This is a genomic window from Actinomadura parmotrematis (assembly GCF_019458805.1).
Classification (GTDB): Bacteria; Actinomycetota; Actinomycetes; order Streptosporangiales; family Streptosporangiaceae; genus Spirillospora; species Spirillospora parmotrematis.
In genome coordinates, this window is record NZ_JAIBOA010000004.1 from 1 (window position 1) to 109,587 (window position 109,587).

115 protein-coding genes and 4 tRNA genes are annotated in these 109,587 nt (G+C 74.4%); 73 read left to right on the forward strand and 46 right to left on the reverse strand.

All coding sequences use genetic code 11. The features are described from left to right. The first annotated feature begins 9 nt into the window (after positions 1–9). Positions 10–1,200, forward strand: coding sequence for a sensor histidine kinase (locus K1Y72_RS07265; protein WP_308286966.1), 1,191 nt, complete (start codon positions 10–12; stop codon positions 1,198–1,200). A 44-nt stretch (positions 1,201–1,244) separates the two neighbouring features. Here K1Y72_RS07265 and K1Y72_RS07270 read toward each other — a convergent pair whose 3' ends face one another. Further along, entirely contained in the window at positions 1,245–3,971 is a 2,727-nt protein-coding gene (locus K1Y72_RS07270; RefSeq protein ID WP_220164538.1) for an ABC transporter substrate-binding protein, read from the reverse strand. Positions 3,972–4,062: 91 nt separating this feature from the next. Beyond that, on the reverse strand, positions 4,063–5,817 hold the full coding sequence (locus K1Y72_RS07275; protein ID WP_220164539.1) for a serine/threonine protein kinase: 1,755 nt from the start codon (positions 5,815–5,817) through the stop codon (positions 4,063–4,065). 493 nt (positions 5,818–6,310) lie between these two features. Here K1Y72_RS07275 and K1Y72_RS07280 point away from each other — a divergent pair, with 493 nt between their 5' ends. Both K1Y72_RS07280 and K1Y72_RS07285 read left to right on the forward strand, forming a co-directional pair. Then, complete coding sequence (locus K1Y72_RS07280; RefSeq protein ID WP_220164541.1) at positions 6,311–6,607, forward strand: DUF4193 domain-containing protein; 297 nt, start codon at positions 6,311–6,313, stop codon at positions 6,605–6,607. 16 nt (positions 6,608–6,623) lie between these two features. After that, a complete protein-coding gene (locus K1Y72_RS07285; protein ID WP_308286943.1) occupies positions 6,624–7,457 on the forward strand; it encodes a hypothetical protein in 834 nt (277 codons plus the stop codon). Positions 7,458–7,545: 88 nt separating this feature from the next. On the opposite strand, the gene K1Y72_RS07290 is transcribed toward K1Y72_RS07285, so the two are convergent. Beyond that, entirely contained in the window at positions 7,546–8,145 is a 600-nt protein-coding gene (locus K1Y72_RS07290; RefSeq protein ID WP_220164543.1) for a maleylpyruvate isomerase family mycothiol-dependent enzyme, read from the reverse strand. Positions 8,146–8,251: 106 nt separating this feature from the next. Then, positions 8,252–8,539: a DUF4235 domain-containing protein gene (locus tag K1Y72_RS07295; RefSeq protein WP_220165119.1), complete on the reverse strand. Its 288-nt coding sequence runs from the start codon at positions 8,537–8,539 to the stop codon at positions 8,252–8,254. A 126-nt stretch (positions 8,540–8,665) separates the two neighbouring features. Between K1Y72_RS07295 and valS the strand changes: the two genes are divergently transcribed. Then, complete coding sequence (valS, locus tag K1Y72_RS07300; RefSeq protein WP_220164545.1) at positions 8,666–11,236, forward strand: valine--tRNA ligase; 2,571 nt, start codon at positions 8,666–8,668, stop codon at positions 11,234–11,236. A 7-nt stretch (positions 11,237–11,243) separates the two neighbouring features. On the opposite strand, the gene K1Y72_RS07305 is transcribed toward valS, so the two are convergent. Beyond that, positions 11,244–11,561 carry a hypothetical protein gene (locus K1Y72_RS07305; protein WP_220164547.1) on the reverse strand — a complete coding sequence of 106 codons (318 nt, stop codon included), beginning with the start codon at positions 11,559–11,561 and terminating at the stop codon, positions 11,244–11,246. 153 nt (positions 11,562–11,714) lie between these two features. Here K1Y72_RS07305 and K1Y72_RS07310 point away from each other — a divergent pair, with 153 nt between their 5' ends. The 3 genes from K1Y72_RS07310 to K1Y72_RS07320 all read left to right on the forward strand — a co-directional run bounded on the left by K1Y72_RS07310 (position 11,715) and on the right by K1Y72_RS07320 (position 16,505). Continuing rightward, the gene (locus K1Y72_RS07310) at positions 11,715–12,908 is read left to right on the forward strand and encodes an acyl-CoA dehydrogenase family protein (RefSeq protein ID WP_220164549.1); all 1,194 of its coding nucleotides are present in this window, start codon (positions 11,715–11,717) and stop codon (positions 12,906–12,908) included. Further along, positions 12,905–13,960 carry an acyl-CoA dehydrogenase family protein gene (locus K1Y72_RS07315; RefSeq protein ID WP_220164551.1) on the forward strand — a complete coding sequence of 352 codons (1,056 nt, stop codon included), beginning with the start codon at positions 12,905–12,907 and terminating at the stop codon, positions 13,958–13,960. The genes K1Y72_RS07310 and K1Y72_RS07315 overlap by 4 nt, the downstream gene beginning before the upstream one ends. A 118-nt stretch (positions 13,961–14,078) precedes the next feature. After that, positions 14,079–16,505 carry an InlB B-repeat-containing protein gene (locus K1Y72_RS07320; protein WP_220164553.1) on the forward strand — a complete coding sequence of 809 codons (2,427 nt, stop codon included), beginning with the start codon at positions 14,079–14,081 and terminating at the stop codon, positions 16,503–16,505. A gap of 40 nt (positions 16,506–16,545) precedes the next feature. Here the strand turns inward: K1Y72_RS07320 and K1Y72_RS07325 are convergent, their stop codons facing one another. The 12 genes from K1Y72_RS07325 to K1Y72_RS07380 form a co-directional block, all read right to left on the reverse strand. Further along, the gene (locus tag K1Y72_RS07325) at positions 16,546–17,337 is read right to left on the reverse strand and encodes an NAD(P)-dependent oxidoreductase (RefSeq protein WP_220164556.1); all 792 of its coding nucleotides are present in this window, start codon (positions 17,335–17,337) and stop codon (positions 16,546–16,548) included. A gap of 118 nt (positions 17,338–17,455) precedes the next feature. After that, positions 17,456–17,710 carry a type II toxin-antitoxin system HicB family antitoxin gene (locus K1Y72_RS07330; protein ID WP_220164558.1) on the reverse strand — a complete coding sequence of 85 codons (255 nt, stop codon included), beginning with the start codon at positions 17,708–17,710 and terminating at the stop codon, positions 17,456–17,458. A gap of 396 nt (positions 17,711–18,106) precedes the next feature. Further along, complete coding sequence (locus tag K1Y72_RS07335) at positions 18,107–19,408, reverse strand: cytochrome P450 (protein ID WP_220164559.1); 1,302 nt, start codon at positions 19,406–19,408, stop codon at positions 18,107–18,109. Between the two features lie 75 nt (positions 19,409–19,483). Beyond that, the gene (locus K1Y72_RS07340; RefSeq protein WP_220164560.1) at positions 19,484–19,933 is read right to left on the reverse strand and encodes a hypothetical protein; all 450 of its coding nucleotides are present in this window, start codon (positions 19,931–19,933) and stop codon (positions 19,484–19,486) included. A gap of 143 nt (positions 19,934–20,076) precedes the next feature. Further along, on the reverse strand, positions 20,077–20,757 hold the full coding sequence (locus tag K1Y72_RS07345) for a YidC/Oxa1 family membrane protein insertase (protein ID WP_220164561.1): 681 nt from the start codon (positions 20,755–20,757) through the stop codon (positions 20,077–20,079). A gap of 64 nt (positions 20,758–20,821) precedes the next feature. Continuing rightward, a complete protein-coding gene (locus tag K1Y72_RS07350; protein WP_220164562.1) occupies positions 20,822–21,337 on the reverse strand; it encodes a DUF6412 domain-containing protein in 516 nt (171 codons plus the stop codon). Positions 21,338–21,518: 181 nt separating this feature from the next. Beyond that, positions 21,519–22,085: a hypothetical protein gene (locus K1Y72_RS07355; protein WP_220164563.1), complete on the reverse strand. Its 567-nt coding sequence runs from the start codon at positions 22,083–22,085 to the stop codon at positions 21,519–21,521. Between the two features lie 18 nt (positions 22,086–22,103). Beyond that, positions 22,104–22,271: a hypothetical protein gene (locus K1Y72_RS07360; protein WP_220164564.1), complete on the reverse strand. Its 168-nt coding sequence runs from the start codon at positions 22,269–22,271 to the stop codon at positions 22,104–22,106. Continuing rightward, positions 22,259–22,810, reverse strand: coding sequence for a hypothetical protein (locus K1Y72_RS07365; RefSeq protein ID WP_220164565.1), 552 nt, complete (start codon positions 22,808–22,810; stop codon positions 22,259–22,261). The genes K1Y72_RS07360 and K1Y72_RS07365 overlap by 13 nt, the downstream gene beginning before the upstream one ends. Beyond that, positions 22,807–23,271 (reverse strand): hypothetical protein, encoded by a 465-nt coding sequence (locus tag K1Y72_RS07370; RefSeq protein WP_220164566.1) that lies wholly within the window; start codon positions 23,269–23,271, stop codon positions 22,807–22,809. Before K1Y72_RS07370 ends, K1Y72_RS07365 begins: the two co-directional genes overlap by 4 nt. After that, positions 23,268–23,828 (reverse strand): MauE/DoxX family redox-associated membrane protein, encoded by a 561-nt coding sequence (locus K1Y72_RS07375; RefSeq protein ID WP_220164568.1) that lies wholly within the window; start codon positions 23,826–23,828, stop codon positions 23,268–23,270. Before K1Y72_RS07375 ends, K1Y72_RS07370 begins: the two co-directional genes overlap by 4 nt. Then, positions 23,825–24,517 carry a hypothetical protein gene (locus K1Y72_RS07380; protein ID WP_220164570.1) on the reverse strand — a complete coding sequence of 231 codons (693 nt, stop codon included), beginning with the start codon at positions 24,515–24,517 and terminating at the stop codon, positions 23,825–23,827. Before K1Y72_RS07380 ends, K1Y72_RS07375 begins: the two co-directional genes overlap by 4 nt. Before the next feature lie 111 nt (positions 24,518–24,628). Between K1Y72_RS07380 and K1Y72_RS07385 the strand changes: the two genes are divergently transcribed. The 4 genes from K1Y72_RS07385 (at position 24,629) to K1Y72_RS37560 (ending at position 26,684) form a co-directional block, all read left to right on the forward strand. Beyond that, positions 24,629–25,174 (forward strand): PaaI family thioesterase, encoded by a 546-nt coding sequence (locus K1Y72_RS07385; RefSeq protein ID WP_220164572.1) that lies wholly within the window; start codon positions 24,629–24,631, stop codon positions 25,172–25,174. A 28-nt stretch (positions 25,175–25,202) separates the two neighbouring features. Beyond that, positions 25,203–25,679 carry a dUTP diphosphatase gene (dut, locus tag K1Y72_RS07390; RefSeq protein WP_220164574.1) on the forward strand — a complete coding sequence of 159 codons (477 nt, stop codon included), beginning with the start codon at positions 25,203–25,205 and terminating at the stop codon, positions 25,677–25,679. A gap of 3 nt (positions 25,680–25,682) precedes the next feature. Further along, a complete protein-coding gene (locus tag K1Y72_RS07395) occupies positions 25,683–26,501 on the forward strand; it encodes a DUF3710 domain-containing protein (RefSeq protein WP_220164576.1) in 819 nt (272 codons plus the stop codon). A 102-nt stretch (positions 26,502–26,603) separates the two neighbouring features. Then, on the forward strand, positions 26,604–26,684 hold the full coding sequence (locus K1Y72_RS37560) for a 50S ribosomal protein bL37 (protein WP_372452858.1): 81 nt from the start codon (positions 26,604–26,606) through the stop codon (positions 26,682–26,684). Between the two features lie 7 nt (positions 26,685–26,691). Here K1Y72_RS37560 and K1Y72_RS07400 read toward each other — a convergent pair whose 3' ends face one another. Then, positions 26,692–27,309 carry an FMN-binding negative transcriptional regulator gene (locus tag K1Y72_RS07400; protein WP_220164578.1) on the reverse strand — a complete coding sequence of 206 codons (618 nt, stop codon included), beginning with the start codon at positions 27,307–27,309 and terminating at the stop codon, positions 26,692–26,694. 138 nt (positions 27,310–27,447) lie between these two features. On the opposite strand from K1Y72_RS07400, the gene K1Y72_RS07405 reads away from it, so the two are divergent. Then, complete coding sequence (locus K1Y72_RS07405; protein WP_220164580.1) at positions 27,448–27,675, forward strand: PLDc N-terminal domain-containing protein; 228 nt, start codon at positions 27,448–27,450, stop codon at positions 27,673–27,675. Positions 27,676–27,753: 78 nt separating this feature from the next. Continuing rightward, positions 27,754–28,551, forward strand: a complete 798-nt coding sequence (locus K1Y72_RS07410) for an SAM-dependent methyltransferase (protein WP_220164582.1) — start codon at positions 27,754–27,756, stop codon at positions 28,549–28,551. 7 nt (positions 28,552–28,558) lie between these two features. On the opposite strand, the gene K1Y72_RS07415 is transcribed toward K1Y72_RS07410, so the two are convergent. Next, positions 28,559–29,314, reverse strand: coding sequence for a M48 family metallopeptidase (locus K1Y72_RS07415; RefSeq protein ID WP_220164584.1), 756 nt, complete (start codon positions 29,312–29,314; stop codon positions 28,559–28,561). 150 nt (positions 29,315–29,464) lie between these two features. On the opposite strand from K1Y72_RS07415, the gene K1Y72_RS07420 reads away from it, so the two are divergent. After that, positions 29,465–29,932 carry a hypothetical protein gene (locus K1Y72_RS07420; RefSeq protein WP_220164586.1) on the forward strand — a complete coding sequence of 156 codons (468 nt, stop codon included), beginning with the start codon at positions 29,465–29,467 and terminating at the stop codon, positions 29,930–29,932. 86 nt (positions 29,933–30,018) lie between these two features. Here K1Y72_RS07420 and K1Y72_RS07425 read toward each other — a convergent pair whose 3' ends face one another. Then, entirely contained in the window at positions 30,019–30,204 is a 186-nt protein-coding gene (locus K1Y72_RS07425) for a DUF397 domain-containing protein (protein ID WP_220164587.1), read from the reverse strand. Next, positions 30,195–30,986, reverse strand: coding sequence for a helix-turn-helix domain-containing protein (locus K1Y72_RS07430; protein WP_220164589.1), 792 nt, complete (start codon positions 30,984–30,986; stop codon positions 30,195–30,197). The genes K1Y72_RS07425 and K1Y72_RS07430 overlap by 10 nt, the downstream gene beginning before the upstream one ends. Positions 30,987–31,147: 161 nt before the next feature. On the opposite strand from K1Y72_RS07430, the gene K1Y72_RS07435 reads away from it, so the two are divergent. From K1Y72_RS07435 to K1Y72_RS07505, 15 genes are all read left to right on the forward strand, one after another. Beyond that, positions 31,148–31,582 carry an ATP-binding protein gene (locus K1Y72_RS07435; protein ID WP_220164591.1) on the forward strand — a complete coding sequence of 145 codons (435 nt, stop codon included), beginning with the start codon at positions 31,148–31,150 and terminating at the stop codon, positions 31,580–31,582. Between the two features lie 144 nt (positions 31,583–31,726). Further along, positions 31,727–32,185 carry a hypothetical protein gene (locus tag K1Y72_RS07440; protein ID WP_220164593.1) on the forward strand — a complete coding sequence of 153 codons (459 nt, stop codon included), beginning with the start codon at positions 31,727–31,729 and terminating at the stop codon, positions 32,183–32,185. 72 nt (positions 32,186–32,257) lie between these two features. Further along, positions 32,258–32,347: a potassium-transporting ATPase subunit F gene (locus K1Y72_RS07445; protein WP_220164594.1), complete on the forward strand. Its 90-nt coding sequence runs from the start codon at positions 32,258–32,260 to the stop codon at positions 32,345–32,347. Next, positions 32,347–34,017, forward strand: coding sequence for a potassium-transporting ATPase subunit KdpA (kdpA, locus tag K1Y72_RS07450; RefSeq protein ID WP_220164596.1), 1,671 nt, complete (start codon positions 32,347–32,349; stop codon positions 34,015–34,017). The genes K1Y72_RS07445 and kdpA overlap by 1 nt, the downstream gene beginning before the upstream one ends. Further along, the gene (kdpB, locus tag K1Y72_RS07455; RefSeq protein WP_220164598.1) at positions 34,014–36,134 is read left to right on the forward strand and encodes a potassium-transporting ATPase subunit KdpB; all 2,121 of its coding nucleotides are present in this window, start codon (positions 34,014–34,016) and stop codon (positions 36,132–36,134) included. The genes kdpA and kdpB overlap by 4 nt, the downstream gene beginning before the upstream one ends. 1 nt (position 36,135) lies before the next feature. After that, complete coding sequence (locus K1Y72_RS07460; protein ID WP_220164600.1) at positions 36,136–36,987, forward strand: potassium-transporting ATPase subunit C; 852 nt, start codon at positions 36,136–36,138, stop codon at positions 36,985–36,987. Further along, a complete protein-coding gene (locus tag K1Y72_RS07465) occupies positions 36,984–39,536 on the forward strand; it encodes an ATP-binding protein (RefSeq protein WP_220164601.1) in 2,553 nt (850 codons plus the stop codon). The genes K1Y72_RS07460 and K1Y72_RS07465 overlap by 4 nt, the downstream gene beginning before the upstream one ends. Then, positions 39,479–40,267 (forward strand): NAD-dependent epimerase/dehydratase family protein, encoded by a 789-nt coding sequence (locus K1Y72_RS07470; protein WP_220164602.1) that lies wholly within the window; start codon positions 39,479–39,481, stop codon positions 40,265–40,267. The genes K1Y72_RS07465 and K1Y72_RS07470 overlap by 58 nt, the downstream gene beginning before the upstream one ends. A gap of 8 nt (positions 40,268–40,275) precedes the next feature. Next, on the forward strand, positions 40,276–41,133 hold the full coding sequence (locus tag K1Y72_RS07475; RefSeq protein ID WP_220164603.1) for a PhzF family phenazine biosynthesis protein: 858 nt from the start codon (positions 40,276–40,278) through the stop codon (positions 41,131–41,133). Positions 41,134–41,430: 297 nt separating this feature from the next. Beyond that, positions 41,431–41,712: a hypothetical protein gene (locus K1Y72_RS07480; RefSeq protein WP_220164604.1), complete on the forward strand. Its 282-nt coding sequence runs from the start codon at positions 41,431–41,433 to the stop codon at positions 41,710–41,712. 146 nt (positions 41,713–41,858) lie between these two features. Then, positions 41,859–42,107 carry a hypothetical protein gene (locus K1Y72_RS07485; protein WP_220164605.1) on the forward strand — a complete coding sequence of 83 codons (249 nt, stop codon included), beginning with the start codon at positions 41,859–41,861 and terminating at the stop codon, positions 42,105–42,107. A gap of 49 nt (positions 42,108–42,156) precedes the next feature. Further along, positions 42,157–43,506 carry a hypothetical protein gene (locus tag K1Y72_RS07490; RefSeq protein ID WP_220164606.1) on the forward strand — a complete coding sequence of 450 codons (1,350 nt, stop codon included), beginning with the start codon at positions 42,157–42,159 and terminating at the stop codon, positions 43,504–43,506. Positions 43,507–43,615: 109 nt separating this feature from the next. Beyond that, positions 43,616–44,653 (forward strand): hypothetical protein, encoded by a 1,038-nt coding sequence (locus tag K1Y72_RS07495; protein WP_220164607.1) that lies wholly within the window; start codon positions 43,616–43,618, stop codon positions 44,651–44,653. After that, entirely contained in the window at positions 44,646–45,821 is a 1,176-nt protein-coding gene (locus K1Y72_RS07500) for a hypothetical protein (protein WP_220164609.1), read from the forward strand. The genes K1Y72_RS07495 and K1Y72_RS07500 overlap by 8 nt, the downstream gene beginning before the upstream one ends. Continuing rightward, on the forward strand, positions 45,821–48,280 hold the full coding sequence (locus K1Y72_RS07505; RefSeq protein WP_220164611.1) for a GTPase: 2,460 nt from the start codon (positions 45,821–45,823) through the stop codon (positions 48,278–48,280). The genes K1Y72_RS07500 and K1Y72_RS07505 overlap by 1 nt, the downstream gene beginning before the upstream one ends. A gap of 3 nt (positions 48,281–48,283) precedes the next feature. Here K1Y72_RS07505 and K1Y72_RS07510 read toward each other — a convergent pair whose 3' ends face one another. Beyond that, complete coding sequence (locus tag K1Y72_RS07510; protein ID WP_220164613.1) at positions 48,284–49,510, reverse strand: L,D-transpeptidase; 1,227 nt, start codon at positions 49,508–49,510, stop codon at positions 48,284–48,286. 153 nt (positions 49,511–49,663) lie between these two features. Next, a complete protein-coding gene (locus K1Y72_RS07515; RefSeq protein WP_220164615.1) occupies positions 49,664–50,377 on the reverse strand; it encodes a VC0807 family protein in 714 nt (237 codons plus the stop codon). A 92-nt stretch (positions 50,378–50,469) separates the two neighbouring features. Between K1Y72_RS07515 and K1Y72_RS07520 the strand changes: the two genes are divergently transcribed. From K1Y72_RS07520 to K1Y72_RS07550, 7 genes are all read left to right on the forward strand, one after another. Continuing rightward, positions 50,470–51,255: a hypothetical protein gene (locus tag K1Y72_RS07520; protein WP_220164617.1), complete on the forward strand. Its 786-nt coding sequence runs from the start codon at positions 50,470–50,472 to the stop codon at positions 51,253–51,255. Between the two features lie 69 nt (positions 51,256–51,324). Next, positions 51,325–52,716 carry a sensor histidine kinase gene (locus tag K1Y72_RS07525; RefSeq protein ID WP_220164619.1) on the forward strand — a complete coding sequence of 464 codons (1,392 nt, stop codon included), beginning with the start codon at positions 51,325–51,327 and terminating at the stop codon, positions 52,714–52,716. Next, on the forward strand, positions 52,713–53,396 hold the full coding sequence (locus K1Y72_RS07530; RefSeq protein ID WP_220164621.1) for a response regulator: 684 nt from the start codon (positions 52,713–52,715) through the stop codon (positions 53,394–53,396). The genes K1Y72_RS07525 and K1Y72_RS07530 overlap by 4 nt, the downstream gene beginning before the upstream one ends. Before the next feature lie 58 nt (positions 53,397–53,454). Beyond that, on the forward strand, positions 53,455–53,907 hold the full coding sequence (locus K1Y72_RS07535; RefSeq protein WP_258572093.1) for an OB-fold nucleic acid binding domain-containing protein: 453 nt from the start codon (positions 53,455–53,457) through the stop codon (positions 53,905–53,907). Positions 53,908–53,941: 34 nt separating this feature from the next. Beyond that, positions 53,942–54,736: a DUF3159 domain-containing protein gene (locus K1Y72_RS07540; protein ID WP_372452847.1), complete on the forward strand. Its 795-nt coding sequence runs from the start codon at positions 53,942–53,944 to the stop codon at positions 54,734–54,736. 148 nt (positions 54,737–54,884) lie between these two features. Beyond that, positions 54,885–57,020 carry a serine/threonine-protein kinase gene (locus K1Y72_RS07545; protein WP_220164623.1) on the forward strand — a complete coding sequence of 712 codons (2,136 nt, stop codon included), beginning with the start codon at positions 54,885–54,887 and terminating at the stop codon, positions 57,018–57,020. Between the two features lie 23 nt (positions 57,021–57,043). Further along, on the forward strand, positions 57,044–58,489 hold the full coding sequence (locus K1Y72_RS07550; RefSeq protein WP_220164625.1) for a hypothetical protein: 1,446 nt from the start codon (positions 57,044–57,046) through the stop codon (positions 58,487–58,489). Between the two features lie 38 nt (positions 58,490–58,527). On the opposite strand, the gene K1Y72_RS07555 is transcribed toward K1Y72_RS07550, so the two are convergent. Next, positions 58,528–59,187 (reverse strand): potassium channel family protein, encoded by a 660-nt coding sequence (locus tag K1Y72_RS07555; RefSeq protein WP_220164627.1) that lies wholly within the window; start codon positions 59,185–59,187, stop codon positions 58,528–58,530. Next, positions 59,187–59,852 (reverse strand): potassium channel family protein, encoded by a 666-nt coding sequence (locus K1Y72_RS07560; protein WP_220164629.1) that lies wholly within the window; start codon positions 59,850–59,852, stop codon positions 59,187–59,189. The genes K1Y72_RS07555 and K1Y72_RS07560 overlap by 1 nt, the downstream gene beginning before the upstream one ends. A gap of 194 nt (positions 59,853–60,046) precedes the next feature. On the opposite strand from K1Y72_RS07560, the gene K1Y72_RS07565 reads away from it, so the two are divergent. Beyond that, the gene (locus K1Y72_RS07565; protein WP_220164631.1) at positions 60,047–62,092 is read left to right on the forward strand and encodes an APC family permease; all 2,046 of its coding nucleotides are present in this window, start codon (positions 60,047–60,049) and stop codon (positions 62,090–62,092) included. After that, on the forward strand, positions 62,082–63,425 hold the full coding sequence (locus K1Y72_RS07570) for a class I SAM-dependent RNA methyltransferase (protein WP_220164633.1): 1,344 nt from the start codon (positions 62,082–62,084) through the stop codon (positions 63,423–63,425). Before K1Y72_RS07565 ends, K1Y72_RS07570 begins: the two co-directional genes overlap by 11 nt. Before the next feature lie 13 nt (positions 63,426–63,438). Here the strand turns inward: K1Y72_RS07570 and K1Y72_RS07575 are convergent, their stop codons facing one another. Together K1Y72_RS07575 and K1Y72_RS07580 are read right to left on the reverse strand one after the other, a co-directional pair. Then, positions 63,439–64,338 carry a hypothetical protein gene (locus tag K1Y72_RS07575; protein ID WP_220164635.1) on the reverse strand — a complete coding sequence of 300 codons (900 nt, stop codon included), beginning with the start codon at positions 64,336–64,338 and terminating at the stop codon, positions 63,439–63,441. Between the two features lie 401 nt (positions 64,339–64,739). Beyond that, positions 64,740–65,000 (reverse strand): GntR family transcriptional regulator, encoded by a 261-nt coding sequence (locus tag K1Y72_RS07580; protein ID WP_220164637.1) that lies wholly within the window; start codon positions 64,998–65,000, stop codon positions 64,740–64,742. A gap of 97 nt (positions 65,001–65,097) precedes the next feature. Here K1Y72_RS07580 and K1Y72_RS07585 point away from each other — a divergent pair, with 97 nt between their 5' ends. The 3 genes from K1Y72_RS07585 to K1Y72_RS07595 are packed head-to-tail and all read left to right on the forward strand — an operon-like array spanning position 65,098 to position 65,811. Further along, positions 65,098–65,340 carry a hypothetical protein gene (locus K1Y72_RS07585; RefSeq protein WP_220164639.1) on the forward strand — a complete coding sequence of 81 codons (243 nt, stop codon included), beginning with the start codon at positions 65,098–65,100 and terminating at the stop codon, positions 65,338–65,340. A 24-nt stretch (positions 65,341–65,364) separates the two neighbouring features. Next, positions 65,365–65,592 (forward strand): hypothetical protein, encoded by a 228-nt coding sequence (locus tag K1Y72_RS07590; protein ID WP_220164641.1) that lies wholly within the window; start codon positions 65,365–65,367, stop codon positions 65,590–65,592. A 15-nt stretch (positions 65,593–65,607) separates the two neighbouring features. Beyond that, positions 65,608–65,811, forward strand: coding sequence for a hypothetical protein (locus K1Y72_RS07595; RefSeq protein ID WP_220164642.1), 204 nt, complete (start codon positions 65,608–65,610; stop codon positions 65,809–65,811). A gap of 58 nt (positions 65,812–65,869) precedes the next feature. Here the strand turns inward: K1Y72_RS07595 and K1Y72_RS07600 are convergent, their stop codons facing one another. Continuing rightward, complete coding sequence (locus K1Y72_RS07600; RefSeq protein ID WP_220164644.1) at positions 65,870–66,115, reverse strand: hypothetical protein; 246 nt, start codon at positions 66,113–66,115, stop codon at positions 65,870–65,872. A 119-nt stretch (positions 66,116–66,234) separates the two neighbouring features. Between K1Y72_RS07600 and K1Y72_RS07605 the strand changes: the two genes are divergently transcribed. Both K1Y72_RS07605 and K1Y72_RS07610 read left to right on the forward strand, forming a co-directional pair. Beyond that, positions 66,235–67,158, forward strand: coding sequence for a LysR family transcriptional regulator (locus tag K1Y72_RS07605; RefSeq protein ID WP_220164646.1), 924 nt, complete (start codon positions 66,235–66,237; stop codon positions 67,156–67,158). A 49-nt stretch (positions 67,159–67,207) separates the two neighbouring features. Further along, positions 67,208–68,362, forward strand: coding sequence for an alpha/beta hydrolase (locus K1Y72_RS07610; RefSeq protein ID WP_220164647.1), 1,155 nt, complete (start codon positions 67,208–67,210; stop codon positions 68,360–68,362). Here K1Y72_RS07610 and K1Y72_RS07615 read toward each other — a convergent pair. Together K1Y72_RS07615 and K1Y72_RS07620 are read right to left on the reverse strand one after the other, a co-directional pair. Further along, positions 68,260–68,595 carry an SAM-dependent methyltransferase gene (locus K1Y72_RS07615; RefSeq protein ID WP_220165126.1) on the reverse strand — a complete coding sequence of 112 codons (336 nt, stop codon included), beginning with the start codon at positions 68,593–68,595 and terminating at the stop codon, positions 68,260–68,262. The genes K1Y72_RS07610 and K1Y72_RS07615 overlap by 103 nt on opposite strands. A gap of 31 nt (positions 68,596–68,626) precedes the next feature. Then, on the reverse strand, positions 68,627–68,938 hold the full coding sequence (locus K1Y72_RS07620) for a hypothetical protein (RefSeq protein ID WP_220164648.1): 312 nt from the start codon (positions 68,936–68,938) through the stop codon (positions 68,627–68,629). Positions 68,939–69,119: 181 nt separating this feature from the next. On the opposite strand from K1Y72_RS07620, the gene K1Y72_RS07625 reads away from it, so the two are divergent. Both K1Y72_RS07625 and K1Y72_RS07630 read left to right on the forward strand, forming a co-directional pair. Then, the gene (locus tag K1Y72_RS07625; RefSeq protein ID WP_220164649.1) at positions 69,120–69,515 is read left to right on the forward strand and encodes a helix-turn-helix domain-containing protein; all 396 of its coding nucleotides are present in this window, start codon (positions 69,120–69,122) and stop codon (positions 69,513–69,515) included. 134 nt (positions 69,516–69,649) lie between these two features. Continuing rightward, positions 69,650–69,892 (forward strand): hypothetical protein, encoded by a 243-nt coding sequence (locus K1Y72_RS07630; RefSeq protein ID WP_220164650.1) that lies wholly within the window; start codon positions 69,650–69,652, stop codon positions 69,890–69,892. A gap of 4 nt (positions 69,893–69,896) precedes the next feature. Here the strand turns inward: K1Y72_RS07630 and K1Y72_RS07635 are convergent, their stop codons facing one another. Continuing rightward, entirely contained in the window at positions 69,897–70,937 is a 1,041-nt protein-coding gene (locus tag K1Y72_RS07635; RefSeq protein ID WP_220164651.1) for a glycoside hydrolase domain-containing protein, read from the reverse strand. Between the two features lie 293 nt (positions 70,938–71,230). Here K1Y72_RS07635 and K1Y72_RS07640 point away from each other — a divergent pair, with 293 nt between their 5' ends. Both K1Y72_RS07640 and K1Y72_RS07645 read left to right on the forward strand, forming a co-directional pair. Next, on the forward strand, positions 71,231–73,135 hold the full coding sequence (locus tag K1Y72_RS07640) for a DUF11 domain-containing protein (protein WP_220164652.1): 1,905 nt from the start codon (positions 71,231–71,233) through the stop codon (positions 73,133–73,135). An 84-nt stretch (positions 73,136–73,219) separates the two neighbouring features. After that, entirely contained in the window at positions 73,220–74,146 is a 927-nt protein-coding gene (locus tag K1Y72_RS07645; protein ID WP_220164653.1) for an LLM class F420-dependent oxidoreductase, read from the forward strand. 115 nt (positions 74,147–74,261) lie between these two features. On the opposite strand, the gene K1Y72_RS07650 is transcribed toward K1Y72_RS07645, so the two are convergent. Continuing rightward, entirely contained in the window at positions 74,262–75,998 is a 1,737-nt protein-coding gene (locus K1Y72_RS07650) for an MFS transporter (protein WP_220164654.1), read from the reverse strand. A gap of 215 nt (positions 75,999–76,213) precedes the next feature. On the opposite strand from K1Y72_RS07650, the gene K1Y72_RS07655 reads away from it, so the two are divergent. The 4 genes from K1Y72_RS07655 (at position 76,214) to K1Y72_RS07670 (ending at position 82,385) form a co-directional block, all read left to right on the forward strand. After that, on the forward strand, positions 76,214–76,942 hold the full coding sequence (locus tag K1Y72_RS07655; RefSeq protein WP_258572094.1) for a TetR/AcrR family transcriptional regulator: 729 nt from the start codon (positions 76,214–76,216) through the stop codon (positions 76,940–76,942). A 125-nt stretch (positions 76,943–77,067) separates the two neighbouring features. Continuing rightward, positions 77,068–78,363 carry a DUF3152 domain-containing protein gene (locus tag K1Y72_RS07660; RefSeq protein ID WP_220164655.1) on the forward strand — a complete coding sequence of 432 codons (1,296 nt, stop codon included), beginning with the start codon at positions 77,068–77,070 and terminating at the stop codon, positions 78,361–78,363. Between the two features lie 60 nt (positions 78,364–78,423). Next, entirely contained in the window at positions 78,424–79,848 is a 1,425-nt protein-coding gene (locus tag K1Y72_RS07665) for a 3' terminal RNA ribose 2'-O-methyltransferase Hen1 (protein ID WP_220164657.1), read from the forward strand. Further along, positions 79,845–82,385, forward strand: a complete 2,541-nt coding sequence (locus tag K1Y72_RS07670) for a polynucleotide kinase-phosphatase (RefSeq protein ID WP_220164659.1) — start codon at positions 79,845–79,847, stop codon at positions 82,383–82,385. The genes K1Y72_RS07665 and K1Y72_RS07670 overlap by 4 nt, the downstream gene beginning before the upstream one ends. A gap of 61 nt (positions 82,386–82,446) precedes the next feature. On the opposite strand, the gene K1Y72_RS07675 is transcribed toward K1Y72_RS07670, so the two are convergent. From K1Y72_RS07675 to K1Y72_RS07685, 3 genes are all read right to left on the reverse strand, one after another. After that, entirely contained in the window at positions 82,447–82,716 is a 270-nt protein-coding gene (locus tag K1Y72_RS07675) for a TFIIB-type zinc ribbon-containing protein (RefSeq protein ID WP_220164661.1), read from the reverse strand. An 82-nt stretch (positions 82,717–82,798) separates the two neighbouring features. Then, positions 82,799–83,650 (reverse strand): phosphotransferase family protein, encoded by an 852-nt coding sequence (locus tag K1Y72_RS07680; protein WP_220164662.1) that lies wholly within the window; start codon positions 83,648–83,650, stop codon positions 82,799–82,801. 71 nt (positions 83,651–83,721) lie between these two features. Then, positions 83,722–86,457, reverse strand: a complete 2,736-nt coding sequence (locus K1Y72_RS07685) for a PQQ-dependent sugar dehydrogenase (RefSeq protein ID WP_220164663.1) — start codon at positions 86,455–86,457, stop codon at positions 83,722–83,724. Between the two features lie 239 nt (positions 86,458–86,696). On the opposite strand from K1Y72_RS07685, the gene K1Y72_RS07690 reads away from it, so the two are divergent. Further along, positions 86,697–88,856 (forward strand): beta-glucosidase, encoded by a 2,160-nt coding sequence (locus K1Y72_RS07690; protein ID WP_220164664.1) that lies wholly within the window; start codon positions 86,697–86,699, stop codon positions 88,854–88,856. Positions 88,857–88,863: 7 nt separating this feature from the next. On the opposite strand, the gene K1Y72_RS07695 is transcribed toward K1Y72_RS07690, so the two are convergent. Then, positions 88,864–89,223 carry a hypothetical protein gene (locus K1Y72_RS07695; RefSeq protein ID WP_220164665.1) on the reverse strand — a complete coding sequence of 120 codons (360 nt, stop codon included), beginning with the start codon at positions 89,221–89,223 and terminating at the stop codon, positions 88,864–88,866. 125 nt (positions 89,224–89,348) lie between these two features. Here K1Y72_RS07695 and K1Y72_RS07700 point away from each other — a divergent pair, with 125 nt between their 5' ends. Further along, the gene (locus K1Y72_RS07700) at positions 89,349–90,911 is read left to right on the forward strand and encodes an adenylate/guanylate cyclase domain-containing protein (RefSeq protein WP_220164666.1); all 1,563 of its coding nucleotides are present in this window, start codon (positions 89,349–89,351) and stop codon (positions 90,909–90,911) included. Positions 90,912–90,993: 82 nt separating this feature from the next. On the opposite strand, the gene K1Y72_RS07705 is transcribed toward K1Y72_RS07700, so the two are convergent. Both K1Y72_RS07705 and K1Y72_RS07710 read right to left on the reverse strand, forming a co-directional pair. Continuing rightward, positions 90,994–91,167, reverse strand: coding sequence for a CsbD family protein (locus K1Y72_RS07705; RefSeq protein ID WP_220164667.1), 174 nt, complete (start codon positions 91,165–91,167; stop codon positions 90,994–90,996). A 90-nt stretch (positions 91,168–91,257) separates the two neighbouring features. Further along, entirely contained in the window at positions 91,258–91,572 is a 315-nt protein-coding gene (locus K1Y72_RS07710) for a hypothetical protein (protein WP_220164668.1), read from the reverse strand. A gap of 227 nt (positions 91,573–91,799) precedes the next feature. Between K1Y72_RS07710 and K1Y72_RS07715 the strand changes: the two genes are divergently transcribed. The 3 genes from K1Y72_RS07715 to K1Y72_RS07725 all read left to right on the forward strand — a co-directional run bounded on the left by K1Y72_RS07715 (position 91,800) and on the right by K1Y72_RS07725 (position 93,726). Further along, positions 91,800–92,168 (forward strand): STAS domain-containing protein, encoded by a 369-nt coding sequence (locus K1Y72_RS07715; protein WP_220164669.1) that lies wholly within the window; start codon positions 91,800–91,802, stop codon positions 92,166–92,168. Between the two features lie 66 nt (positions 92,169–92,234). Continuing rightward, on the forward strand, positions 92,235–92,714 hold the full coding sequence (locus tag K1Y72_RS07720; RefSeq protein ID WP_220164670.1) for an STAS domain-containing protein: 480 nt from the start codon (positions 92,235–92,237) through the stop codon (positions 92,712–92,714). 136 nt (positions 92,715–92,850) lie between these two features. Next, complete coding sequence (locus K1Y72_RS07725; RefSeq protein WP_220164672.1) at positions 92,851–93,726, forward strand: M23 family metallopeptidase; 876 nt, start codon at positions 92,851–92,853, stop codon at positions 93,724–93,726. 3 nt (positions 93,727–93,729) lie between these two features. On the opposite strand, the gene K1Y72_RS37025 is transcribed toward K1Y72_RS07725, so the two are convergent. The 3 genes from K1Y72_RS37025 to K1Y72_RS07740 all read right to left on the reverse strand — a co-directional run bounded on the left by K1Y72_RS37025 (position 93,730) and on the right by K1Y72_RS07740 (position 96,375). After that, positions 93,730–94,701 carry a hypothetical protein gene (locus tag K1Y72_RS37025; RefSeq protein ID WP_220164674.1) on the reverse strand — a complete coding sequence of 324 codons (972 nt, stop codon included), beginning with the start codon at positions 94,699–94,701 and terminating at the stop codon, positions 93,730–93,732. Between the two features lie 10 nt (positions 94,702–94,711). Further along, the gene (locus tag K1Y72_RS07735; protein WP_308286944.1) at positions 94,712–95,176 is read right to left on the reverse strand and encodes an MFS transporter; all 465 of its coding nucleotides are present in this window, start codon (positions 95,174–95,176) and stop codon (positions 94,712–94,714) included. A 467-nt stretch (positions 95,177–95,643) separates the two neighbouring features. Next, complete coding sequence (locus tag K1Y72_RS07740; protein WP_220164676.1) at positions 95,644–96,375, reverse strand: helix-turn-helix domain-containing protein; 732 nt, start codon at positions 96,373–96,375, stop codon at positions 95,644–95,646. A 182-nt stretch (positions 96,376–96,557) separates the two neighbouring features. Here K1Y72_RS07740 and K1Y72_RS07745 point away from each other — a divergent pair, with 182 nt between their 5' ends. Further along, positions 96,558–96,926, forward strand: a complete 369-nt coding sequence (locus K1Y72_RS07745) for a hypothetical protein (protein ID WP_220164679.1) — start codon at positions 96,558–96,560, stop codon at positions 96,924–96,926. 378 nt (positions 96,927–97,304) lie between these two features. Next, positions 97,305–97,868 carry an HD domain-containing protein gene (locus K1Y72_RS07750; protein ID WP_220164681.1) on the forward strand — a complete coding sequence of 188 codons (564 nt, stop codon included), beginning with the start codon at positions 97,305–97,307 and terminating at the stop codon, positions 97,866–97,868. Positions 97,869–97,896: 28 nt separating this feature from the next. Here K1Y72_RS07750 and K1Y72_RS07755 read toward each other — a convergent pair whose 3' ends face one another. The 3 genes from K1Y72_RS07755 to K1Y72_RS07765 form a co-directional block, all read right to left on the reverse strand. Continuing rightward, positions 97,897–98,592, reverse strand: a complete 696-nt coding sequence (locus tag K1Y72_RS07755) for a 5' nucleotidase, NT5C type (protein ID WP_220164683.1) — start codon at positions 98,590–98,592, stop codon at positions 97,897–97,899. 77 nt (positions 98,593–98,669) lie between these two features. Continuing rightward, positions 98,670–99,146 carry an NUDIX domain-containing protein gene (locus K1Y72_RS07760; RefSeq protein ID WP_220164685.1) on the reverse strand — a complete coding sequence of 159 codons (477 nt, stop codon included), beginning with the start codon at positions 99,144–99,146 and terminating at the stop codon, positions 98,670–98,672. A gap of 3 nt (positions 99,147–99,149) precedes the next feature. After that, positions 99,150–99,896: an XRE family transcriptional regulator gene (locus tag K1Y72_RS07765; protein ID WP_220164687.1), complete on the reverse strand. Its 747-nt coding sequence runs from the start codon at positions 99,894–99,896 to the stop codon at positions 99,150–99,152. 324 nt (positions 99,897–100,220) lie between these two features. On the opposite strand from K1Y72_RS07765, the gene K1Y72_RS07770 reads away from it, so the two are divergent. From K1Y72_RS07770 to K1Y72_RS07840, 15 genes are all read left to right on the forward strand, one after another. Then, positions 100,221–100,439: a hypothetical protein gene (locus K1Y72_RS07770; RefSeq protein WP_220164689.1), complete on the forward strand. Its 219-nt coding sequence runs from the start codon at positions 100,221–100,223 to the stop codon at positions 100,437–100,439. Further along, positions 100,436–100,588, forward strand: a complete 153-nt coding sequence (locus K1Y72_RS07775; protein ID WP_220164691.1) for a hypothetical protein — start codon at positions 100,436–100,438, stop codon at positions 100,586–100,588. The genes K1Y72_RS07770 and K1Y72_RS07775 overlap by 4 nt, the downstream gene beginning before the upstream one ends. A gap of 11 nt (positions 100,589–100,599) precedes the next feature. Further along, complete coding sequence (locus tag K1Y72_RS07780) at positions 100,600–100,788, forward strand: hypothetical protein (protein ID WP_220164693.1); 189 nt, start codon at positions 100,600–100,602, stop codon at positions 100,786–100,788. Between the two features lie 32 nt (positions 100,789–100,820). Beyond that, the gene (locus K1Y72_RS07785) at positions 100,821–101,165 is read left to right on the forward strand and encodes a hypothetical protein (RefSeq protein WP_220164695.1); all 345 of its coding nucleotides are present in this window, start codon (positions 100,821–100,823) and stop codon (positions 101,163–101,165) included. A gap of 14 nt (positions 101,166–101,179) precedes the next feature. Next, complete coding sequence (locus K1Y72_RS07790) at positions 101,180–102,967, forward strand: FtsK/SpoIIIE domain-containing protein (protein ID WP_258572096.1); 1,788 nt, start codon at positions 101,180–101,182, stop codon at positions 102,965–102,967. A gap of 146 nt (positions 102,968–103,113) precedes the next feature. Further along, on the forward strand, positions 103,114–103,305 hold the full coding sequence (locus tag K1Y72_RS07795) for a helix-turn-helix domain-containing protein (RefSeq protein ID WP_220164698.1): 192 nt from the start codon (positions 103,114–103,116) through the stop codon (positions 103,303–103,305). 106 nt (positions 103,306–103,411) lie between these two features. Then, positions 103,412–104,554, forward strand: a complete 1,143-nt coding sequence (locus tag K1Y72_RS07800) for a site-specific integrase (RefSeq protein WP_220164700.1) — start codon at positions 103,412–103,414, stop codon at positions 104,552–104,554. Between the two features lie 148 nt (positions 104,555–104,702). Beyond that, positions 104,703–104,942, forward strand: a complete 240-nt coding sequence (locus tag K1Y72_RS07805; protein WP_308286945.1) for a sigma factor-like helix-turn-helix DNA-binding protein — start codon at positions 104,703–104,705, stop codon at positions 104,940–104,942. A 222-nt stretch (positions 104,943–105,164) separates the two neighbouring features. Further along, positions 105,165–105,249, forward strand: a tRNA-Ser gene (locus K1Y72_RS07810). A 5-nt stretch (positions 105,250–105,254) separates the two neighbouring features. Next, a tRNA-Met gene (locus tag K1Y72_RS07815) sits at positions 105,255–105,327 on the forward strand. Between the two features lie 13 nt (positions 105,328–105,340). Then, positions 105,341–105,413, forward strand: a tRNA-Arg gene (locus K1Y72_RS07820). Between the two features lie 2 nt (positions 105,414–105,415). Then, positions 105,416–105,487: transfer RNA gene (locus K1Y72_RS07825), tRNA-His, on the forward strand. A gap of 239 nt (positions 105,488–105,726) precedes the next feature. Further along, a complete protein-coding gene (locus K1Y72_RS07830) occupies positions 105,727–106,956 on the forward strand; it encodes a protein kinase domain-containing protein (protein ID WP_220164703.1) in 1,230 nt (409 codons plus the stop codon). A 14-nt stretch (positions 106,957–106,970) separates the two neighbouring features. Continuing rightward, positions 106,971–107,762, forward strand: coding sequence for a putative hydro-lyase (locus K1Y72_RS07835; RefSeq protein WP_220164704.1), 792 nt, complete (start codon positions 106,971–106,973; stop codon positions 107,760–107,762). Positions 107,763–107,828: 66 nt separating this feature from the next. Further along, the gene (locus K1Y72_RS07840; RefSeq protein ID WP_220164705.1) at positions 107,829–108,032 is read left to right on the forward strand and encodes a cold-shock protein; all 204 of its coding nucleotides are present in this window, start codon (positions 107,829–107,831) and stop codon (positions 108,030–108,032) included. A gap of 22 nt (positions 108,033–108,054) precedes the next feature. Here K1Y72_RS07840 and K1Y72_RS07845 read toward each other — a convergent pair whose 3' ends face one another. Then, a complete protein-coding gene (locus tag K1Y72_RS07845; protein WP_220164706.1) occupies positions 108,055–108,465 on the reverse strand; it encodes a pyridoxamine 5'-phosphate oxidase family protein in 411 nt (136 codons plus the stop codon). Positions 108,466–108,571: 106 nt separating this feature from the next. After that, a complete protein-coding gene (locus K1Y72_RS07850) occupies positions 108,572–109,582 on the reverse strand; it encodes a LacI family DNA-binding transcriptional regulator (RefSeq protein WP_220164707.1) in 1,011 nt (336 codons plus the stop codon). Between the last annotated feature and the right edge of the window lie 5 nt (positions 109,583–109,587).

Here is a 109,587-nt window from a genome sequence, read left to right on the forward strand (position 1 = left end):
TCGCCGGGGGTGCAGGCCACGCAGCCCGTGCCGGCCGGCGCGCCCGGCCAGGGCCGGCGCCCGGCCGACGGCGGCGGCTTCCTCTCCGACGTCAAGGCGCTGCCCGGCCGCGTCAGCCTGCGGCTGCGGCTGACCGTCCTGTACGGCCTGCTGTTCTTCATGGCGGGCGGCCTGCTGCTGTTCGTCACCTACCTGCTGGTCGGCAGCATCCTGGACAGCGTCTTCCCGCCCGGCTACGTGGTGCAGACCCCCCGCGGCGACATCATCGACCCCGCCGCGATCAAGGACCTGGCGATGCGGCAGCTCGTCAGCCGCTCCCTGGTCGCCCTCGCCGGCGTCGGCATCATCGCCCTGGTGCTCGGCTACTTCGTCGCCGACCGGGCGCTCGGCTCGCTCCAGCGGGTCACCGCGACCGCGCGCCGGCTGTCGGAGAGCACCCTGCACGAGCGGATCGCGCTGCAGGGCCCCGACGACGAGATCAAGGAGCTGGCCGACACCTTCGACGCGATGCTGGAGCGCCTCGGCCAGGCGTTCGACTCCCAGCGCCGGTTCGTCGCCAACGCCTCGCACGAGCTGCGCACCCCGCTGGCGATCAACCGGACGCTGCTGGAGGTCGCGCTCGGCGACCCCGAGGTCTCCGACGACCTGCGCACCGTCGGCCGCACCCTGCTGGCCACCAACGCCCGCCACGAGCGGCTGATCGAGGGCCTGCTGCTGCTCGCCCGCAGCGAGCGCGAGCTCACCGCCCGCGTCCGGGTGGACGTCGCCGAGGTCGCCACCGCCGTGCTGGAGCACATGCGGCGCCGCGAGCAGCCGCACGACGTCGCCGTCCGCCCCGAGCTCGCCTCGGGCGCCACGCTCGGCGACCCGGTCCTGCTGGAGCACCTGGTCGCCAACCTGGTCGACAACGCGATCAAGCACAACGACGACGGCGGCGAGGTGTGGGTGCGCACCGGCGTGCTGGACGGCGTCACCACCGTCCAGGTGGAGAACACCGGCCCGGTGGTGCCCGCCTACGAGGTGGACCGGCTGTTCGAGCCGTTCCGGCGGCTGAACGCCGACCGCGTCGAGTCGGCCAAGGGCGCCGGGCTCGGGCTGTCGATCGTCCGGTCGGTGGTGAACGCCCACCGCGGCATCGTCCACGCCTCGCCGCGGAGCGGCGGCGGCCTCGTCGTCACCGTCCGCCTCCCCGCCGCCTGACCCGCCGCCCGACCCGCCGCCCGACCCGCCGCCCGACCGCCCGGTCAGCGGGTGGCGGCGGTGGCGGCGAGGGTGGGGTCGCCGTCGTAGTCGAAGGCCAGGCCGGTGAAGCCCGTGCCGGCGAAGCCGTTCCAGGTGTAGTCCAGCAGCGGGATCAGCGCGTACTGGTCCAGCGCGATCTTCTCGGCCTGGAGGGCCTTGGCGTCCTGCTCGGCGCGGGTGGCCGCGGCGGTCCGCGCGTCCGTCAGCAGCCGGTCGACGTCGGCGTTCGTCCAGCCCCCGTAGTTGGAGGTGTTGCCGGCGCCGCCGCCGAGCAGCGACGCCAGCATCGACGCGCCGCTCGGGTAGTCGGGGCCCCAGCCGAGCAGCGCCAGGCCGTTCGCGTCCTTCGCGGTGATCGCCTTGGTGAAGTCGGTGAGCTTGGCGGTCTCGTAGGAGCGGACGTTCACCTCCCAGCCGAGGACGCTGCGGAGCCGCCGGGCGACGGCGTTGCCGAGGGCCGTCTGCGTCTGCTCGCCGCGGATGAACAGGTCGATCTTCGTGCCGCTCGCGAGCCCGGCCGCCTGGGCGGCCTCCTTGGCCTTCTCGGTGTCGGGGGCGTCGCAGGACGGGCAGCGGCCGGGCGCGCCGAAGCCCTTGACGGCGGCCGGCACGATCCCGTGCGCGATCCGGTACCGGCCGCCGTAGGCCGCCTTGTTGAGCTCGCCGCGGTCCAGCGCGTACGACACCGCCTCGCGGGCGTGCACGTTCGTCATCACGCCCGAGCGCACGAGCGGGATCAGCATCCGCTGGTAGGGGGCGGCGCGCGAGACCTGCCGCGTCCCGGCGGGCGCGGCCTGCCCGAGCTGCGTGGACTGCAGGGCCGTCCAGTCGTAGGCGCCGGGCGCGGCGGACCGGTCGCCGCCGGTCGCCGTCAGCGTGACGCGGACGCCGTCCAGGCGCGCGCGCCCGAAGCCCCAGGCGTCGTTGCGGACGAGCGCGAGCTGCGTGCCGGTCGAGTAGCTCCCGACCTTGAACGGGCCGTTGCCGATCGGGCGGCGGTTGAACTCGATGTTGTTCGGCGCCCCCGCGCTGGTCGGCGCCGGGTAGAAGGCGGGGTCGGCGAGGCGCCGGTCGAACTCGCAGTCGGGCGCGCTGAGCCGCACCGTCAGGGTGTCGCCGGACGCCTGGACGCCGCTCAGCGCGGTGGCCTTGCCGGACTCGACGTCGGCGTAGCCCTCGATGCCGGTCATCTGGAAGACGGCGGTGCTGTCGGCGTCCTTGTTCTGCGCGCTGCGGTTCCAGCCGCGGGCGAACGCGGCGGCGTCGACCCTCTCGCCGTCGCTGAAGGTCGTCCCGGACCGCACCCGGACCGTCCAGACGCGGCAGCCCTGCCCGCCCGGGGTGGTGATGGACGCGGCGGCGCGGTTCACCACCGCGCCGCTCGCGTCGATCTCGGCGAGGCCGGTGTAGAGCTGCTTGGACGCCAGCCGCGCGAGGGTGTCGAAGGCGTGCGCCGGGTCGATGGCGTCGCTGGAGGCGTAGGACGGGCTCGCCGCCATCCGCAGGGTGCCGCCGTCGCGGACCGTGGCGGTGGTGGCCCGGTCGTCGGGATTCCCGCCGCCGCTCTGGTAGAGGGCGAACAGGCCCCCGCCGGCGGCCAGCGCGAGGACGGCGGCGGCGCTCCCGGCGACCAGCACGCCGCGCGGGACGCGCCCGCCGGGCGGCCTCCCGGCGCCCTGCGGGACGGTCTGCCAGGACGGCCGGAACGGCGGGGCGCCCGGCGGGGGAGTGGTGGGGCCGCCGGGCGGCGGCAGCGGGACGGCCGCCGGGGGCGGGGTGGACGCGGCGGGCGGCGGGGGCGGCGGGAAGGCGGCCGCCGGACCGGCCGGGGCGTCCGGGCGGGCGATGTTCAGGGTGCCGGTCACCGCGGCCTCGGCGCCCCGGCCGAGGACGTCGGCGGGCGCGGCGCCGCGCAGGCCGCCCGCCAGCGTCAGCAGCCGGACGAGGACCTGCTGGGCGGTCGGGCGGAGCGCCGGGTCCTTGGCGAGGCAGTCGGCGGCGAGGGAGCGGAGCGGCTCGGGGGTGCGGCCGAGGTCGGGCGGGGCGTTCAGGATGCGGTGCGTGACCGCGGGGATCGTGTCGTTGCCGAACGCGGGCCGCCCGCAGGCCGCGAACACCATCGTGACGCCCCAGGCGAACACGTCGGCGGCCGGGCCGGTCGGGGCGCCGGAGATCTGCTCGGGCGCCATGTAGGCGGGGGTGCCGACGGCGGCGCTGCTCAGCGTCCCGGTCGCGTCGAGCGCGCGGGCGATGCCGAAGTCGATGACGCGCGGCCCGTCGGGGGCGAGCAGCACGTTGCCGGGCTTGAAGTCGCGGTGCACGACGCCCGCCTCGTGGATGGCGGCGAGCGCCGTCATCGTGCCGATGGCGAGCCGGTCGAGGTCGGCGCCGCGGCGCGGGCCGTGCGCGGCGAGGACCTGCGCCAGCGACGGGCCGTCGATGTACTCGCTGACCAGGTACGGGCGGTCGCCCTCGATGTCGGAGTCCAGCAGCCGGGCCGTGCAGAACGGCTCGACGCGCCGCGCGACGGCGACCTCGGCGGCGAACCGGGCGCGGGCCCGCTGGTCGCCGCTGAACCGGGCGTGCAGCAGCTTCACCGCCACCCGCGCGCCGGGCTCGTCCTCGCCGAGGAACACCGAGCCCTGGCCGCCCTCGCCGAGCAGGCCGGTCAGCCGGTAGGGGCCGAGCGTCCGCGGGTCGCCTTCGCGTAACGGGGTCGGGTCGGGCATGGGGCTCCTTCGGGGGCGGGGGGCGCCGAACGGGACCGGGGCCCGGCGCGTGCGCGCGGGGCCCCGGTCCGCCGGCCGTTCTGCTGCCGTGCTACTGCTTGCTCACCGTGCCGTACGCCTCCGCCGAGCCGTCGCTCTCGGAGTTCTGCCGCCACTCCCAGCGCAGCGAGGAGGAGCCGGGCGTGATGATGAACGTGACGTAGCCGTTGGCGCACTGCGAGGCGTTCGAGGAGATCGCCGTCTCCCGGTAGATCTTCCGGGTGTCGGAGCTGGACGACGGCAGCAGCGCCAGCCGCGTCATGCAGGTGATGTGGGTGGAGGAGCTGTAGTAGTAGAACGCCGAGCCCGTGCTGCCGGTCAGGTAGAACTTCGGCGTGAAGGTCCGGGCGTTGACGTCGGAGGTGCCGGGCTGGTTGCCGGTGCCGGTGTAGATGCCGAGCAGGCCGCCGCCGCTCATCGTCATCGGCGCCGAGGCCCCCGACGACGGCGAGTAGGTGTAGCCGCCGGTCGGCGTGGGGTCGGGGTCGTCGGACTTGCTGCCGACGATCACCAGGATGATCACGACGATCACCACGATGAGCGCCAGCAGGCCGCAGCCGAGGCCGACGAACAGGCCGGTGTTGGACTTCGGCGCGGGGGGCCGCTGCAGCGGCGGCGCGAAGCCCGGCCCGCCGGCGCTCGGGTAGCCGCCCTGGTTCATCGGCATCGGCGGGCCCGTCGGGGAGCCCTGGTAGGGGCCCGGCGCGCCCTGGTAGACCGGCGGCGGGGTCGGCGGGCCGCCGCCGAAGCCCCCGGCGCCCTGCTGCGGGTACGCCGGCTGGTAGCCGCCCTGGTTCATCGCCATCGGCGGCGGAGTGATCATGTGCGGGGGCGGGTTCTGCCCCGGCCCGGCCTGCGGCGGGCCCTGCGCGAAGCCCTGCCGGGCCTGCGGCACCGGCGGCGGCGCGGGGAGCTGCGCGGCGATCCGGGTGCCCTGGTTCAGCAGCTCCTCGGAGTCGCCGGCGGCGTTCGCGGGCGCCGCGCCCGCCGAGTTCAGCAGGTTCAGCAGCAGCTGCGCCGCGGTCGGGCGGAGCCCGGCGTCCTTGGACAGGCAGCGGCCGACGAGGTCGCGCAGCTGCCCGGCGGGCAGCGCCGACAGGTCCGGCTCCTCGTTGAGGATCCGGTTGATGATGACCGGCAGCGTCTCGGCCTCGAACGGCGAGGTGCCGGTGCCGGCGAACACCATCGTCGCCGCCCAGGCGAAGATGTCGACGGCCGGGGTGAGCGCCGCGCCGGTGAGCTGCTCGGGCGCCAGGTAGCCGGGCGTCCCGACGACCATCCCGGTCGCGGTGACGGCGCTCTCCTGGGAGTTCACCGTGCGGGCGATGCCGAAGTCGACGACGCGCGGCCCGTCGGAGGCCAGCATGACGTTGTTCGGCTTGAAGTCGCGGTGCACGATGCCGGCCTCGTGGATGGCCGCGAGCGCGGTCACCGTGCCGATCGCGAGGCGCTCCAGCTCGGCGGCGCCGAACGGGCCGTTGTGCGCGACGACGTCGTGCAGCGAGGGCCCGTCGATGAACTCGCTGACCACGTAGGGCTGGTTGCCCTCGACGTCGGCCTCCAGCACCCGCGCGGTGCAGAACGGCTCGACCTTCTGCGCCGCGGCGACCTCGCGGGTGAAGCGGGCGCGGGCCGCCGGGTCGGCGGCCATCTGCGGGTGCAGCAGCTTGATCGCCACGTAGTCGCCGCCGCCGCGGGGGCGGCCGAGGAAGACCGCGCCCTGCCCGCCCGCGCCGAGACGCCCGACGACCTCGTACCGACCTAGTGCGCGCGGGTCGCCAGGCTCCAGCGGAGCGGCATCCGGCATGTTCTTCCTCCGGGGGGTAGCTCGTGCCTCAGGCGGGCACGATATCGCGTTGGTTATGACGTTTCGCCGATGAGTCTGGTTCGGGTTCCGGACGCCCTTCGCCCGATGCGCGCGCGGCGCCCCGCCGCGGCCCCCGAACCGGCCGATCTTGCAGGTGCGCGGCCGGACGGGACGCTACGGCCGGGTTGGCACGCGCAACCGTCCGGCAAGAGATATGATCCCGCCGCCGCAGGTCGCCCGGGAGGGCGCCGCGGCACCGATCCACGCCGAGAACGAAGCCGCCCGGAAAGTGACGTACGCCACACCACGACGCCACAGCACACGGTCCTCATCCGGGTGATCGGCGTCACTGCTGAGACCGGTCGCGCCTCGTGTGTCGCAGTTCACCGCCCGTGACAGAATTTCCGGCCCGGATCGGGCACAAGAACGGCCCGTTGTGCGTTAGACCCGCGCGACGGGGCGCATAAAGCATCGAGGGGGATGGAGAGACAAGATGGCGACCGATTACGACAGCCCGCGCAAGACCGACGACGACATCAACGAGGACAGCCTCCAGGAGCTGCAGGCGCGCCGTGCCGACAAGGCCGCCAGCATCATCGACGAGGACCTGGACGCCGGCGAGGTCGCCGAGCTTCCGGGCGCCGACCTGTCGAACGAGGAGCTGACCTTCCGCGTCGTCCCGCGCCAGGCCGACGAGTTCACCTGCACGCGCTGCTTCCTGGTGCACCACCGGAGCCAGCTGGCCACCGAGAAGAACGGCCAGCCGGTCTGCCGCGAGTGCGCCGCCTGAGCAGGGGGCGTCGCCGGTGAGCGAGGACCTCGGGCACGACGAGGAGCGCAAGGGTCGCGGCGGCGCGGTGGAGCCGTTCCACGGGGACGGCTCCGCCGAGATCGGAGAGCTGATCGGCCGGCTCTCCGCCGCCGCCGACGACGACATGGACCGCGAGACCCGCGGGCGCCTGCTCGGGCGCCTGGCCCGCCTGCTGGGCCAGAGCGCGCGCCGGGCGGGCGCCTCGGGGTTCGCGCGCGGCCGGTGGCTCGCCGACCTGCTGCTCGCCGCCGCGCCGCACATCCCGATCCGCGATCTGGAGACGCTGTCGGCGCACCACCACGGGCTGACCGGCGAGGCGCTCGCCGACAGCGTGGTGAAGGTCGCGAGCAACGCCACCACCGCCGTCGGCGCCGCGGGCGGCGCCCTCGCGGCGGTGGAGTTCGCCGCGCCGCCGATGCTGCTGACGGCGCCCGCGCAGCTCGCCGCCGAGACGCTGGTGGTGGCGGCCATCGAGGTCAAGATGATCGCCGAGCTGCACGCCGTCTACGAGGTGCGGGTCCAGGGGTCGGGCTCGGTGCGCGGCGCGGCGTTCGTCACCTCCTGGGCCCGCCAGCGCGGCGTCAACCCGATGGAGGCCGGGTCGCTGACGAGCGCGCTCGGCACGGCCGCCAAGTCGGCGCTGCGCAAGCGGATGCTGAAGACCTTCGGGCGGCACCTCACCACGTTCGGGCCGTTCCTCACCGGCGCCGCCGCGGGCGCCGCGCTGAACCGCGCCGCCACCCGGCGGCTCGGCGACGTCATCCGGCACGACCTGCGCGGCCGCGACCCGCGCGACCTGCCGAAACTGCTCCCCAAGAACGCACGCTAGCCCCCCCCGCCACCGGCCGGTCCGGCCGCGCCGCCGCGGAACCCCCTCCGCGCGGCGCGGCGCCCCGGGGCGTCCCGGCGGGACCGGGTCAGGCGAACTCCAGCTCGCCGGCGACCGCGTCCCGCCCGGCCAGCCAGAGGCCGAGCGCCTCGCGCGTCCCCCGCACCTCGGAACCGCGCCCGACGGGGCGGTGCCCGTCGGTCGGGACGAGCCGGTGCCGCAGCACCCGCCGGTTCAGCCACAGGCTGAGCTGCAGCCCCTCCCGGAAGATCGCGGTGGCGACGTCGCCCGGCACCTGCCGGGCGCGGCCGAGCCCGCGCAGCACGTCCTGGTGGTGCATGCCGAGGTCGCCGAGCATGATCGCGGCGCCGAGCCGGCTCGTCGTCGACGGCCGGTCCGCCCAGTGCCGCGCCCACTCCATGAGCCGCGCCCGCGACACCTGCCGGGCCCGGTCGGCCTGCGCCTTGTTCGCGGCGTTGATCCGGACGCCGTGGCGCAGGTAGGAGGCCAGGAAGTAGTCCAGGCCGATGACGTGGCCGAGGACGTCGCGCGGGGCCCACTCGGCGCAGAGGGTGGAGCCGGCGTCGAAGTCGTCGTCGGACAGCGCGTCCAGCGTCGCGATCAGCCGCCGCCGCTCGGCGCGCAGCGCGTCCTCGAACGGCAGCGTGATCTGGTCCAGGCGGCGCATCGCGGTCGGTCCCTTCGATCGTCCCCGCGGGGCGACGGGGACCGACCACGATACGCAGCCGGGGCGGGGACGGCGCGATTGGCCCCCCGTCCGATAAGACCCGGGGTCAGACCTCGGTCTTCAGGTGCTGCGAAGCCGTCCCGCTGTTCTTGGCCCACTGCCGCGCCGCGGCGCGGGTGGCGAGCAGCCGGGCGACCTCGACGCCGATGCCCATGACCACGATCCAGCCGATCGCCTCGCTGAGCGCGACGTCGGGGGATTCGGGGTTGGTCGGCGGCTCCTTGCCGGTGCCCTTCTTCCAGGCGACCGCGATCGCCTTCTTGGCGACCCAGCCGCCCGCGAAGGCCGCGCCGGCGGCCACGACCCGCCAGCCCATGTCGCCCTTGTCCGCCATCATCGTCCTCCCGTAGTACGGAACTGCCCCGACGGTACCGGAACGCCCTACCCCGGCGGCGCCGGGTCTCACCGGGCCCGGCGTTTAATCACCTGCGGATTCCGGGCCGCTCCCTACGATGGAGGCATGACAGAACAGCCACGTGCGCCGCGCGTTCCCGCCAAGCCCTCCCTGGACGGCCTGGAGACCGCGTGGGTACAGGGCTGGGAGGACGCGGGCACCTACCGGTTCGACCGGACGCGGCCCCGCGCCGAGGTCTACTCCATCGACACCCCGCCGCCGACCGTCAGCGGGTCCCTGCACGTCGGGCACGTCTTCTCCTACACCCACACCGACGCGATCGCCCGGTTCCAGCGGATGCGCGGCCGCGCGGTGTTCTACCCGATGGGCTGGGACGACAACGGCCTGCCGACCGAGCGCCGCGTCCAGAACCACTTCGGCGTCCGCTGCGACCCGTCCCTGCCCTACGACCCGGGCTACGAGCCGCCGGCGAAGCCCGACCCCAAACGCCAGATCCCGGTCTCGCGGCGCAACTTCATCGAGCTGTGCGAGCGGCTCACCGCCGTCGACGAGAAGGCGTTCGAGGAGATGTGGCGCCGCGTCGGCCTGTCGGTCGACTGGAACCACCTCTACAGCACCATCGGCGCCGACGCCCGCGCCGCGTCGCAGCGCGCGTTCCTGCGCAACCTGGCGCGCGGGGAGGCCTACCTGGCCGAGGCGCCGACGCTGTGGGACGTCACCTTCCGCACCGCCGTCGCGCAGGCCGAGCTGGAGGACCGCGACCAGCCCGGCGCCTTCCACCGGATCGCCTTCCACGCCCCGGACCGGCCCGTCTTCATCGAGACGACGCGGCCCGAGCTGCTGCCCGCCTGCGTCGCGCTGGTCGCCCACCCCGACGACGAGCGGTACCGCGACCTGTTCGGGACGACGGTCCGCACGCCGCTGTTCGGCGTCGAGGTCCCCGTCCTCGCGCACCGGCTCGCCGAGCCGGACAAGGGGTCGGGCATCGCGATGGTCTGCACCTTCGGCGACGTCACCGACGTCGTCTGGTGGCGCGAGCTGGACCTGCCGACGCGCGCCGTCGTCGGCTGGGACGGGCGGCTCGCCGCCGACCCGCCCGCGGGCGTCCCCGCGCACCCCTACGACGAGCTGGCCGGCAAGACGGTGTTCTCGGCCAAGGAGCGCGTCGTCGAGCTGCTGCGGGAGTCGGGCGACCTGGACGGCGAGCCCCGCAAGGTCGTCCGGCCGGTGAAGTTCTACGAGAAGGGCAGCAAGCCCCTGGAGATCGTCACCACCCGGCAGTGGTACCTGCGCAACGGCGGCCGCGACGCGGAGCTGCGCGAGCGGCTGCTGGAGCGGGGCCGCGAGCTGCGCTGGCACCCGGCGTACATGCGGGCCCGCTACGAGAACTGGGTGTCGGGCCTGAACGGCGACTGGCTGGTCTCCCGGCAGCGGTTCTTCGGCGTCCCGATCCCGGTCTGGTACCCCCTGGACGGCGCGGGCGAGCCGGTGCACGACGCGCCGATCGTCCCGGCCGAGTCGGCGCTGCCGGTCGACCCGTCCTCCGACGTTCCGCCGGGGTTCACCGAGGACCAGCGGGGCGAGCCGGGCGGGTTCGCCGCCGACCCCGACGTGATGGACACCTGGGCGACGTCGTCGCTGACGCCGCAGATCGCGGGCGGCTGGGAGCGCGACGCCGACCTGTTCGGGCGGGTCTTCCCGTTCGACCTGCGGCCGCAGGCGCACGACATCATCCGCACCTGGCTGTTCTCCACGGTCGTCCGGGCGGAGCTGGAGAGCGACGTGCTGCCGTGGAGCGACGTCGCGCTGTCGGGCTGGATCCTCGACCCCGACCGCAAGAAGATGTCCAAGTCCAAGGGCAACGTCGTCACCCCGATCGACCTGCTGGAGCAGTACGGCTCCGACGCCGTCCGGTACTGGGCGGCGAGCGGGCGGCCGGGCACCGACACCGCCTTCGACACCGGGCAGATCAAGGTCGGCCGGCGCCTCGCCATCAAGATCCTGAACGCGTCGAAGTTCGTCCTGCAGTTCGGCGAGCACCCGCTGGACGAGGGCGCCGGCGCGGAGGTGTGGCAGCCGCTGGACCTGTCGATGCTGGCGGCGCTCCGCGCGGTCGCCGCCGAGGCGACCGAGGCGCTGGAGGGCTACGACTACGCCCGCGCGCTGGAGCGCACCGAGCGGTTCTTCTGGGACTTCTGCGACGACTACCTGGAGCTGGTCAAGCAGCGCGCGTACGGCACCGGCCGCGAGGCCGCGTCGGCGCGGGCCGCGCTGGACGCCGCGCTGTCGGTGCTGCTGCGGCTGTTCGCGCCGTTCCTGCCGTTCGTGACCGAGGAGGTCTGGTCGTGGTGGCGGGAGGGGTCGGTGCACCTGGCCGCCTGGCCCGAGCCCGGCGAGATCCCGGGCGCGTCCGCCGACGGCCTGGTCGCGGGAGACGCGGCGCTGCTGCCGGTGGCGGCCGAGGCGCTGCGGCAGATCCGGCGGGCCAAGTCCGACGCCCGGCTGTCGATGCGGGCCGAGGTCGCGCTCGCCCGCGTCTCGGGCGCGGGAGCCGGCGCGCTGCACGCGGTCGCGGGCGACCTCCGCGGGGCGGGCCGCGTCGCCGAGCTCGACCTGGCGACCGGCGAGGGCGACCTCGCCGTCGAGGTCGCCCTCGCCGAGCAGGCGGGGGAGTAGCGGCGGGTCAGCGGCGGCGGGCGAGACCGAACTTGGCGCGGTAGCCGTCGAGGTTCTCGCGGTAGACGCGGTCGGCGACGCGCATGCCGTCGCTGTCCTGGCCGAGGTTGACCTCGGCGAGCGTCTCGGCGCGGGCGCGCAGCATCCCGGCGTAGGTGGCGTAGTGCGACGGGGTGGACTCGCCGCACGCCGCGGGCTCGCCGGGCAGGCACTCGGCGACCGGCGTCCCGAGGGCGGCGAGCGCGCTGCGCAGCGCCCGCGTCTCGGCCTGCCACTCCTGCTCGGTCCAGCCGGAGGTGAGGGGGGAGGCGCTGAAGAGGTTCATGGGCACGCACGGTAGCCGAGTCGTGACGGCGGGGCGGGCGATCCGCCGGAAAAACGCTGCCCGGCGGGCGGCGTCCCGGCCCGCCCGGCCGTTCCCTCCGGGGGCGGGGCGCACTAGTGTAAGTGGTCACTGACCCCCCCGAGGAGCCGCCCCGTGACGGAACTGGACGACTACACCGGCCGCGCCCGCGCGTGGCTGGACGGCGCCACCGCGGACCTGCCCGCCGACCCCGACCTCGCCGCCGCCCGCGCCTTCATGGCGCGGCTGTACGACGCCGGCTACTCCGGCATCACCTGGCCGGCGGCCTACGGCGGGCAGGGCCTGTCGGCGGCCGAGGAGCGCGCCTTCCAGCAGGCGTCCCGCGACCACCCGCTGCCGGTCGGCGTCTTCGGCATCGGGCTCGGCATGTGCGGGCCGACGCTGCTGTCGATCGGTACCGAGGAGCAGAAGCTCCGCTACGTCCGGCCGCTGCTGCGCGGCGAGGAGATCTGGTGCCAGATGTTCTCCGAGCCCGGCGCCGGGTCGGACGTCGCCTCGCTGCAGACCCGCGCCGTCCGGCGCGAGGACGGCACCTGGGTGATCAACGGGCAGAAGGTGTGGACGTCGGTGGCGCGGCAGGCCGACTACGGCCTGCTCATCGCCCGCACCGACCCCGACGTCCCCAAGCACCAGGGCATCACGATGTTCATCGTGGACCTGCACCACCCCGGCGTCACCGTCCGGCCGCTGCGCGACATGACCGGCGAGTCGCACTTCAACGAGATCTTCTTCGACGACGTGGAGGTCGCCCCCGACCACGTCGTCGGCGAGGTCAACGGCGGCTGGTCGGCGGCGGTCACCACCCTGCTGCACGAGCGCGTGTCGATCGGCATGGGCGGCACCCGCACCGAGCGCCCCGCCTCGTTCGCGGCGCTGTCGCGCACCGCCCGTGAGCGCGGCCTGCTCGCCGACCCCGCCGTCCGCGAGCGGCTCCTCGACCTCTACCTCCAGGAGCGGCCGTTCGACCTGCTGAACGCCAAGCTGTCGCAGGAGGTCAAGGCGGGCGTGCAGCCGGGGGCGCGCGGCTCGGTCGTCAAGCTGCTGCTCGCCGAGCTCACCCTGGACTCGGCCGACATCGCCGGCGAGATCCTCGGCCCGGACGCCGTCGCGCACGGCGAGGGCGGCGGGAAGATCGCCGGCGCGCTGGCGTGGGGGCCGGGCATGGCCCTCGGCGGCGGCACCAACGAGATCATGCGCAACATCATCGGCGACCGCGTCCTCGGCCTGCCGCGCGAGCCCGCGGTGGACCGCGGCGTCCCGTTCCGCGAGCTGAAGGTGGGCACCCAGGCGAAGGAGGCCGGCAAGTGAGGCTGCTGCAGAGCGACGACCAGCGCGACCTCGCGTCCGCCGTCCGCGCGTTCCTCGCCGAGACCTCCCCGATCGGGCGGGTCCGCGAGATCGCCGAGTCGGACGCCGGGCACGACCCGCGGGTCTGGGAGCGGATGGCGGGCGAGCTCGGCCTCGCCGGCCTCGCGATCCCCGAGGAGCACGGCGGGTCGGGCGCCGGGCGCGGCGAGCTCGCCGCCGTCCTGGAGGAACTGGGCGCCGCCCTCACCCCGTCGCCGCTGCTCGGCGCCGTCATCGCCGCCGACCTGCTGCTGGCCTCCGGCGACTCGGCGGCCGCCAAGGACCTGCTGCCCGGCATCGCGGCGGGCACCACCCTGGCGGTCGGCGTGCTGCCGGTCCCCGGCGACCCGGAGATCACCGCGTCGGGCGGGACGCTCACCGGCGTCGCGCCGCGCGTCCCGCACGGCCTGGACGCCGACCTGATCATCGTGCCGGCCGGCGGGGAGCTGTACGCGGTGCGCGGGGCGGACGCCGCTCGCACCGCCCTCACCACGCTGGACCTGACGCGGCCGCAGGCCCGCGTCGAGTTCGCCGCGACCCCCGCCCGGCACGTCGGCACCGCCGACGTCGACCGGGCGCTGGACCTGGCGTCGGTGGCCCTCGCCGCCGAGCAGCTCGGCGGGCTGCGGCGCTGCCTGGACGCCATCGTCGAGTACGCCAAGCTGCGCGTGCAGTTCGGCCGCTACGTCGGGTCGTTCCAGGGCGTGAAGCACAGGCTCGCCGACATGCACTGCGTGCTGGAGCAGGCCGAGGCCGTCGTCCGGTACGCCACCTGGGCGGCCGACGAGGACCCCGGGGAGCTGCCGGTCGCGGCGGCGCTCGCCCAGTCCTACCTGGGCCGCGCCTACTTCCGGGTGGCCAGGGACCACCTGCTGCTGCACGGCGGCATCGGGTTCACCTGGGAGCACGACGCGCACCTGTACTACAAGCGCGCCAAGACCGACGAGCTGCTGCTCGGGGCGCCCCGCCGCCACCGCGAGCGGCTCGCCGCGCACCTGGACCTGCTGCCCTGACGGGCGCCCGCCCTCGACCCGCCGCACGGGCGGCGGGTCGAGGGCGGGTAATGGTCGCACAGTGCAGGGCACGGTCACGGGGTGGCGCCGTGTGCCCGGCGGGCCGCCGGGAGAAGAGATGATCATGCTCTCGGATCATCCCGCGCCCGCCCGCGCGCTCGCCGTCCTCGCCGGCGCGGCCACGGCGGTCTCCTGCCTCGGCGCCCCGGCGGCGGCCGCCGAGCCGCCCGCCAACCCGTACGCCAATGGAACGGCGATCACGCTGGCGCAGCCCGCCGACCCGGCGAACGGCAAGTACGACTTCACCGGCAACGACGTCTACGGCGGCGGCAACGGCGTCACGCCGCCGCTGACGTCCACGGACCTGACGGTCGACGACACCGCCCGCGCCCACCACATCGTCTACGCGGGCAACCAGGCCGGCGCCCTGAACGGCACCGCCAAGCTCACCTACAACGGCAAGCGGCCCGACCTCACCAGCAGCGCCGCCACGGGCTACCAGGCGTACTTCCTCTACGGCGGCGGCGGGACCGGCAGCACCCACACCGCCGCGCAGGCCACGAACGTCACCATGAACGACGGCTGGGTGCGCGGCTGGATCCTCGGCGGCGGCCAGGGGCCGATCACCGGCGACACCCGCGTCACGATGAGCGGCGGCCTCATCGGCCCGCCGATCGCCTCGACCGAGACCGTCGGCCAGGCCGAGATCTACGGCGGCGGCATCAACGCCGGCGGCACCGTCAAGGGTGACACTTACGTCACCGTCAAGGGCGAGGTCTATGACGCGGCGACCTACAAGGCGGGCGACCCCGTCACCCTCGTCCGCCAGCACGTGCTGGGCGGCGGCTCGTCCGGCGCGGTCGTGACCGGCGACTCCCACGTCAGCATCGAGGGCGGCACCGTCGAGGGCATGGTCCTCGGCGGGCCCGGCGGCGGCGGGGTCGCCAACAACCTCATCGGCGACACCCACGTGTCCGTCACCGGCGGCGTGCTGTCGACGCGGGCCGGGTCGACGCGCGGCGGCAGCGTCTACGGCGGCGGGTACGCCGCTAGCCAGAACGTCACGGGCAACACCAACGTCTCCATCGGGACCGGCGCGAACATCCTCGGCGGCGTCTACGGCGGCGGCTACGCCGGGCCGTACAGCATCCAGGGCAACACCGTCAGCGGCAACGCCGACACCGTCGTCCTAGGCGGCCACATCGGCACCAACATCTACGCGGGCGGCGCCGGGACGTCCCGCGTCAACGGCACCTCCACCGTCCACCTGCGCCAGATCAAGCCCGGCAGCAGGTTCGCCGACGAGTTCACCCGCTCGGTGCTGCGCGGCGGCATCGGCACCGGCGGCACCGCCGAGACCCGCTTCGAGGGCTACACCGCCGACTACAAGGGCGCCATCGGTGCCACCAACACCGGGCAGATGGACGGCATCCGCTTCGTCGACGCCTCGCACCTGCGGGTCACCCCGGCCAAGTACCACGGCAGGAACTGGACGATCCAGAAGGGCTCGACCGTCGACGTCGCCGCCGCCGGCACGATGAGCAGCGTCTCGTTCACCAACGCGGGCCTGCTCACCCTGAACTCGGCGGCCGCGCCCGAGAACCTGCACTCCACCATCGGCGGCGACTACCGCTCCGACGGCGGCACGCTCGCGATGAGCGCGACCACCGACACCGCCAAGAACTTCCTCACCATCGACAAGGCCGCCAAGCTCGCCACCGGCCGCAGCGCGCGCGCCCGCGTCCGCGCCGGCGCGCCGACGACGATCGACCTGAAGCTGGCGCCGTCCTGGGACGGCCACCGCATCGACCTCGTCACCTCCGCCGACCCGAGCGACGCCGGCGCCTTCACGATGACGCCGATCCCGGTGAACAACGCCGACTTCCACGGCAACGCCGTGCTGCGCCACGAGACCAACGCCAAGGGCGGCATCACCTGGTACATCGAGGGCGAGCCGACGCCGCTCTACACGGTGACCGTCCACCACGGCACGCTGCCGGGCGGCCTCGCCCACGACACCTTCCACCCGGGCGCCCACGTCGCCGTCACCGCGACGGTCCCGGCGGGGCGGCGCTTCACGCACTGGGTGGTGGACTCCGGCGGCCCGCTGGCGGGCATCGACCTGCGCGCCGCCCGGACGTCCTTCACCATGCCGCACAACGACGTCGTCCTCACCGCCCACTTCGCGCCGATCCCGGCGGGGTACCTGCGGCTGGAGAAGCGGATCAAGGACCCGCGGGGGGTGCGCACGCGCCCCGTCACGATCACCGCGCGGTGCGCGGGCGGCGCGCGCACCACGCTGGAGGTCCCGGCGTTCCGCACCGGCCTGTTCCGGGGGAAGCCGCTCGACCTGCCGAAGGCGGTCCGCTGCACCGTCACCGAGACCGCCGACGGCGCCGCCGGGCCCGTCCGCGCGACGTCCGTCCACCAGGTGAACGGCGGCCGCGCCCGGCCGGGCCGCACGGTCACCGTCACCGCCGGCGGGAAGCACCGCACGGCGGTCCGCTTCACCGACACCTACAAGGCGAAGGGCCTGAAGGACTGAGCCGCCGGCCGGCCCGGGGCGCTTCGCCGCTCCGGGCCGGTCAGGCGCCCGGCCGGATCGCCGACAGGTCCCGCCCGGCCAGCTCGGGACGGGCGGTCAGCGCGCCGTGGACGGCCGAGAGCACGGGCAGGTCCGCCGCGGCCGTCGCGAGGGCGACGTCCTTGGCGGCGAGCGCGACGGTGAAGTGCGACCCGGTCGCGAAGGCGCGCTTCGCCGGGCCGCCCATCGGCCCGGCGAGCAGCGCCTCGCGCGCCGTCGCGGCGTCCACCCCGAGCGCGTCCGCGACCGCCAGGGCCTCGGCGACCACGGCGACGCCGCCGATGACCGCGCCGATGAGGACGAGCTTCAGCGCGGCGCCCGCCCCGACCCCGCCGCACGCGCGGACCGTCCCGAGCTCGGCGAGGACCTTCTCCGTCCCGTCCAGGTCGCCGCCCGCCAGGATCGCCAGCCGCCCGGCGGCCGCCATGTCCACGCTGCCCATGACGGGCGCGTCCACGAGCCGCACCCCGGCGGGCAGCCGTCCGGCCAGCTCGCGGACGGCGTCCGGGCCGATGCTCGACATCTCGATCCAGACCGTTCCGGCGTCCAGCGCCGGCACCACCGCGTCCGCGACCGCCCGCACGGCGTCGGGATCGGACAGCATCGTGACGACGACCGCCGCGCCGCGCACCGCCGCCGCGGGCCCGTCCGCCACCGCCGCGCCCGCCGCCCGGAGCGGCGCGGCCTTCGCCGCCGTCCGGTTCCAGACCGTCACGTCGTGCCCGGCCTCCACCAGGCGCCGCGCCATCGGCGCGCCCATGGCGCCGAGCCCGAGAAAAGCGATGTTCGTCATGGCCCCGACCCTAGGAACCGGCCACCCATGCGACAAGCGACACTTACGCATACGACATATGCGCACACCGCATGACTTACGGGATGCGCGTGCCAAGTATCTCCGGCCGATGGCCGCTCTAGCAGACGGCCACCTGCTGGCTGGTCACCGTGACGGAGTCCATGGGTTCGGGATCGCCGAGGAGCGTGACGTGAGCGGGCTTGTCGTCATCGGACAGGTAGAGGGTGATCGCCTCGGTGAGCGCCTCCTGCACCTCGGCGAGGTCGTCGCCCGTGACGAAGAGACCGGGCATTTCCCGCACCTCGGCCCAGAGCCCGTCGTCGCCCTCGTCGTGGATGACGACCGTCAACTTACGCGACTTCCGGTCCGTCATGACGCCCCCCTCCTGCCAGGCCGGCCTGCCGAGGTATCGCACTGCGCAGGCCGGGCGGATAGTCCCGCCCCTTGTTCATCGGCAGGGTGATCGGCCGCTGACCTGCTTTTCCATCTTCACTACATGCTTCCCACCGAGCGTACGTCGCCAACCGTGCTGCTGGAGAAGTGCGATCGCCGTCTTCTGGTTGAGAACGCGAGGCGGTTCGCCGTCTCGTCCCATCTGCTCTTCTCCCCGATCGAGATGTCCACCCCATGCCGCCCCCAGGTGAGGGGCGCCCTCTCGCGTTTCCCCCACGCGTGAAGTGGCTGTCGGCGCTCCCTCGCGATCAGGGTGGCAGGGGAGTGCGAAGCTCACGCTGGAACGAGCTATCTGTGATCAAAGAGTCACATAAAGCTATTGTCGGGGTGAGGCGGCGGGCCAGTCGCAGTCGAGGTGCTTGATGCCGTTGATGAAGTTGGAGAACAGGCGGGACGGGCGGCCCGTCGCGCGGATCTCGGGGACGCGGGTGAACAGCTCGCGGAACATCACGGTGATCTCGCGGCGGGCCAGGTTGGCGCCGAGGCAGAAGTGGGGGCCGGGGCCGCCGAAGCCGACGTGGGGGTTCGGGGAGCGGGTGATGTCGAAGGCGTCGGGGTCGGTGAAGACGGCGGCGTCGCGGTTCGCCGAGTTGTAGAACAGCAGCACCTTGTCGCCCGGCTCGTAGTGGCGGCCGTTCATGTCGTGGGGGCGGGTCACCGTGCGGCGGAACTGGATGACCGGCGTCGCCATCCGGACGATCTCCTCGACGGCGCCGCCGATGCGGGCGTCGAAGTCGCCGAGCAGCAGCGCGCGCTGCGCCGGGTTGTCGGTGAGCAGCTTCAGCCCGTGCGACATGGCGTTGCGGGTCGTCTCGTTGCCCGCGACGACCAGCAGGATGAAGAACGAGCCGATCTCCTGGTCGGTCAGCGTCTCGCCGTCGATGTCGGCGGTCACCAGCGCCGACATCAGGTCGTCGCCGGGGTCGCGGCGGCGCCGCCGCGCCAGCTTCATGGCCAGGTGGTTCAGCTCGTAGCCGGCGGCGAGCACCGACGCGAGCCCGTACAGCGTCCCGGTGCGGGTGATGCCGCTCGCCGAGAGCCGCCGGCCGCCGGTGTACTCGGGGTCGCCGAGCCCGAGGATGATGTTGGTCTTGCGGTAGACGGTCGGCCGCACCGCCGCGGGGATGCCCATCATGTCGCAGATGACCTGGAGGGGGAGCCGCGCCGCGACCTTGGCGACGAAGTCGCCGGGGCCGTCGCGCAGCAGGTCGTCGACGATGCGGGTCGCGCTCGCCTGGAGGTCGGTCTCCAGCTTGGCGAGGACGCGCGGGGTGAACGCGCGCGAGACCACCCGGCGGATCTTGGCGTGCCGCGGGTCGTCCATGTTGATCATCGAGCCGAAGTAGCGCGCCAGGTAGGGCGGCAGGTCGGTCAGGCTGTTGGAGCACGGCTCGCTGGAGAACACCTCGGTGTTGCGGCTCGCCTCGACGACGTCGGCGTGCCGGACGAGCGCGTAGTAGCCCTCGCCGGTCTTCAGGAACGGCACCTTCAGCTCGGTGAAGAACTCCGGGGCGTCCCGCTCGCGCAGCGCGGCGAACGCGGCGTCGCGCTCGCGCCTCGGCCGCGCCCAGAAGTCCAGATCGGACAGGTCGATCGCCCGCTCCACCTGTGCCGTCATGCCGCACCACCGTCCCGGGGCCAGAACCACGTTCGGTTTCCTAGTGGACCGGCCCCGGGCGGCGGCGTCAAGGCGCTAGCAGAGGCGCGTTCCGCAGACCTCGGGCAGGTAGGCGGAGATCGAGAAGTAGTGCCACTGCAGATCCTCGTCGATCGCCTGGAACTTCACGGTGATCGTCTGCTCGTACCGCGTGGCGGGCACCACGATGTCGCAGTGCGGGTTGGTCCAGCAGGTCTTCCTGACGATCTGGCTGGTGTCGGGGGCCGTCCAGTAGTAGTTGCCGATCACCAGCCCCTCGACGCCGAAGTCCAGCAGGTAGGCGGAGTCGGCGTAGTAGGTGCCGCAGGAGCCGGTGCCGATCCCGCCGGACACGCCGGTGTTGTTGCCGATCACCTGGCAGCGGAGGGTGGGGTTGGGCACCGTGGCCGCCGCTGCGGGCTTCGGCGGCGCCGCCAGCGAGGGCGGCGCCGTGGCGAATGCCAGGCAGAGCAGGGCCGCCGTCAGGGCGGCGATGGTCCGTAGCAAGACGAACTCCTCGTGTTCGTGGGGCGCGCGCGACGCGCGGGCCGAGTGGCGCGGGGTGTCCGTACGGGTCGCGAACCGTCGACGGGGATCACGGGGCGCCGCGTGCGCCGGTTCGACGAGCGGCGCCCCGTGACCGGATCAGGTCAGGCGGCCGCCGGGAACCGGCGCCGCAGGACGGCGCGCTCGCCCGCCGTCCAGGCGGAGCCCGCCAGCAGGTACAGCCCGGCGGCCAGCGGGACGACCGCGGCCGCCGCGACCGTCGCGAACGGCACCAGCCGCAGCGGGCCGGCGGGCATCTGCCGGGCGGACCACCAGGCGACGGCGGCGAGCAGCGCGAACAGGCCGAGGAAGACCAGCGACGCCGGGGCGAGCAGCCCGGCGCCGCCGCCGACCAGCCCGATCCAGTTCTGGCCGAGCGGCGCGGCGAGCAGCGTGTGGGCGAGCAGCAGGTTCTGGTGCCCGGCGATCACCGACCGGGTGAACAGCCGGTACATGACCAGGAAGAACGGCCACTGGAGCAGGGCGGGCAGGCACCCCGCCAGCGGCGAGGCGCCCTCGGCCGAGTAGAGCGCGGCGGTCTCGCGGCGCAGGCGCGCGGGGTCCCCGGCGTGCCGGTCGCGCAGCTCCTTCATCTGCGGCAGCAGCCGCGCCTGGGACCGCCGGCCGCGCGCCTGCGCGACCGCCAGCGGCGCCAGCGCGAGCCGGACGGCGAGGGTGAACACCAGGATCGCGGCGGCGGTGGCGAGGCCGCCGGCGAGCGGCGCGAGCAGGCCGGCCAGCCCGGACACCGCCCGGTAGGCGAGGGAGACGGGAAGATCGAACATGGCGGAAGAGCCCTTCCGGGAGAGAGGGGAAGCGGAACGTCTCCGCCCGGCCGGGCACGGCGGCTCAGCGGGCGGCGGCGCGGGCTCCCGGGGCTCTCGGACGGGGCCGCCCGGCCGCGTCCGGGTCGCGCTGCGGCAGGAACGCCGTGCGCAGGGTCCGGTCGCGCAGCGCGGTCCGCAACCGGGCCAGGACGGCCGACGGCTCGCGCCGCGGCCCGACCGCGAGCGCGATGACCAGCAGCGCCGCCACCGCCAGCGCCGCGACGCCCGCGCCCGGCGCCCCGCCGGGAACGACGCCTCCCGCCGCCCCCAAGCCCGCCAGCGTCCCCACCAGCACGCCGACCGCCCGCAACAGCGCGGCGATCGGCCCGGCGAACCCGCCGGCCGCCCGCGACGACGCGCTGTCCGGTGGGCCGAGGAGTGCGGTAGCTCCGATAACCGGCCGCAGCAGCGAGGCGACCGGCAGCCCGAGGAAGGCGGCCGTCCTGCCGACCGTCCGCAGCGGTGCGGCGATCGGCTCGGCGAATCCGCCGGCCGTCCGCAGCGGTGCGGCGGGCCGGGCGGCGTGCGGCCTCGGCATGCGTCCTCCCTGCCCCGAATCTAACCCCGCAGGCCGGCCCCGCGCCCGCCCGCGCCGCACGCGACCAGGTGGTCACGAGACGTTGACTTGCGGCGTGTTGCGCATTTGGAACGCTCCAAATGCGCAACACGCCGCAAGTCAACGGAGGGTGACCGGGTGGTCGGGGGTGACGGGGGCGGGGTCAGGGGAGGGGGTGCAGGGCCAGGAGGGCGAGGGCGGTGGGGAGGGTGAGGGCGGTGAGGCGGGTGATCCAGGGGAGGCGGGCGGCGATCGCGGCGTCGCGGTCGGGGTCGCGGGACCAGAGGGTGAGGGCGGCGCTCAGCGCGCGGCCCGCGCCGAAGGCCAGGCCGGCCAGCAGGGACGGCAGGGGTCCTTGGTGGCTGAGGAGGAGGCCGAGCGCGAGGACGTAGGGGGTGCTCGCCGACACGTAGGTGCGGACGCCGGTTCCCAGCTCGAAGCCGAACTGGAGGGTGCCGCGCCGCAGGCGTGTCTGGAGGACCTCCTGCGGGATCTGCCGGGCGTTCTGGGGCAGCGGCAGCCGCACCAGCCCGAATTCGCGCAGGGCGCCCAGGACGGCCACCGCGACGACGAGCCAAGCGCGCGCGCCGGACGGCAGCGGTTCGGCGAGGCCCGACAACAGCCAGAGGACCGTCGCGCTGAGGGTGCCCCCGAACAGCAGTCCGAGGGTGAAAACGGCGAGGAGTTCGTCCTGCCGTACGGAACCCCGCCAACCTGGCGAGAACAGCACGCTTTCGCTGTTGCGCGTTCAGACGCTTCCCGACAGCGCGAACCCGGCGAGGGCGCCGACCGAGGTCCAGCAGAGGACGGTCGCGTCCAGCGCGGCGGCGGCGACCGCCAGCAGCGCGAGGGCGGCGACCGGTAGCAGCGGCTCGGTGAGGCCCCGCCGGGCGCGCCCGGCGGTCAGTGGTTGCACGCCATCGACTTCCGGCAGATGGTCTTGTACCAGTTGCCCTTCTTGGACTTCTTCCAGCCGTCGTGGCAGCGCCAGGTGACGCCCTTGGCGCAGCTCCCGCACGGCTTGGTGTACGCCCAGATCCAGCCGTCGTAGGAGCCGCCGTAGCACTGGTTCGGGCGCAGCTTGTAGCGGCCCGGGTCCGACACGCCCGACTTGTGGAAGCCCTTGTACTTGCCGCTCGTCCGGCAGCACACCGAGCACACCAGGCTCGGCCCGCAGCCGGGGGAGCAGTTGTGGTTGGCGGCGTAGGACGGGCAGCGCGGGTAGATGTCGTAGTAGCCGACGAGCTCGAACCCCGACTGGACGGCCTTGCGCGCCGGCGGGAACACCCCGAGCGCGTTCAGGCCGACGGCGGTGCCCGCGCCGACCAGGCCCGTCAGGACGCTGCGGCGGACCGGCCGGACGCGCGCCTCGCGGGCGGGCCCGCGCCGCCGGACCCGCTCGGCGGTGTGCGGCCGGGGGCCGCGCAGCGGCGGGACGTCCTCGTACTCGATCATCGGGCTCCCTCCAGGTTCAGCAGCTCGCGCAGCGCCTCCGCCGAGCCGACCGGCTCGGACGCGGTGACCCGGCCGTGCCCGTCGACCAGCACCGCGAACGGCGTGGCGGGCACCCGGTAGTCGGTGAACAGGCCCTCGCCCTCGCCCGCCAGCACGGTGATCTCGGGGGCGAGGCCGTCGGCGGCCGGGCCGGAGAACACCGCGTGCAGCGGGCGCCCGAGGCCGTCCGCGGCGTCCAGGACCTCGCCGCAGACGCCGCAGTCGCGGTCCAGGAACAGCAGCAGGCCCGGCCCGAGGCGGTCGAAGCCGGGGGCGGCGGCGCCGGGTTCGGGGCCGAGCGCGGTGCGGCGCGGCGCGCCGTCGGTGAGCGCGTGCACCTGCCGGACGAGGCCGGCGACGACGAGCGCGAGCAGCGCGATCGCGACCCACGACAGCAGCAGCGCGCTGGTCTGGAAGCTCATCGGGCGGGACTCCTCTCCGCCGCCCCCGGGGCGGCGGGGTCGGCCAGGGCGTGCGGCAGCGTTCCGAGCAGGACGGCGAGGGCGAGGCCGGCGACGGCCGCGACGGCGGTGTGCGCGAGGGGCGCGCCGTCCGGCAGGCCCGCCAGCGCCCCGCCGAGGGCGAGCAGCGCGAGCCCGGCGGCGCGGGCGGCGACCCAGCCCGTCATCGGGGTGGTGGAACCGGCGCATCCGCAGGGCACCCGCCCGCCGCGGGCGCGCGCCACGTACGCGGAGTAGGCGGCGTAGACCGCCAGCAGGGCTGCGGCGCCGCCGAGCCCGGCGCGAAACGCCGCGTCCCAGCGCCCGGCGAGACCCGCCAGGGCGACGGCTGCGGCGCCCGCCTCGGTCAGGACGGCGAGCGCGGCGGCCAGGACGGGGACGGGCGCCGCGCGCGGCAGCACCCGGTGAGCGCGCAGGGCGTCCGGCAGCGCGGACGGCCGGCGCGCCTGACCGGCCAGGGAGACGAGGAGCGCCAGCGGGACCGCGACGGCGGCGGCGCCCGCCGCCAGCACCGTCATCCGCGGACCGCCTCGACCGCCAGCTTGGCGAGGTTCCCCGGCGTCTCGCGCACCCGGTGCTCGTCCGGCAGGACGGTGACCAGCAGTGACTTCAGCGCCAGCAGGAAGTAGGGGCCCTGCCCCTCCACCTCGTCGCGGAACAGCTCGCCGCCCGCGACGGACGCGCCGCGCCACCCCGGCAGGCGCCGCCGGGTCTGCGCGGTGAGCGCGGTGAACTCCAGCAGCCCGAGGCCCGGCACCTCCTTGACCATCTCGGCCGGGTCGGGCCGGTAGGCGCGGCCCGTCGGGGTCGCGGTGACGCCGTCGTCGTGCTCGGCGAGCCGCACGGTCGCGAAGAACGCCACGGCGTCGGCGGCCCGGCCGTGGTAGACGTGCGTGAACACCGCGTGCCGGCGGCCCTCCCAGACGGCGGCGAGGACCGGGTCGGTGAGGCCGGTGTCGGGGTCGCGGGTGCTGGTGCGGCCGATGCGGAGCCGCCCGTCCTGGGTGCGGAACTCCTGCTCGAAGCGCTTCACGCCGATGTCCTCGGCCCAGGCGTGCGCGTCGTCGCGGGTGCCGCTGGACAGCTCGTGCAGCCGGCCCGCGACGGCGATGCGCGTCACCGAGGTGACGGGGCGGCCGAGGTCGTGGGAGCCGGTCAGCCGGACCCGCGTGCCGTCGAGGGAGCGATGGGTGACCTGGCGTCGCATTCGTGACCCCTTCGGCCTGGGAGTACGGTCTGTGACGTGGCTGACGGTACGCGCGTCCCGGCGCGGAGCGCGCCAAACGTGCCACAAGTGGTCAGGCGGTAATCTCGGCGGGTGAACCGTTCCACCCTGACCGTCCCTCCCGCGGGCACCCCCCAGCCCGAGCCGCACCCCGAGGCCAGCGTCGGCGTCCCCCTCGGCCCGCACTACGCGCGGTGCTTCGGCTGCGGCCCCGACCACCCGACGGGCCTGCACCTGGAGGCGGTCAGCCACGACGGGCTGAGCGTCCACGCCGAGTTCACCGTCGGGGACCTGCACCAGGGCGCGCCCGGCCTCGCCCACGGCGGCGTTTTGGCGACGGCCATCGACGAGGCGCTCGGTATGGTCGTCTGGCTGCTCCGCAAGCCGTACGTGACCGGCCGCCTGGAGACCGACTACCTGCGGCCGGTGCCGGTGGGCACCACGCTGCTCATCACCACCCGCTGCACCGGCGTCGTCGGCCGCAAGGCCTACCTGGAGGCCGAGGCGCGGCTGGACGCGCCGGACGGGCCGGTGGCGGTGCGCGGGGCCGCGGTGTTCGTCGAGGTGCCGGCCGCCCACTTCGAGCGGCACGGCGGCGGGGCCGGCGGCATGGTCCCCGGCCGCGAGGTCAACCCCTGATCGATCCCTGGAACGCGGAGGTGGAGGCGTGGCCGACAAGGTCGACGTGCTGATCAAGCGGCTCGATCCGGGCCTGCCGGTGCCGGCGTACGCGCACCCCGGCGACGCGGGCGCCGACCTGGTCGCCGCCGCGGACGTCGAGCTGGCCCCCGGGGAGCGCGCCGTCGTCCCGACGGGCGTGGCGATCGCGCTGCCCGACGGCTACGCCGCGTTCGTGCACCCGAGGTCCGGTTTGGGCGCTAGGTTTGGGGTGACGATTGTCAACGCACCCGGTACGGTCGACGCCGGATATCGGGGTGAGATCAAGGTGACCCTGCTGAACACCGACCTCCGCGACACCGTCCGGCTGCGCCGGGGGGACCGGATCGCGCAGCTGGTCGTGCAGCGCGTGGAGCGCGCGGTCTTCCACGAGGTCACCGAGCTTCCGGGATCCGCCCGCGGCGCCGGCGGGTTCGGCTCCACCGGCGGGTTCCCGGGCCATCAGCACAGTCAAGAAGGAGCGTGAGTCGTGGCTTTTGGACGTCGCCGGCCGGCCGAGGAGGCGGGCCAGTCCGCGGACACCTCGGACGAGCAGGTCGAGGCGGCCGAGGCAGCCGAGGCGGAGACCGCGGACGCCGCCGAGATCGAGGGCGGCCCCTGGGACTCGGAGGAGGCCCACCCCGAGATCCAGCGGCTCGACTTCGGCTCGATGCAGATCCCGGTCGCGCCGGGCCTCGGCTTCCAGGTGAACTTCGAGGCCACCCAGGTGGACGAGGAGGGCAACCCGCTGGACGGCCGCCCCGTCGCGGTGCTCGTCCAGTACGGCGAGAGCGCCATGCAGCTCCAGGTGTTCGCCGCGCCGAAGCGGAGCGGCATCTGGGAGGACGTGCGGCGCGAGACCGCCCGGGACATCACCGAGGAGGCCGGCGGGCAGACCCAGGAGGGCGAGGGCCCGTTCGGCCCCGAGCTGCTCGCCATGGTCCCGGCCGCGCTGACCGAGGAGGTCCTCGCGGAGATGCCGGCCGAGGTGAAGGAGCAGATCCCGGCCGAGTTCATCGAGCAGGGCTGGGCGCCGCAGATCATCCGCTTCCTCGGCGTGGACGGCCCGCGCTGGTTCCTGCAGGCCGTGGTGCAGGGCGCCGCGATCGAGGACGAGGAGCAGTGGCAGGTGCTGGAGGACGTGTTCCGCGGCATCGTGGTGAGCCGCGGCGACGCGCCGATGCCGCCGCGCGACCTGCTCCCGCTGGAGATCCCCAAGGAGTTCAGCGAGGGCGGCGACGAGGAGGAGGAGAACGTGCAGACGTTCGACCCCTTCGAGCGCGGCCCGGAGATCACCGAGGTCCGCTAGACGCCGTTTCCCGGGAGCCCGCCGCGTCCGATCACGGACGCGGCGGGCTCCCGCGCGTCCGGAGGGGTTGCCAGGACGCCGCTCCGGGTGGTTGATCGAGGCATGTCGAAGAGGACGCGCAAGCGGCGCGCGCGGAAGCGCCGCAAGGCCAACAAGGGCAAGCGGCCGAACGCCCGCCGCTAGGGCCCCGTCAGGGCCGCGCGGCGCGGACGGCGTCGGCGAGGGCGGGGTTGCGGTGGACCGGGTCGGTCCGCAGCGCGCGGACGACCCGGTCCACGACCTCGCGCGGCTTGTCCTGGCTCAGCTTGGCCTTGCCGGCCACGCGGGAGGGCCGCATCCGGAACCCCAGGACGCCCGGCAGGAGGCGGTGGGCGTACCCGGCCACGCTCGACAGCCGCCACGGGTCGGGGCGGCCGGCCTCGAAGTGGTCGACGGTCAACGACAGCAGCCGGTAGGTGTCGTCCGGGCCGAGGATCTCCGGCCGCCCGTACAGGTGCGCGACGACGAAGTCCCAGGTCGGTGTGTAGGGGCCGGCCTCGTAGAAGGTCGCGGGAACGTAGCCGTCCGGGCCCTGGACGATCAGGACGGCGTCGTGGTCGCCGAGGCGCTGCGCGAGCGGGTCGGCCCGGTTCAGGTGGCCGAGGACGGTGAGGCCGTGCGGGTCGTCCGGGTCGAGGACCACCGGCAGGTGCGACACCTCCGGCGCCTCCCCGGCGGCGGCCGCGACCATCGTGACCCAGCCGTGGCCGTGCACGAGGGCGCGCAGCGCGGCGGTGTCGGTGATCGCGAACTCGGGCTGCTCCAGCATGCCCACCGGTCTGCCCGCGCGGCGGGCCGTCCACGACGGGCGCGGCGCAGCGATGGCCGTCCCTTGGGACGATCTTCACGGTGCGGGCGCGCTTGCGGGCCGCCGCGGCGGGCATGTCCACGGCCGGAGGTGGTCGCGATGGGATCCGGGAAGCGCGGTACGCGGTGGCGGGAGCTGCCCGCGCGGCGGCGCGCGGCGATCGGAGCGGCGGGGACGGTGCAGGTCGCGCTGCTCGCGGCGGCCCTGCTGGACCTGCAGCGGCGCCCGGCCGAGCGGGTGAACGGGCCGAAGCGGCTCTGGTACGCGGCGTCGTTCGTCAATTTCGTCGGACCGATCGCCTACTTCGCGGTCGGCCGTAAACGGTGATCGCGGCCGTTCCCGCCAGTTCGGGCTGACCCGTCCGTAAGATCTTCCTGACCGCCGGCCCCGTCAGCGAGGATCCGCATGGCCCCCGAGAGCGCACCGCAGGGCATCGACACCGGCCGGCCGAGCGTGGCGCGCGTCTACGACGCGGCGCTCGGCGGCAAGGACAACTTCGCGGTGGACCGGGAGGCGCTCGCCCGCCTCCAAGAGGGCCTCCCCGAGGTCATCAGCATGGCCCGGGTCAACCGCGCCACGCTGGGACGCGCGGTGCGCGCGATGGCGGCGGCCGGCATCGACCAGTTCCTCGACCTCGGCGCCGGGCTGCCGTCGTCGGAGAACACCCACCAGGTCGCCCAGCGCGCGAACCCGCGCGCGCGCGTCGCCTACGTCGACAAGGACCCGATCGTCCTCGCGCACGGCCGCGCGCTGCTCGCCGAGAACGACCGGACGGCCGTCATCACCGCCGACATGCGCGACCCGGCGGCGGTGCTCGCCGCCCCCGAGGTGAAGCGGCTCATCGACACCTCCCGCCCGGTCGGCGTCATGATGATCGCGATCCTGCACCACCTGCACGACGACGAGGACCCGAAGGGGATCGTGGACGCCTACATGGCGGCGGTGCCGCCCGGCAGCCACCTGATCGTCACGCACTTCTGCGACTACAGCCCCGTCGCGGCGGCCCTGCAGGAGCGGTTCCTGCAGCTCCTCGGCACCGGCCGCTTCCGCACCCCGGCCGAGATCGAGTCCTTCTTCGACGGCTACGAGCTGCTCGACCCCGGCGTCGTCCCGAACCCGTACTGGCGCCCGGACGAGCCGCCGCCCGCCGAGCTGTCGATCGCCCAGCAGCTCCACTACACCGGCATGGCCCGCAAGCGCTGACGCCCGCTCACCCCCCGTCCAGCCGCCGCAGCCGCGCGGCGAGGCCGGGATGGTCGCTGCCCGCGCTCGCCCACCGCCCCTTCGCGGGCCGCCCGACGCCGTTGGCGGCGGCCGTCTTCTCCAGCGCCGACCGCAGCGCCCCCGGCGAGGCGATCCGCGCGGCGAGCTCGTCGGCGGCGCGCTCCCGCCGCCCCGCCGTCCCGAGCTGGGCGGCGAGCACGGCGGGCACCACCAGCGACCCGGCGATCCCCCACAGGTGGGGGACCACCGCGGCCAGCACCGCCACGGCACCGACGGCGAGAAGGCACGCGCCGGCGGTGACGTAGCGGAGGCGGGCGCCGTGCCGCAGGCGGGCGTGGGCGCACTCGTGCGCCATGACGGCGTCCAGCTCGGCGTCGTCGAGCACCTCCAGCAGCCGGCCGGAGACGACGGCGCGGCGCCGCCGGGGCCTGCCCGTCAGCCGGGCCGCCGCGACGTTGCCGGTGTCCCACAGCAGCGTGCTCCGCACCGGGACGCCCGCCGCCGCGCAGGCCGCCACGACCCGCTCGCTCCGCCCGGCGGGCAGCGGCCGCGCACCGTAGACCGGGCGCGAGGCCAGCGGCGCCAGCACGACGAACGCGACGAGGACGACGCTCAGGCCCAGGGCGAGGACCAGCGGCTCCCGATCGGGGCAGAGGCCCATGACGAGTCCCACCGACAGGACGAGGGGCACCCGCAAGAACAGCATCTCGCGCCAGGTGTGGACGATCTGCGGTCCGGTCATGATCGGCGGGATACCCCGGCGCGGCGGGCCGTCCCCGGTTCCGCTGGCCGCATACGGCCACCGGTCGAAGATCCTCCGGGTGCGCGGTTCCCGGCGGGGCGGCGGGGAAGGGACGCTCCGCGAACGATCTTCCGCCCCTGGAGGCCCCGGATGTCCAGCGCCCCGCTCTACGTCTTCGCCGCGGCGGCGATCGTGCTCGGTGCCGCCCAGCTCGCCTGGCCGGACGCGCTGGCGCGGAGGTCCGGCCCCTTCGGCGGCCGGCCCGGCGACGAGGAGGTCCGCCTGCGGCGCCCGATGCTCCGCGCCGTCGGCGCGCTCATGGTCGTCGGCGGTGCAGTGGCGCTGCTGGTGGCGAGTGGCGTGCTGGAGGGCGGGTACCGGCTGGCCGGGCTCGGGCCCGTGGTGCTGGGGCTGGCCGTGGCGGGCGCCAACCGGCGCGTCGCGGAGGTCCAGGCGTTGCAGATGCGGCGCACGTCGCCGCGCTGGGCCAAGCCGGGCGACGAGACCTACTGGCGCCGGACGCAGATCCTGCTGCGCTGCGTCGCCGTCTTCGTCGGCGGCGCGATGGCCGTCCTCGGCGTCCTCGCCCTCCTCGGCGTCATCGGCCCGGAGGGCTGACGGGCGCCACCACGGCCGGCGCGGGCCATGGAGAACCCCCAGCGCGGATCCCAGCGGACCGCTACCGGGGGCTTCTGGGTCCGGGGTTACAGCGCCTTGACCGCCGCGATCAGCGCACGGGCGTTCTCGCGGCTCACGGTGACGTGGCCGGCGGCACGGTTCTTCGTGTCGCGGATACCGATCACACCGGTGGCGTTCGCCAGCTCGACACAGGCGTCTCCATTGTCGTGGCTTTTCGTGCTCTTGCGCCACGGCGCGTTGCTCAGGTCCATTTCTCCTCGATCACCCTCCTGATAAGCGCTCGCGACCCTTCGACGTTCAGCGATCGCGCGGTGAGCGTAGCAAACGCGCTCGCCACCCTGGAGAGTTCGGCCGGGTCGGTCGTGGTGAGGCCGCCGACGGCACTCGGGATGTAGGCGGTCTCGCGCCCGCCCCGCTGGGTGGCGATATGGAATTCGCCCCACACGCCTCGGTAGTGGTGGAACGGCGCCACCTGGATATGCACGTTTTCGCGGTCGCTCACGTCCCACAGGAATTCGAGCTGTTCGCGCATGATCTCGGGCGAACCGACTTCGGTGTACAGCACCGCTTCGGAAAGGACCGCGCAGATCGTTGGAGGGTCGTCGCGCTCCAGAACGCGCTGCCTGTCGAGACGGTTCGCGAGGTCGCTCTCATTGCGGAGCAGCGCGGCGGCGTACGCCTTGGTCTGGAGGAGGCCGTAGACGCAGGTGTGTTCGTAGGCGCGCAGCATCACGGCCTTCTGCTCGTCGCGCTCGTAGTCCGCGAAGAACGTGGGATAGCGCTGCTCGTGCAGGGGTTCGATGTTCTCGTGCCACGCTTCGATGACGGCGCCGTCGGCATTGACGGCCGGGTCCAGCCGGATCGCGAAGTCCTCGCGGCACTGGGCCCTGCCGGTCTCTACCTGGCTGATGTAGGAGCGCACGACGTTCAGGCCTGTGGCCACGGCGTCCTGGGTGAGGCGTGATTTCCGGCGATAGCGCAGCACGACCCTGCCGAAGGCGATGGACTCGACCGTTTGCGCAGGGTTGGGCATTGGAGGTCCCTTGTTTCGCCGTGAGCGGATGTCGGTGAAAGTGAGCGCGTCAGTCTTTGTGGGGGATCCGGGGAGCATTGGTGCGCTCAACCAGCCACATTACGCCATCTGAACGATTCTGTCACCAGTCGTATTCGAGGAGTGATCAGAGGAGGTGCCGGGTGAAGCGGATCAGGATCGCACCACCGCCGCCGAGCGCGAACGGCCGTGCCATTCTCAAGATCGACGCCGCGCCCGATCAGGTGCGGACCGGGCGGGTGTGGGTCGGCGACTGGGTCTACGACCACGGCTTCACCGCCGACGCCGGCGCCGTGGCGGAAATGGTCGCCTCGGAACTGATCACCAATGCGCTGCGGCACGGCGGGACGGCGGGCGGGGTGATCGAGATCCGTGCCTTTCTCGACCTCGGACGGCGGGCCGTGGTGGAAGTGCTCGATGCGAGCGACCGGCCGCCGCGCGTTCTCGGCGACGACCTGAGCGGTGAGGGAGGGCGCGGGCTGTTCCTGGTCCGGCTCGCCGCGCGTGAGCTCGCGTGGCACCCCCTCAAGGGCGGCGGCAAAGCCGTGTGGTGCGTGCTGGACGCCGAGCGGGAGTGACGGCGGGCGCGGCCCGCGTTAGGGGGGCGTTAAGCGTGGCGGCGGGGGTGTTAAGGGGGCGCTAAGGGCGCCCTTGATGCCCTCTATCTGGAGTTTTACTCCTCGAAGGGTCCTCAGCCGAGGGCCCCGAGAGGGGAGGGCGTCGTGATCCGGTCGGAGGCCGCCGCGTGGTCGCTCGCCGGTGGCGCGTTCAGCGTGTTCGCCGTCGCGGTCGTGGCCAAGGGCGCGCCCTGGCCGTTCGCGTTCGCCGTCCTCGGGCTCGCCGTGGCCGGCTGGGCGCTGCACGGCGGCCCCGCCGCCGGCGGCGCGCTCGGCGCGATCGCCTGGGCGGTCGGCACCGGGTTCGATGTCGCCGGGAACGGCACGCTCGCACCCGAAGGCGCCGCCGACGCCGGACGGGCCGCCGCGCTCGTCGCGGCCGGGCTCGCCGCGGGCGCCGCCGGGCGCTGGCTCGCCCGCACCGGCGACGAGCCCGGCGGCGCGTCCCCTCTCGTTCCCGAGGACCGCCCGGTCCCCGGCACCCTCCCTGTCCCGGTCATGCGGACCCCCGCGCGGACGCCCGTCCGGACCGGTGCACCGACCAAGGAAACCCACCATGCCTGACGTGGCCTTCGTCCTGCTGACAGTCGCGGTGTTCGCGCTGCTCGGCCTGCTGGTGAAGGGCGTGGAGAAGCTGTGACCGCCGAGAACGCCGTCGGCCTGGTCCTGGCCGTTCTCCTGATCGCCTTCCTGATCGCCGCCCTCGTGTACCCGGAGCGCTTCTAGTGAGTACGACCGTCGCGGGGATCTGCTTCGTCGCGTCCCTCGCGCTCGCCGTGGCCGTGATCTACCGGCCGCTCGGCGACCACATGTACCGCGTGTACACCGGCACCCGGCACGCGCGGCCCGAACGGCTGGTCTACCGGCTGATCGGGGTCCGCCCCGAGACCGAGCAGACGTGGGGCGTGTACGCCCGCAGCGTGCTGGCGTTCTCGGTGGTGAGCGTGCTGTTCCTGTACCTGTTCCAGCGCGTGCAGGATCGCCTGCTGCTGTCGCTGGGGTTCGCGCCCGTCAAGCCCGACCAGGCGTGGAACACCGCCGTCAGCTTCGTCACCAACACCAACTGGCAGTCCTACTCGGGCGAGTCGACGATGGGCCACCTGGTCCAGATGGCCGGCCTCGCGGTGCAGAACTTCGTGTCGGCGGCCGTCGGCATGGCCGTCGCGATCGCGCTGGTGCGCGGGTTCGCCCGCAGGAAGTCCGAGCACCTCGGCAACTTCTGGGTGGACCTGGTGCGCGGCACGCTGCGGATCCTGCTGCCCATCGCCTTCGCCGGCGCGATCGTGCTGGTCGCGGGCGGCGTCGTGCAGAACTTCTGGGACGCCGGCCACCACACCGTCACCACGCTCACCGGCGGCCGGCAGGCCGTCACCGGCGGGCCGGTGGCGAGCCAGGAGGTCATCAAGGAGCTCGGCACCAACGGCGGCGGGTTCTACAACGCCAACTCCGCGCACCCGTTCGAGAACCCGACGTCCTGGACGAACTGGTTCGAGATCCTGCTCATCCTCGCCATCCCGTTCGCGCTCTGCCGCACCTTCGGCCGCATGGTCGGGCAGAACCGGCAGGGCTACGCGATCCTCGCCGTGATGAGCACGATCGCGCTGGCCAGCGTCGCGCTCACCAACGCTTTCCAGCTCATGCACCACGGCACCGTCCCGATGGCGGTCGGCGCCGCGAGCGAGGGCGTCGAGGCGCGGTTCGGCGTCGCGAACTCCGCGACGTTCGCCGCCGCGACGACGCTGACGTCGACGGGCGCCGTGGACTCCTTCCACGACTCCTACACGAGCCTCGGCGGCATGATGACGATGCTGAACATGATGCTCGGCGAGGTCGCGCCCGGCGGCACCGGCTCGGGCCTGTACGGGATGCTCGTGCTCGCCGTCATCACGGTGTTCGTCGCCGGGCTGATGGTCGGCCGCACCCCCGAGTACCTCGGCAAGAAGATCGGCTCGCGCGAGATCAAGTTCGCCTCGCTGTACTTCCTCACCACCCCGATCCTGGTGCTCGTCGGCACCGCCGCCGCCATGGCCACCGAGAGCGGCCGGGCCGGGATGCTGAACGGCGGCGCGCACGGCTTCGGCGAGGTCCTCTACGCCTTCACCTCGGCGTCCAACAACAACGGGTCGGCGTTCGCCGGCCTCACCGTGAACACCGTCTGGTACGACACCGCGCTCGGCCTCTGCATGGCCCTCGGCCGGTTCCTGCCGATCGTGTTCGTGCTCGCCCTCGCCGGGTCGCTGGCCCGCCAGGGCACGACCCCCGCCTCGGAGGGGACGCTGCCGACGCACCGGCCGCTGTTCGTCGGCATGGTCGTCGGCGTGACGGTCGTGCTCGTCGCGCTGACCTTCCTCCCCGCCCTCGCCCTCGGCCCGCTCGCGGAAGGACTGACCTCATGACCACCCAGACCGCCCCGGCGCCCGGCACGGCGCCCCGGCCGCCCCGGACGGGCCCGGTGCGCGGCGGGCTGCTCGACCCCGCCCAGCTCGCCCGGTCCCTGCCGGACGCGGTGCGCAAGCTCGACCCGCGGACGCTGTGGCGCAACCCGGTGATGCTCATCGTGGAGGTCGGCGCGGTGTGGAGCACCGTGCTCGCCGCCGCGCACCCGTCCTGGTTCGGCTGGCTGACGGTGGTGTGGCTCTGGCTCACCGTGCTGTTCGCCAACCTCGCCGAGGCCGTCGCCGAGGGGCGCGGCAAGGCGCAGGCCGACGCGCTGCGCCGGGCCAGGACGGACGCCGTCGCGCGCCGCCTGCTCGACGGCGGCGGCGAGGAGCGGGTCGGCGCGTCCGAGCTGCGCCGGGGCGACCTGGTCGTGGTGGAGGCCGGCGAGACCGTCCCCGGCGACGGCGACGTCGTCGAGGGCATCGCCAGCGTGGACGAGTCGGCCATCACCGGCGAGTCCGCGCCCGTCATCCGCGAGTCCGGCGGCGACCGCTCGGCCGTCACCGGCGGCACCCGGGTGCTGTCGGACCGGATCGTCGTGAAGATCACCCAGGGGCCGGGGGAGGGCTTCGTCGACCGGATGATCGCGCTGGTCGAGGGCGCGCACCGGCAGCGGACGCCCAACGAGATCGCGCTGAACATCCTGCTGGCCGCGCTCACCGTCATCTTCCTGCTGGCGGTCGCGACGCTCCAGCCGATGGCGATCTTCGCGCGGGGCGCGAACCCCGGCGTCGCCGACTCGCTCGCGCTGGGCGCGGGCGGCGTCTCGGGCATCGTCCTCGTGGCGCTGCTGGTCTGCCTCATCCCGACGACGATCGGGGCGCTGCTGTCGGCCATCGGCATCGCCGGCATGGACCGCCTCGTGCAGCGCAACGTCCTCGCGATGAGCGGCCGCGCCGTCGAGGCGGCCGGCGACGTCGACACGCTGCTGCTCGACAAGACCGGCACGATCACCCTCGGCAACCGGCAGGCCGCCGCGTTCCTGCCGGTGGAGGGCGTCACCGGCGCCGAGCTCGCGGGCGCGGCGCAGCTGTCCAGCCTCGCCGACGAGACGCCCGAGGGACGCTCGGTCGTGGTGTTCGCCAAGGAGCGGTACGGCCTGCGCGAGCGCGGCACCGGCGAGCTCGACGGCGCGACGTTCGTGCCGTTCACCGCGACGACCCGGATGAGCGGCGTGGACCTGCCCGGCGGGCGCGAGATCCGCAAGGGCGCGGCGTCGGCGGTCATGGCGTGGGCCGGCGAGGTCCCCGACGGCCTCGGCGCGCTCGTGGACGGCGTCTCGGCCTCCGGCGGCACCCCGCTGGTGGTGGGGGAGCGGTCCGGCGGCCGCACCCGCGTGCTCGGCGTCGTCCACCTGAAGGACGTCGTCAAGCAGGGCATGCGCGAGCGGTTCGCCGAGATGCGCCGGATGGGCATCCGCACCGTCATGATCACCGGGGACAACCCGCTGACCGCCAAGGCCATCGCCGACGAGGCGGGGGTGGACGACTTCCTCGCCGAGGCCCGCCCCGAGGACAAGCTCGCCCTGATCCGCAAGGAGCAGGCGGGCGGCCGGCTCGTCGCGATGACCGGCGACGGCACCAACGACGCGCCCGCGCTCGCGCAGGCCGACGTCGGCGTGGCGATGAACACCGGCACCTCGGCCGCCAAGGAGGCCGGGAACATGGTGGACCTGGACTCCGACCCGACCAAGCTCATCGAGATCGTCGGGATCGGCAAGCAGCTCCTCATCACCCGCGGCGCGCTCACCACCTTCTCCATCGCCAACGACGTCGCCAAGTACTTCGCGATCATCCCGGCGCTGTTCGTGGCGCTCTACCCGGGCCTGGACGCGCTCAACGTCATGCGGCTGCACAGCCCGCAGTCGGCGATCCTGTCCGCCGTCGTGTTCAACGCCCTGGTCATCGTGGCGCTGATCCCGCTCGCGCTGCGCGGCGTCCGGTACCGGGCCGCCGCGGCGTCGCGGCTGCTCGGCCGCAACCTGTCCCTCTACGGCCTCGGCGGGATCGCGGCCCCCTTCATCGGCATCAAGATCATCGACCTGGTGATCCAGTTCCTTCCGGGGATGTCCTGACATGCACCTGCCCACCTGGATCCGCCGCCACCTCGCGGCGCTCCGCGCCCTGCTCGTCCTCACCGCCGTGCTCGGCGTCGCCTACCCGCTCGCCGTCCTCGCCGTCGCCCAGCTCCCGGGCCTGCACGGCAAGGCGAACGGCTCGCTCGTGTCGGCCGGCGGCCGGACCGCCGGCAGCTCGCTGATCGGCCAGTCGTTCACCGACAAGGACGGGAACCCGGTCAAGAAGTACTTCCAGAGCCGCCCGTCGAACGCCGGCGACGGCTACGACCCGACGTCCACCGCCGCCGGCAACCTCGGCCCCGAGAGCGTCGTCGACGCCGAGGACGCGCCGAGCCTGCTCACCCAGGTCTGCCAGCGCAGCAAGGCCGTCGGCGAGCTGGAGGGCGTGGACGGCGCGCGCCCGTACTGCACGCCCGGCGGCGTCGGCGCCGTCCTCGCGGTGTTCGGGCCGCGCGACGCCGCGGGGAAGGTCGCGCACCCGACCCGCGTCGTCAGCGTCAACGAGCGCACCGGCGCGCCGTTCACCGCGACCTACGAGGGCGTGCGCGTCGAGCTCGGCCGCGACGGCGAGGACTACGCCGCCGGCCTGATCATCCCGGTGCGCGGCGGCGCGCCCGCGCACCCGGCGGTGCCCGCCGACGCCGTCACCGCCAGCGGCAGCGGCCTCGACCCGCACATCTCCCAGGCGTACGCCGAGATCCAGGTGAAACGGGTCGCCGCCGAACGCGGCCTGACCACCGCTCAGGTGCAGAGGCTCGTGGACGCGCACACCACCGGCCGCGCCGCCGGGTTCATGGGCGAGCCCGCCGTCAACGTGCTGGAGCTGAACCTCGCGCTGGACGCGCGATGACGGCCCGGGGGCGGCTGCGGATCTACCTCGGGGCCGCCCCCGGGGTCGGCAAGACCTACGCCATGCTCGGCGAGGCGCACCGCCGCGCCGAGCGCGGCACCGACGTCGTCGTCGGGCTCGTGGAGACCCACGGGCGGCCCCGCACCGCCGCGCTGCTGGAGGGCCTGGAGGTCCTGCCGCGCCGGGACGCCGAGTACCGGGGCGCGCGCTTCGCCGAGCTGGACGTCGACGCGGTGCTCCGGCGGCGCCCGGACGTCGTCCTGGTGGACGAGCTCGCGCACACCAACGTCCCCGGCGGCCGGAACGAGAAGCGCTGGCAGGACGTGCGGGAGATCCTGGCCGCCGGGATCGACGTCGTCACCACCGTCAACGTCCAGCACCTGGAGTCGGTCAACGACGTCGTCGAGCAGATCACCGGCGTGCCGCAGCGCGAGACCGTCCCGGACGCGGTGGTGCGCGGCGCCGACCAGGTCGAGCTGGTCGACATGGCGCCCGAGGCGCTGCGCCGCCGGATGGCGCACGGCAACGTGTACGCCCCCGAGCGGATCGACGCGGCGCTCGGCAACTACTTCCGGGTCGGGAACCTGACCGCGCTCCGCGAGCTCGCGCTGCTCTGGCTCGCCGGGAAGGTCGACGACCAGCTCGGCCGGTACCGGGCCGAGCACGGCATCCGCGGCACCTGGGAGGCGCGCGAGCGCGTCGTCGTCGCGCTGACCGGCGGCCCCGAGGGCGACACGCTGATCCGCCGCGCCGCCCGCATCGCGGGCCGCAACAAGGGCGCCGACCTGCTGGCGGTGCACGTCACCCGCAGCGACGGCCTGACCGACGCCGCGCCCGCCGAGCTCACCCGCCAGCGGGTGCTGGTGGAGAGCCTCGGCGGCAGCTACCACCAGGTCGTCGGCGCGAACGTGCCGGACGCGCTGCTGGACTTCGCGCGCGGCGCCAACGCCACGCAGCTCGTCCTCGGCGCGTCGCGGCGCGGCCGGCTCGCGCAGCTCTTCTCGCGCGGCGTCGGCGTGACCACCACGGCCCGCTCCGGCGCGATCGACGTGCACCTGGTCACCCATTCCGAGGCCGGGCAGGGCCGCCGGTGGAAGGCGCTGCGCACCGCGTGGGGCGTCCCGGCGCGGCGCCGCGACGCCGGGTTCGGGCTGGCCGCGGTGCTGCTGCCGCTGCTGACGTGGCTGCTGCACCTGGCGGACGGCGCGCTGTCGCTGACCAGCGACATCCTGCTGTTCCAGGCCGCCGTCGTCGGCGTCGCGCTGTTCGGCGGCCTGTACCCGGCGCTGTTCGCCGCCGTCGGCGGGTCGCTGCTGCTGAACTACTACTTCACGCCGCCCATCGGCCGGTTCACCGTGCAGAGCCCCGAGGCGCTGCTGCAACTGGGGATCTACGTCGTCGTCGGCGTGACCGTCAGCACCATCGTGGACGTCGTCGCCCGGCGCGGCCGGGAGGCGGCGCGGGCCCGCGCCGAGGCCGAGACGCTGTCGACGCTCGCGGGCGACATCCTGCGCGGCGACGAGCGGGTCCTCGCCGCGATCCTGGACCGGCTGCGCGAGACGTTCGGGCTCGTGTCGGTCGCGCTGCTGGAGGACGGCGAGGTCGTCGCGTCCGCCGGCGAGGCGGGCCCCGGCACCTGCGAGTCGGAGGTGCCGGTGGACGACGCCCTGGTCCTCGTCCTGCGCGGCCGCCCCGTCCCGGCCGCCGCCCAGCGCGTGGTGGAGGCGTTCGCCGCGCAGGCCGCCGTCGCGCTCCGCCAGAGCCGCCTCGCCGCCGAGGCGGACCGCGCGGCGCCCCTCGCCGCCGCCGACCGGATGCGCACCGCGCTGCTGAACGCCGTCTCGCACGACCTGCGCACCCCGCTCGCGTCGGCCAAGGCCGCCGTCGAGAGCCTGCGCAGCCGCGAGGTGGTGTGGAGCGACCACGACCGCGCCGAGCTCACCGCGACCGCCGCCGAGTCCCTGGAGCGCCTGGACCGGCTCGTCGCGAACCTGCTGGACATGAGCCGCCTCCAGGCGGGCGCGCTCGGCGTGGCGGTGCGCCCGCTCGCCGCCGGCGACGTCGTCCCGGCCGCCCTCGCCGACCTCGGCGGCCCCGACGTGCGGATCGCCGTGCCGGACGGGCTGCCCGAGCTGCTCGCCGACCCCGCGCTGCTGGAGCGGGTGCTGTCCAACCTCATCGGCAACGCCGTCCGGCACGCCCCGCCCGGCGTCCCGGCGCTCGTCACCGCGAGCGCCCACGCCGGGCGGGTGGAGCTGCGCGTCGTGGACCGCGGGCCGGGCGTCCCGCCCGCCGACCGCGACCGGGTGTTCGAGCCGTTCCAGCGCCTGGACGACCGCGACAACGGCGGCGCCGGCCTCGGCCTCGCCCTGTCGCGCGGCCTCGCCGAGGCGATGGGCGGCTCCCTCGGGATGGAGGAGACGCCGGGCGGCGGCCTCACCATGATCGTCGACCTGCCCGCCGCCCCGCCCCCGGACGGGATAATGCGGGCATGCCACTCGGAACCGTCGTCCTCACCGGAGCCGCCGGGCGCATCGGATCGCGCCTGAGGGAGCCCCTGCACGCCGCCGCCGGCCGGCTGGTCTCGGTCGACCGCGCCGACCTGCCGCCCGGCCCCGGCGACGAGACCCACGTCGCCGACCTCGCCGACACCGCCACCGTCGCCGGGCTGATCGGCGGCGCGGACGCGGTCGTCCACCTGGCGGGCGTCCCCGACGAGGCGCCGCTGGAGGACCTGGTCGCGGGCAACGTCCTCGGCACCCACCACGTCCTGGAGGCCGCCCGCCGCACCGGCGTGCCGCGCGTGGTGATCGCCAGCAGCAACCGCCTCACCGGCTTCCACCCGATGTCGCAGACGCTGGACGCCACCGCGCTCCCGCGCCCCGACGGCCTGTACGGCGCCAGCAAGGTCGCCGTCGAGGCCCTCGGCAGCCTGTACGCCGACAAGTTCGGCCTGGACGTGGTGTGCCTGCGCATCGGCACCTTCGAGCCCGAGCCGAGCGAGCCCCGCTCCCTCGCGACCTGGCTCAGCCCCCGCGACTGCGCCGGGTTCGTCATCGCCGCGCTCACCGTCCCGTCGCCGGGCTTCCTCGTCTCCTACGCCGTGTCGGCCAACGCCCGGTCGTTCTGGAAGGTCAGCGAGGAGCTCGGGTACCGCCCGCAGGACGACGCCGAGACCTACGCCGGCCACTTCCCGGGCGCCGACGCCTACTTCGCGGCCCCGCGCCCCCAGGGCGACACGCTCGCCTCCCCGGAATTCACCCTCCCGCACCTGCGCTAGAGAAGATCATGACGACCGAGATCCTGCACTACGCGGCCTTCACCGGCGACCCGGCGGGCGGCAACCGCGCCGGCGTCGTGCTGGACGCCGCCGGCCTCGACGAGGGCGCGATGCTCGCCATCGCCGCCGGCGTCGGCTACTCCGAGACCGCCTTCCTCACCGCCCCGCCCGCCGGCCTGGGGGAGGAGGGCCGCGCCTTCACCATCCGCTACTACAGCCCCAAGGTCGAGGTGCCGTTCTGCGGCCACGCCACCGTCGCGGCCGCCGTCGCGCTCGGCGAGCGCCTCGGCCCGGGGGCGTTCACCTTCGCGGCGCGGCCGGGGACGGTGCCCGTCGAGGTGGCCGGGGGCCCGGACGGCGCGCTCGCCGCCACCCTCACCAGCGTCGAGCCGCACACCGAGGACGCCGACGGCGTGGACGAGGCGCTCGCCGCGCTCGGCTGGGCGGCGTCCGACCTGGACCCCGCGATCCCGCCGCGCGTCGCCTACGCGGGCTCGCGCCACCTGGTGCTCGCCGCCGCCACCCGCGAGCGCCTCGCCGACCTGGACTACGACTTCGACCGGCTGCTCGCCTACTGCGCCGCCCGCGACCTGGTCACCCTCCAGCTCGTCTGGCGCGAGTCGGCGGACGTCTACCACGCGCGCGACCCGTTCCCCGTGGGCGGCGTCGTCGAGGACCCGGCGACCGGCTCGGCGGCGCTCGCGCTCGGCGCCTACCTGCGCGAGCTCGGCCTCGCCGGGCCGGGCGTCCTCACCCTGCACCAGGGCGACGACCTCGGCCGCCCCGGCGTCCTCACCGTCGAGCTGCGCGACGGCGACCCGCGCGTGCGCGTCACCGGCGCCGCCGTGCCGCTTCTCGCCATCTGAAATAAATCGCGGCGGCCCCTGAACCGCAGGGAAATGTCGGCTGAAACGCGGCACGCCGCCACTTCTCGCAGCACGTCCCGCTGCGGGGGGATTATCGCCCGGCAGGTGAAATGGCGCCGGTGGAGAAAGCGCCATAATCACCGGCGGCTCCATTTTTCGCCGATCACGGTGCGCGCACGCGAAAGACTTTCGTGTCGCCGCAGGAATTGACGGGCGTCATGACTCCCTGTATTCATTCGGATGCGACAAGTCACTCCCTGTCGATCGCGACGGGGTCCGAGGATGAAAGGAAGTGCCATGAAGGCTTTCTCCAACGCCGACCTGGCCGCCCTCACCGGTGAGGTCCTGCCCGAGCGCGCCGTGCTGTCCACCCTGATGGCGGGCGGCGGCGACTCCTACAACAACAACAACGGCGCCGGCGGCCTGGGCCTCGACCAGGGCTCGACCATCGTCACCAACGCCTGCCAGAGCAACATCAGCCGCCCCGACGCGGGTCTGCTGCAGCTCGTCGGCCTGCACGCGCAGAACGACACCTCGTCGTTCGTGTGCCAGCCGGGCAGCGTGGCCTCCGGTCACTGACCGGACTGACGCCGGTCCCGCGGTGCGGCGCGTGCGCCCGCGGGATCCGGTGCTGAGCGGGAGGGGTCGCCCGAGGCGGCCCCTCCCGTTCGGCCCGCCGGACGCGCGGGCCGCCGGCGACGACGAGTGATTTCCCGGGAGCAGTGATGGACAGCCGCAAGAAGAGATCTTTCAGTGACGAGGAGCTCGGGCGCCTGGAAGGCGAGCTCCTTCCGGAGCGGGCGCTGATGTCGCTGGTGCCGGTCATGACCGGTCCGCGAAAGAACGCGCAGGTCTTCTACGCCTGCCAGTACACCCGCCAAGAGGGCACTCCGGGAATCCTGGGAACCGGGATCCTGGCCCAGGGGGCCAGCAGCAGCACCACCTGCGTCCCCGGCGTCGTCGTCGTCCGCTGAACCGTCCGGCCCGCCGCGACGCGGCCGGCCACACCCCCGGAGAGCGCCCATGAGCGTGCAGGAAACCGCGACCGGCGCGCCGCCCCGGCCGCCGCTGACCCTCCCCGCCCTGGTGGAGGGCGCCGAGCTGATCGGGGAGTACCAGAACTCGGGGTACCGGGAGGCGCCGCACCTGGTGCGGCTGCCCAACGCGCAGCTCGTCCGCCTCCCGCCCCTCCTCTACATGGTGGCCCGCGCCCTGCCCGAGCGGTCGGCGCCCGGCGCCGCGCGCGACCCGGCGGCCGTGCTGGCGGAGGTCGCCGCCCGCGTCAGCCGCGAGGCGGGCGCCCGCCTCACCGCCGACCAGGTGCTGTACCTGGTCGACGCCAAGCTCGCCCCCCTCGGCGTGACGTCCTACAGCGACGGGACGGCGGCGCCCGTCGTCAAGGCCAACCCCTTCCTCGGGCTGCGGTTCCGGACGGCCGTCCTGCCCGCGTCGGCGACCTGGCGGCTCGGCGGCCTGTTCTCCTGGCTGTTCCACCCCGCCGCGATCGCCGCCGTCCTCGCCGCCTTCCTGGCCTGCGAGGGGTGGCTCGTCGCCACCCAGTCGCTGGAGCAGGCGCTGACGCGCGTCGTCATGGCGCCGTTCAGCATCCTGCTGGTCCTCGCGCTGTCGATGGCCTCGTGCGTCTTCCACGAGATCGGGCACTGCACCGCCTGCCGCCGCGGCGGGGTGCGGCCCGGCGTGATGGGCTGCGGCATCTACCTGGTGTGGCCGGCGTTCTACACCGACATCACCGAGTCCTACCGGCTGGACCGCGCCGGGCGCCTCCGCACCGACCTCGGCGGCGTCTACTTCAACGCCGTCTTCGTGCTCGCGCTCACCGCCGCCTACGTCGCGACCGGCTACCAGCCGCTGCTCGTCGCCATCGTCTACGTCAACATCGAGATCATGCAGCAGCTCATGCCGACGCTGCGGTTCGACGGCTACTACATCATCTCCGACCTCGTCGGCATCCCCGACCTGTTCAAGTACATCGGCCCGATCCTGCGCCGCGCCGTGCTGCGCCGCCCCGACGCGCGGCTGCGCGTCCTGAAGCGGCGGCCGAAGCTCGTCGTCGCCTGCTGGGTCCTGGTCATCGTGCCGCTGCTCATCGGGCAGCTCGCGGTGATGCTGACGCACGTGCCCGACCTCGTGCGGTCGGACCTCGGGATGATGGAGAGCCTGGTCGCCAGGGCCGCCGCGGACGCCGGCCCGCTGGAGCTGGTCGCGTCCGGACTCCAGCTCGTCCTGCTGGTCCTGCCCCTGGCGGGCCTGGTCCTGCTGGGCTGCCAGCTCCTCCGCTGGCTGGCCCGCCGCGCCACCGCCCTCGTCCGCGGCCTCCTCACCCCCCACCCCGGCACCCACACCGCGCACTGACGGCTGACCGCTTCCAGCCAGCGCGGTTCCGCGGTTCCGGTTGAGAGTGTCGCCGCACGAGCGCACACTGTGACCAGTGCCCCCGCCCTGGCAGAAGACGGGGAGCGGTGTGCGCGAAAAGGACGAGGCCACCATCGCGGTGCTCGGGGCGCCGAGGTCGGGGAAGACCACCTACCAGCTCGCGCTGCTCGCGGGCATGACGGCCGTCGGCGGGCGGTTCTCGCTCCACGCCCACCACGAGGACGGCGTCGACATGTTCGGCCGGTGGCAGGCGATCGTCGACGGCGGGCAGGTCGACGTCACCGACGCCGCCCCGGTGCGGCGCGTGTTCACCTTCTCCCGGGGGCTGGTCCCGCTGACCGACGTCCGCTGGACCGACTTCCGGGGCGGAGCGCTCGACACGAAGGGCGGGCCGGGAGGCGCCTCCGACACCGCCGAGCTGTACGAGGAGCTGGCCCGCGCCGACTGCGTCTTCGTCATGTTGAGCGGCGAGCACTTCCGGCGCCCCGCCGGGCGCCGGCCGGGCGCGGAACTGCTCGGCGAGACGCGGGCGCACCAGATCTCCCGCTTGATCACCATGACGTGCACCCGCCGCCACGAGGCCGCCCTGCCGCTGCCCGCCCTCGCCCTGCTGGTCACCAAGGCCGACCTGGTGGACTGGGAGGAGCGCGCCGTCGGGGACGTGGTCGAGGAGCTGCGCACGCTCCTGCCCGTCGCCTTCGGCGCGGGGACGCGCACGGCCGTCTGCCGCGTGAGCGCCGGGCCTCTCAACGGCACGGGGCAGGGCCCGGCCCAGCGGGGCTCGGCCGCGCCGAGCGGCGTCCACCTGCCGCTGCTGTTCGCGCTCGCCGAGCACTACCGGACCCGCGCCATCCGGCTGGAGGAGCGGCTGGCCGCGAGCGCCCTCCGCCAGGAACAGATCGGGCGCGAGCTGGCCGAGCTGTCGCCCCGCTCCCGCTGGCCGCGCGACCGCAGGCACGGCGACCTGCAACAGGAACTCGCGCGGATCGGCCGGGAACGAGCCGGCGACCGCGCGTGGGCGGACCGCCACCGCGCCGAGCGGCGGGCGCTCCTGCCCGCCCTCAAGGCCGTCGCGATGTTCCAGGACGGCCGCCCCGTCGCATCCGGGGAGCAGGAGGATGGCTGAGCCGGGGCCGGGCCGGCTCTGGCGGCCGGTCGTCTACGGGCGGACGCTGCGCGCGGACAGCTGGTGGCGGGTGCGGTCGGAGGGAGCCGACGGCCGCTGGCTGGAGGGCACCGTCCTGGACGCGGTCGCCTCGGGAGCGGGCCTCGCGGACGGGCCGCGCTTCGTGCTGGCCCAGGGCGGCCGCGCGCGCCTGGTCGGCGTCGCCTGCCGGACGCGGGAGATCAGCGGCTCGATGCACGAAGCCGGCGGTCGCGAGCTGTACTGCTTCGTCGGCTGGGTGCGCGACGGCCGTACCGGCGGCCCCGCGTTCGCGGATCTGCGGGAGTCCTGGCGCGCGTGGGCCGGGGAGGTCTACGAGCGGGCGATGGCCCCAGTGTGGGCGGCGACGCCGTTCGAGGCGCAGCGGACCGATCCCGGATCCCCGGTGCCCGCCCCCTGGCCGGAGCGGCCCGCGCCCGCCGCCGGCGCGGCTCCGCCCGCCCCGCCGGTCGCCGTCCCGCCGGAGGACTGGGCCGAGCTCTGGGACCGCGCCCGTGCGGCGCGGGAGGACGGCGCGGTCGTGCTCGGCTGGTCGACGGCCCGCGCGGCCCACCGCACGGCCGGGTCGGTCCGCCTCGGCGTCCGCGATCCCGACGCGCCCCGGCTGGTCGCCGCGCAGCCGACCGGACGGCCGCCGTTCCCCGTGGCGGCGGCCACCGTCGCACTGCTGGTGCTGGTGCTGGTGTTGGGCGGCGCTCTGGCCCTGTCCGGCAGAGGCGGCACCCGCCGGCCCGCGCCGCCACCGCCCGCCTCGGCGAGCCCACCGCCGTCTCCTGCGCCGCCGTCCTCGACCGCCCTGGCACTCGCCCTGGCCAAAGGCGCGCAGGTCGTCGTCGGGACCGGGAGGAAGGGCTCGTTCCTGGACTACGACGGCGCCAAGGTCGCCTCGGGCGAGGACACCGTCGGAACCGCGCTGCCGGAGGGGACGCCGGCGACGCGGCAGGCGTGCGCCGCCGCCCTCGCCACCGCGGCGGGCGCCCTCGCGCCGCGGCCCGCCGCGCCGGGGCCGGCGCTCTGCGTGGCGCTCGGCGGCCAGACCGCCGGCATCACGATCGAGCGCGCCGACCCCGGCCGCACCCTGCACGTGAAGATCGTTTTCTGGCCCGGCTGGACCCGATCGGGGGAGTGATGGACGACGACGAGATCCGCGCCAGGATCAGGACCGCCATGGAGGCGCGCGCCGCGGTCCGCGGGGAGATGCAGGCCCTCACCGAGGGGTGGGACGGCCTGGTGCAGGACTTCGGCGCCCTCATCACCGCCGCCGAGAGCGGTCTCGCCGGCGGTACCGCTCTCGGCGAGACCGTCCGGGACGCCCTCACCGCGTTCCTCGGCACGGGCGACGGCACCGCCGGCGCGCTGCACGAGCGACTGCGCCGGATGGCCGATCCGCTCGGCGCGCTGGCCGCACGCCTCGCGCGCGACTCCCTGCACATCGGCGTCATGGGGGTCACCAAGGCGGGCAAGAGCACACTGCTGCGCACCATCGCGGGGCTGGAGGACCGCGATCCCGAGGTCATCCCGGTCGCCAAGGGCCTCACGTCCACCACCGCCGTCCGCAACCGCATCATCAACAGCGACGATGAGCGCGCGCTGCTGCTCCAGCGCGGCTTCGAGGAGTTCCGCGAGGTCTTCCTCGCGCCTCACCACGAGTACCTGGGCCTGGACGTGCCGCAAACGCTGGAGGGGTACCGGGGCTACCGCTACCCGCCCGGCAAGACCGGCGGGGCGGACTCCAGGTCTCCCGACGAGTGGGAGCTGCTGAAGCGCCTTCGCGGCGTCCACCGCTCCCTGCCCCACTACGAGAAGGACCTTCGGGAGGGGGCGCGGCCGGGGACACCGTCGCGCGAGATCGGCCTGGCCGAGGTCGCGGCCTACGTCTCGTACCCGGGCAAGGGCGAGCCGCACCGCTATCCGGGCCTCCGCGAGGTGTGGATCCATTGCCCCTTCCCGGCTTTCCCCGTGCCCGACGTGGTGCTCGTCGACTTCCCCGGAACGCAGGAGCAGGGCGTGGACGTCGGCTCGCAGTTCCTGCGCGGCCAGGCCAACGAGGTCGACGTGATGCTGCACGTGAAGACGCCGGAGTACCAGCAGAGCCACGACGCCGGCACCGACACCCAGAACCGCCGGCTGATCGAGGACGTCGCGGCCGGGGTGCGGCTCGGCGACTTCATGATGATGGTGTTCAACGATCGGCGGGACAGACCGGTCCTCAACGACGCCGAGTACACCGAGGCGATGCGGCTGAGCAGGGAGGTCCTCGACGGCTACGGCGTCCGCATCGTGCGCACCGATCTGATCGACCGCGACCAGGTCCACCGGTCGGTCCTGGATCCGCTCCTGGCGCACCTGGCGGCCGATCTCGCCGACATGGACCGGCAGGCGGTGCGGGCGGTCCGCGAGCGGGACGGCGCCGACCGGTTGGCCCGGCAGGCGGCGGAGGCCGCCGTCCGGCTCCTGGAAGCGCTCCCCGGCGCCGGGGACGGCGAGCAGCAGTCCCGCATCTACGGGGAGGCCGCCGTGCTCATCGGCGAGCTGCGGCGGGGGATCGCCGAGGTCCGCGACCGCTACTTGCAGATGGTGCTCGATCGCAGGGGGAGCGAGGAGATCGACGCGGCGTCCAAGGCCGCCGCCGAGCGCATCCGCGCGTGGCTGGCGGACGACTTCGAAGGCGACCAGCGGCGCCATATCGAGAACCTCAGCCTGGCCCACCCCGGCTACCCGGCCGGCGACGTGCTCACCCACGCCCGCTTCTTCGTCGCCGACGAGTACCAGAAGCGCATCGACGCGTCGATGGAGGCGGCGATCAAGGGCCTTCAGCAGGGCATCGAGGACACGCTGTGGGAACGGCTGCCGGACGAGGCGCTGCCGGACGAGCGCGGGCTCGCGCCGCTCGCGGCCGCCCTGCGCGCGGGCGGGCGGCCGAATCTCGCCGGGGTCGTCGCCGGCCTGGCCGAACTGGGCGACCGCTACGGGCGCCGCAACCTGTTCCTGCGGGTCGTCGAACCGGTGGTGAGCCTGCATCTGGGCGGGTACGAGCAGGACGGCGCCGGGGGTCGAAAGGCCGCCCCGAGCGCCGGGGCCGACGCTGATGACGTCGACGACGACATCGACGCGCCCGCATGGCGGACGAGGCCCGCCGAGTCGTCCGCCTCGGAGCCCGCCGGGGCGGACGACGGCGTAGGTGAGCCCCACGGCGGGCGGTCGCGCGGCGCGGCGGGGCGGCTCCGGCCCGCCGTCGAGACCGCCGAGACGGACACCGAGACGTTGATCTCCACGCTGCGCGCGGTCGTGGCCGCGACGCTCGACCGGCTGGAGGAAGCACTGGAACGGGAGTCGGAGATCGCCGTCGAGGCGCTGTTCGCGGGCGGCGACCACTTCTTCAACGGCTTCGTCAACGGGGCCGTCGCGTACAGCGAGCTCACCGGCCTGTTCACCTCCGCGCTGGCCGAGCGGCCGCCGGACGAGCGGGCCCGGCGCGGAGCGGACCTGCTCGCCGAGATCGCCCGCCGGGCGGCGGGCGTCCGGGACGGTACCGCGGAGATCGCACGGCGGTGGCCGGGGCCGGAGCCGGAGCCGCAGCCGGGGTGAGCGTCAGCCGACCGGGGCGTGCAGGGCGCTGCCGGCGAGCCAGCGGGACCAGGAGAGCTGCCAGTAGCCCCAGCCGTTGTTCCACTCCAGCGGCCGGTTCGTGCCGGTCACCGTGACGACGTCGCCGCGCATCGTCTGCCCGTAGTACCACTTGGCGAAGGCGGGCGCGGCGTTGACGCAGCCGTGGCTGACGTTGGCCCTGCCCTGCGAGGCGACCGACCAGGGCGCGGCGTGCACGAACTCGCCGCTGTTGGAGATGCGGACGGCGTGCCGCACCTTCAGCTTGTAGTAGCGCGGGTCCTTCTTGTCGGTGACGCCCATCCACGACGACGTCATGACGACCGGGTCGGCCTTCGCCATCGCCAGGTGCACGCCGCTGGTGGTGGTATAGGCGCGGGTGCCGCCCTTGCCGGCGCTGATCGGGGCGTTGCGGACGACGCGGCCGTTCACCCGCACCTTCATGCGGTGGGTGCGGGTGTTGACGACGCTGACGTGCGAGGCGCCGACGCGGAAGCCGGCGGACACGTCGGCGGCGCCGGTCACCTTGGGCGCCGACCGCACGCCGCGCAGCTTCGCGGTGAGCGTGACGCGCTCCCCGGCGGGCCAGTACCGCTTCGGCCGCAGGACGACCTGCCGGGCGCCCGTCCAGTTCCAGGCGGCGGGCACCGGCCGGCTCATGGTGACCCGCAGGGCCCGCTCGACGGCGGCGCGGTCGCGGATGTTGCGGTCGAAGGTGACGATCATCGGCATGCCGACGCCGACGGTCTCGCCGCGCCGCGGCGTGACGTCGGCGACGCGGAACGTCCCGGCCGGCCGGCCCGTCCGGAACCGGCTGGTGGACGCGGCGTCGGTGCCGGTGGAGGCGACGGTGTAGGAGGTGTCGGGCGCCAGCGGCCCGGTGGACCGCCAGGTGCGCCGGTCGGCCGACAGGGCGCCCGGCACGGTCCGGCCGCCGCCCGTCACCACGACCCGGCGGAGCGCGCCCGACGCCGAGGTGACGACGACGCCGTCGTCGGCGGGCGCGCCGGTCGCGCCGTCGCCCGGGACGACCTGGATGGGCGCGGACTTGGGCGTCAGGCGGAGCGGCTCGGGGGGCGGCTCGGCCGCCGCGGCGACCGCCTCGCCCTCGGGTCCGGCGGCGGCTCCGTGCGCGCCGCCGCACGCGGTGAGCGCCAGGGCGGCGGCGGCCACCGCCGCCGCGGGCTGCCAGGGTCCACGGGTCGTTCGCATCGGGTCCTCTTGGTCGCGCCGGGGAAACGGAAGATCACCGTGCGCGCCTGGATCGACACGTACGGTGATGCACCGAGCAACCTACGGCCTGCGGGGCGCCCGGAGCGGGCGGACCGGAGAACTCGCCGGATATCGATCCGGTGACGGCCGGGGTCAGGCGACCTGCGGCGCGCCGTCCGCGGGGTCGGGCGCGGCGGCCTGCGCCTCGGCCTGCGCCTCGGCCTGCGCGGCGGCGGCGCGGGCGCGGCCCTTCTTGGCGACCGAGATCGTCCAGGTGACCAGCGCGGCGACCACCGCGAACGGCAGCAGGTTGCCGACCAGCACCATCGCGCCGGTCGGCAGCAGCCAGGCGAGCGGGACGCGCACCGCGGCCTCGGCGACGAAGGCGAGCCCCCACACCAGCGTCAGCAGGTACTGCGCGCGCCGGAACCCCGGGTACCGCCACAGGTCGTTCCAGGCGGCGACGCCCCCGGCGGTGCCGCCGGTGGCGAACTTGCGGCCGAGGTAGAACATCAGCGGCCGGGGCAGCGCCAGGCTGCCGAGGTAGGCGAGGCCGAGCAGCCCGGTGATCGCCGAGTCCTTGAGGAACAGCAGCCGCGTCGAGTTGTAGGCGACGGCGCTGAGCGCGCCGAGCAGCAGCAGGACGAGCATGAGCACCCCGAACTCGTCGACGCGCCGCTTGACCGCCGCATGGCCGAGCGTCTCGACCGCCGGCCAGAGCGAGATCAGCAGCAGCGCCTGCACCTCGCCGAGGCCCTGGCCCTTCAGCAGGGGGTAGGTGGCGAACGGCAGCACCACGCCGAACAGCAGCGGCGGCGCGAGGGCGGCGATCCAGGACCTGCCCTGCCCGGGCGCGGTGTCGGCCATCCGGAACCCCTTATGTGTCGGATAAGCTCACGATCGTGAGTGAGAGCGTAACAGGACGGCGGTCCGGCGTGAACGCCTCGCGGGGCGCGGGTGTGGCGCTTGTGCCGTTCCTGTTCGGCGTTGCCGGCCGCGAGGAGCTGCCGGGCGTCGCGCTCGTCCGCCTGCTCGGCGACCTGGGGCTGACCCCGGGCGCCGCCCGTTCGCTCCTCGCCCGGATGCGCCGCGACGGCCTGCTCGCCGCCACCCCGCGCGGGCGCGGCGCCGACTACCGGATGGCCGGCCCGTTCCTGCAGGCGTTCCGGCAGATCAGGGACGGCGCCCGGCCGGCCCAGCCGCCCTGGGACGGCGGCTTCCACGCGCTCTTCTACAGCGTCCCCGAGGCGCACCGCGCCTACCGCGACCGGCTGCGCCGCGCCGCGACCCTCGCCCGCTACGGCCTGATGCAGCCCGGCGTGCTGATCTCCCCGGTGGACGCCCGCGACGCCCTCGCCGCCGAGCTCGGCGCCGAGCCGCCCGCCGGGACCGTGCTGCACGGCCGCGTCGAGCTGGACCTCGCGGACGCCGTCGCGGTCGCCCGCCGCGCCTGGGAGCTGCCCGTCCTGGAGCGCCGCTACCGCGACCACGCGGCCCGGCTCACCGCCGCCGTCCGCGCCGCCCCCGACCCGCCGGGCCCCTCGCCCGAGGGGCTCGCCGCCTACACCGCCCTGTTCGGCGGCGCGCTCGTCGACACCCTGCGCACGCCGCCGCGGCTCCCCGCCGAGCTGCTGCCGGACGGCTGGCCGCTGCCCGCCCTGCTGGAGGCGGTCGGGGCCGCCGCCCGGCACTTCGGCCCGCCCGTCGCCCGGTACGTGGGGGAGGTCGTGGCGGCGAGCCGCTGACCCCCCGTCCCGCGCTCCGACCTGCTGCGCCATACTCGGCAGCGGGGGACGATCACTGGGGAGGGGCGCGTGGTGCGCATCGCGGGCAGCCCGCTCGGCGCCCGCCGCCGGGCGCTCGGCTGGACGCTGGCGGCGGCCGGGCCCGTCCTGCTCGCCCTGGCGCTGCCGCGCGATGCGCTCGCCACCGACCTGCTGCTGTTCCTCGCCCTCACCGTCGTCGTCGCGCTCGCGGGCGGCCTCTGGCCCGCCGTCGCCGCAGCCGTCCTCGGGTTCCTGCTCGCCAACTGGTTCCTCACCCCGCCGCTGCACACCCTGACGATCGGGCGGCCCGCCAACCTCGTCGGGCTGCTGGTGTTCGTGGCCGTCGCGGTCGCGGTGTCGTCGGTCGTGGACCTCGCCGCCCGCCGCACCCGCCAGGCCGCGCGGGCGGGGGCCGAGGCCGCCACCCTCGCGATGCTCGCCACCACCGTGCTGCGCGGCGAGAACGCCCTCCCCGCGCTGCTGGAGCGCGTCCGCGACACCTTCGACGTGCGGGCGGTCGCGCTGCTGGTCCCGGACGGCGACGGCTGGACGGTCGCGGGCGCCGCCGGCGAGGACCCCGCCGCCGCCCCGGAGGAGGCCGGGACGACCGCGCGCGCCGGGCGCGGCGCCGTCCTCGCCCTGTCCGGCCCGGTGCGCGGCGCCGCCGGGCGCCGCGTCCTCGCCGCGTTCGCCGCCCGCGCCGAGGACGTCCTGGAGTGGCGCCGCCTCGCCGAGGAGGCCGACCGCGTCCGCCGCCTGGAGGAGGGCGACCGGGTCCGCACCGCGCTGCTGGCGGCCGTCTCCCACGACCTGCGCACCCCGCTCGCCACGATCAAGGCGGCGGTGAGCGGCCTGCGCGCCGGCGACGTCGCCTTCGACCCCGCCGACGAGGCCGAGCTGCTCGCCTCCGCCGAGGAGTCCGCCGACCGGCTGGACGGCCTGATCGGGAACCTGCTCGACATGAGCCGGCTGCGCACCGGCGTCGTCACCCCGCAGCTCGCCCCCGTCGACCTGCTGGACGTGCTGCCCGCCGCGCTCGCCGGCGTCCCGCGCGGCACGGTCGCGGTGGACGTCCCGGCGGACCTGCCGCCGGTCCTCGCCGACGCCGGGCTGCTGGAGCGGGCGCTCGCCAACGTCGCCGAGAACGCCGTCCGCCACAACGGCGGCGCCGCGCCGGTGGAGCTCGCCGCCGCGGCCGCGCCGGGCGGCCGGGTGGCGATCACCGTCGCCGACCACGGGCCCGGCGTCCCCGCCGCCGACCGGGCCGCGATGTTCGCGCCGTTCCAGCGGCTCGGCGACGTGCCGCGCGGCGACGGCGTCGGGCTCGGCCTCGCCGTCGCCCGCGGCCTCACCGAGGCGATGGGCGGCGCCCTCACCGCCGCCGCCACCCCCGGCGGCGGCCTCACCATGGTCTTCGAGTTGCCGGGAGGGGCGCCGTGACCCGCGTGCTGGTGGTCGACGACGAGCCGCAGATCGTCCGGGCCCTCCGCATCAACCTGCGGGCCCGCGGCTACGAGGTGGACGCCGCGCCCGACGGCCGCACCGCGCTGGAGCTCGCCGCCCGGCACCGCCCCGACGTGGTGCTGCTCGACCTCGGGCTGCCCGACCTGGACGGCGGCGAGGTCATCGCCGGGCTGCGCGGCTGGCTCACCGCCCCGATCATCGTGCTGTCGGCCCGGCACGCCTCGGCCGAGAAGGTCGCCGCCCTGGACGCGGGCGCCGACGACTACGTCACCAAGCCGTTCGGCATGGACGAGCTGCTCGCCCGGCTGCGCGCCGCGGTCCGCCGCGCCGCCCCCGCCGAGGAGGGCCCCGTCGTGGTGACGCCGGAGTTCACCGTGGACCTGGCCGCCCGCAAGGTCGTCCGGGACGGCGCCGAGGTGCGGCTCACCCCGACCGAGTGGCACGTCCTGGAGGTGCTGGTCCGCAACGCCGGGCGGCTCGTCGGGCAGCGGCAGCTGCTGCGCGAGGTGTGGGGGCCGTCCTACGAGAAGGAGACCAACTACCTGCGGGTCTACCTCGCCGGGCTGCGCCGCAAGCTGGAGCCCGACCCCGCCCACCCCCGCCACCTGATCACCGAGCCGGGGATGGGCTACCGGTTCGAGGCGCCCGGGGGGTGACGCGAACCCCCTCCGCCGGGCGGTTACGTTCGGCGCGCCATGCCTTAAAGTGCCAGACATGGACGAGGCGCCGGCGACGGCCGTGCAGCAGACCACCGACCCCGGCGCGCCGGGGCCGGACGCCGGCGCGGACACCGGGGCGGGCCGCGGCGGCGGGTTGAAGCGCTTCCTGCGGCGGATGACCTCGACCAAGAGCGAGCTGGAGGCCGAGGAGCTCCAGCAGGACACCGGCAAGGAGGGCGCCACGCCCATCGCCGGGTGCGGCGAGCGGACCCGCAACTGCGTGGCGGGTACGCTGCGTACCGTGACGCTGCGCCCCCGGGGCGGGGCGCCGGCGCTGGAGGCCGAGCTCTACGACGGCACCGACGTGGTCAACCTGGTCTGGCTCGGCCGCCGCCGCATCGCCGGCATCGAGCCGGGCCGCCGGCTGCGCGCCGAGGGCCTGGTCAGCCTCCAGGACGGCCGCAAGGTCATGTTCAATCCCCGGTACGAGCTGCGCGGCGGTTCCTGATCGGGGTCCGCACGAGGGCGACGAGGGGAACCGGGTGACATCGGTGGACGACGAGGCCGCGCGCGACGGCGCGCAGGGCGCCGCGACGGGCGCGGACGGCGCCGCTGCGGCGGACGCCGAGCTGCGCGCCGCCGTCCGCGAGCACGAGGAGGCCCGCGCGGAGTCCGCCGAGGAGTCCGCAGAGGAGGCCGCCCACGACACCGTGGAGGCGGCCGTCCGCGCCCAGCTCACCAAGGCGCTCGGCGGCGTCCGCGGCATGGTCGAGGCGGCCGTGCCGACGATCGGCTTCACCGCCACCTACCTCGCCGCGCACCAGGTCAAGCTCGCGGTGATCGTCGGGGTGGCGGCCTGCGTGGTGCTGCTGGCGGTCCGGCTGGCGCAGCGCTCCACCCCGCAGTTCGCGCTGAACAGCCTGGTCGGCATCGGCATCGCGGCGTTCTTCGCGCTCCGCTCGGGCAAGGCCGAGGACGCCTTCCTGCCCGGCATCCTGCTGAACGCCGGCTACGGCGTCGCGATGATCTTCTCGATCCTGGTGCGCTGGCCGGTCGTGGGGTTCATCATCGGCTCGGTCACCGGCGACCCGACGGCCTGGCGGGGCGACCCGGGCGTCGTCCGGCTCTGCTCGCGCCTCACCTGGCTGCTCGTGCTGCCGTGCGTGCTGCGGGTCGCGGTGCAGTACCCGATCTGGCTCGCCGCCGGCGACCAGGCCGGCCCGCTCGGCATCGCCAAGATCGCCATGGGCTGGCCGCTGCAGGTCGCCTCGCTCGCCGCGATGGTCTGGCTGCTCGCCCGCGGCCGCACCCCGATGCGGAGCCGCGAGACCGCCTGACCCGCCGCCCCGCCCGCCCCGCCCGTGCTGGCCGTGCTGGCCGGATGCGGCCGCGCGTGTGATCATGTGCGGGGCTACGCTCGTCCCAGGTGTGCCGGGAAGTCTGGTCGGCGAGTCATTCGGCGTCGTTCGAGGGCGATGAGGCGTGATGGACCTGGCCACCCGCTGTGGCACCACCGGCTGCACCGGCGCGATCGAGGACGGCTACTGCGTGGTCTGCGGCGCGCCGCCGACGCGGCCCGCCGCCGCCCCGCCCCGGCCGCGCGCTCCCGAACCGGTCCGCGCCGCCGCGCCCCGTCCCTGGAACACCGGTCCCGCCCGCGCGCTGGTGCGGATGCCGGTCGTCCCGCCGCAGGATCCCGAGGACGCCGTCCTCGCCGATCCGCACGTCCCCGAGGCCCGCCGGTTCTGCGGCCGCTGCGACGCGCCGGTCGGGCGAGGGCAGGGCGGCGCCCCCGGCCGCACCGAGGGGTTCTGCGGCAGGTGCCGCGCCCCCTACTCCTTCGCGCCCCGCCTGCGGCGCGGCGACCTCGTCGCGGGCCAGTACGAGGTGGCGGGCTGCCTCGCGCACGGCGGCCTCGGCTGGGTCTACCTGGCGCGCGACCGGCACGTCGCCGACCGCTGGGTGGTGCTGAAGGGCCTCCGCGACACCGGCGACGCCGACGCGCTCGCCGCCGCCGCGGCCGAGCGGCGGGTGCTCGCCGAGGTCGAGCACCCCGGCATCGTCAAGATCTACAACTTCGTGCGGCACGCCGGCGACGGCCACATCGTCATGGAGTACGCGGGCGGCCGCTCGCTCCGCGACCTCGCGGTGGCGCACCGGGCGGCGACCGGCGGGCCGCTGCCGCTCCCGCAGGTCCTCGCCCACGCCCTGGACGCGCTCGGCGCGCTCGGCCACCTGCACGAGCGGGGCCTGCTGTACTGCGACTTCAAGCCCGCCAACGCCGTCCAGTGCGGCACCGAGCTGCGGCTGATCGACCTTGGCGGCGTCCGCCGCATCGGCGACGAGGACGGCGCGATCTACGGCACCGCCGGCTTCCAGGCCCCCGAGATCGGCGACGAGGCGCCGAGCGTGGCGTCCGACCTGTACACCGTCGGGCGGACGATGGCCGTCCTCGCGTTCGAGTTCGCCGGCTTCACCGGCCTCTACCGGCACTCCCTGCCGGACCGCGACCGGGTGCCGCTGCTGGCCCGCCACGAGTCGTTCGACCTGCTGCTGCGCCGCGCCACCCACCCCGACCCGGCCGCGCGGTTCGCCTCGGCCGCCGAGATGGCCGAGCAGACCGCCGGGGTGCTGCGCGAGGTGCTGGCCGCCGAGGAGGACCGGCCGGTCCCCGCGCCGTCCGCCCGCTTCGGCCCCGAGACGCGGGCGCCGGGCGCCCGCGCCGGGGCGCTGCCGTCCCCGGCGGACCTGGCGGCCGCGCTCCCGCGCCCGCTGCCCGACGAGGACGACCCGGCCGCCGCCTACCTGGCGTCGCTGGCCGCCGCGACCCCCGCCGAGATCGTGTCGGCGCTGGACGGGGCGCACGTCGACTCCACCGAGGTGCGGCAGAGCCTCGCGCACGCCCGCCTGGTCCTCGGCGACACCGCCGGGGCCCGCAGGATCCTCGACGGCCTGCCGCGGGACTGGCGCACCCTCTGGTACGGCGCGCTCGCCGACCTCGCCCGCGGCGCGGCGGGCACCGCCGCCGACGGGTTCGCCGCCGTCCGCGCGCTGCTGCCCGGCGAGCTCGTGCCGAGCCTCGCCCTCGGACTCTGCGCCGAGCTGCGCACCCGCGCCTCCGACGCCGAACCCTGCTACGAGCGGGTCTGGACCACCGACCGGAACCTGCCGAGCGCCGGGTTCGGCCTCGCCCGCGTCCGCTTCGCCCTCGGCGACCGCTACGCCGCCGTCGACGCGCTGCTGGCGGTGCCGCCGCTGTCGCGCCACCACGCCGAGGCCCAGCTCGGCGCGGTCGTCGCCCGCCTGAAGGGCCGCGACCCGGCCGCGCTCAACCTGTCCGAGCTCGCCGACTGCGGGACGCGGGTGGCGGCGCTGGACCTGGACGACGGCCGGCGCCTCCGCGCCACCGCGCTCGTCCTGACGGCGGCGCTCGGCTACGTCCGCGCCCAGGGGGCGCCGCCCGCCGGGACGGCGGTGCTCGGCGTCCCGCTCACCGAACGCGACCTCGGGTTCGGCCTGGAACGCTGCTACCGCTCGCTGGCCCGCACCACCGACGACGCCGCCCGGCGGCTCGCCCTCGTCGAGCTGGCCAACTCCGCCCGCCCCCACACGCTGCGCTGACCCCCGGAAGAGGCGAGATCGCCATGACCACCGGACTGGACCTCCCCGACGTGCTGCCGGCCGTGCCGCCGCGGCCGGACCGGCGGGAGGTGAGCACGCCCGTCCTGCTGCGGGCGGCGGCCGCCCTCGCCGTCGTCGCCGCCCTGCTCTTCGGGACGGCCGCCGCGACCGGCGCCGCCGGGACGTCCGGGGACACCGGCCGCGCCCGCACCCTCGCCGCGCGGGCGGCCGCCGTCAGCGACCTGCGCGTCCGGCTCGCCGCGATGGACGGCGCCCTCGCCACCGCCCTCCTGACCGGCACCGACCACCGGGGGGACGGACCCGGCCCGCGCGCGGCCTTCGCCACCGCGCGGGCGGCGGCCGCCGCCGACCTGCAACGCCTCCAGGGCGCGGCGTCCGGCGAGCGGGCCGTGCAGCGCGAGCTGGACGGCCTGCTGGACGCGCTGCTGCGCTACCAGGACGCCGCCGCCCGGACGCTGCTGCTCGACGAGCAGGCCGCGCACGCCGAGGGCAAGGCGCCACCCGCCGTCCTGGCCGCCTATCGCGGGACGGTGGACCTGCTGAACGGCACCCTCATGCCCGCGACGGCGCGCCTCGCCGGCGCCGACGCGCTCCGGCTGGACGACGGGACCGCCGCCGCCCGGACCACCGCGCACCGCACCGTCGCGTTCACCGTCGCCACCGGCACCGGCCTCGTCCTCGCGCTGGTGCTCGCCCAGGTCGCCCTCGTCCGCCGCCAGCACCGGCTGGCCAACCCGCCGCTGATCGCCGCGACCGCCGTCGCCGTCGTGCTGGCGGTGGGGGCGGCGGCGTCCGGCGCCGTCGCGGCGCACCGGCTGGGGGAGGTCCGGCACGAGCGCGGCCACATCGCGCGGGGCCTCGCGGCGGCCCGGGAGGACGCCCACGCCGCCGAGGCCGCGCAGGCCCGCTACCTGCTGGACCCGCAGCGGCGCGCCGAGAGCGACGCCCAGTACACCGCGGCGTGGAAGAGGATGCTGGACTCCCCGGTCGCGGGGTTCGCCTACTGGCAGCTCGTGGAGGACGCGGGGGATCCCGGCGTCTGGGACGCCGATCCCTACGGGGCTTTCAGCGGGGAGGCGGGCGACGTCATGCGCGCGTTGCGCTCGTCCCCCGAGCAGCCGAGGGCGCTGGCGCTGCTGCGCGGCATGGCGGGCACCGCCCGCGCCGAACGCGCGGCCCGGCTGCTGGCCGACCGCGGCAAGGAGCGGGAGGCGATCGAGGCGCAGCTCCGCGCGGACGACGAGGCCGCCCGGCGCGGCCAGGGCGCCTTCCCCTACGACAAGGCGCTCACCGACCTGCTGGCCGAGCACCATGCGCGCGTGGACGGCGGCCTGCGGTCGGCGGCGGGCCTCGCGGACGGCTGGACGCCGCCGCCGCTCGCCGGCGCGGTCCTGGTCGCCGCCCTCGCCGTCGCCGGGATCCGGCCCCGGCTCGCCGAGTACCGCTGAGACGGCCGCGCCCCGATCACAGGGCGCGGCCGCAGGCGTCAGCGGGAGTTGAGGAGCTCCGCCAGCTCGTCCTCGACGTCCTGGCTGGCGACGAACAGCAGCTCGTCGCCGGGCTCCAGGGTGTCGTCGGCGCTCGGCACGAGCACCCGGCCCTCGCGCAGGATCGCCACGAGCGCGGTGTCGCGCGGCCACGCCACCGACCCGACGCGCTCGCCGCCGAGCGGCGCGTCCTCGGGCAGCGTCAGCTCCACCAGGTTCGCCTCGCCCTGCCGGAACGTCATCAGCCGGACCAGGTCGCCGACGCTGACGGCCTCCTCGACCAGCGCCGACAGCAGCCGCGGGGTGGACACCGCGACGTCCACGCCCCACGATTCGTTGAACAGCCACTCGTTCTTCGGGTGGTTGATGCGGGCGACGACCCGCGGCACCCCGTACTCGGTCTTGGCGAGCAGCGACACCACCAGGTTGGCCTTGTCGTCGCCGGTGGAGGCGACGACGACCTGGCAGCGCTCCAGCGCGGCGTCGTCCAGCGAGGCGATCTCGCAGGCGTCGGCGAGCAGCCACTCGGCCCGCGGCACCATCTCGACCTTGATGGCCTTCGGGCTCTTGTCGATGAGCAGGATCTCGTGGCCGTTCTCCAGCAGCTCCTGGGCGATGGAGCGGCCGACGGCCCCGGCTCCGGCGATCGCGACGCGCATCAGGCGCCCTCCTCCGTCCGCGCCGCGAGCGCGGTGTTGATCCGTTCGAGGTCGTCGGCGCGGGCCATCAGGTGCACGATGTCGCCGTCCTGCACGACCGTGGACCCGGCGGGGACGAGCGCCTCGCCCATCCGGGTGAGGAACGCGACGCGGGTCCCGGCGGCCTCCTCCAGGTCGGCGACCTTCGCGCCGACCCAGCGGTCGCCGGTGTCGATCTCGGCGAGCACCACCTGCCCGGTCGGGTCGCGCCAGAGCGGCTCGGCGCCCTCGGGCAGCAGCCGGCGCAGGATCTGGTCGGCGGTCCAGCGCACCGTCGCCACCGTCGGGATGCCGAGCCGCTGGTAGACCTCGGCGCGCCGGGGGTCGTAGATGCGCGCCACCACGTTGTCGACGCCGAAGGTCTCGCGGGCCACCCGGGCGGAGATGATGTTGGAGTTGTCACCGCTGGACACCGCGACGAACGCCGCGGCCCGCTCGATCCCGGCCTCGGCGATCACGTCGCGGTCGAACCCGAACCCGGTGACCCGGCGGCCCTTGAACCCGCTGCGCAGCCGCCGGAACGCCTCCGGGCTCTGGTCGATGATGGCCACCGAGTGGCCCTTGTCCTCCAGGATGTGGGCCAGGGTCGACCCGACCCGCCCGCATCCCATGATCACGATATGCACGGCCGTCCCTTCCCCGGCTGCCCGAGGATCGCTCGCAGTGATGATCCGTTCGGGCTGCAAAACTACACATCCGCCCAGGCGAGTACTACCCAACCAGGGACGTCGCAGCCGCCGGGGAGGTTCCCGCGCGACACGGCGCGGACCGGGACAGGGGCGCCATGGGGCCTCCGGGGCGACGGGCTAGAGTCTCGTCCGTGCCGAACGTTCCGGACCTCGTGAAGCGGCTGCTGCTGGGCCGCGCCCTGCGCAGCGCCCAGCAGCACGAGCAGTTGCTGCCCAAGCGCATCGCACTGCCCATCTTCGCCAGCGACGCCCTGTCGTCGGTCGCCTACGCGCCGCAGGAGATCCTGCTCGCGCTCGGCGTCGGCGGCCTGGTGATGTACTCCTACACGCCCTGGATCGCGCTCGCCGTCGTCGTGATCCTGCTCACCGTCGTCGCGTCCTACCGCCAGAACGTGCGCGCCTACCAGAGCGGCGGCGGCGACTTCGAGGTCGCCACCGAGAACCTGGGGAGCAACTGGGGCGTCGTCGTCGCCAGCGCCCTGCTCGTCGACTACGTCATGACGGTCGCGGTGTCGGTGTCGTCGGGGGTGGAGAACCTCGGCGCGCTGCTGAAGTTCCTGCAGCCGCACGAGGTCGTCGTCGCGCTCGCCATCGTGGCGCTGCTGACGATCGCGAACCTGCGCGGCCTGAAGGAGGCCGGCATCGCGTTCGCGATCCCGACGTTCCTGTTCATGTTCGCCATCGTGGTGATGCTCGTCTGGGGCGGGGTGCGGCTGCTGTTCGGCGCCGACCTGCAGGCCGAGACCGCCCACCTGGTGATCAAGGGCGACGAGATGAACGCCACCGGCTTCGCCCTCGTCTTCCTGCTGCTGCGCGCCTTCTCCTCCGGCTGCGCCGCGCTCACCGGCGTCGAGGCCATCAGCAACGGCGTCCCGGCGTTCAAGAAGCCCAAGGGCGAGAACGCCGCCGCGACGCTCCTCATGCTCGGCGCCGTCGCCATGACGATGTTCGGCGGCGTCACCGCCCTCGCCTACGTCACGCACGCCAAGTTCGCCGAGCCCGACCAGGGCAGCCACCTGTTCGACCCGCACACCGGCAAGGAGGTCACCGACGCCGATCCGGTGATCGCCCAGGTCGCGCACACGGTGTTCAGCAACTTCAGCCCCGGCTTCGCGCTCGTCGCCGTCATGACCGCGCTCATCCTGTTCCTGGCCGCCAACACCGCCTTCAACGGCTTCCCGGTGCTCGGCTCGGTGCTCGCCCAGAACCGCTACCTGCCGCGCCAGCTCCACACCCGCGGCGACCGGCTCGCCTTCAGCAACGGCATCATCATCCTCGCCACCATGGCCGGGCTGCTGATCTACGCCTACGACGCGTCGGTGAGCCGCCTCATCCCGCTCTACACCGTCGGGGTGTTCGTCTCCTTCACCGTCAGCCAGGTCGGCATGGTCCGGCACTGGAACCGGCTCCTGGCCACCGAGGCCGACCCCGTGCAGCGCCGCCGGATGAGGGTCTCGCGCGGCATCAACGGGTTCGGCGCGGTCCTCACCGGCGTCGTCCTCGTCGTCGTGCTCGTCACCAAGTTCCTGCTCGGCGCCTACATCGTCGTCATCGCGATGCCGGTGCTGTTCCTGATGATGAAGGCGATCCGCCGGCACTACGACCGCGTCGCGGTCGAGCTGGAGCCGTCCGGCGAGGACGTGGCGCTGCCCGCCCGCAACCACGCCGTCGTCCTCGTCTCCAAGATCCACAAGCCGACGCTGCGGGCGCTCGCCTACGCCCGCGCCACCCGCCCCTCCACCCTGGAGGCCGTCACGGTCGCGGTCGACGCCGAGGAGTCGCGGCGCCTCCAGGAGGAGTGGGACGCCCTCGACATCCCCGTCCCGCTGAAGATCCTCGACTCCCCGTACCGGGAGATCACCCGGCCGGTGCTCAAGTACGTCAAGGGCGTGCGCCGCAAGAGCCCCCGCGACGTCGTCACCGTCTTCATCCCCGAGTACGTCGTCGGCCACTGGTGGGAGCAGCTCCTGCACAACCAGTCGGCGCTGCGCCTGAAGGGCCGGCTGCTGTACCAGCCGGGCGTCATGGTCACCAGCGTCGCCTGGCAGCTGCACTCCTCCGACCGGCTGAAGGGCCGCGCCGAGCCGCCCGGCCCCGGCTCCTCGCGGCGCCCGCCGCGCGCTCTGCCCCCGGAGCAGGTCCCCGGTGGCGGTATCGTTTCGGACCGTGACAACTGATCCCGCCACCGGAGACCTGCTCGACCTCGACGTGGAGAACGTCGCCAACGGCGGCTTCTGCGTCGCCCGGCACGAGGGCCGCGTGGTCTTCGTCCGGCACTCCCTGCCCGGTGAGCGGGTCCGCGCGCGGATCACCGACGTCACCAGGAACTTCCTGCGCGCCGACGCCGAGGAGGTCCTGGAGGCGTCGCCCGACCGCGTCCCGGCGCCCTGCCCGTTCGCCGGGCCCGGCCGCTGCGGCGGCTGCGACTGGCAGCACGCCTCGCTGCCCGCCCAGCGCCGCCTGAAGGCCGCCGTGGTGCGGGAGCAGCTCGCCCGCCTCGCCGGCATCGACCGCACCGTCGTGGTCGAGGAGGTGCCCTACCCCGTCTCCGACGAGGTGACGCCCGACCCCGGCCTCGGCTGGCGCACCCGCGTCCAGTTCACCGCCGACGACGGCGTCATCGGCCTCCGCAAGCACCGCTCCCACGACATCGAGCCCGTCGACGAGTGCCTCATCGCGCACCCGGGCGTGGAGATGATGGGCATCGAGCGCAAGCGCTGGCCCCGCATGTCGTCGGTCGAGGGCGTCGTGTCGGCGTCCACCGGCGACCGCCTCGTCGTGCTGCGCGGCTCCCGCAACGCCCGCGTCCCGCGCCTGGACGTCCCCGTCCGCCTGGTGCGCGGCAAGCCGGAGGCGGGCGCCGCCCTGCCCTACGTCCGCGAGGAGGTCTCCGGGCGGCTGTACCAGGTGTCGGGCAGCGGCTTCTGGCAGGTCCACCCCGGCGCCGCGCAGCTCCTCGCCGACGCCGTCGTGCAGGCCCTCGAACCGAAGCCCGGCGACATCGCCCTCGACCTGTACTGCGGCGTCGGCCTGTTCGCCGGCGTCCTCGCCGACCGCGTCGGCCGCGACGGCCTCGTCGTCGGCGTCGAGTCCGACGGGCAGGCCGTCCGCGACGCCAAGTTCAACCTGCGCGACCTGCCGCACGTCGCGATCGAGCGCGGCCCGGTCGAGGAGGTCATCAAGGACCTGGAGTTCGGCCGCGCCGACGCGCCCGGCTCGGGCCGCTCGCAGAACAAGCGCGGCACCGGCCACCGCGGCGGCGCCCGCGTCCGCGGCGCCGACATCGTCGTCCTCGACCCGCCCCGCGCGGGCGCGGGGCGGGCCGTCGTCGACCGGATCGCGCACCTCGCCGGCCGCAAGATCGCCTACGTCTCCTGCGACCCGGCGACGCTGGCCCGCGACCTGGCCTACTTCAGCGAGAAGGGCTGGACCCTGGAGTCCCTCCGCGCCTTCGACGCCTTCCCGATGACCCAGCACGTCGAGTGCCTGGCCGTCCTGGTCAGGGGCTAGCCGCCGGCCCCGCTCAGCCGAGCAGCGCGGCGAGGTGGCGCCACTTGTCGTTCTTGGACCACGTGACGACGCTGTCGTGCTTCCGGGCGTCCTGGTACAGGTCGTCCTTCTCCATGGTCACGACGGCGACGGCGTTGGCGTAGCCGGTCACGGCGGTCCCGGGCACGCGCCCGGTCAGCAGGACCTCCCCGTCGGACTCGGCGAGGCTGCCGACCGTGTGCGACCGGCCGTCCGTCGGGAAGAAGCCGGCGAGCCGCCGCCGCTGCTCGGTGCTGAGATCGACGATCCGGCAGTCGTCGCCGAGCCGCGCCAGGTCGATCTCGATGATCGGCGACCACTCGTAGGCGCGCCGGATCCGCTTGGTGCCCGAGGCGTAGGAGGTCAGGCTGCAGATCCGCGCCCGCGCGCTCCTGATCGCCGTGGAGATGTACTGGGTGGCGTAGTTGTCGCCCGACACGTGCTGGATGGGCAGCGCGTGGGCGTACGGGTTGGCGGCGAAGATCGGCACGTCCTGCGGCCACGCCTCGAGCCGCTGGTAGGCCGCCATCCGGTCCAGCACCGACGTCAGGTCGCTGAACAGGCCGCTCCAGCCGCCCTCCGGCTCGATGCCGACGGGCGCGCCCTCGGCCAGCTCGTTGGCGAGGTTCTTGGACTGCGACCGGATGCGGATGGCGCGGTAGACCTTGCGCACGTCCGGCCGGCGCTGCAGGAACGCCGCCGCCGTCTCCTCGTAGCCGAACCCGAGCGTGCCCGGCGGGTTCGGGTCGTAGGCGGCGCGGATCCGCCCCCGGTAGCCGTCGAGGTCGGTGGTCCACGACACCCAGTCGAACGGCGCGTACCCGTCCTTCAGCGCCACGTGATGCCACGGGACCTTCTTGTTCTCGGTCGCCTTGTCCCCGTCGAGCACGATCATCGGACCCCCTCGTCCGCCGGCGCGGCGCCGCTCCCCGCCGCCGCTCAGCCCAGCATCCGCAAGGCCCAGAAGGAACGCCACGCCGCGTCACACTCTCGTCACCCCCAGGCCACCCCCGCCCGGCCGAGCCACCGCCGCCGTCCCCGGCCCGCGACCCGCGCCCCCGCAGCTCACCCCACCCACCACCGGCCCGGCACACCGCGACCCCTCGCCTGGCAGCTTCCGGCCACCCCTCCGCCCCCACCCCGTGACCACCCGGTCGCCTCAGGTCGAGATGCGGCGTGTTGGCCTCTTTCGATCTCCACGGAGGCCAACACGCCGCATCTCAACCGAGAGCGCGCGGCATGAAGATCCGCAAGGCGGAGCCCGACGCATCGGTCGTGCCGGGGCCGGGTGCGCGCCTACTGGTCGGCGGGCGGGGCGGCTGCGGGTGACTTGACGAAGATGCCCATGCCGGTGACGGTCTCCACGAGGTCCTCGTCCTTGAGCACCTGGACGGCCTTGCGCAGCGTGTCGCGGGCGACGCCGTAGACCTGTTCCATCTCGACGAGCGACGGGATGCGGCGGCCGGGAGGTATCGCGCCGCTCTGGATCTGGGCGCGCAGCTGGTCGGCGATCTGCCGGTACGGCGGGATCGGTCCTTCCCGGTCGAGAGGCTCCATGATCTCAAAGTTAGGTGTCTAGGGATGGCGCGCGATAGCTAGGGGCATCGCTAGTAGGGGGTAGACGGGGGTAGTACACCCGTCTTAACCTGGCGTCATGAATTCGCGGGAGCTGCGCATCAGGGGTTGGGACGTGGTCGTTCCGGCGAGTGCCGCCGTTTCGTGGCGGGCTCGGCGGATCGGGCGGCTGACGGACTACCAGCGCCGGTGCGGCGCGCTGGAGGAGGTGATCGCGAACAATCCGGGCGAGCTGGCGATCATCTGCCACGCGCAACGCGAGCTCGTCCTCATGCTCGGCGCGGCCGAGCGCATCGGGCGCAACGGGTTGGCCGGGCTGTGATGGGGCCGCGCGGGCGAGTCGTGGGTGACAGCGGGTGAGGCGGCGGTGGGGGAGACGTACCGGGGCCTGCGGGGCGACGTCCTGCGGGAGATCGAGGAGTGGTACCCGGGGGTGCGGGCCTGGCGGGGGAGTGCCACCGGTTCCTGCTGGGCCTACGTGCCGGGGCGGGCCGGGGGCCGGGGCGCGCTGGTCGAGGCGCCGCATCCGGCGCGGCTGGCCGAACTGGTGGCCGCGGCGTGGGAGCGGCCGTGAGGGAGGCCGCGGACGTTGACGGAACTCGTGGTGACGCCCGCCGGGGGCGGGGTCTACTTCCTCACCGAGGCCGCCGGCGGCGATGTGGTGGCGACCTTCTACACCGAGGGCGACGGGTGGTGGCGCGGGCGGGCGCCGTCCGGTGCGGTGAAGCGGTTCTTCGTCGGGGACGTGCCGGACGCGCATCTGGTCGCGGCCGGGCGGCTGCGGGGAATGTGAACGGCGCCGCCCGCCTCCGGGGAGGCGGGCGGCGCCGTGCCGTGCGGGGTGGTGCCGCTCAGGCGGCGTGGCGGTTCACCAGGACGTTGGCGAGGACCTTCGCGATGGTCTCGTCACCCACCCGATGCGCCTCGATGTAGGCGAGGACGTCGATGGCCTCGGCCGCGGTCAGTTCGGAGATGGGCTTGCCGGCCCAGGCCGGCGCCGCGGCGTCGTCGCTCGCGATGCCCTCGGTGGTGTCGCCCTCGACCGTGCCCTGGAGCACCTCGGCGGCGACGGCAGGCGTTTCGTACAGCAGTGACATGAGTGATCCCCCCTGGCCCGTACATCTCCTTAGACGCGCCGTCCAACCCGGAGGTTGGTCACGGACGGGTATCGATGTGAAAGCGGGTGTTTGGCGGGACGGATGAGAGCATCGCGAACGTGCTCAGTTCACGCCAGCTCGGCTACTTCCAGGCGGTCGCCCGGGAGCTGCACTTCACCCGCGCCGCCGAGGCGCTGCACATCGCGCAGCCCGCCCTGTCCCAGCAGGTCCGCAAGCTGGAGCGGCAGCTCGGCGTCACCCTGTTCGACCGGAGCGGCCACCGCGTCGCGCTCACCCCGGCGGGCGCCGCGCTGCTCGCGCACGCCGACCGCGTCCTCGCCGACCTCGCCGCCGTCGAGGACGAGATGCTCGGCTGGTCCACCGGCCTGCGCGGGCGCCTGCGGCTCGGCGTCGCCCGCGGCCTCGTCGCGCAGCTGACGGGCCTGCTCGCCGACTACTGCGCCGCGCATCCCGGCGTCGAGGTCGAGCTGCGCGAGCACAACACCGACGAGATGGCGGCGGGCGTGCGGGACGGCCGCCTGGACGTGGCGACGCTCGCCGCCGCGCCCGAGCGCGACGGGACGCTGGCGGAGGCGCCGCTCGGCGCCGAGCCCCTCGTCCTGGCCGTCGGCCCCGGCACGCCCCTGGCGGGCCGCGCCCGGATCGCCGTCCGCGACCTGGACGGGGTGGACCTGGTGCTGTTCCCGCGCGGCTCGGCGATCTCGCGGCTCGTCCGGGACGCCCTCGACGCCGCCGGCGTCCACGCCCGCGAGCGGTTCGAGAGCCGCGAGTACGGGACGGCGCGGTCGCTCGCCGCCGCCGGGCTCGCCGCCGCGTTCATGCCGCGCTCGGTCGCGGCGGCGCCCGGACCGGCGGTCGCGGTGCTGGAGCTGGACCCCGCGCCCGTCTGGCGCCCGGTGCTGGTGTGGTCGGCGCGGCGGCGGCCCGCGCCCGCGCTCGCGGCGTTCCTGGAGATGGCGCGCGGCCGCGACCTCATAAGCGGAACCTCTGGCCGCGAGCCCGACCGGATATTGGACGACTGATCATCGGCGGGCGCAGCATGGTGACCACTTCGAGAGAGGCAGGACCGCCATGGATCGCACCGAACGCGGACGCCACGAGTACCGCGCGCTGATCGGCATCGACGCCGCCACCGGGCTCGCCGCCGTCCGCGCCCGCTCCCCGCAGCTCCACGACACGATGATCGAGAGCGTGTTCGCGGGGCCGATGGCGCACGCCGAGCTCGGCCGCGCCGACCGCGAGCTCGCGACCGTCGCGATGCTCGCGGCGCTCGGCGGCGCCGAGCCGCAGCTCGCCACGCACACCCGCGCCGCCCTCGCCCAGGGCGTCGCGGCCTCCGAGCTCGTCGCGCTCGCCGAGCACGTGGCGTCGTACGCGGGGTTCCCGCGGGCGCTGAACGCCCTCGCCGTCATCGACGAGGTGACCGGCGGGCAGCCGTTCGCCGAGCGGCGCATCCGGCTCCGCGACCACGAGACGCGCGCCGTCCAGCACGGCGAGGACGGTCCCGCCGTCGTCCTGCTGCACGCCCTCGGGCTGGACTGGCGGATGTGGGAGCCGGTCATGCGGCTGCTGCCCGGCCGCCGCGTCATCGCCTACGACCTGCGCGGCCACGGCCACGCGCAGGGCTCGCCGACCCCCTTCACCATGGACGACGCCGCCGCCGACCTCATCGGCGTGCTGGACGCCTTCGGCCTCGACCGCGCGCACGTCGTCGGCCTGTCCTACGGCGGCGGCATCGCGCAGGTCGCGGCGGCCGCCCACCCCGAGCGGTTCGCGTCGCTGGCGCTCCTCGCCACCACCGACCACCCCTTCGCCTCGTTCGAGGACCGCGCCCGGTCCGGGGAGGCGGACGGCATGGCCGCGCAGGTCGTCCCGTCGCTCACCCGCTGGTTCACCCCGGCGGCGCTCGCCGAGAACGCCTGGCCGGTCCGCTACGCGCGTGAGCGCGTGCTGCGCGGCACCCCGGCCGATTGGGCCGGCGCCTGGCGCGCCTTCGCCGGCGTGGACGTGCAGGACCGCCTCGCCGACTTCCCCGCGCCCGTGCTGGTGCTGGCGGGGGAGCTGGACGCCTCCACCACCCCGGAGATCATGAAGGGGCTCGCCGCCCGCGTCCCCGGCTCGACCTACCGCGAGCTGCCCGGCGCCCCCCACATGATGTCCCTGGAACAGCCCGCCCTCGTCGCCGCCGCCCTCGACAAGTTCCTGCCCGCCGCCCCTACGCCTTGACGCCGACGCCGACGCCGACGCCGCACGTCCGGGTCGCCGAGGACGGCGTCAGGGTCGCGCAGGCCGGCCCGCACGATCGCGGTGCTCGCGTTGCCGCGCGTGGGCGGCCCGGCCCTGAGGTCGAGGAACTGCCGGACGCCGAGCCCGGTCAGGTACCGGATCGCCCGGCCGAGGAACCGCCGGTTCGACCCGGCCCGTTCCGCTTCCGCGCCCCTGCGGCAGCGCGCCGGCAGGGCGGCGGGGCCGGTGCGTCCGTCCGGCGGGTCAGTGCGGCAGGAGGGTGGCGAGCAGGCCGACCGCCACCGACGCCACGGTGGCGATCAGGGAGAGCAGGGCGACGGTGTGCCGGAAGCGGTCGTCGAGCTGCCCGTGGGTGACCTGCTCGCGCTCGGCGGTGACGAGCCGGTCCGCCAGCTCGTCCAGCAGGCGGTTCTGGTCGTCGATGCGGCGCTCGCGCACCTCGCCGCGCTCCACCGCCAGGACGAGCCGGCCCTCCAGCTCGGCCAGCCGGACGTCGAAGCCGCGGCGCAGCTCGGCGAGCGCGAGGTCGACGGTGGCGGATCCTTCCTCGGTCACGGTGCATCAGCCCCCTTCGTGTCGGGGGTCCGTCGCCGCCGGCCCGGTCCGCGGCGGCGGGCCTGATGCCAGGATAGGAACGTACCGGTAACTTCTCAAGGGATGGCCGGTACATCCGGTAAGCCAGCGGGGTAGGAAATTTCCCACCTTCCCTTACTAGATGTTCCTTAATGTTTCCGCCATGCTGGAGGGCATGGCCGGAGAGCTGGACCGCGAGCGGGTCGCCAAGTACGTCGTGGCGCGGCGCGGCGCCCTCGGCCTCACCCAGGAGCGGCTCGCCGAGCGCGCCGGGGTGACGGTGAAGACCGTCTACAACCTGGAGGGCGGGGGGCGCTGGCCGCAGGCGCGCACCCGCTCGGCACTGGAGGCCGCGCTCGACTGGGAGCCCGGCGACCTCGGCCGGATCGCCGAGGGCGGCGAGCCCGCCGGGGCGAACGGCGACGGCCCGGACGGGGCGCTGCGCGAGCTGGACGAGCTCGCCGCCTACTTCACCGACCTGCGCGACGGTCCCGGCGACCGGCGCCGGATCGCGTTGCAGTTCCTGCGCGCCCTCTATGGCGAGCCCGGCGGCCGCTGAGATTCTCAGAAAGTTCAGATTTCCGGTACTGACCGGTTGTTGCCGGGTTGACCGAGGGGCAGACTGGTTGCGCCGGGCCGGGTCAGGAGTGCCGCGGGCGCTCCTGGAGTTCCAGCGGACGAGGAGGCCGAGCGATGCGCGCAACGGGCACGGCCGCCGCCGTCGCGGCTTGCACGGCCGCCGCCGGGGCCGCCGCGTGGTCGCCGACGCTGTTCCGCGCGGCGATCGCCGCGGGCGCGGTGGCGTTCGCGATCGGCGCCGTCCGGGCGGCGCGGGAGATCCACGATCGGCAGGTGCGGATCCTGCGCGGCCTCGACACCCAGACGGCCGTGCTGCGCGAGGCGGCCCGCGCCGCCCGCGACGAGCCGCGCCGCTAGCGGTTCAGGACCGCCAGAACAGCACCTTGGCGCTGGCGTTCTCGACCGTCCCGGCCGCCGCGCCGTACTGGGCGACCTGGACGCGCACCGAGCGGTTCTTGGCGACCGAGTCGGCCGACACGGCGTAGACCAGGTTCAGCGGGTCGCCGGTCGACTCGAAGTCCTGCACCGGGCCGCCCTCGTAGCCGGTGCCGGTGGTGTCGGCCTCGATGACGCGCACCTGGACGCGGGTGCCGGCCGGGACGCCGCCCACCCGGACGGAGGCGGTCAGGGAGTAGAAGGCCGGGCCGTTGAGGACGCCGGGGCCGCCCCCGTCCGGGTGCTGCTTCTCGGCGTCGGAGTACTCGATCTCCCAGGAGAGCGTCGTCCAGGACCCGGGCTGCAAGGGCTGCGCCCTGGTCGTTCCGACCGACACGTAGTCGGGCATGTCGTCCTCCTGATCGGGGGGATGGGTGGGGGACACGCCGGGCTTCCACTGGCCGTAGTCGGCGGCCGTCGCGCGGTCGTAGTCGAGGCCCACCCCGTTGATGACGTGGTCGTTGGAGTACTGCTGGAGCTGCGCCCGCGCGTCCCAGAGCCCGCCGGACCAGGCGTAGGTCTGCCACCCGTAGGCGATCTTCTGGGCGTCGAAGGCGCGCTTGACGGGGTAATAGCCGCCGTAGAGGCCGACGCGGGCGCGGCCGATGACCGACGCGGCGCCGTCGAGGTAGGCGTTGATGGCGGTCTGCTGGGCGGCGGTCGCGTCGAAGTCGACGGCGAAGTAGATCGGCCGGTCGGCGGGCATGCCGCACGCGGCGGCCTGCGCGGCGGCGTCCCTGGCGTCGGCGGTGCCGCCCGCCCGGCCGGACAGGGCGCGGTCGGCGGTGGTCTCCCACACCACGACGAGCCAGATGCCGGCGGCGGCGAGCTGCCGCGCCTCGGCCTTGGTGAGGTTCTTGCCGGTGGTGTCGTGCGACAGGTAGCGGCAGGCGAACTTCACGCCCGCCCTGGTGAGCGCGGCCGGACCGGGGCGGCCCCACGCGTAGTCCACGCCGAACACGGCCATGGCTGCTCCCCACCTCGCGACTGATGCTTGACGATTTAACCGCTTCGCGGGGGTGTGTCGCAGCAGATTGGCGGACGATCAGGGCGGACCGGTGGGAAAGGGGACGCCGCCGCGCCCGCCGCTCCCGGGGCCTTGACCAAAGGTTGGCGGCACCGGCGCCGCCGCGCGGCGCGGACGCTAGGCGGCGGCCGCCGGACTGGCTACAACGGAGCTGATCACGATCTTCGACCAGGTCACGGGGGGCCATGTTGATCCAGGAAGGAGCGGGACCGAGCCGGGCGCGGGGGCTGGCCGTGCTCACCGCGACGCCGCTGCTGGCGCTGGTCCCGGTGCTCGGCGCGACGGCGCCGGCGCGCGCCGACGGACCCGTCCAGGTGCACCACCGCAAGCACTACCACCACAAGCACGGCGAGCGCGGCGGGCACCGGCGCGGCGGGCACGGCGGGCACGGCGGGCACGGCGGGCACGGCCCCGTCCGGCCGGTGCGCGCCAAGAACAAGGCGAAGAAGCGCGCGAGCGGGCGCACGGTGCCCGTCCGGCCGGCCTCGTTCGCCATCGAGACGTCGGGTCCGAGCGCCCCGCTGGTCCCCGGCCGCACCTACAGCTGGCCGTTCTCGATGACCAACGACGGCGGCCGGGCCGCCTCCGGGACGGTGCTGCGGACGCCCCTGTCCGGGGCCCTGGAGTACGTGTCGGGCTCGTCGTCCTGCTCGTTCGCGGGCGGCGGCGACGCGGGCGCCCCCGCCGCGCCCCGGGGTCCCGGCTCGGCCGCGGACGCGGGGGAGGCCGCGCCGTCCGGCGCCGTGGTCTGCCGGGTCGGCGACGTCCAGGCCGGGCGCACCGTCGAGGGCGTGATCACCGCCCGGGTCTCCACCGCGGTGCGGCCCCGGCAGCGGATCAGCAGCACGGCCACGCTGAGCTGGGGATCCTCCCGGATCGTCAAGGCGTTCCCGACGGCGGTGGTGGCCGACACCGCCGACCTGTCGCTCACCAAGCGGGGGCCGTCGGCCGTCCGGCCCGGCGGGACCGTGCCGTACGAGATCACGGTGCGCAACGCGGGGCCGTCCCGGGCCGAGAACGTCGTCGTGACCTCCCGCGCGCCCGCGACCGTGGTCGAGAACGACAGCACCTGCACCGGCGGGCCCGGCGCGACCGGACCGGCGGGGACGTCCGGGACGTCCGGGACGTCCGACGCGTCCGGGACGTCCCCCGGCTCCCCGGCGGGCGGCACGGCCGGGAGCGCGTACTCGTGCTCGGTCGGCTCGCTGGACGTCGGCGAGAGCAGGACGATCCACACCCGCGTGCAGCCCGGCCGGGGCGCCAAGCCGGGGACGGTGCTCCAGGCGCCGTCCTCGGCGCGCACCGACACGACCGAGCTGGAGCTCGGGAACAACACCGCCACCGTCCGCACGAAGATCGTCAAGCCGGCGGCCGCGCGGCCCGCGGACGACGGGCAGGCCCGGCCGGTGAAGGTGCCGCACCGCCCCGCGCACGCGGCGTGCGCGCCCGGCCGCCCCGGCACGGGCACGGCGAACGGCGCGAGCGGCACCAACAGCGCGAACGGCGCGGCGGGCGGACGCCCCGGCGCGCCCGGATGCGCGGCCGGGCACGCGAACGCGCAGCAGTGCGCGGCGGCGTCCGGCGGTTCGCCCGGCCGCCAGGGCGGCATGCCCGGACGTCCCGGCACGGGCACGACCGGCGGCGCCTCGAGCCAGGCCGGACGGCCCGCCTGCGGCTCCGGCCACGCGCGCCCCGACCAGTGCACGACGGGCTCCGGCGCCTCCGGCACCTCCGGTACCTCCGGCGGCGGCGGCCCGAACGGCTCCGCGCCGGGCCGCGGCGGCGCGTCCAACGGCGCGCCCGGCTGCGGTTCCGGGCACGCGAGCCCGGACGAGTGCGCGGCGGCGTCCGGCGGACCGGCGGGGCAGCAGGGCGGCGCCCCCGGCCGCACCGGCCCGCACGCCCCGACCGGCCCGACCGGCCCGAACGGCTCCGCCGGCCAGGGCGCCCGCCCCGGCGCCAAGCCCGGCTGCGTCACGGGCCGCCAGGCGTGGGCGCCGGACCGGGCGGGCTCGGCGCGCACCGGCGGCCTCCCCCACACCGGGTTCGGGACGGGGCTGCTGGTCGACGCGTCGGTCGGCCTGGTCGGCACCGGCCTGATCCTCACCCGCTTCGCCCGCCGGCGCCGCGAGAGCTGAGCGGGCGGCGGGGCCGGGGACCGCGACGCGCGGTCCCCGGCCCCGCCGTGCGCCTCCGCCCCGGAGCCGTACGAGGATGGGGGCATGCTGCTACGCATCTTCACCGAGCCCCAGCAGGGCGCGAGCTACGAGACGCTGCTGTCGGTCGCCAAGGCCACCGAGGACCTCGGCTTCGACGCCTTCTACCGCTCCGACCACTACCTGAAGATGGGCGACGTGTCCGGCCTGCCCGGCCCGACCGACGCCTGGATCACCCTCGGCGCGCTCGCCCGCGAGACCAGCCGCATCCGGCTCGGCACGCTGATGACGGCCGCGACGTTCCGCCACCCCGGCCCGCTCGCCATCGCCGTCGCGCAGGTCGACCGGATGAGCCGGGGCCGGGTGGACTTCGGCATCGGCACCGGCTGGTTCGAGCAGGAGCACGCCGCCTACGGCATCCCGTTCCCGAGCCTGAACGAGCGGTTCGAGCGGCTGGAGGAGCAGCTCCAGATCATCACCGGGCTGTGGCGGACGCCCGAGGGCGAGACGTTCGACTTCGCGGGCGCGCACTACAGCCTCAAGGACTCCCCGGCGCTGCCGAAGCCGGCCCGGCCCGAGGGCCCGCCCGTCCTCATCGGCGGGTTCGGCGCCAAGCGGACGCCGCGCCTCGCCGCCGCGTACGCCGACGAGTACAACGTCCCCTTCCACAAGGTGGACGAGACGCTCGCGGCGTTCGGGCGGGTCCGCGACGCCGTCGAGGCCGCCGGCCGGACGAAGCCGATGGTGTACTCGGCCGCGCAGGTGGTGTGCTGCGGCCGTACCGAGGCCGAGATCAAGGAGCGCGCCGACGCGATCGGCCGCGACGTCGCCGAGCTCCGCGAGAACGGCCTCGCCGGCACGCCCGCCGAGGTCGTCGACAAGATCGGCCGGCTGGCCGAGGGCGGCGCCACGACCGTCTACCTCCAGGTGCTCGACCTGCACGACCTCGGCCACCTGGAGCTGCTGGCGACCGAGGTCCAGGACCGCCTCTAGCGTCCTCCGCCCCCGGTGACCGCCCGGTCGCCCGAAATCGAGATGCGGCGTGTTGGGCACTTTCGATCTTCAAAGGGCCCAACACGCCGCATCTCGACGGGTGGTGACCGGGGGGTCAGGCGGGTGCGGCGGCGGCCTCGATCTCGGCCGCCTCCTCCTCGGTGCGGGCGTGCAGCGGCAGCAGGAACGCCGCGACGAACGTCAGCCCGAGCATCCCGACGACGACCCAGGACGTGACCTGCATGGCGTCGCTGAAGCCCTGCCCGGCCGCCTGCTTCCCGGCCGCGCCGACCGCCTGCCGGATCGCGCCCGCCTGCTGCGGCGCGGCGGCCGCGGCCTGCCGGACGGTCCCCTCCAGCGCCGTGCAGGACGCGGGCGTCGCCGCGGCGTCCTTGGCGGCGGCGCGGTCGTGCCCGCAGGCCCGCAGGCCGGCGGCGATGCGGTCCTGGACGGGCGCGGGGACGGACGCGGCGGCGAGCCGCGCCCGCAGCCGCGCGGCGCCGTCGTCGGCGGCGGACGCGACGTGCCCGCCGAGCAGGCCGAAGAAGATCGTGCCGAGGACGGCGGCGCCGAGCGCCGCGCCGAGCTGCTGGATCGCGGTGAGGGTGCCGCCCGCCGACCCGGTCTCGGCGGGCTCGACGCCGGCGAGGACGGTGTCGAAGAACGGCGCCATCAGCAGGCCCATGCCGAGCCCGGTGACGACGAGCGCGGGCGTGAGCTGCCAGGGCGTGATGTCGAGCCCGCCGTGGCGCAGGGTGAGGGCCTCCGCCGCCGCGCCCGCGGCCATGACGACCGCGCCGCCGTGGATGACGCGGCGGCCGAAGCGGGTGAGCGCCTGCGCCAGCCCGAACCCGACGATCATGCCGGCGGACCAGGGGATCTGCGACAGCCCCGCCTTCAGCGGCGAGTACCCGAGGCCGAGCTGGAGGTAGAGGCCGAACACGAGGGCGAAGCCGGTCATGCCGGAGAAGAACACCAGGCCGACGACGAGGCCGCCGGTGAAGCCGCGCTTGGTGAACAGCGACGGGACGATCAGCGGGTCGCCGCCGGCGCGCTGCTTGCGCACCTGGTACCAGGCGAACACGCCGAACACCGCGACGGCGGCGGCCATCATGGCGAACGTCCAGGCGGGCCAGCCGAGCTCGCGGCCCTGCACGAGCGGGTAGACGACGAGCGCGGCGCCGAGCGAGGCGAGGACCGCGCCGCCGAGGTCGAGGCGGGTGGCGTCCTCGCCGCGGCCGCGCGGCAGCACGAGCAGGCCGAAGAGCACGGCGGCGGCGCCGACCGGCAGGTTGATCAGGAAGATCATGCGCCAGCCGGTGCCGAACAGGTCGGCGTCCACCAGCCAGCCCGCGAGGACCGGGCCGCCGACCGCCGACAGGCCCATGATCGGGCCGAACAGGCCGAACGCGGTGCCCATCTCCTTGGGCGGGAACATCCGCCGGATCATGCCGATGCCCTGCGGCAGCATCAGCGCGCCGAACAGGCCCTGCACGACGCGGGCGCCGATGAGCATGCCGGGCCCGGTCGCGATGGAGCAGAGCAGCGACCCGACGGTGAAGCCGGCGGCGCCGATGAGGAACATCCGCTTGCGGCCGTACAGGTCGCCGAGGCGCCCGCCGGTGATGAGGCCGACGGCCATGGCGAGCGTGTAGCCGGCGGCGAGCCACTGGATGGTGGCGGCCGACCCGCCGAGGTCGGCGCGGATGGTGGGGGAGGCGATGGTGGTGATCAGCGAGTCCAGCAGGTCCATGATCTCGCCGAGCAGGATGACCAGCAGCGCCGCCCAGCGCCACCGGTAGAGCGTCTCGGGTACGCCGGCGGGCGCGCCGCCGGCCGCGGTGTGGCTCATGGGGGTCTCCCAGCGTCGGGGGGAAGGATCGGGCGGAAGTGCGGTGGAACGGTGTTCGTTCTCTACGAACACTGTTCTAAAGTCGAACGGTGTTCGTGTCAAGTACGATGTTCGTTGCCCGGGCGGGCCCGGCCGGACGGCCGACGTCTCGCCTATAGAGAAGATATATCGCGTGTCGCGATAGTCAAGATGTATCGCGAGATTGGGGGTCGCCGATGGCCGGCGCAGCCGTGCCCATGCCGACGCCGCCGGGCCGCCGCCCGCGCCGCACCGAGCCGCGCCGCGCGCTGTCGCAGGGGCTCATCGTGCGCACCGCCGTCGCCGTCCTCGACGCCGAGGGCCTGGACGCGGTCACCATGCGCCGCGTCGCGCAGGAGCTCGGGACCGGGCCCGCCTCGCTGTACGCGCACGTGGGGAGCAAGGACGAGCTCTACGAGCTGATGCTCGACCACGTCCTCGGCGAGGTCGAGCTGCCCGCGCGGGTGGAGCCCGAGCGCTGGCAGGAGCAGATGAAGGAGGTCTCCCGCGCGTCGCGGGCGGTGCTGTCGGCCCACCGCGACATCGCGCGCGTCTCCCTCGCCTCCCTCCCGACCGGCCCGAACACGCTCGCCATCGGGGAGTTCCGGCTCGCCCTGATGCGGGCCGGCGGCATCCCGCCCCGGGTCGCCGCGCTCGCCATCGACACCCTCGGCATGCTCGTCGACGCCGACGTCATCGAGGACAGCATCATCCTCGCGAAGACGCCGCCGGGCGAGGACCCCTGGCGGGCCTTCCGGGAGCACATCGCCGAGATCCGCCGCTACCTGGAGGCCCTGCCGCCCGACCGCTTCCCCAACATCGTCGGGATGGCGGAGGAGCTGACCGCCGAGGGCGGCGACGGGCGCTTCGAGTTCGGGCTCGACATCCTGGTCCGCGGCATCGCCTCCTACGCCGAGGACGGGTGACGCCGCCGCGGCCCGCCGCGGAAGAGATTCGGACGACGTTGACCCGAACGCCACACTTTTCCAGCCGTCCGGATCGGTGCAACTTGATCATATGGTGACGGTTATCTGTCATGCTGTGCTGTGCCATGCAGCCTCCGCCTAACCGTCCCCCCTCGGGCGACCCCTACGGACCCGGCGGTCCCGACGAGCCGGGCCCGGGGTACGGGCGCGGCCGCCCGCCGCGGCCGCCCGGGCAGCCGTACGGCCCGCCGTCCGGCCCGTCCCCGCAGCAGCAGCACCCCTATGGCCTCCCGCCGGCGCCCCGGCAGCGCCCGCCCCAGCCGCCCCCGCAGCAGCGGCCGCCGGAGCAGCCCTACGACGACTTCTGGCAGGAGCGGCCCCCGCGCCGGCCGCCGCGGCAGCCGCCGCGCGAACCCCGCCGCGAGCCCCGGCACGGCGCCCCGCCGCCCGAGCAGCCCTACGACCAGCCCCAGCCCTACGGCCGGCCTTACGAGCAGCCGCCCGAGCAACCCGACTACGGCGACCTGTTCGCCGGCCGCGACCCGCTCGCGCCCGACCCGGACGACAAGTTCGCGGTCGGCTCCGAGCACGGCATCGGCGGCGACCTGGAGCGCGCCTTCGAGGGCGCGCGCCGCTCGCGGATCCTGCACATCACGCTGGCGGTCGGCTCGCTCACGCTGATCAGCGGGCTCGGCATCGGCAGCGCCGTCGCGTTCGTCATGCTGAGCCGCCCCGCCGGCTCGACCGGCCTCGGCCCCATCCGCTCGGGGGACCCGCGGCCCTCGGGCGCGGCCCCGGTGGACGCCCCGCCCGCCGCGGGCCGGGTGGGCGAGCCGCCGTCCGGCACGGCCGTCCCGGCCAAGGGCACCGGGCGCTTCCGCCGCGCCGCCGTCGCCGTCCCGCACACGGTGGGCAGCGGGAAGACGCTGCGCTACGCGGTCGACGTCGAGGGCGGCACCCAGCAGAGCGCCGGCGCGTTCGCCGCGCAGGTCGAGCAGATCCTCGGCGGCCGGCGCGGCTGGACGGCCGGCGGCAAGTGGGCCTTCCAGCGCGTCGACTCCGGCTCCTACGACTTCGTCATCCGGCTCGCCACGCCCGCCACCACCGACAAGCTGTGCCAGGCCGCGGGCGTCGACACCGCCGGCGAGGCCGACTGCGCGGCGGGCCGGCAGATCGTGGTGAACCTGCGGCGCTGGCTGCTGCCGACCACCGAGTACAAGGGCTACCCGGCGCTCTACCGCACCTTCCTGATCAACCACGAGGTCGGGCACCGGATCGGCCAGAAGCACGTGACGTGCCCGGGGAAGGGGCGCGCCGCACCGGTGATGATGGAGCAGTTCCAGGGGCTGGACGGGTGCCGCGTCAACGGCTGGCCGTTCGACGCCGGCGGCCACCTCGCCACCGGCCCGGACACCTCCTGACCGGACGTTCCCCCCGAAAACCGGTGGGCGGCGCCGCGCGGGGTCGGCCAGACTGGCCGGGTGCTACTGACGATCACGACCACCCGGCATCCGGCCGATGACCTGGGCTTCCTGCTGCACAAGCACCCCGCGCGGATGCAGAGCTTCGAGCAGTCCTTCGGCACCGCGCACGTGTTCTACCCCGAGGCGGGGCCCGAGCGGTGCACGGCGGCGCTGATGCTGGACGTCGACCCGGTGCGGCTCGTGCGCACGCGCGGACGGAACACGCCCGACTTCTCGCTCGGCCAGTACGTCAACGACCGCCCGTACGCGGCGTCGTCGCTGCTGGCGTCGGCGATGGCGAACGTCTTCCGCACCGCGATGCGGGGCCGCTGTGACTCCCGGCCCGACCTCGCCGACACCGAGATCCCGCTGACCGTCACCCTGCCCGCGCTGCCCTGCCGGGGCGGTCCCGCGCAGGCCGAGCGGTTCTTCGCCCCGCTCGGCTGGCGGGTGGACGCGCGCGCCGTGCCGCTGGACGAGGCTTTCCCCTCCTGGGGTGACTCCCGGTACGTGTCGCTGACCCTCACCGGCGAGCTGCGCCTCGCCGACGCGCTCAACCAGCTCTACGTCCTGCTGCCGGTGCTGGACGAGAGCAAGCACTACTGGCTCGCGCCCGACGAGGTCGACAAGCTGATCCGCGCGGGCGGCGGCTGGCTCGCCGCGCACCCCGAGCGCGGCGCGATCACCCGCCGGTACCTGTCGAACAAGCGCGGCCTGGTGCGCGCCGCCCTCGGCCGCCTCGCGGGCGTCGACCAGGCGCCCGACGAGGCGCTGTCGCAGCCCGAGATCGACGACGAGGGCCCCGACGCCGCCGGGACCGCCGACACCGCCGAGACCGCCGGGGCTGCGCCGGAGCCGCGGACCCCGCTCGCCGAGCTGCGCGTCCGCGCCGTCCTCGCGGCCCTGCACGAGGAGGGCGCGAGCAGCGTCATCGACCTCGGCTGCGGCTCGGGCCGGCTGCTGGCGCGCCTCGCGGACGACGCCGCGTTCACCGAGGTCAGCGGCGCCGACGTGTCCTACCGCGCCGTCGAGATCGCCCGCCGCCGCACGGCCGGCGCGCGCCGCGTCCGGGAGGTGTTCCAGGGCGCCCTGACCTACGCCGACGCGCGGTTCGGCGACCACGACGCCGCGGTGCTGATGGAGGTCGTCGAGCACATCGACCCGCCGCGCCTGGGCGCCGTCGCGCGCGTGGTGTTCGGCGGCGCCCGCCCCCGCGTCGTGGTGGTCACCACCCCGAACGCGGAGTACAACGTCCACTACGAGGGCCTCGCGCCGGGCGCGATGCGCCACCCCGACCACCGCTTCGAGTGGACGCGCGCCGAGTTCGGCGCGTGGGCCGACGGGGTCTGCGCCGCCCACGGCTACCGCGTCCGGTACGTCCCGGTCGGCGACGCCGACCCGGCCGCCGGCGCCCCGACCCAGATGGGGGTGTTCGTCCGATGACCCGCGAGCTGAGGATCCCCGCGACCGGGCTGGTCGTGCTGGTCGGGGTGTCGGGATCGGGCAAGTCGCACTTCGCCCGCCGCCACTTCCTGCCGTCCCAGGTGATCTCGTCCGACTACTGCCGCGCCGTCGTCAGCGACGACGAGAACGACCAGTCGGCCACCGGCGACGCGTTCGCGCTGCTGCACCACATCGTCGGCATCCGGCTGCGCCGCGGCCTGCTCACCGTCGTGGACGCCACCAACGTGCAGCCGCGCTCGCGCGAGTCGCTGCTGCACGTCGCCAAGGAGCACGACGTCCTGTCGGCGGCGATCGTGCTGGACGTCCCGCCGGAGGTCGCCGCCGAGCGCAACCGGACGCGCCCCGACCGCGACTTCGGCGACCACGTCGTCCCGCGCCAGCACCGCGAGCTGCGCCGCGGCATGCGCTCGCTGCACCGCGAGTTCAAGCGCGTGCACGTGCTGGCGGGCGACGACATCGACACCGCCGTCCTCGTCCGCGAGAGGCCGTGGAACGACCGCCGCGACCTCACCGGCCCGTTCGACGTCATCGGCGACGTGCACGGCTGCCGCGCCGAGCTGGAGGACCTGCTCGGCGATCTCGGTTACGAGATCGAGCACGACGCGGAGGGCCGCGCCGCCGGCGCGCACCACCCCGGCGGCCGCACCGCGGTGTTCGTCGGCGACCTGGTCGACCGCGGCCCCGACACCCCGGGCGTGCTGCGCCTCGCCATGGGCATGGTCGCGGCCGGCGACGCGCTCTGCGTGTCGGGCAACCACGAGGCCAAGCTGCTGAAGGCGCTCGCCGGCCGCAAGGTGCGCGTCGCGCACGGCCTCGCCGAGTCGCTGGAGCAGCTCGCCGCCGAGGACGCGGCGTTCCGCGACGCCGCGCGCGCCTTCATGGACGGCCTCATCAGCCACTACGTCCTGGACGGCGGGCGGCTCGTCGTCGCGCACGCCGGGCTGAAGGAGAGCTACCACGGCCGCACCTCCGGCCGCGTCCGCTCGTTCGCGCTCTACGGCGACACCACCGGCGAGACCGACGAGTACGGGCTGCCCGTCCGCTACCCGTGGGCGCGCGAGTACCGGGGCGCCGCCATGGTCGTCTACGGGCACACGCCCGTCCCCGACACCGAGTGGATCAACAACACGCTCTGCCTGGACACCGGCGTGGTGTTCGGCGGGAAGCTGTCGGCGCTGCGCTACCCCGAGCGCGAGATCGTCGCGGTGCCGGCGCGGCGGCAGTGGTACGAGCCGACCCGGCCGCTGGCCGCGGCGCCCGACGCCCGCGACATCGACGACCTGAAGATCGACGACGTGCTGGACGCCGGCGGCGTGGAGACCGCGCTGCTCGGCCGCGTCACCGTCCGCGAGGAGAACGCGCTCGCCGCGCTGGAGGTGATGAGCCGGTTCGCCATCGACCCGCGCTGGCTCGCCTACCTGCCGCCGACGATGGCGCCCGCCGCCACCTCCAAGGAGGAGGGGTACCTGGAGCACCCGGCCGAGGCGCTCGCCGCCTACCGGGACGCGGGCGTGCGGCGGGTGATCTGCGAGGAGAAGCACATGGGCTCGCGGGCGATCACGGTGGTGTGCCGCGACGCGGCGACCGCCGAGAGCGCCTTCGGCGTGCGCGACGGCTCGACCGGCGCCCTCTACACCCGCACCGGCCGCGCGTTCTTCCGCGACCCGGCGCGCACCGCCGCCGTCCTCGACCGGGTGCGGGACGCGGTCGGCGCGGCGGGCCTGTGGGACGAGCTGGACACCGGCTGGCTCGTCCTGGACGGCGAGCTGCTGCCCTGGTCGGTGAAGGCGATGGACCTGATCCGCGGCCAGTACGCGGCGACCGGGGCCGCCGCCCGCGCGGCGCTGCCCGCCGCGTCCGAGGCGCTCGCCCGCGCCGCCGCGCGCGGCGTGGACGTCGGCGGCCTCGGCGAGCGCACCGAGCGGCGCGCCGCCAACGCCGGCCTGTTCCGCGACGCCTACGCCCGCTACTGCTGGGACGTCGACGGCCTGGACGGGATCGCGCTCGCCCCGTTCCAGGTGCTCGCCGGGAACGGGCACGCCTGGGCGACCGAGCGCGACCACGTGTGGCACATGGAGGTCGCCGAGCGGCTCGCCGCCGCCGACGCCTCCGGGCTGATCCGGCCGACCGCCTGGCGGACCGCCGACCTGGACTCGCCCGACAGTGAGAAGGCGGTGACCGAATGGTGGGAGAAGTGCACCGCCGAGGGCGGTGAGGGCATGGTGGTGAAGCCGCTCGGCCCGCTCCCCGACGACCGCCGCGTCCAGCCCGGCCTGAAGTGCCGGGGCCGCGAGTACCTGCGCATCATCTACGGGCCCGACTACACCGAGCCCGCCCACCTGGACCGGCTGCGCGCCCGGTCGCTCGGCCGCAAGCGCTCGCTCGCCACGCGCGAGCACGCCCTCGGCGTCGAGGCGCTGCACCGCCTCGTCGGCGGCGAGCCGCTCTGGCGCCGCCACCAGGCGGTGTTCGCGGTGCTGGCGCTGGAGTCCGAGCCGGTCGACCCGCGCCTGTAGGGGGCGCCGCCCGGCGGGGCCACCGCGGTCCGCGGTGGCCCCGCCGCCCGGATGGGGTCGCTCAGGTGGAGAAGAGCATGTGGAACATGCTGCCGTGGTGCCCGCGGTGGTGCTGGGGGTGGTGATGGTGGTGCACCTGCGCGGGGGCGCCCCAGGCGGGCGCCGACGACGGCGGCGGCGGGGGAGCCGCGTTGTAGCCGGCCTCCATGCGGCTGAGGGCCTCCAGCTCGCCGTAGTCGAGGAAGATGCCGCGGCAGTTGTCGCATTGCTCGATGTGGACGCCGTTGCGGGTGTAGGTCCGCATCACGCCACGGCACTTGGGACAGTGCATCGCCTTGCCGTCCTTTCGCAGTGGTCCAGATCGGTCTGGACCCCCAGGTAAGAGGTAAATCTAGGGCAGTACTCCCGCCACGTCATGCGGGAAGGCCGCTCCGCGCGATGCGGGCGCAGGCGCCGACGAGCGCCCGCTCCGGCCCTTCCAGCTCGCGTTCCCCCTCCCGTGCCGATATGACGCACGTGGCGGCGATCTGGATCGCCAGAGTTCGGGCCGGAACGTCCAGGACGTTCCACGGGTCGGCGGGCAGCGGGCCGCCGGCGTCCCGGTAGGCGCCGGTGAGGCGCGCCCAGTCGCGCGGGTCGAGGACGCCCGCCAGGTAGAGCGCGGCGGGCCGGGCCAGGTCCCAGGCGGGATCGCCGGTGCCGAGGTCCTCGACGTCGATGAGCCGCCACCCCGCCGCCGTCCGCACGAGCTGCCCGAGATGCCAGTCGCCGTGCACGAGGGCCGTGCCCGGGGAGGGCGGCGCGGCGCCCGCCCGGATCCAGGGCGGCAGCGTGGCGAACGCGGCGCGGACGGTGTCCTCGTCCGCGCCGCCGCCGAGGCGCCCGACGAGCCGCGCGGCGCGGTCGGGGCGGCCGCACGGCGGCGTCCCCTCGGGGACGGGCGCGCGGTGCAGCCGGGCGAGGAGGCGCCCGCCCTCCTCCCATGGCGGGTCGGCGGACGGGTCGACGGGCGCGCCGTAGGGCCAGCGCGTGACCGTCCGCCCGGCCGCCTCCAGGGGCGGTCCGAGCGGCGCGAGCAGCAGGTCCGGCAGGGCCGCCGCGACCCGCAGCCGCGCCGCGAGCGCCGGGCCGGTGTCGCGGTCGGCCTGGTGCGCCTTGGCGACGGCGCCGCCGGCGCGCACCACCAGCACGCCGTGCCGGTCGTACAGGACGCTCGGCTCGCCGGGGCCGGCGAGCTCCGCCAGCCGGTCGAACAGTTCGGGCATCGGGCCAGTCAACCACCGCGCCCCGCCCCCCGCCGCGCGGGCGGCGGCGGGGGACGGGGCGCGGGGGCGGCTCAGCGGTCGTACACCTCGAACGCGTACAGCGAGTACCCGTAGGCGGTGGCCCGCTTGGTCCCGTACACCCGCACGTAGCGGGCGGTCGCCGGGGTGAAGGCGAGCCAGTCGGCGCCGCCGTCGCCGCCGGTGCGGGTCGCCCGGGTCGTCCAGGTCGTCCCGTCCGCCGACGTTTGGATCTTGTAGTCCTTGGCGTAGGCCGCCTCCCAGCGCAGCACGACGCCGCCGACCTGCCGCGCCTGGCCGAGGTCGACCTGGAGCCACTGCGGGTCGGCCTTCTTGCTCGACCAGCGCGTGGTCGCCGAGCCGTCCACGGCCTTGGCGGCCTCCAGCCCCGCCTTCTCCACGCTGGACGCCTTGGCGGCCTTCTTCAGCGCCAGGTCGGTCTTCGGCCGGTAGGTGGCGGTGAGGGTGACGTCGTCGCCGACGGTGATGTTGTGCGCCGACGCCTTGCCGTCCGACCAGCCGGCGAACTCGTACAGCGTCCGGCCGACGAGCTGGGTCTTGGTCGGCGCCGACACCGACACGTCCGAGCCGGTGATGACCGTTCCGGTGAACGGCGCCGCCTTGCTGGTCTCCAGCAGCGTCAGCGGGATGCCCGCGGGGCTGCTGACCAGCTTGACGGTGCTGGTCCTCGGGTGCAGCTCCACGCTCTTGGTGTCGCTCAGCCCGTCGGCGTCGGTGGCGGTGAGCCGCAGCTCCAGCCACGAGGGGTACTCGTGGTCGGGGGCGACGAACGACCCGGTCGCGCCGCTCTGCCCGGTGACGGTGTGGGTGTGGCAGTTGCTCGGGCAGTGGTGCATGATGATCTGCCAGTTCAGCGCGGTGCCGGTGAGCGCGCCGTCCTCGGGGTCGGTCGCGCCGCCGGCGAAGGCGATGGTGTCGCCGACCTTCCAGGCGGCGGTCGCGTCCGGGACGTCGATCCGCGCGACCGGCGGGGACGACCCGGCGGTGATCACCTGGGTCGCGGTGTCGGACGCGCCCTTGGCGTCGGTCACCTTCAGGCCCACGGTGTGCCTGCCCTTGCCGGTGAACGTCGTGCTCGCCGTCGCGCCGGTCGCGTCGTCGTAGTCGCCGTCGCCGTCGAGGTCCCAGGCGTAGGCGAGCGGCAGGTTCCCGTCGGCGTCGGTGGACGCCGACCCGTCGAGCTCCACGTCCAGGGGGACGGGGCCGCTCGTCACGTCGGACTTGATGGTGGCGACCGGCGGGTTGTTGACGCCGTTGTAGACGAAGTGCACGATGCGGCCGCCGAGGATGTCGGCGCCGTACAGGTCGCCGTTCGGGCCCGCCTGGAGGTCGACGATGCCGCCGGCGTCCGGCGCGAACGTCTCGATCCTGGTCTTGTCGGGCAGGCCGTCGGCGCCCGGCTTCATCGCCCACACGCACTTGCGGGCGTAGTCGGCGAAGAACAGGGCGCCCTTGTACTGGGCGGGGTAGAGCGAGCCGGCGTAGAACGCGGTGCCGCTGATGGACGAGCTGCCGGTGCCGCAGGTCTCGCCCGCCACGACCTTGTCGCTGTGCTTGTAGGCGAAGCGCGGCTGGATCATCGCGCTCGCGCCCGCCTTGTAGAGGTTCTCGCAGACGTTCAGGTTCGCGCCGTCGTAGCCGGGGGTGCGGCCGGCGTTCTCGTAGCAGGGCCAGCCGAAGTTGCGGACCTCGGCGGTCGGGGCCGGGATCCGGTCGATCTCCTCCCAGGTGGTGTAGCCGACGTCGCCGAGCCAGACCTCGTCGGTGCCCGGCCGCACGGTGAACCGGAACGGGTTGCGCAGGCCGTAGGCGACGATCCGCTTGGCGTTCTCGTCGCCGGTCGTGGTGGGGTTGCCCGCGGCGGCCTTGCCGGTGTCGGGGTCGATCCGGATGATCGTCCCGTCGAGGGTGGTCGGGTCGGCGGGGGTGCGCCGGTCCTGGGCGCGCAGCGCGCCGCCCTCGCCGGTCGGCGCGGTGAGCGCGGTGCCGGCGGCCTTCGGCGGGTCGCCGCAGGCGTTGTTCTTCTGCCCGTAGTCGGCGTACTGGAAGCTCGCGCCGTCGCCGCCGCCCGCGAACAGCTTGCCGTCCCGGCCGAAGGCCAGCGTGCCGACCGAGTGGCTGGAGAACTGCTGGCACCAGTCCTCCAGCAGGACCTTCTCGGTGACGGGCCCGGTGTCCGCGCGGTCGGCGAGGGCGCCCTGCGCCTTGTCCTCGGGCGACAGGACCGAGATGCGGCCCGCGACGACGCAGCCCTGGTTGTTGGCGCCGGGCGGGTCGGGGCACTGGTCGTTGGTGCCGTCGGCCGACGGCCAGCGCGGGAACGTCCCGCCCATCTGGCCGTTGTAGGTGTAGATGACGTAGATCCGCGGGTCGGCGGGGAAGTTCGGGTGCAGCGCGAGGCCGAGCAGGCCGCGGTCCCAGCCGTTGAACACCTGCGGCCGCAGGTCGGCGTAGACGCGGCCGGTGGTGTCGGTGAGGGAGTCGAACTCCTTGACGATGCCGCTCTTCTCGGCGACGAAGACCCGGCCGTCGGGGGAGAAGCGCACCGCGGTCGGCGCGGTGAGGCCCTTGAAGACCTCCTTCTCCTGGAAGTTGGCGGGCAGCGCCCGCGCGGCGCGCGGGTCGCCGACGACCGCCGCGAGGACGGCGGCGAGGATCACGGCCAGCGACAGCGCCACGCCCGGGCGGCTCCGCAGGGCGGCGCCGTGCGGAGCGCGGCCGGGCGGGACGGGGCGGCGGCGCGGGACGGGGGGCGGTCCAGCGGTCACGAGCGGTCCCTTCTGGGCCTTCGGCGAGGTCATGGGGGTGGGGTCCTCCCGGAACGATGAACGATTTCGCGCGGTCGGGAGGGGGCGGGGCCAGAGGTGGCCAGGAGGTGAACCAGAACCTGTGATCCGGTCACTACTCTGCGGCGTCCTGCGCTAGTGGGGCGGGCTGACCTGCCCGTCGTCGCCGGCGTCCGATTCCTCTGGTCATCGGGGCAAAAGCGGATCTATAGTTTCGGGCTGTGCTCAACAGAAGAACGGCGCTGTCCCTATTCGGGGCGGCGACCGCCGTGACGCTCCTGGCGTCCCTCTCCGCCTGCGCCGGGACCTCGCGTCACGCCGGCCTCGCCGCGGCCGCGGCCGGCGCCCCGTGCGCGGCCCCCGCCGGCCGCCCCTGGTGCGACACCGCGCTCGGCCCGGACCGCCGGGCCGCGCTGCTGATCGCCCGGCTCACCGGGGACGAGAAGCTCGGCCTCATGGCGGGCGACGACATGGTCGGCCCGCTGAAGGCCGAGGGCGACGCCCGCTTCCGGGCGGGAACGGTCCACGGCGTCGCCCGCCTCGGCGTCCCCGACCTCTACCTGGTCGACGCCGGGTCGATGGGCGTCAAGCAGGGCCCGAACACCGCGCTCGCGTCCGGGCTGTCGCTCGCGGCGACCTTCGACACCGCCGCCGCCGGCCGCGCCGCCGGCGTCGTCGCCGATGAAGCGGCCCGGCACGGCAACGACGTGGTGCTCGGCCCGGCCGTCGACATCATGCGGACGCCGCGCAGCGGCCGCGCCTTCGAGGCGTACGGCGAGGACCCCCTCCTGTCGTCCCGGCTCGGCACCGCCTGGATCAGGGCGGTGCAGAAGGGCGGGCTGATGGCCGAGGTGAAGCACTTCCCGGCCAACAACCAGGAGGACCACCGCTACACCGTCAACGCCTCCATTGGGCAGCGCGCGCTGCGCGAGGTGTACCTCGCGCCGTTCGAGGCGGCCGTGAAACAGGGCGGCGCGGCCACCGTCATGTGCGGCTACAACCGCGTCAACGGCAGCCCGAGCTGCTCCAGCTCCGCCCTGCTGGACGGCGTCCTGCGCCGCGAGTGGGGGTTCAAGGGCGCCGTCGTCAGCGACTGGATGATGGGCGTCAAGGAGACGAGCGGGTCGGTGAAGGCGGGCCTCGGCCTGGAGATGCCGCTCGGCGTCTTCTACACCCCGCCGGTGCTGCGCGAGCAGCTCCGCAACGGCGAGATCACCTGGGCGGACGTCGACGCCCGCCTCGCCGAGCGGCTGCGCACCATGTTCGCCTTCGGCGCCTTCGACCGCGCCCGCCGCGGCGGCGCCGCCGCGATCGACCGCGCCGCGCACGCGCGCACCGCCCGCGAGCTGTCCGAGCAGGGCGTCACCCTGCTGAAGAACAGCGGCGGCACCCTGCCGCTGAAGCCGGGCGGCACGGTCGCGATCATCGGGCGGGCCGCCGATACGTTCCGCAGCGGCGTCGGCTCGGCCCACGTCGCGCCGGTCGCCCCCGTCACTGCCCGGCAGGGCCTCACCGCCCGCGCCGGCGCGGGCCGCGCCACCTACACCCCCGGCACCGACCTCGCCGCCGCGGCCAAGGCGGCCCGCGCCGCCGACGTCGCGGTCGTGTTCGCCGCCGACCGCCGCGCCGAGGACGCCGACGTCGCCTGCCTCACGCTGGCCTGCGGCGGCGCCGACCTCGGCGACCAGGACGAGCTGATCACGACCGTCGCCGCCGCCAACCCCCGCACCGTCGTCGTCCTGCAGACGGGCGGGCCCGTCCTCACCCCCTGGGCGGCCAAGGTCAAGGGCATCGTCGAGGCGTGGTACCCGGGGGAGCGGGGCGGCGACGCCATCGCGCGCGTCCTCTACGGGGACGTCGACCCCGGCGGGCGGCTGCCCGTCAGCTTCCCCGCGCGCGAGGCCGACGCGCCCGCCTCGGGCGGCGACGCCCTCTACCCGGGCGTCAAGGGCACGGTGACCTACGCCGAAGGCGTGAACGTCGGCTACCGCGGCTACGACAGCCGGGGCGTCGCGCCGGCGTTCCCGTTCGGGTACGGGCTGTCCTACACCACCTTCAAGCTGTCGGGGCTCAAGGCGACCCGGACGGCGGTGACCGCGACCGTCACCAACACCGGCAAGCGCACCGGCTACGCCGTCCCGCAGCTCTACCTCGGGCTGCCGAGCGCGCCGGGGGCGCCGCAGCCCGCCCGCCAGCTCAAGGGCTTCACCAAGATCGCGCTGGCGCCGGGGAGGTCGGCGAAGGTGACCTTCCCGCTGGACGCCCGCTCGTTCGCCTACTGGGACGAGGCCCGCGCGTCCTGGCGCACCGCGCCCGGCTGCACGTCCGTCCTCGTCGGCACCTCCGCCCGCGCGACCCCCCTCGCCGCCCGCCTCTGCTGACCGGGGGTCATCGGTCGCGGGGGGCGGCGGCGGTGCCCTCGATGCGGCCGCGGACGAGGCGGGGGTGGAAGTAGCTGATGCGCTGCCGCCCGGCGGGCGTCACGCAGAAGATCTGGTAGCCGTTCTGCCCGTCCTCGTCGGGCTCGGTGAAGCGCTCGGGACGCAGCTTGCCCTCGGCGATCATCATGGTGAACCAGCGGCCGAGCTCGAACTCGTCGGGGAACGCCTCCACCCCGTGCCCGCGGCGGCCGAGCGTGTAGCGCACCTCGAACCCGCAGCCGCCCGGCGGGAACCCCGGGCCGTCCGCGCCCGGCCGGCGCGCGCGCCCGGACCGCTCCGGCGCGGGCGTCTCCCCCTGCCTGCCCATGGCGGATGTCACCTCCCGTGCCTCCCCAGTCTAGGCGCCGCCCCGCCCACCGCTCCGGCGAAAGGCCGGGGGCGGGCGGCCGGGACGTCGGCGGGCGCCCGGGGCCCCGGGTACAGTCCGGGCGTATGAGGCAGATGCGGCACGCGCTGGCGCGGTTCCTCGACGGCCCGCCCGGCGCGCCGCGCGCGGAGCTGGAGCGCCGGATCCGGCGGCTGGTGATCGTGAGCGCGGTGGTGGCGAACGCGGTGGGCGCCCTGGTCGTCCTCGTGCTCGCCACCGTCGTGCTGCCCGACCCGCGGGAGATCCACGGCGACGCGGGCATCCGGCACGCCAACCTCGCGCTGTTCTTCGCCTACGCCACCACCGCGATCACCGTCGGCGTGGCGGTGGGGCTCCGCACGTTCGCGCCGGTGCGGCGGCTGCTCGTCACCGACCGGCCGCTCACCGAGGCCGAGCAGCGCCTCGTCCTCCGCGCGCCGCTGCTGCTCATGAAGGTGCACGGGGCGCTGTGGGGCCTCGCGGCCGGCGGGTGGGCCGCCGTGAACCTGGCCTTCTCGCCGCTGATGGCGCTCAAGCTCGGCCTCACCGTGCTGCTCGGCGGCCTCACCACCTGCACGATCGTCTACCTGGTGACCGAGCGGCTGTTCCGCCCGGCGGTCGCGCTCGCCCTCGCCACCCGCGTCCCGGCCGCGACGCGCGTGCCGGGCGTCGTCGTCCGCTCGGTGCTGGCGTGGGGGCTCGGCACCGCCGTGCCGGTGCTCGGCGTCCTGCTCATGGGCGCGGCGTCGCTGACCGTCGCGGACGTGTCGAGCCGCCAGCTCAGCTGGACGATGGTCGCGCTCGCCGGCACCGCGCTGCTCGTCGGCGTCGGCGTCACCTACCTGGCGGCGCGCGCGATGGCCGACCCGATCGACTCGGTCCGCCGCGCCATGGCCCGCGTCGAGCAGCAGGACCTGCTGACCGGGGTGCCGGTCTACGACGGCAGCGAGATCGGGCAGCTGCAGGCCGGGTTCAACCAGATGGTCGCCGGGCTCCGCGAGCACGAGATGCTGCAGGACCTGTTCGGCCGCCAGGTCGGCCAGGACGTCGCCCGGCTCGCCCTGCAGCGCGGCGTCGAGCTCGGCGGCGAGGTCCGCGCGATCGCGGTGATCTTCGTGGACCTGGTCGGCTCCACCCGGCTCGCCGCGACCCGCCCGCCGGGCGAGGTCGTCGGGCTGCTGAACGAGTTCTTCGCGGTGGTCGTCCAGGTGGTGAACGCGCACGGCGGCTGGATCAACAAGTTCGAGGGCGACGCCGCCCTGGCGATCTTCGGGGCGCCGCTGGAGCTGCCGGACGGCCCGGCCCGCGCGCTCGCCGCCGCCCGCGAGCTGGCGTCCCGCCTCGCCGCCGAGGTCCCGCAGGTCACCGCGGCCGTCGGCGTCTCGGCGGGCCCGGCCGTCGCGGGCCACATCGGCGCCGAGAACCGGTTCGAGTACACCGTGATCGGCGACCCGGTGAACGAGGCGGCCCGCCTCACCGAGCTGGCCAAGAAGACCCCCGCCCGCGTCCTCGCCTCCGGCGCCGCCCTGGACGCCGCCGGCCCCGCCGAGGCGGCCCGCTGGACGACCACCGGCGAGGTCGTCGTCCGCGGCCGCCTCGAACCGACCCGCCTCGCCGCCCCGACGGCCGACGAGCCCGTCGGCAACTGAGAAAGGCTCCGCCCTTTCCGGAGCGAGGAACGCCGAATGGCGCGCCGGAAAATCCGGGCGCGCCATTCCGGGCGTTCGAGGCTCAGTGGCGGAAGGCGTCCTTGGCCTTCTCGCCGGCCTGCTTGACGTCGGCCGAGACCTGGTCGGCGCGGCCCTCGGTCTCGAGGCGCTCGTTCTTGGTGACCTTGCCGGCGGCCTCCTTGGCCTTGCCCTTCAGGTCCTCGGCCTTGTTGCCCACCTTGTCGCCCAGACCCATCGTCGCTCCTCACGTCCTCCGGCCGGTTCGCGCCGGCCGGTCGATTCGCCTTTGTCGCTTGCGACGTCATTAATGCCCACTGGAACGGCTTCAATCATCGTCGCGGGATTTTTTCCGGAGAGGTTCGCCGGCGGCCAGGGCGTGCGCGCGGGCGTCCTCGACCAGCCGGGCGGCGCGGCGCGCCACGGCCTCGACGCGCGCGGCGGCCCGCTCCATCGCCCGCTCCACCAGCAGCGGGTCGGCCCCGGCGGACGCCACGGCCGCGCGCACCCGGTGCACGTCCCGGTCGGCGTCCTGCTGGGCCGCCCGCACCAGGGCGGCGGCGGTCCGCCGCGCGGCGTCGACCAGGGCCCGCGCGTCCTCGCTGGGGACGGCGCCGGCGGGCGGCGGCGGCCGTTCGTCCATGCACCGTCCTGTCCGCGCGGATAGATCGCTTGGAGACTATCGCCATACGACAAGTAAGCGGGGGAGAAGCGCCGGAGTCGCAGGGAAAGTGCGGAGCGATGCCCGCTTGGGGGGATGGCGGGGGCTATGTCGCCCCGGCCGGCCGTCCCGCCGGCGCGAATCGCGCCGAGCGGCATGAACGCTTGCCAGAAGGCAACTATGATGGTCGGCCGACAGAGAGGATGGACATGGACGACCTGGCGATCGAGTGCACCGAGCGCGGCGGCGCGGCCGTCCTGACGCTCGCCGGATCCCTGTCCTTCGACACCGCCGACGACGCCCGCGACGCCCTCCGCCGGTCCCGGCCGGCCGGCGGCCCGCCGCGCGACCTGGTGGTCGACGTCGGCGGGCTGGAGTTCATCGACTCCGCGGGCGTCCAGCTCCTCCTCGACCTGCGCGCCCGCGCCGCCGGGCGCGGCGGGGCGCTGCTCCTCGCCGGGCACAGCGGCTTCGTCACCCGCGTCCTCGACCTCACCGGCCTCCAGGACGCCCTCCCGGTCCACCCCACCGTCGAGGACGCCCTCGGCCACCTCCCGGCGCGCGACGCCGGCGGCTGACCGCGTCCCCGGTCGGTTGAGTGATCCGCCGATTGCGGGGCATGGCACACGGTGTCGGAGTCGCCCGTGCACTTCGCCGACATCGGCCAGGTGATGCCCGCAGACCGCGATGGGGAGTGGACCTACATGACCGCAGGGGACGAGCCCGCCTACCACGACGACTTCGGCGACGCCTTCGACGACCCCGGCGAGTACGCGCTGTTCACGGCCGGCGTCGAGTTCTACGACCACGTGGTGGTCGTCGAGCTGGCCGGGGTGCTGGACCGGGAGACCGGCGAGCAGGCGGCGGCGGTGATCCGCTCCTTCTGGCCCGGCCCCGACGCCGCCCTGGTGCTGGACCTGGAGGGCCTGGTGCACCTGGACCGCCGCGGCGCCACCGTGCTGCTGCGCGTCCGCCGGTACGCGCGGGCCTCCGCGACGCTGCTGGTGCTCGCCGGGCTGCACGGCGAGGTCGCCGAGCAGCTGGAACGCTACGGCCTCATCCGCCACTTCGAGGTCGTCCCCGACCACGCCAGCGCCCTGGAACTGGCCGGTCAGGAACGCTGACCCGCCCCGCCCGGACGCGGCCGCCCGCCGGGCCCGGGGACCCTGATCGCGTGCGGGGCCTACCGCGCGGCGACCCGCTGTGCCAGGGTCTGGCTTGATCGTTTCCAGGCCGCGTCCCCCAGCGGAGGTCATCCGGATGAAGCGCGCGCTCCTCGGCGCGGCGGTGCTCGGCGCCGGCGCCCTCACCACGGCCGGCGTGGCGGCCGCCCTCCCCGACGACCCGGTGGCGTCCGCCCGCACCGCGGCGGCCGGGGCCCGGCCGGGCTTCCAGGTGCCCTTCGCCTGCAAGCTCACCGTCACGGCGGCGACGTTCGCCGAGCACAGGCCCCAGTACTCCGTCGACTTCCAGAAGGCCGGCATCAGCGGCACGCCGGTGCTCGCGGCGGCCGCCGGGACGGTGTCGCGCGTCGCCGACGAGGGCGCCACCAGCTACGGCCGCTGGATCGAGATCGACCACGGCGGCGGCTGGACGACGCGCTACGCGCACCTGTCGTCCCAGGCCGTCAAGAAGGGCCAGCAGGTCGCCCTCGGCAAGCGGATCGGCACGGCCGGCGCGACCGGCGGCGTCACCGGCCCGCACCTGCACTTCGAGGAGCGGCTGAGCGGCGTCGTCCAGAAGGCCGTCCTCGGCGGCGTCGCCGTGCCGTACTACGGGCACACGGGCTTCACCAGCAAGAACACCTGCGGCGGCAACCCCTACACCGCCGCCAAGGTGTGCGGGCCGGGGTTCTCGGTCATCGACGCGCAGGCGGTGGCGGGCGGCCGCGTCTACCTGCTCTACAACGCCAAGACCAAGGTGAACTGCGTCACGACGCTGAAGTCGACGAACCTGGGCAAGGCGACGGCGGCGTCGGCGCACCTCCAGGTCAAGGGCGGCGCGAAGGCCACCGACTCCGGGAAGTTCGCCTACTACGCCGGCCCGGTCAAGCGGACGGCCGCCAAGAAGTGCGTCAAGTGGGGCGGGTCGGTCGGTTCGTCGTCCTACACCAGCCCCTACGAGCACTGCGGCTGACGGCTACCGGGCGGCGGGCCGGGCGCCGGTCCAGGCGAGCGCCGCCGCGACGGCGTCCTCGGCCAGCGCGCCGGGCAGGTCGCTCCCGAACCGCTGCGCGGCGACCGCCCGCAGCCGGTGGCCGGCCACCGCCGCAGCGGCGGCGGCCAGCGCCGCCGCCAGGGCGGGCGCCGTGCCGGGGACGCCGTCGCGGCGCGCCGCGGCGCCACCGGTGACGGCCGCCAGCGCGAGGCGCGGCGACAATCCCTGGGGCGCCAGCCGGGACGGCACGCCCGGCTGCTTGTCCACGCCCAGCTCCGCCGAGGCCAGCAGCACCGCCACCGGCTTCGCGGCGGGATGCGCCAGATACCCGGCGAGCCCCGCGTCGGTGCGGCGGGACCGCAGCGCGAGCGCCGTCAGCCCGGCGGAGCTGCGGCAGCCGCTCGCCGCCCCGAGCGCGGCGCCGCGCAGCAGCGCGGACCGGCGGGACGGCTCCCCGGCGGCGGCCGCCTCGGCCTCCTCGTCCCACCGGAACAGCGCGGCGAGCGTGGCGTGCGCGGCCATGCCGTAGGCCAGGTGCGGGATCGCGTCCGCGGCCCAGTCGGCCCGGCTCCACGTCCGCGGGTCGGAGACGCCCAGCCGGCTCATCGGCAGGTCGGCGGCCACCATGGCCGCCGCCCCGAGCAGCGGCCCGCCGACGACCGCCGGCAGCCGGATCCCGGCGGCCCGCAGCAGCCCCGCCGCGGCGCCGACGCAGACGCCGGTGACGCCGCCGCCCACCCCGCCGAGGCCCTCCAGCCGGTTGTCCCACAGCGGCCCCCGCCCCGGGACGTCCACGCCCGCCGAGTCGGCGAGCCGGGAAACGACGGCGACCGGGGTGCCGCTGGCCGGCCGGCCGCGCAGCGCCATGTCGGCGTAGGTCGAGACGTTGAGCGCCGTCGTGCCGGTCGCACCGGCCGCCGCGCCGCGGAGCAGGCCCCTCACCATGGTGATCACACCGGTACGCCTACCCCGCGGCGACGGATCTACTGCCCGTCACCAGGTCGGCACCACCCCGCCGTCGACGCGGAAGTCGGCCGGGTCCGGGGCTCACCGTGTTGATCCGCACGCCGCGCGGCCCGAACTCCTTCGCCAGCCCCTTGGCGAACGCGGCGAGCGCCGGGAACCCGGCCGTGCCCCTGATCAGCCCGCAGGTGAGCCCGACGAGGCCGAGCGTGACCGGCGACCCGCCCGCGACGTCGATCCGGCCCGTCGCGCCGGGGTCGCGCGACTCGGGGACGTGCAGCACCACGAGCACCACGACCAGCGCCGCGACCGGCAGGTTGATCGAGAAGATCAGCCGCCAGGACGCGGCCTGCACGAGCCACCCCCCGACGAACGGCCCGACGGCGGCGGCGACACCGCCGAGCCCGGACCAGGCGCCGATCGCGCGGCCCCGGTCGTCGGGGTGGAACGAGGACTCCAGGATCACCAGGCTGCCCGGCGTGAGCAGCGCCCTGCAACGCCCGCGCGGCGATCAGCGTCCCCGGTCCGGGCGCAGCGGCGCAGAGCGCCGACGCCGCCGACGAGGAACACGCGCCCCCACCGCCATCCCGCCCCCTTCCGCGCCACGACCCCAACCCCCCGATCATGACCCGCCCACCCCCACCCCTTCTTCAGCCGTCCGACTGCCCGCCTCCCCCGACCCGCAACCCCCTAAGGGTTCCTCAGTGATGCCTCACTCAGGAGACCCGCCGCCACGTCCGGCCCCGTCCGGGACGATCGACCTACGACCGTTCCACCTGCACAAACGGACTTCCTCAACCGTCGCATCGTCCGCCACAGTCGGCCCTAGTCGGCTCGCATCCACCTTCGACGGCTCCCATAATTGGCTCCCTGGCTCCCGCCGCGAAGAGGCCCCCGCGCTGTCCACAGCGCGGGGGCCTCTCGCCGTCCCGATCACTCCACCGGCGCGGCAGCACTCCACACCCGCTCGAAGCTGTCCAGATAGGTACTGGCCATGTCGCCGCCCTCAACCCTCCGCACGTGGATCACGGGAGCACTGGCAGCGGCCACACCATAGACATGATGGTTGATCAGCAGGTCGTCATCAGCGCGGTAGATCGACGCGTACAGCACCGTGTCATGTAGCCGGATCTCGACGCCCGGCACCTCGCCCAACGGCCGGTACCCCACCAGGGCGTTCCGGATCTTCGCCGCCAGAGACTCGCCGACCCCTTCGTCGTCCCCCCGTTCGGCGACCCGCGCACCCTCCGGACTCCCGAGCAGGATGCGCACCCCAACGCCCTCCCTCGCCTTCCCTGCCAGCGTGCGCAGAAGCCCCGCATCCTCGGCGAGGAACAGGCCGGCGAACGCCAACACGTCGATCTGACGGCGCGCCCGCTCGAAGAGCAGTCGCCAAGCGCTCCGAGGGACATCCCACCGATGCGCGTAGGTCGCCATGACCTCGGGAACCGGCGGCCCCGCCGCCACGGCACGCTCCGCAACCTGCGGCCACAGCGCCGCCTCGTCCACGCCCAACAGGTCAGCGACCGCCCTGCGATTCCTGGCGTACGGCGTCCGCCCCGCAGCCCAACGCTGCACGGACTTGAGATCGACGCCGACCCGCGCGGCGACGTCCCTCTCGGTGATCCCGGCATCGGCAAGGGCGCGCCGCAACAAGTCGTTCACCGAACCTCCCGCGCAGATTGCGTCATGAGCGACATTAACAGAAGACGTCCCAAGACGTCCCTACGAGTCGCTAGAGAGGTCCCGCAGGTCAGAGCAGTCTCAGAGGCCAAGAAAGCGCCCTTCCCCAAGCGCTTCCCGTGGCCGAAAGGCCCGCAAAGATCCTCACCGTTCAGGAGATCCCCATGCCGCTGGGCAAGCCCGCTCACACCAGCCCCGCTCCGAACCGCCCCCCGCTCATCTCCGCCGCGCACCGCCAGTTGGCCGGCCTCGCCGTGCGTCTCGGCGCGCGCCGGATGGAGATCGACCACAACCCAACCGGCCTCGTCGTCCGCAACCCGCAGGCGGCCGGTTGCTGCCCGGAGAACCGAGTCCTGTCCGACACGATCGTCTGCCGCCCCTTCGAGCGCGACGGCAACCACCTGTGGTTCTTCACCGCCGCCAACGACCCGATCATCGAAGCCGACCGCCTAGACGACGCCGCCATCCGCATCGCGGCCCGCCTCACGCCGCGCTCCGCCGCCACACAGCCCGAACGACGGGCCCGCCGCTGATGCCACGCCCCAACGGCCGCCATCGACGCGTACGCAGGCCCAAGAGGACCACCCCCCTCGACACCCCGCACACTCCACAGACCGGCGCGGCGGGCCGGCTGACCAAGACGTCCCGTCCCGCCGCGCCACCCACACCACCGCCCGACTGCGACGGATGGGGAATCGGCAGGCACCGCCGCAGTCGCACGAGACGCATCATCGGCGCGTTCGTAGATCTCGACTGATCGCCGGTCACCCGCGCAGGTGGCGCGAGACACACGTCTCGCGCCACCTGCGCGTTTGTCGTCCACCAGGACTCACAGCCCCTGCCCCAAGACGTCCCCAAGTGATCCCTTCGGGTCCGTGGATGTCCAACCGCGTGCCTCTAGCGTCGGACGTATGAGCAACCTGGCCCCGTGGGCACGAGAGATCGCGCGCGAGCACTTGGAGACCCCTCTCCCGCGCCGCTGGGCACACACCCAAGGCGTAGCCCGGCAAGCTCGCACACTCGTCCCCACCCTCGGCGAGCGCGCTGACCTTCTCGAAGCCGCCGCCTGGCTACACGATGTCGGCTACGCCCCCGACATCACCGCCACCGGCTTCCACCCGCTGGACGGCGCCCGCTTCCTACGCGACGTCCACCACGCCGACGAACACCTGTGCCGCCTCGTCGCACACCACTCCTGCGCCGTAGTCGAAGCCCGAGAGCGCGGCCTAGACGGCGACCTCACCGCCGAGTTCGGCAAAGAAGCCCCAGACCTAACCGACTCCCTGATCTACTGCGACATGACCACAAGCCCAGACGGAGAGCACCTCCCAGTGGAGCAACGCCTCGCCGAGATCTTGGATCGTTACGGCAGTGACCATTTGGTGGCACGCTCTATCGCTACATCATCGCCGTATTTGGTGGATACAGTCCATCGGGTGCAGAGTGAAGCAAATTCTGCACCGATAAGAGAGTAAATGAATTTGCGGTGGGCAAGTTATTTCCCTATTGCAACTCTTGTCCTCGAATGCGACTCTTGTACTCTCTGTATTCATTCATGAGGAGTGTTTTTGCCGCAGTCCAATTTTGGGCACGACCTGCCGGAGGGTCTGTAATGCGAATATTGGTGGAATTCGAAAATATGATCACCCGCTTATCCTCTTCCGATAGCTTTTTGATGTTTTCTGGGCCATCTTCGAGATAAACGTCAGCCCCCACGGCACCTTTTTCTTGCATGAAACAGAGGTCCGAATAAGGGATTCCGTGATAATCGAGCCATCCAACAGTTTGTTCAACGGCCATTTTATGGAAGTTTGGAATTAGGAGTCTATGGGTGATGATCCTAATCCGAACATCTTCCATTTTGCTAAATTCGCGCAGAGTGAGCGCCGCTCCTGGCATGGGGTCAACTCTAGAAAAAAGCTCTCGCTGGGTTACAGCGAAGTGGTGGAGGGAGGCATATTCGCCGCCGATTCCCCACTCCGGGAGTCCCCAGCTCACTCCGGTTGGCAGGGTGTCAATATCTTTCCCCGTCCACTCTGCTGCTACTTTCCTCATGTACGAATAGAAGTCTGCTACTACGCCGTCTAGGTCCACGCCGATAATAAAATGACTCTCGCCCATTGCTGCCCCCCTGCTGCATAGTTGCTCTAGGTTCAAAATAGCATCCCATTGGCAAATATAATTCGAAGGTTTGGTCAAGTATTCTTTCCTGGGCTGGTCGGCGATGTTTGTATTGAGGAATCTGGGCGAGGTGCCGGTGGCTAGTTATTCGTTCCTTAAGAAATGATGGGTTCGTCGCGTTGCTCCATGAAATGGGCTATCCGTTGTTTCATTGAATGATCCATTGGCAGGTTCCTTATCGTCAGAGGTGTCGCCCAGTGGACTTTGCTGGATTCCTTGCTCGGTGTGAGGAGTCCGCCAATCGGGCGTGCAACAAGAACAATCGAGAATTCTTGGCGGACTTCGTCGTTGCTGGTGTAGTGGATCACGTGCTTGGGGTCGGAGTAGATGCCGACGAGGCCGGTGATCTCGCAGTCGATGCCGGTCTCTTCGCGGGTTTCGCGGATGGCGGCTTGGGTGACGGATTCGCCTAGGTCGATCGCGCCGCCGGGGACGGCCCAGTTGCCGTTGTCGGTGCGTTTGATCAGGAGGATTTCGCCAGCGTCGTTGGTGACGATGACGTTGACGGAGGGGACGAGGCTGTTGGCCTGGGGGGCGTTGGGGTCGTTGTAGTAGTCGATCCTGCGGCCCATGGCTCAGTCCTCCGCCGGTAGTGGTTTTGCGCCTTGCCAGACTCGTTCGAAGCTTTCGAGGTAGGTGTTCACGATCTCGCCGCCGGGGATCTTGCGCAGGTGCCAGAACGGGGCGTTGGACGCCGAGACGCCGTAGACGTGGGTGTTGACGAACATCTGATCGTCGGCGGTGTAGATCGAGTTGTAGAGCACGGTGCTGTGCAGGCGGATCTCTACCGTCTCGAAGGACAGCAAGGGCCGGTAGTACACGATGACGTTGCGGATCTTCGCGGCCATGGACTCGCCGATGCCCTCGTCCTTGCCGCGCTGCGCCACCTGCGGCGAGTCGGGATCGCCGAGCAGGATGCGGACGCGGACGCCGGCGCGGGCCTTGTCGGCGAGGATGCGCTGAGCGCCGCTGTCCTCGGCGAGGAAGAGCCCGGAGTAGACCAGGATGCCGATCTCTCGCTGTGCTTCGGCGAACAGGCGTCCCCATGCGTCCCGTGGGACGCCCCACCGGTGCGGGTAGATCGTCACGATCTCGCTGCCCGATGCCGAGAAGACCTGTTCCGTGGTGAGCGCTTCGGGCCACAGGTAGGTCTCTTCGACGTCCAGGTGCTTCGCCACAGCTACGCGGGTGCGCCGGTAGGGCTGACGGTCCTTGGTGATCCACCGCTCGACCGTCTTGGGGTCCACGCCGATCCGGTCGGCGAGGGAGTTGACGGTGAGCCCCTTGTGGAACAGCGCGGCGCGCAGGCGTTCGTTCGGCATTCACCTGTCCGGGGACCTAGGGACGTCTGGGACGTCTAACCCTACGAGGACGTCCTGACCGGGTCCAGCGACGCGGTCAACTCGTCCCGCAGGTCAAGCGCATCCTCGATCTCGCAAGGCAGCACCGACAGCCCGGCCGTCCCCGCCGGACACGGGCCTTACGAGAGGGAGTGATCGCGTGTACTACCCCGGAAACCCGCTCGAAGGCTGGAAGTGGCGGTGCCCCTGCGGCGCCCGCGCCCGCAGCGCCTACGGCCGCTGCCGCACCTGCGGCCACCGCCCCGCCCGTCGCTTCACCGTCCGCCGCCTGATCACGAGGGGCCGGTGACCACGATGATCCTCGTCCTGGCCTCGATCGTCGCCGTGTTCCTCGGCGGCATCATCTGCGGCATCTTCGCGATGCTCGTCATCGGCATCCACGCCGAAGAGCGCCGCATCACCAAGGCCGGCACCGGTCCGACCCGGGCGGGCGCCGTCTCGCGTCGCGTGCTCAGCACGCAGACGTGCGACGACAAGCCCGAGCCGGTGAAGGCGGGGCGGTGAACGTGCGCAAGCTCCGCACCCTCGCCGAACTGGCCTGCGCCTGCGGGGCGCGCGTCGAGCACGGTGGCATCCGCTGCCGCAAGTGCCGGGCGCGCGCCCGCTGGCGCCGCCGCCACGGCGGCCCCCACCTCCCGATCCCGTGGAACTGAGGGAGCCGCCCGTGGCCGTCTCGGTTCCCCTGGTGGTGATCCTCGGCGCGCTGGTGTGGGTCGCATGGCGGTACATGGGCCTGCGCGCGTCGCACGTGTTCGTGTGCCTGCTGTTCGGCTTCCTGCTCGCCGCCACCAGCGCCGCCCCCGACATCCGTCGCGTGATCGCCGGCATCGTCGCCGCCTTCACCCAGCACTGATCCACGCCCCCGACCCGAAGGAGGGATGTCCAGTGCCCAACACCCGCCGCACGATCAAGGTCAGCATCCGGGAGGTGCGCAGCAAGAACTTCGCCGCTCGTGAGATCCTCGCGGCCCTGTCCGACGCCTTGCCCCACCTCGTCGACCTGTGGTTCCGGCTGAACGCCGCGCTCGACGACGTTCCGGCCATGCTCGCCGAGATCAAGCGCCTGCGCGCCGAGCTGTTCAAGGCCCGGCGGGCGCGCGCGAACCTCGCGGCCGCCGCCCGCGCGACCCTCAACGCCCACCACGACGGCGAGCCCGACCCGCTGTACTACCTGCGCGACGAGTTGCGCGCGCAGCGGCTCATGCCGCCCGGCACCTGGCCGCGCCCGTGACGCGCGGACAGCAGATGCGCAGGCACGCCCGCAAGATGCGGCGGCACGGGCTCCAGCCCATGATCGTGATCAATCACGATGAGGCGCTCCCCGATCTCGCCGTCGTTCTCGTCGGGCGTGCGTTGTGGCGCTACCGGTCCGAGATGGCGCCGCTCTACCTCATGGCCGTGCTCGCGGTCGCCGGGGCCGTTCTGCACGCCGTTCATCCGCAGTGGTGGCCGTACCTGCTCGCTGGCACGACGTTGTTCGCGTGGGTGCTCGCCGTCTTCGGCGCGCGGGTCGGTCTCAGCCGGCGGGGTGAGCGGCTGTACGCGGCTGTGGTGGCCATGGGTGCGGGTTCGTGGCTCGCCGTCGCTACGGCGCTCGCCGTCGGCTACGGGCCGCTTCCGCAGACGCTCGCGGTCGGGGCCGTCGTCCTGGCCGTGCCGTGGTGGGTGCATCGGCGGCGCCGCGCCAAGGTGCGCGTTGACCGGCAGATGGCCGCATGGCCGGAGATCGCCCAGTCGATCGGGCTCGCCGGGTCGCGCGTTCAGTCCGCCGTGGTGGACGTGTGGGGATGGCGCGCCCGCTTCGCTCTGGCGCGCGGGCAGACACTCCAAGACGTCGTCGCCAAGGTGCCCGCGATCGAGTCGGCGCTCGGCACCTTCCGGGGAGCCGTGCGCGTCTACCCGACGCGTGACGACAAGGCCAACCGCTTCGAGCTGCGCGTTCTGGACACCGACCCGCACGCCGACGCGATCCCGTGGCCCGGACCGTCCGTCCGCACCATCGGCGATCCGATCGAACTGGGACCGTTCGAGGACGCCACCGCGGCCCGCGTGCTGTTCCTGCGGCGCCATGGCCTCATCGGCGGTGTGGCCGGGTCGGGCAAGAGCGGCGGCATCAACGTCCTGATGGGCAACCTCACCGCCTGCGCGGACGTGGTGATCTGGGCGATCGACCTCAAGCGCGGCATGGAGCTTCAGCCGTGGGCGTCGTGCCTTGACCGGCTCGCCACCACGCCCGAGCAGGCGCGGACGCTCCTGCGCGACGCCGTGGCCGTTCTGGAGGCGCGTGCGGCGTTCCTCGCGGCGAAGGGGCGGCGGGTGTGGGAACCGGCGCCGGACATGCCCGCCCTGGTGATCGTCATTGACGAGTTCGCCGAGCTGGCGGACGACGCGCCTGAGTGCGCGACAGACACCGACTCGATCGCGCGGCGGGGGCGCGCCGTCGCCGTGACGCTGATCGCCGCCACGCAGCGTCCGACGCAGAAGGCCATGGGCAAGGGCGCGGTCCGGTCGCAGATGGACGTTCGGGTGAGCTTCCGCGTCCGTGAGCGCAAGGACGTGGATCTCATCCTCGGACAGGGGATGCTCAACGCCGGGTGGCACGCCCACACCCTCAACGCCCCCGGCAAGTTCCTGCTCAGCGCGCCCGAGCACGACACGCCCCGCCGCGCTCGCGCCTACCTGCTCACCGACGAGACCGTCACCGCCACGGCCCGCCAGCATGCCGAGAACCGGCCAACCCTCGATCCCGTCTCGATCCGGGCGATCGAGGAAGCACAGGCCGGACTCGGCGCGGTCAGCACGCCCCCGACGGCACCGGTACCGGACGGCCCGCCGCCGGACGCTCCCGAGGACGTCCTGTGGCGGATGCTGACGGCCGCGCCGGACGACGGGACGCCCGTCCCGCACCTCGTCAAGGCCACCGGCATGAGCCGCCCGTGGATCTACCAACGACTCCGCGAGCACGCCGACGCCGGCCGCGTCGCCCAGATCACGCGCGGACGGTGGCGCGCCACCGACGAACACGCACAGTGACTCGTCTACGTCTTCGTCTACGCGCACGCCTGCACGTATGGCCGACAGGCGGGCCGTAGACGAAGACGTAGACAATCACCCACCGTCACGAACGGAGATGGTCACCACGCCGCACGCGAGTCCCGAGCGTCCTCGGGAGACAGGAGGTGAGCAGCATCCAGACCTACACCGTTGAACAGGTCGGCGAGACGCTCCAGATCGGTCGGGACACGGTCTATCAGCTCATCCGCACGGGTCGGCTGCGCAGCATCAAGATCGGCAAGCTGCGCCGCATCACCGATCAGCAACTCGCCGACTTCGTCGCCTCGCTCGAAGCGGAGAACCCCGCCGAAGACTAGGGACGTCTAGGGACGTCTTGTGTTAGCGTCTTTAACGGAACCGCCTGTGAGCAGGGAAAACAGGTGGCTCCTCGGCAACCTCGTCCCTCGCGAGGAGTGATCGCGGATGAAGATCCTGATCGGCAGGTACGAAGGGTCGATCTACGTCGAGGGAGACGGCTACACCGGCGCCATCTCCCTCGGCTTCGGCCCGGACGGCAAGCGCAAGCGGATCAAGCGGAAGGGGCGCACCAAGGAACAGGTCACCGAGAAGCTGATCGAGGCCGCCAAGGACCTCGATCGGAACGTCAAGACGGAGCGGAACTACAGCGTCGCGAACGCGGTCAACGACTTCCTTCGCTCTCTGGACAAGAGCGGCAAGGCGCCCGCCACGCTGGGGGCTTACCGGTCGCTCGCCGATCACCAGCTCATCCCGTTCATCGGGCGGACCCGTCTCGCGAAGCTCACCGCCGACGATGTCGAGACCTGGTTGAACGGACGGTCCGAGCACCTGACCACGTCGTCTCTCGGCATCGTCCACGGCCTTCTCAAGAGGGCGATCAAGCGCGCGGAGCGGCATGACAAGGTCGGCCGGAACGTGGCGACCCTGGTGGACACGCCGGAGGGCAAGGCCGGACGGGTGTCGCGTGCCCTGAACCTGGAACAGGCGGGCCTCCTGCTCGCCGAAGCGGCCAAGCCCGAGCATCGGCTCGGCGCGTACGTGATCCTCGGGATCGTCTCCGGGCTTCGCACGGAGGAACTGCGGATGCTCAAGTGGAGCGCGCTCGACCTCGACAAGGCCACGGTCTACGTACTGCGCTCCGACCGGCACCGCGGCGAGACCAAGACGAAGAAGAGCCGGCGCGGGCTCGGCATCGCGGACGCGGGCGTGGATGCGCTGCGCGCCTTGCGCGCGAGGCAGGCGGCCGAGAAGCTCGCCGCCGGGGACGCCTACACGGATCACGATCTCGTCTTCTGCAAGGAGGACGGGAGCCCGTTCAACGCCGAGATGGTGCGTCGCCGATTCCGGCACGTGCTCAACGCGGCCGGACTCGACGGCGACAAGTGGACGCCGCGCGAACTGCGGCACACCTTCGTGTCCCTGCTCAGCGACCACGGCGTTCCGATCGAGAAGATCAGCGATCTCGTCGGGCACAAGAACACGAAGATCACCGAGACCGTCTACCGGCACCAGCTCCGTCCGGAGATCCGCGACGGCGCGCAGCACATGAACGACATCTTCAAGGCCAAGGGAGCCAGGTCCGCGTAGGCGGGTGGCTCCCGATCTGGCTCCCCTGGCGGGGGCCGGACGCGGCGGCGGGCTCTCACCTGGCACGGACCGGGAGCCGCCCCTAAGGGTTCCTTAACGGGGGCATAAGAGGGGTGACCTGGGGAGATCGTGGTGTCAGGTTCGGGGTGTGGCACTGCGATACGGCAAGAACAGCGATGTCCTTCCCTTCGGTGTCGGGGAGGAGCGGGCCGGCGTCGCGCGGGCCTACCGGGCGCTGCCGGCGGCGCACCGGGAGATCCTCGCGGAGACGTTCCTGCGGGAGCGGACGGTCGACGAGGCGGCGCGGCGGCTGGGGGTGCCGGTGGACGTGGTGAAGAGCCGCGTCTACCAGGCCATGCGGGCGCTCCGGGTGGCGCTCGACACCTAGGCGTTCGCCATTGCGCGGATAAAAGGGTTGCCCGGGTGGAACGCGTCGGGCAGAGTGGGCGTCATAACGACGGCACCGGAGGAGGGAACGGCGAGATGCGAAGTCATCGAATGCAGAGCCGACGCCCCTTCGGTCCCCAGCGCCATCGACGAGCGTGAGCCTGGCCTCCCTCGTCGGAGCCGCCCGCGGACCAGCAGGTCCGCGGGCGGTTCTGTTTCTCGCGGAGGGTTGGCCGAGTGGTAAGGCAGCGGTCCGCTAAGCCGTGGTCGAGGGTTTCCTCGCGTGAGTTCGATCCTCACACTCTCCGTTTCCGGCGGATAGGGGCACTGGCGTGCCCGGCGGTCTCATAAACCGTTTCAGGCGGGTTCGATTCCCGCATCCGCCACGCAATTCATCAGGTCCCCGTGGCGTAGTGGAGAACGCGTCGGATTACGAATCCGAAGATCGCAGGTTCGAGTCCTGCCGGGGACGCGGCGGTCGTGGTGTAGTGGTCTGCACGCCGGGTCGTGGCCCCGGAGGTCCCGGTTCGATTCCGGGCGGTCGCCCTCCGCGGACGTGCGGCGGCGTCGCCGCAGATCGGGTCCGCGGACGCCGTGCGCGCCGGCCGGTCCGGCGAGACCGGTGGTTTCGACCGCTCCGGCGAAGGTAGGTACCCCGACGAGCCCGCGGGCCGGCCCGACCGGCCGCGGGGATGAGACCTCCGGCAGGGGGCATCGGTGGCCGGGTGCAGGTGTGCATCCGGCCACCGGTGTGTGCGGCGGGCGGGGCGGCGTAGGGTGCGGTCATGATCGAGGCAGTGCCCGGGGCCGTGCTGGGCGGCCGCTACCGGCTGGAGGAGCCGGTCGGCGACGGCGGCATGGCGACGGTGTGGCGGGCGCGCGACCTGGTGCTGGAGCGCGCCGTCGCGGTCAAGGTGCCGAAGGAGCACGCCGCCGCGCTGCGCCGCGAGGCGACCGCGGCGGCCGGGCTGAGCCATCCCGGCATCACCGCCGTGCACGACTACGGCGAGGACGACCTGCCCTATGTCGTCATGGAGCTGCTCGACGGCCGGACGCTCGCGGCGCGCCTCGCCGAGGGGACGCCGGACGCCGCGGAGGCCGCCCGGATCGGCGCCGGCGTGGCGGCGGCGCTCGCCGCCGCGCACCGGGCCGGGGTGGTGCACCGCGACATCAAGCCCGCCAACGTGGTCCTCACGCCCGACGGCGTGAAGGTCCTGGACTTCGGCATCGCGTTCACCCCGCGCGACACCGGCGACGGCCCGCTGTTCGGGACGCCCGGCTACCTGGCGCCCGAGCTGGCGAGCGGCGCCGAGCCCGCCCCGTCCGCCGACGTCTACTCGCTCGGCGTCGTGCTGCGCGAGATGGGGCTCGGCGGCCTGGACGTGGTCCGCCGCTCCCTCGACCCGATCCCCGAGGCGCGGCCGGCCGCCGCCGAGGTCGCCGCCGACCTCGGCGAGGCCCCCGCGCCGGTGCCGGCCGGCTCCGCGAGCGTCCCGAACCCGCCGACGAAGGTGCTGGACGCGCCGCCGTCCCCGGCGCGCCGCCCGCTGGCGCTCATCGGCGGGATCGTCGCCGCGCTCGTCCTGGTCGGGCTGGTGCTCGCGCTCGCCACCGGCGGCGGGGACGGCGCCACGCCGCGGGCGGCGGCGCCCCCCGCGACCACGCCCGCCGCCCCCGCGACGCGGGCGACGCCCGGCGGCTGCGCCGTCCGGTACGCGGTCGTCGGGCGCTGGCCCGGCGGGTTCCAGGCGCAGGTGCGCGTCACCAACGCCGGGGACGCGCCGGTGGACGGCTGGCGGCTCACCTGGACGTTCGCCGGCGGCCAGGAGATCACCCAGCTGTGGAACGGGTCGCCCGACCAGCGGGGCGACCGCGTCACCGTCACCGCCGCCGACTACAACCGCGCCCTCGCGGCGGGCGCGACCGCCGAGTTCGGCTTCCTCGGCAAGGCGGACGCGGGCGGCGTCCCCGCAGAGTTCGCGCTGAACGGGACGGCCTGCCAGATCCAGCGATAGCCAGGGAGAACGCCATGACCCTGCCCCCCGACCCCGGCGCCCTCACGCCCGGCCAGGCCCGCGCGCTGTTCCGCGGCGGCCTCCGCACCCCCACCGCCGGCTGGTGCGCCGGCTGGGCGCAGGCCAACCTCATCGCCGTCCCGAAGGACCAGGCGTACGACGTGCTGCTGTTCGCGCAGCGCAACCCCAAGCCGTGCCCGGTGCTGGACGTCACCGAGCCCGGCGAGCCCACCGCGCGGATCTTCCGCGGCGACCTGCGCACCGACCTGCCCGGCTACGTCGTCTACGAGAACGGCGTTCCCGTCGCCGAGACCGCCGACGCCGCCGAGCACTGGCGGCCCGACCTCGTGGCGTTCCTCATCGGGTGCAGCTTCACCTTCGAGGGCGCGCTCCGCGAGGCCGGCGTGCCCGTCCGGCACGTCGACCAGGGCGTCAACGTGCCGATGTACCGCACCGACCGGACGTGCCGCCGGGCCGGGGGCCTCGGCGGCCCGCTGGTCGTGTCGATGCGGCCGGTCCCCGCCGACCGCGTCGCCGACGCCGTCCGCATCACCGCCCGCTACCCGGCGGTGCACGGCGCGCCCGTGCACGTCGGCGACCCCGGCGCGCTCGGCATCGCCGACCTGGACCGGCCCGACTTCGGCGACCCGGTGGAGGTGCGGGTGGACGAGATCCCGGTGTTCTGGGCGTGCGGCGTCACCCCGCAGGCCGCCGTCATGCACTCGCGGCCGGAGTTCGCCATCGGCCACGCCCCCGGCCACATGGCGATCACCGACGCGCGCGACAGCGCCTACCTCGTCCCGTGACCGCACCGGTGCCGCGGCCGTGAGACCCTGGACGCCGGTTGTTCCGGCTGGCGGGGGAGAGGCGCGATGGCGCAGGGCACGGTCAAGTTCTTCAGCGACGACAAGGGCTTCGGGTTCATCACGCCCGACGACGGCGGCGCGGACGTGTTCGTCCACCACTCGGCCATCACGATGACCGGGTACCGGACGCTGCGCGAGGACCAGCGCGTCGAGTACACCGTCGAGCAGGGCCAGAAGGGGCCGCAGGCCGCGGACGTGCGGCCTCTCTAGGCGGCCCCTCCGGGCGGCGCCGCTACTCCTGGACCAGGCAGCGGCCGGTGACCTCGTTCGGCGTCAGCCGGATGTGGGCCTCCTTGTCGCCGCCCGGCCAGGGCTGCACCGACGGCGTCGTGGCCTCCTCCTCGGGGGACATCCGGTGCGCGCCGCCGCGCAGCAGGACGCTCCACCCCTCCTTCTTGGCGGTGGTGATGTCGTCCACCTCGAAGGCGATCCGCACCTCCGCGCCGCGCAGGTGCGAGTTCAGGCTGAAGTCCAGGCGGCCGTTCAGCGTGGTGCGCAGCACGATCGTCTCGCCGTCGACCGCGTAGTTGACGGGGACGACGGTCGGCCCCTGCCCGTCGTCGAACGCGACGCGCCCGATCCCGCCCGGCGAGATCCGCCGGAAGCACTCGGCGCGGTCCAGTTCCGTCATGACGGGCGGCATCGGTCCTCCTTGATCGTCCAGCTCGTTCCCCGGGCACCTTCCCACAAGGGCGGGCCTTCATCCCCGGCCGAACGTCCCGAAAAACGCCGGTCCGGCGCTCCGCGGATCAGGCGGAGTCGCGGCGGACCAGGTGCGGCCGCAGGATGACCACCGGGTCGTCGACCCGCTCGCCGCGGATCCGGGCGATCAGCAGCCGCGTCATCCGCTCCCCGATCTCCTCGGGGGACTGGTGCACGGTGGTGAGCGGCGGGTCGGCGAGCTCGGCGCCCGCCGAGTCGTCGAACCCGACGACCGCGACGTCCTCGGGCACCCGGCGGCCCCGGCGGCGCAGCGCCCGCAGCGCGCCGAGCGCCATCGGGTCGGACGCCGCGAAGATCGCGTCGAGGTCGGGGTGGCGGTCCAGCAGCTCGTCGGCGGCGGCGATGCCGCTCGCCTCGCTGAAGTCGCCGTAGGCCACGAACTCCGGCAGGCCCGCCTCGGCGAGCGTCACCCGGTAGCCGTTCAGGCGGTCCAGGCCGGCGCCCATGTCCTGCGGCCCCGCGACGGCGGCGATGCGGCGCCGGCCCTGCGCGAGCAGGTGACCGACGGCCTCCTCGGCGCCGGTCCGGTTGTCCACGTCCACGTAGCTGACCGGGGTGAGGCCGGGCGGCCGGCCGTTCAGCACCGTCGGCACGCCGCCCGCCTCCAGCCGGGCGGGCAGCGGGTCGTCGGCGTGCAGCGAGGTGAACAGCACGCCGTCGACGTGCTGCAGCGTCAGGTACTGCTCCAGCCGGGCGTACTCCTCGGGGGAGCGGGCGAGGGCCAGCAGCAGCTGGAAGGCGGTACCGCCGAGCCCGGTGGAGATGCCGCGGATGATGCCGGCGAAGTAGGGCTCGCCGAACAGCCGCTGCTCGGACTCGGCGATCACCAGCGCGACGGTGTCGGTGCGCCGGGTCACCAGCGAGCGGGCCGCCCGGTTCGGCACGTAGCCGAGCTCGGCGATGGCCGCGTGCACGGCCTCCCGGGCCTGCTCGCTGACCCGCGGCGATCCGTTGATCACCCGGGACACGGTGCCCCGGCCGACCCCCGCCCGCGCCGCGACCTCTTCCAGCGTCGGGCGGGTGCTGCTCCCCGTCATGCGCT

What these genes read in the sequence shown, in the direction of transcription:
- K1Y72_RS07460 (WP_220164600.1), top strand. Translation starts at nt 36,136, where the DNA reads ATGCACCTGCCCACCTGGATCCGCCGCCACCTCGCGGCGCTCCGCGCC.
- K1Y72_RS07305 (WP_220164547.1), bottom strand. Translation starts at nt 11,561, where the DNA reads ATGAACCTCTTCAGCGCCTCCCCCCTCACCTCCGGCTGGACCGAGCAG.
- K1Y72_RS07490 (WP_220164606.1), top strand. Translation starts at nt 42,157, where the DNA reads ATGAGCGTGCAGGAAACCGCGACCGGCGCGCCGCCCCGGCCGCCGCTG.
- K1Y72_RS07715 (WP_220164669.1), top strand. Translation starts at nt 91,800, where the DNA reads ATGGACGACCTGGCGATCGAGTGCACCGAGCGCGGCGGCGCGGCCGTC.
- K1Y72_RS07535 (WP_258572093.1), top strand. Translation starts at nt 53,455, where the DNA reads ATGGACGAGGCGCCGGCGACGGCCGTGCAGCAGACCACCGACCCCGGC.
- K1Y72_RS07365 (WP_220164565.1), bottom strand. Translation starts at nt 22,810, where the DNA reads ATGATCGAGTACGAGGACGTCCCGCCGCTGCGCGGCCCCCGGCCGCAC.
- K1Y72_RS07555 (WP_220164627.1), bottom strand. Translation starts at nt 59,187, where the DNA reads ATGCGCGTCGCGATCGCCGGAGCCGGGGCCGTCGGCCGCTCCATCGCC.
- kdpB (WP_220164598.1), top strand. Translation starts at nt 34,014, where the DNA reads ATGACCACCCAGACCGCCCCGGCGCCCGGCACGGCGCCCCGGCCGCCC.
- K1Y72_RS07510 (WP_220164613.1), bottom strand. Translation starts at nt 49,510, where the DNA reads ATGCGAACGACCCGTGGACCCTGGCAGCCCGCGGCGGCGGTGGCCGCC.
- K1Y72_RS07410 (WP_220164582.1), top strand. Translation starts at nt 27,754, where the DNA reads ATGGCCCCCGAGAGCGCACCGCAGGGCATCGACACCGGCCGGCCGAGC.
- K1Y72_RS07695 (WP_220164665.1), bottom strand. Translation starts at nt 89,223, where the DNA reads ATGGGCAGGCAGGGGGAGACGCCCGCGCCGGAGCGGTCCGGGCGCGCG.
- K1Y72_RS07655 (WP_258572094.1), top strand. Translation starts at nt 76,214, where the DNA reads ATGGCCGGCGCAGCCGTGCCCATGCCGACGCCGCCGGGCCGCCGCCCG.
- valS (WP_220164545.1), top strand. Translation starts at nt 8,666, where the DNA reads ATGACAGAACAGCCACGTGCGCCGCGCGTTCCCGCCAAGCCCTCCCTG.
- K1Y72_RS07425 (WP_220164587.1), bottom strand. Translation starts at nt 30,204, where the DNA reads ATGGACCTGAGCAACGCGCCGTGGCGCAAGAGCACGAAAAGCCACGAC.
- K1Y72_RS07465 (WP_220164601.1), top strand. Translation starts at nt 36,984, where the DNA reads ATGACGGCCCGGGGGCGGCTGCGGATCTACCTCGGGGCCGCCCCCGGG.
- K1Y72_RS07400 (WP_220164578.1), bottom strand. Translation starts at nt 27,309, where the DNA reads ATGCTGGAGCAGCCCGAGTTCGCGATCACCGACACCGCCGCGCTGCGC.
- K1Y72_RS07575 (WP_220164635.1), bottom strand. Translation starts at nt 64,338, where the DNA reads ATGATCGTGCTCGACGGGGACAAGGCGACCGAGAACAAGAAGGTCCCG.
- K1Y72_RS07470 (WP_220164602.1), top strand. Translation starts at nt 39,479, where the DNA reads ATGCCACTCGGAACCGTCGTCCTCACCGGAGCCGCCGGGCGCATCGGA.
- K1Y72_RS07850 (WP_220164707.1), bottom strand. Translation starts at nt 109,582, where the DNA reads ATGACGGGGAGCAGCACCCGCCCGACGCTGGAAGAGGTCGCGGCGCGG.
- K1Y72_RS07660 (WP_220164655.1), top strand. Translation starts at nt 77,068, where the DNA reads ATGCAGCCTCCGCCTAACCGTCCCCCCTCGGGCGACCCCTACGGACCC.
- K1Y72_RS07290 (WP_220164543.1), bottom strand. Translation starts at nt 8,145, where the DNA reads ATGCGCCGCCTGGACCAGATCACGCTGCCGTTCGAGGACGCGCTGCGC.
- K1Y72_RS07700 (WP_220164666.1), top strand. Translation starts at nt 89,349, where the DNA reads ATGAGGCAGATGCGGCACGCGCTGGCGCGGTTCCTCGACGGCCCGCCC.
- K1Y72_RS07280 (WP_220164541.1), top strand. Translation starts at nt 6,311, where the DNA reads ATGGCGACCGATTACGACAGCCCGCGCAAGACCGACGACGACATCAAC.
- K1Y72_RS07650 (WP_220164654.1), bottom strand. Translation starts at nt 75,998, where the DNA reads ATGAGCCACACCGCGGCCGGCGGCGCGCCCGCCGGCGTACCCGAGACG.
- K1Y72_RS07320 (WP_220164553.1), top strand. Translation starts at nt 14,079, where the DNA reads ATGATCATGCTCTCGGATCATCCCGCGCCCGCCCGCGCGCTCGCCGTC.
- K1Y72_RS07350 (WP_220164562.1), bottom strand. Translation starts at nt 21,337, where the DNA reads ATGCCGAGGCCGCACGCCGCCCGGCCCGCCGCACCGCTGCGGACGGCC.
- K1Y72_RS07710 (WP_220164668.1), bottom strand. Translation starts at nt 91,572, where the DNA reads ATGGACGAACGGCCGCCGCCGCCCGCCGGCGCCGTCCCCAGCGAGGAC.
- K1Y72_RS07420 (WP_220164586.1), top strand. Translation starts at nt 29,465, where the DNA reads ATGTCCAGCGCCCCGCTCTACGTCTTCGCCGCGGCGGCGATCGTGCTC.
- K1Y72_RS07505 (WP_220164611.1), top strand. Translation starts at nt 45,821, where the DNA reads ATGGACGACGACGAGATCCGCGCCAGGATCAGGACCGCCATGGAGGCG.
- K1Y72_RS07270 (WP_220164538.1), bottom strand. Translation starts at nt 3,971, where the DNA reads ATGCCCGACCCGACCCCGTTACGCGAAGGCGACCCGCGGACGCTCGGC.
- K1Y72_RS07515 (WP_220164615.1), bottom strand. Translation starts at nt 50,377, where the DNA reads ATGGCCGACACCGCGCCCGGGCAGGGCAGGTCCTGGATCGCCGCCCTC.
- K1Y72_RS07345 (WP_220164561.1), bottom strand. Translation starts at nt 20,757, where the DNA reads ATGTTCGATCTTCCCGTCTCCCTCGCCTACCGGGCGGTGTCCGGGCTG.
- K1Y72_RS07480 (WP_220164604.1), top strand. Translation starts at nt 41,431, where the DNA reads ATGAAGGCTTTCTCCAACGCCGACCTGGCCGCCCTCACCGGTGAGGTC.
- K1Y72_RS07670 (WP_220164659.1), top strand. Translation starts at nt 79,845, where the DNA reads ATGACCCGCGAGCTGAGGATCCCCGCGACCGGGCTGGTCGTGCTGGTC.
- K1Y72_RS07745 (WP_220164679.1), top strand. Translation starts at nt 96,558, where the DNA reads ATGCCGCTGGGCAAGCCCGCTCACACCAGCCCCGCTCCGAACCGCCCC.
- K1Y72_RS07295 (WP_220165119.1), bottom strand. Translation starts at nt 8,539, where the DNA reads ATGGCGGACAAGGGCGACATGGGCTGGCGGGTCGTGGCCGCCGGCGCG.
- K1Y72_RS07625 (WP_220164649.1), top strand. Translation starts at nt 69,120, where the DNA reads ATGCTGGAGGGCATGGCCGGAGAGCTGGACCGCGAGCGGGTCGCCAAG.
- K1Y72_RS07580 (WP_220164637.1), bottom strand. Translation starts at nt 65,000, where the DNA reads ATGGAGCCTCTCGACCGGGAAGGACCGATCCCGCCGTACCGGCAGATC.
- K1Y72_RS07415 (WP_220164584.1), bottom strand. Translation starts at nt 29,314, where the DNA reads ATGACCGGACCGCAGATCGTCCACACCTGGCGCGAGATGCTGTTCTTG.
- K1Y72_RS07375 (WP_220164568.1), bottom strand. Translation starts at nt 23,828, where the DNA reads ATGACGGTGCTGGCGGCGGGCGCCGCCGCCGTCGCGGTCCCGCTGGCG.
- K1Y72_RS07800 (WP_220164700.1), top strand. Translation starts at nt 103,412, where the DNA reads ATGAAGATCCTGATCGGCAGGTACGAAGGGTCGATCTACGTCGAGGGA.
- K1Y72_RS07675 (WP_220164661.1), bottom strand. Translation starts at nt 82,716, where the DNA reads ATGCACTGTCCCAAGTGCCGTGGCGTGATGCGGACCTACACCCGCAAC.
- K1Y72_RS07545 (WP_220164623.1), top strand. Translation starts at nt 54,885, where the DNA reads ATGGACCTGGCCACCCGCTGTGGCACCACCGGCTGCACCGGCGCGATC.
- K1Y72_RS07845 (WP_220164706.1), bottom strand. Translation starts at nt 108,465, where the DNA reads ATGCCGCCCGTCATGACGGAACTGGACCGCGCCGAGTGCTTCCGGCGG.
- K1Y72_RS07725 (WP_220164672.1), top strand. Translation starts at nt 92,851, where the DNA reads ATGAAGCGCGCGCTCCTCGGCGCGGCGGTGCTCGGCGCCGGCGCCCTC.
- K1Y72_RS07325 (WP_220164556.1), bottom strand. Translation starts at nt 17,337, where the DNA reads ATGACGAACATCGCTTTTCTCGGGCTCGGCGCCATGGGCGCGCCGATG.
- K1Y72_RS07380 (WP_220164570.1), bottom strand. Translation starts at nt 24,517, where the DNA reads ATGCGACGCCAGGTCACCCATCGCTCCCTCGACGGCACGCGGGTCCGG.
- K1Y72_RS07635 (WP_220164651.1), bottom strand. Translation starts at nt 70,937, where the DNA reads ATGGCCGTGTTCGGCGTGGACTACGCGTGGGGCCGCCCCGGTCCGGCC.
- K1Y72_RS07550 (WP_220164625.1), top strand. Translation starts at nt 57,044, where the DNA reads ATGACCACCGGACTGGACCTCCCCGACGTGCTGCCGGCCGTGCCGCCG.
- K1Y72_RS07275 (WP_220164539.1), bottom strand. Translation starts at nt 5,817, where the DNA reads ATGCCGGATGCCGCTCCGCTGGAGCCTGGCGACCCGCGCGCACTAGGT.
- K1Y72_RS37560 (WP_372452858.1), top strand. Translation starts at nt 26,604, where the DNA reads ATGTCGAAGAGGACGCGCAAGCGGCGCGCGCGGAAGCGCCGCAAGGCC.
- K1Y72_RS07765 (WP_220164687.1), bottom strand. Translation starts at nt 99,896, where the DNA reads ATGCCGAACGAACGCCTGCGCGCCGCGCTGTTCCACAAGGGGCTCACC.
- K1Y72_RS07610 (WP_220164647.1), top strand. Translation starts at nt 67,208, where the DNA reads ATGGATCGCACCGAACGCGGACGCCACGAGTACCGCGCGCTGATCGGC.
- K1Y72_RS07630 (WP_220164650.1), top strand. Translation starts at nt 69,650, where the DNA reads ATGCGCGCAACGGGCACGGCCGCCGCCGTCGCGGCTTGCACGGCCGCC.
- K1Y72_RS07475 (WP_220164603.1), top strand. Translation starts at nt 40,276, where the DNA reads ATGACGACCGAGATCCTGCACTACGCGGCCTTCACCGGCGACCCGGCG.
- K1Y72_RS07680 (WP_220164662.1), bottom strand. Translation starts at nt 83,650, where the DNA reads ATGCCCGAACTGTTCGACCGGCTGGCGGAGCTCGCCGGCCCCGGCGAG.
- K1Y72_RS07335 (WP_220164559.1), bottom strand. Translation starts at nt 19,408, where the DNA reads ATGACGGCACAGGTGGAGCGGGCGATCGACCTGTCCGATCTGGACTTC.
- K1Y72_RS07405 (WP_220164580.1), top strand. Translation starts at nt 27,448, where the DNA reads ATGGGATCCGGGAAGCGCGGTACGCGGTGGCGGGAGCTGCCCGCGCGG.
- K1Y72_RS07600 (WP_220164644.1), bottom strand. Translation starts at nt 66,115, where the DNA reads ATGTCACTGCTGTACGAAACGCCTGCCGTCGCCGCCGAGGTGCTCCAG.
- K1Y72_RS07790 (WP_258572096.1), top strand. Translation starts at nt 101,180, where the DNA reads ATGCGCAGGCACGCCCGCAAGATGCGGCGGCACGGGCTCCAGCCCATG.
- K1Y72_RS07370 (WP_220164566.1), bottom strand. Translation starts at nt 23,271, where the DNA reads ATGAGCTTCCAGACCAGCGCGCTGCTGCTGTCGTGGGTCGCGATCGCG.
- K1Y72_RS07485 (WP_220164605.1), top strand. Translation starts at nt 41,859, where the DNA reads ATGGACAGCCGCAAGAAGAGATCTTTCAGTGACGAGGAGCTCGGGCGC.
- K1Y72_RS07760 (WP_220164685.1), bottom strand. Translation starts at nt 99,146, where the DNA reads ATGGGCCGCAGGATCGACTACTACAACGACCCCAACGCCCCCCAGGCC.
- K1Y72_RS07835 (WP_220164704.1), top strand. Translation starts at nt 106,971, where the DNA reads ATGACCCTGCCCCCCGACCCCGGCGCCCTCACGCCCGGCCAGGCCCGC.
- K1Y72_RS07705 (WP_220164667.1), bottom strand. Translation starts at nt 91,167, where the DNA reads ATGGGTCTGGGCGACAAGGTGGGCAACAAGGCCGAGGACCTGAAGGGC.
- K1Y72_RS07500 (WP_220164609.1), top strand. Translation starts at nt 44,646, where the DNA reads ATGGCTGAGCCGGGGCCGGGCCGGCTCTGGCGGCCGGTCGTCTACGGG.
- K1Y72_RS07585 (WP_220164639.1), top strand. Translation starts at nt 65,098, where the DNA reads ATGAATTCGCGGGAGCTGCGCATCAGGGGTTGGGACGTGGTCGTTCCG.
- K1Y72_RS07645 (WP_220164653.1), top strand. Translation starts at nt 73,220, where the DNA reads ATGCTGCTACGCATCTTCACCGAGCCCCAGCAGGGCGCGAGCTACGAG.
- K1Y72_RS07330 (WP_220164558.1), bottom strand. Translation starts at nt 17,710, where the DNA reads ATGACGGACCGGAAGTCGCGTAAGTTGACGGTCGTCATCCACGACGAG.
- K1Y72_RS07830 (WP_220164703.1), top strand. Translation starts at nt 105,727, where the DNA reads ATGATCGAGGCAGTGCCCGGGGCCGTGCTGGGCGGCCGCTACCGGCTG.
- K1Y72_RS07750 (WP_220164681.1), top strand. Translation starts at nt 97,305, where the DNA reads ATGAGCAACCTGGCCCCGTGGGCACGAGAGATCGCGCGCGAGCACTTG.
- K1Y72_RS07840 (WP_220164705.1), top strand. Translation starts at nt 107,829, where the DNA reads ATGGCGCAGGGCACGGTCAAGTTCTTCAGCGACGACAAGGGCTTCGGG.
- K1Y72_RS07430 (WP_220164589.1), bottom strand. Translation starts at nt 30,986, where the DNA reads ATGCCCAACCCTGCGCAAACGGTCGAGTCCATCGCCTTCGGCAGGGTC.